The organism is Streptomyces sp. NPDC048636 (assembly GCF_040650655.1).
Taxonomy (GTDB): Bacteria; Actinomycetota; Actinomycetes; order Streptomycetales; family Streptomycetaceae; genus Streptomyces.
The window spans coordinates 112,892-226,014 of sequence record NZ_JBEZHR010000006.1; the positions used below are offsets into that span (position 1 = coordinate 112,892).

Annotated in this window: 103 protein-coding genes (1 of these 103 cut by a window edge); 43 read left to right on the forward strand and 60 right to left on the reverse strand. The window is 71.3% G+C overall.

What is annotated here, in order from left to right; all coding sequences use genetic code 11:
• Nucleotides 1-131 precede the first annotated feature (131 nt).
• The 4 genes from egtD to egtA are packed head-to-tail and all read right to left on the reverse strand — an operon-like array spanning nt 132 to nt 4,507.
• A complete protein-coding gene (gene egtD / locus AB0C66_RS18445) occupies nt 132-1,094 on the reverse strand; it encodes an L-histidine N(alpha)-methyltransferase (RefSeq protein WP_362439099.1) in 963 nt (320 codons plus the stop codon).
• A complete protein-coding gene (egtC, locus tag AB0C66_RS18450) occupies nt 1,091-1,846 on the reverse strand; it encodes an ergothioneine biosynthesis protein EgtC (RefSeq protein WP_362439101.1) in 756 nt (251 codons plus the stop codon). The genes egtD and egtC overlap by 4 nt, the downstream gene beginning before the upstream one ends.
• A gap of 46 nt (nt 1,847-1,892) precedes the next feature.
• Nucleotides 1,893-3,236 carry an ergothioneine biosynthesis protein EgtB gene (egtB, locus tag AB0C66_RS18455; protein WP_362439104.1) on the reverse strand — a complete coding sequence of 448 codons (1,344 nt, stop codon included), beginning with the start codon at nt 3,234-3,236 and terminating at the stop codon, nt 1,893-1,895.
• Nucleotides 3,233-4,507 (reverse strand): ergothioneine biosynthesis glutamate--cysteine ligase EgtA, encoded by a 1,275-nt coding sequence (egtA, locus tag AB0C66_RS18460; protein ID WP_362439107.1) that lies wholly within the window; start codon nt 4,505-4,507, stop codon nt 3,233-3,235. Before egtA ends, egtB begins: the two co-directional genes overlap by 4 nt.
• Nucleotides 4,508-4,761: 254 nt before the next feature.
• On the opposite strand from egtA, the gene AB0C66_RS18465 reads away from it, so the two are divergent.
• From AB0C66_RS18465 to AB0C66_RS18480, 4 genes are all read left to right on the forward strand, one after another.
• Entirely contained in the window at nt 4,762-5,766 is a 1,005-nt protein-coding gene (locus tag AB0C66_RS18465) for an NADPH:quinone oxidoreductase family protein (protein ID WP_362439110.1), read from the forward strand.
• Nucleotides 5,763-6,968 carry an acyl-CoA dehydrogenase family protein gene (locus tag AB0C66_RS18470; RefSeq protein WP_362439113.1) on the forward strand — a complete coding sequence of 402 codons (1,206 nt, stop codon included), beginning with the start codon at nt 5,763-5,765 and terminating at the stop codon, nt 6,966-6,968. The genes AB0C66_RS18465 and AB0C66_RS18470 overlap by 4 nt, the downstream gene beginning before the upstream one ends.
• Nucleotides 6,965-8,101 (forward strand): acyl-CoA dehydrogenase family protein, encoded by a 1,137-nt coding sequence (locus AB0C66_RS18475; RefSeq protein ID WP_362439116.1) that lies wholly within the window; start codon nt 6,965-6,967, stop codon nt 8,099-8,101. Before AB0C66_RS18470 ends, AB0C66_RS18475 begins: the two co-directional genes overlap by 4 nt.
• Nucleotides 8,102-8,330: 229 nt before the next feature.
• Entirely contained in the window at nt 8,331-8,525 is a 195-nt protein-coding gene (locus AB0C66_RS18480) for a hypothetical protein (protein ID WP_069860708.1), read from the forward strand.
• 47 nt (nt 8,526-8,572) lie between these two features.
• Here the strand turns inward: AB0C66_RS18480 and AB0C66_RS18485 are convergent, their stop codons facing one another.
• Entirely contained in the window at nt 8,573-9,961 is a 1,389-nt protein-coding gene (locus AB0C66_RS18485; protein WP_362439119.1) for a family 2B encapsulin nanocompartment shell protein, read from the reverse strand.
• A gap of 71 nt (nt 9,962-10,032) precedes the next feature.
• The gene (locus AB0C66_RS18490) at nt 10,033-11,445 is read right to left on the reverse strand and encodes a family 2B encapsulin nanocompartment shell protein (RefSeq protein WP_362439122.1); all 1,413 of its coding nucleotides are present in this window, start codon (nt 11,443-11,445) and stop codon (nt 10,033-10,035) included.
• Between the two features lie 476 nt (nt 11,446-11,921).
• Between AB0C66_RS18490 and AB0C66_RS18495 the strand changes: the two genes are divergently transcribed.
• From AB0C66_RS18495 to AB0C66_RS18505, 3 genes are all read left to right on the forward strand, one after another.
• Nucleotides 11,922-12,785, forward strand: a complete 864-nt coding sequence (locus tag AB0C66_RS18495) for a phosphatidylinositol-specific phospholipase C/glycerophosphodiester phosphodiesterase family protein (RefSeq protein WP_362439125.1) — start codon at nt 11,922-11,924, stop codon at nt 12,783-12,785.
• A gap of 113 nt (nt 12,786-12,898) precedes the next feature.
• A complete protein-coding gene (locus tag AB0C66_RS18500) occupies nt 12,899-13,387 on the forward strand; it encodes a GNAT family N-acetyltransferase (protein WP_362439128.1) in 489 nt (162 codons plus the stop codon).
• Entirely contained in the window at nt 13,384-14,388 is a 1,005-nt protein-coding gene (locus AB0C66_RS18505; protein ID WP_362439131.1) for a GNAT family N-acetyltransferase, read from the forward strand. Before AB0C66_RS18500 ends, AB0C66_RS18505 begins: the two co-directional genes overlap by 4 nt.
• Here AB0C66_RS18505 and AB0C66_RS18510 read toward each other — a convergent pair.
• Nucleotides 14,357-15,565 (reverse strand): ROK family transcriptional regulator, encoded by a 1,209-nt coding sequence (locus tag AB0C66_RS18510; protein WP_362439944.1) that lies wholly within the window; start codon nt 15,563-15,565, stop codon nt 14,357-14,359. The genes AB0C66_RS18505 and AB0C66_RS18510 overlap by 32 nt on opposite strands.
• 58 nt (nt 15,566-15,623) lie before the next feature.
• Nucleotides 15,624-17,081 carry a xylulokinase gene (xylB, locus tag AB0C66_RS18515; protein ID WP_362439134.1) on the reverse strand — a complete coding sequence of 486 codons (1,458 nt, stop codon included), beginning with the start codon at nt 17,079-17,081 and terminating at the stop codon, nt 15,624-15,626.
• 137 nt (nt 17,082-17,218) lie between these two features.
• On the opposite strand from xylB, the gene xylA reads away from it, so the two are divergent.
• Nucleotides 17,219-18,391, forward strand: coding sequence for a xylose isomerase (gene xylA, locus AB0C66_RS18520; RefSeq protein ID WP_362439137.1), 1,173 nt, complete (start codon nt 17,219-17,221; stop codon nt 18,389-18,391).
• Nucleotides 18,392-18,458: 67 nt separating this feature from the next.
• Here the strand turns inward: xylA and AB0C66_RS18525 are convergent, their stop codons facing one another.
• Nucleotides 18,459-19,802, reverse strand: coding sequence for an SWF or SNF family helicase (locus AB0C66_RS18525; RefSeq protein ID WP_362439140.1), 1,344 nt, complete (start codon nt 19,800-19,802; stop codon nt 18,459-18,461).
• Complete coding sequence (locus tag AB0C66_RS18530; protein ID WP_362439143.1) at nt 19,799-22,756, reverse strand: DEAD/DEAH box helicase; 2,958 nt, start codon at nt 22,754-22,756, stop codon at nt 19,799-19,801. Before AB0C66_RS18530 ends, AB0C66_RS18525 begins: the two co-directional genes overlap by 4 nt.
• A 165-nt stretch (nt 22,757-22,921) precedes the next feature.
• On the opposite strand from AB0C66_RS18530, the gene AB0C66_RS18535 reads away from it, so the two are divergent.
• Entirely contained in the window at nt 22,922-23,104 is a 183-nt protein-coding gene (locus AB0C66_RS18535) for a hypothetical protein (protein ID WP_362439146.1), read from the forward strand.
• A gap of 276 nt (nt 23,105-23,380) precedes the next feature.
• On the opposite strand, the gene AB0C66_RS18540 is transcribed toward AB0C66_RS18535, so the two are convergent.
• Both AB0C66_RS18540 and AB0C66_RS18545 read right to left on the reverse strand, forming a co-directional pair.
• Nucleotides 23,381-24,175 (reverse strand): hypothetical protein, encoded by a 795-nt coding sequence (locus AB0C66_RS18540; protein WP_362439149.1) that lies wholly within the window; start codon nt 24,173-24,175, stop codon nt 23,381-23,383.
• Between the two features lie 97 nt (nt 24,176-24,272).
• Entirely contained in the window at nt 24,273-24,809 is a 537-nt protein-coding gene (locus AB0C66_RS18545) for a PadR family transcriptional regulator (protein WP_362439152.1), read from the reverse strand.
• A gap of 110 nt (nt 24,810-24,919) precedes the next feature.
• Here AB0C66_RS18545 and AB0C66_RS18550 point away from each other — a divergent pair, with 110 nt between their 5' ends.
• On the forward strand, nt 24,920-25,687 hold the full coding sequence (locus AB0C66_RS18550) for an alpha/beta hydrolase (RefSeq protein ID WP_362439155.1): 768 nt from the start codon (nt 24,920-24,922) through the stop codon (nt 25,685-25,687).
• A 43-nt stretch (nt 25,688-25,730) separates the two neighbouring features.
• Here AB0C66_RS18550 and AB0C66_RS18555 read toward each other — a convergent pair whose 3' ends face one another.
• Nucleotides 25,731-26,369: a class I SAM-dependent methyltransferase gene (locus AB0C66_RS18555; protein ID WP_362439158.1), complete on the reverse strand. Its 639-nt coding sequence runs from the start codon at nt 26,367-26,369 to the stop codon at nt 25,731-25,733.
• A 339-nt stretch (nt 26,370-26,708) separates the two neighbouring features.
• On the opposite strand from AB0C66_RS18555, the gene AB0C66_RS18560 reads away from it, so the two are divergent.
• Nucleotides 26,709-27,227 (forward strand): roadblock/LC7 domain-containing protein, encoded by a 519-nt coding sequence (locus AB0C66_RS18560; protein WP_362439161.1) that lies wholly within the window; start codon nt 26,709-26,711, stop codon nt 27,225-27,227.
• The gene (locus AB0C66_RS18565; protein WP_362439164.1) at nt 27,196-28,386 is read left to right on the forward strand and encodes a zinc-dependent alcohol dehydrogenase; all 1,191 of its coding nucleotides are present in this window, start codon (nt 27,196-27,198) and stop codon (nt 28,384-28,386) included. Before AB0C66_RS18560 ends, AB0C66_RS18565 begins: the two co-directional genes overlap by 32 nt.
• Before the next feature lie 100 nt (nt 28,387-28,486).
• On the opposite strand, the gene AB0C66_RS18570 is transcribed toward AB0C66_RS18565, so the two are convergent.
• A complete protein-coding gene (locus tag AB0C66_RS18570) occupies nt 28,487-28,915 on the reverse strand; it encodes a PPOX class F420-dependent oxidoreductase (RefSeq protein ID WP_362439167.1) in 429 nt (142 codons plus the stop codon).
• A 117-nt stretch (nt 28,916-29,032) separates the two neighbouring features.
• On the opposite strand from AB0C66_RS18570, the gene AB0C66_RS18575 reads away from it, so the two are divergent.
• Together AB0C66_RS18575 and AB0C66_RS18580 are read left to right on the forward strand one after the other, a co-directional pair.
• Nucleotides 29,033-29,437: a roadblock/LC7 domain-containing protein gene (locus AB0C66_RS18575; RefSeq protein ID WP_362439169.1), complete on the forward strand. Its 405-nt coding sequence runs from the start codon at nt 29,033-29,035 to the stop codon at nt 29,435-29,437.
• A gap of 149 nt (nt 29,438-29,586) precedes the next feature.
• The gene (locus AB0C66_RS18580; RefSeq protein WP_362439172.1) at nt 29,587-30,516 is read left to right on the forward strand and encodes a DUF6397 family protein; all 930 of its coding nucleotides are present in this window, start codon (nt 29,587-29,589) and stop codon (nt 30,514-30,516) included.
• A gap of 40 nt (nt 30,517-30,556) precedes the next feature.
• Here AB0C66_RS18580 and AB0C66_RS18585 read toward each other — a convergent pair whose 3' ends face one another.
• Nucleotides 30,557-31,501, reverse strand: a complete 945-nt coding sequence (locus AB0C66_RS18585) for an acyl-CoA thioesterase II (RefSeq protein WP_362439175.1) — start codon at nt 31,499-31,501, stop codon at nt 30,557-30,559.
• Between the two features lie 70 nt (nt 31,502-31,571).
• Nucleotides 31,572-34,085 (reverse strand): DUF3516 domain-containing protein, encoded by a 2,514-nt coding sequence (locus AB0C66_RS18590; protein ID WP_362439178.1) that lies wholly within the window; start codon nt 34,083-34,085, stop codon nt 31,572-31,574.
• 136 nt (nt 34,086-34,221) lie between these two features.
• Here AB0C66_RS18590 and AB0C66_RS18595 point away from each other — a divergent pair, with 136 nt between their 5' ends.
• Nucleotides 34,222-35,013, forward strand: a complete 792-nt coding sequence (locus tag AB0C66_RS18595) for a metal-dependent hydrolase (protein WP_362439181.1) — start codon at nt 34,222-34,224, stop codon at nt 35,011-35,013.
• Nucleotides 35,014-35,081: 68 nt separating this feature from the next.
• Here AB0C66_RS18595 and AB0C66_RS18600 read toward each other — a convergent pair whose 3' ends face one another.
• Together AB0C66_RS18600 and AB0C66_RS18605 are read right to left on the reverse strand one after the other, a co-directional pair.
• Nucleotides 35,082-36,863 carry an ABC transporter ATP-binding protein gene (locus AB0C66_RS18600; RefSeq protein WP_362439184.1) on the reverse strand — a complete coding sequence of 594 codons (1,782 nt, stop codon included), beginning with the start codon at nt 36,861-36,863 and terminating at the stop codon, nt 35,082-35,084.
• Nucleotides 36,860-38,695 (reverse strand): ABC transporter ATP-binding protein, encoded by a 1,836-nt coding sequence (locus tag AB0C66_RS18605; RefSeq protein WP_362439187.1) that lies wholly within the window; start codon nt 38,693-38,695, stop codon nt 36,860-36,862. The genes AB0C66_RS18600 and AB0C66_RS18605 overlap by 4 nt, the downstream gene beginning before the upstream one ends.
• Before the next feature lie 154 nt (nt 38,696-38,849).
• Here AB0C66_RS18605 and AB0C66_RS18610 point away from each other — a divergent pair, with 154 nt between their 5' ends.
• The gene (locus AB0C66_RS18610; protein ID WP_362439190.1) at nt 38,850-39,584 is read left to right on the forward strand and encodes a L,D-transpeptidase family protein; all 735 of its coding nucleotides are present in this window, start codon (nt 38,850-38,852) and stop codon (nt 39,582-39,584) included.
• 229 nt (nt 39,585-39,813) lie between these two features.
• Complete coding sequence (locus AB0C66_RS18615) at nt 39,814-41,211, forward strand: alpha-amylase family protein (RefSeq protein ID WP_362439193.1); 1,398 nt, start codon at nt 39,814-39,816, stop codon at nt 41,209-41,211.
• Nucleotides 41,212-41,305: 94 nt separating this feature from the next.
• On the opposite strand, the gene AB0C66_RS18620 is transcribed toward AB0C66_RS18615, so the two are convergent.
• On the reverse strand, nt 41,306-41,746 hold the full coding sequence (locus AB0C66_RS18620) for a MarR family transcriptional regulator (RefSeq protein ID WP_362439196.1): 441 nt from the start codon (nt 41,744-41,746) through the stop codon (nt 41,306-41,308).
• Between the two features lie 139 nt (nt 41,747-41,885).
• Between AB0C66_RS18620 and AB0C66_RS18625 the strand changes: the two genes are divergently transcribed.
• Nucleotides 41,886-43,703, forward strand: a complete 1,818-nt coding sequence (locus tag AB0C66_RS18625; RefSeq protein WP_362439199.1) for an ABC transporter ATP-binding protein — start codon at nt 41,886-41,888, stop codon at nt 43,701-43,703.
• Between the two features lie 58 nt (nt 43,704-43,761).
• Here AB0C66_RS18625 and AB0C66_RS18630 read toward each other — a convergent pair whose 3' ends face one another.
• The 8 genes from AB0C66_RS18630 to AB0C66_RS18665 all read right to left on the reverse strand — a co-directional run bounded on the left by AB0C66_RS18630 (nt 43,762) and on the right by AB0C66_RS18665 (nt 52,337).
• The gene (locus AB0C66_RS18630; protein WP_362439202.1) at nt 43,762-44,901 is read right to left on the reverse strand and encodes a CaiB/BaiF CoA-transferase family protein; all 1,140 of its coding nucleotides are present in this window, start codon (nt 44,899-44,901) and stop codon (nt 43,762-43,764) included.
• 76 nt (nt 44,902-44,977) lie between these two features.
• Nucleotides 44,978-45,946, reverse strand: coding sequence for an alpha/beta fold hydrolase (locus AB0C66_RS18635; protein ID WP_362439205.1), 969 nt, complete (start codon nt 45,944-45,946; stop codon nt 44,978-44,980).
• Nucleotides 45,947-46,137: 191 nt separating this feature from the next.
• Nucleotides 46,138-46,983, reverse strand: coding sequence for an amino acid ABC transporter ATP-binding protein (locus AB0C66_RS18640; protein WP_362439947.1), 846 nt, complete (start codon nt 46,981-46,983; stop codon nt 46,138-46,140).
• 23 nt (nt 46,984-47,006) lie between these two features.
• Nucleotides 47,007-47,792, reverse strand: a complete 786-nt coding sequence (locus tag AB0C66_RS18645; protein ID WP_362439208.1) for an amino acid ABC transporter permease — start codon at nt 47,790-47,792, stop codon at nt 47,007-47,009.
• 41 nt (nt 47,793-47,833) lie between these two features.
• A complete protein-coding gene (locus AB0C66_RS18650) occupies nt 47,834-48,664 on the reverse strand; it encodes a basic amino acid ABC transporter substrate-binding protein (RefSeq protein ID WP_362439211.1) in 831 nt (276 codons plus the stop codon).
• Between the two features lie 128 nt (nt 48,665-48,792).
• Nucleotides 48,793-49,062 carry a hypothetical protein gene (locus AB0C66_RS18655; protein ID WP_362439214.1) on the reverse strand — a complete coding sequence of 90 codons (270 nt, stop codon included), beginning with the start codon at nt 49,060-49,062 and terminating at the stop codon, nt 48,793-48,795.
• 105 nt (nt 49,063-49,167) lie between these two features.
• Entirely contained in the window at nt 49,168-51,096 is a 1,929-nt protein-coding gene (locus AB0C66_RS18660) for a beta-L-arabinofuranosidase domain-containing protein (RefSeq protein ID WP_362439217.1), read from the reverse strand.
• Between the two features lie 269 nt (nt 51,097-51,365).
• The gene (locus AB0C66_RS18665) at nt 51,366-52,337 is read right to left on the reverse strand and encodes a hydroxyacid dehydrogenase (protein WP_362439950.1); all 972 of its coding nucleotides are present in this window, start codon (nt 52,335-52,337) and stop codon (nt 51,366-51,368) included.
• A 263-nt stretch (nt 52,338-52,600) separates the two neighbouring features.
• Between AB0C66_RS18665 and AB0C66_RS18670 the strand changes: the two genes are divergently transcribed.
• The 5 genes from AB0C66_RS18670 to AB0C66_RS18690 all read left to right on the forward strand — a co-directional run bounded on the left by AB0C66_RS18670 (nt 52,601) and on the right by AB0C66_RS18690 (nt 58,395).
• Nucleotides 52,601-53,632: a hypothetical protein gene (locus tag AB0C66_RS18670; RefSeq protein WP_362439220.1), complete on the forward strand. Its 1,032-nt coding sequence runs from the start codon at nt 52,601-52,603 to the stop codon at nt 53,630-53,632.
• A 214-nt stretch (nt 53,633-53,846) separates the two neighbouring features.
• Nucleotides 53,847-54,854, forward strand: a complete 1,008-nt coding sequence (locus AB0C66_RS18675; RefSeq protein ID WP_362439223.1) for an aldo/keto reductase — start codon at nt 53,847-53,849, stop codon at nt 54,852-54,854.
• A gap of 60 nt (nt 54,855-54,914) precedes the next feature.
• Nucleotides 54,915-55,589 (forward strand): TetR family transcriptional regulator, encoded by a 675-nt coding sequence (locus AB0C66_RS18680; protein WP_362439226.1) that lies wholly within the window; start codon nt 54,915-54,917, stop codon nt 55,587-55,589.
• A 148-nt stretch (nt 55,590-55,737) separates the two neighbouring features.
• On the forward strand, nt 55,738-56,841 hold the full coding sequence (locus AB0C66_RS18685) for a CobW family GTP-binding protein (RefSeq protein WP_362439228.1): 1,104 nt from the start codon (nt 55,738-55,740) through the stop codon (nt 56,839-56,841).
• A gap of 96 nt (nt 56,842-56,937) precedes the next feature.
• Nucleotides 56,938-58,395 (forward strand): FG-GAP and VCBS repeat-containing protein, encoded by a 1,458-nt coding sequence (locus AB0C66_RS18690; RefSeq protein WP_362439231.1) that lies wholly within the window; start codon nt 56,938-56,940, stop codon nt 58,393-58,395.
• 18 nt (nt 58,396-58,413) lie between these two features.
• Here AB0C66_RS18690 and AB0C66_RS18695 read toward each other — a convergent pair whose 3' ends face one another.
• The 5 genes from AB0C66_RS18695 to AB0C66_RS18715 form a co-directional block, all read right to left on the reverse strand.
• The gene (locus tag AB0C66_RS18695; protein ID WP_362439234.1) at nt 58,414-60,009 is read right to left on the reverse strand and encodes a HAMP domain-containing sensor histidine kinase; all 1,596 of its coding nucleotides are present in this window, start codon (nt 60,007-60,009) and stop codon (nt 58,414-58,416) included.
• Entirely contained in the window at nt 60,006-60,761 is a 756-nt protein-coding gene (locus tag AB0C66_RS18700; protein ID WP_362439237.1) for a response regulator transcription factor, read from the reverse strand. Before AB0C66_RS18700 ends, AB0C66_RS18695 begins: the two co-directional genes overlap by 4 nt.
• A gap of 59 nt (nt 60,762-60,820) precedes the next feature.
• A complete protein-coding gene (locus tag AB0C66_RS18705) occupies nt 60,821-62,308 on the reverse strand; it encodes a streptophobe family protein (RefSeq protein ID WP_362439240.1) in 1,488 nt (495 codons plus the stop codon).
• 31 nt (nt 62,309-62,339) lie between these two features.
• Nucleotides 62,340-64,586 (reverse strand): MMPL family transporter, encoded by a 2,247-nt coding sequence (locus tag AB0C66_RS18710; protein ID WP_362439953.1) that lies wholly within the window; start codon nt 64,584-64,586, stop codon nt 62,340-62,342.
• A 339-nt stretch (nt 64,587-64,925) separates the two neighbouring features.
• The gene (locus AB0C66_RS18715; protein WP_362439243.1) at nt 64,926-65,912 is read right to left on the reverse strand and encodes an aldo/keto reductase; all 987 of its coding nucleotides are present in this window, start codon (nt 65,910-65,912) and stop codon (nt 64,926-64,928) included.
• A gap of 171 nt (nt 65,913-66,083) precedes the next feature.
• On the opposite strand from AB0C66_RS18715, the gene AB0C66_RS18720 reads away from it, so the two are divergent.
• On the forward strand, nt 66,084-66,323 hold the full coding sequence (locus AB0C66_RS18720) for a hypothetical protein (protein ID WP_362439246.1): 240 nt from the start codon (nt 66,084-66,086) through the stop codon (nt 66,321-66,323).
• 3 nt (nt 66,324-66,326) lie between these two features.
• Entirely contained in the window at nt 66,327-66,704 is a 378-nt protein-coding gene (locus tag AB0C66_RS18725; RefSeq protein WP_362439249.1) for a toxin Doc, read from the forward strand.
• A gap of 46 nt (nt 66,705-66,750) precedes the next feature.
• Here the strand turns inward: AB0C66_RS18725 and AB0C66_RS18730 are convergent, their stop codons facing one another.
• From AB0C66_RS18730 to AB0C66_RS18740, 3 genes are all read right to left on the reverse strand, one after another.
• On the reverse strand, nt 66,751-68,019 hold the full coding sequence (locus AB0C66_RS18730) for an MFS transporter (RefSeq protein ID WP_362439955.1): 1,269 nt from the start codon (nt 68,017-68,019) through the stop codon (nt 66,751-66,753).
• 127 nt (nt 68,020-68,146) lie between these two features.
• The gene (locus AB0C66_RS18735) at nt 68,147-68,641 is read right to left on the reverse strand and encodes a MarR family transcriptional regulator (RefSeq protein ID WP_362439958.1); all 495 of its coding nucleotides are present in this window, start codon (nt 68,639-68,641) and stop codon (nt 68,147-68,149) included.
• Between the two features lie 88 nt (nt 68,642-68,729).
• A complete protein-coding gene (locus AB0C66_RS18740; RefSeq protein ID WP_362439252.1) occupies nt 68,730-69,959 on the reverse strand; it encodes a beta-propeller fold lactonase family protein in 1,230 nt (409 codons plus the stop codon).
• A gap of 315 nt (nt 69,960-70,274) precedes the next feature.
• On the opposite strand from AB0C66_RS18740, the gene AB0C66_RS18745 reads away from it, so the two are divergent.
• From AB0C66_RS18745 to AB0C66_RS18755, 3 genes are read left to right on the forward strand one after another with little or no spacing between them, the layout of a single operon-like run.
• Nucleotides 70,275-71,021: a beta-phosphoglucomutase family hydrolase gene (locus tag AB0C66_RS18745; RefSeq protein WP_362439255.1), complete on the forward strand. Its 747-nt coding sequence runs from the start codon at nt 70,275-70,277 to the stop codon at nt 71,019-71,021.
• Nucleotides 71,018-73,363, forward strand: a complete 2,346-nt coding sequence (locus AB0C66_RS18750) for a glycosyl hydrolase family 65 protein (RefSeq protein ID WP_362439257.1) — start codon at nt 71,018-71,020, stop codon at nt 73,361-73,363. The genes AB0C66_RS18745 and AB0C66_RS18750 overlap by 4 nt, the downstream gene beginning before the upstream one ends.
• 10 nt (nt 73,364-73,373) lie before the next feature.
• On the forward strand, nt 73,374-74,453 hold the full coding sequence (locus AB0C66_RS18755) for a PHP domain-containing protein (protein ID WP_362439961.1): 1,080 nt from the start codon (nt 73,374-73,376) through the stop codon (nt 74,451-74,453).
• A 12-nt stretch (nt 74,454-74,465) separates the two neighbouring features.
• On the opposite strand, the gene AB0C66_RS18760 is transcribed toward AB0C66_RS18755, so the two are convergent.
• Nucleotides 74,466-75,038, reverse strand: a complete 573-nt coding sequence (locus AB0C66_RS18760) for a YceI family protein (protein ID WP_362439260.1) — start codon at nt 75,036-75,038, stop codon at nt 74,466-74,468.
• A gap of 220 nt (nt 75,039-75,258) precedes the next feature.
• On the opposite strand from AB0C66_RS18760, the gene AB0C66_RS18765 reads away from it, so the two are divergent.
• The 3 genes from AB0C66_RS18765 (at nt 75,259) to AB0C66_RS18775 (ending at nt 77,297) form a co-directional block, all read left to right on the forward strand.
• A complete protein-coding gene (locus AB0C66_RS18765; protein WP_362439263.1) occupies nt 75,259-75,846 on the forward strand; it encodes a hypothetical protein in 588 nt (195 codons plus the stop codon).
• An 8-nt stretch (nt 75,847-75,854) separates the two neighbouring features.
• A complete protein-coding gene (locus AB0C66_RS18770) occupies nt 75,855-77,045 on the forward strand; it encodes a hypothetical protein (RefSeq protein ID WP_362439266.1) in 1,191 nt (396 codons plus the stop codon).
• 63 nt (nt 77,046-77,108) lie between these two features.
• Entirely contained in the window at nt 77,109-77,297 is a 189-nt protein-coding gene (locus AB0C66_RS18775) for a hypothetical protein (protein ID WP_362439269.1), read from the forward strand.
• A 60-nt stretch (nt 77,298-77,357) separates the two neighbouring features.
• Here the strand turns inward: AB0C66_RS18775 and AB0C66_RS18780 are convergent, their stop codons facing one another.
• From AB0C66_RS18780 to AB0C66_RS18820, 9 genes are all read right to left on the reverse strand, one after another.
• Nucleotides 77,358-77,837 carry a macro domain-containing protein gene (locus tag AB0C66_RS18780; RefSeq protein ID WP_362439272.1) on the reverse strand — a complete coding sequence of 160 codons (480 nt, stop codon included), beginning with the start codon at nt 77,835-77,837 and terminating at the stop codon, nt 77,358-77,360.
• A gap of 42 nt (nt 77,838-77,879) precedes the next feature.
• Nucleotides 77,880-78,557 carry a response regulator transcription factor gene (locus AB0C66_RS18785; protein ID WP_362439275.1) on the reverse strand — a complete coding sequence of 226 codons (678 nt, stop codon included), beginning with the start codon at nt 78,555-78,557 and terminating at the stop codon, nt 77,880-77,882.
• Nucleotides 78,554-79,834, reverse strand: coding sequence for a histidine kinase (locus AB0C66_RS18790; RefSeq protein ID WP_362439278.1), 1,281 nt, complete (start codon nt 79,832-79,834; stop codon nt 78,554-78,556). The genes AB0C66_RS18785 and AB0C66_RS18790 overlap by 4 nt, the downstream gene beginning before the upstream one ends.
• A 210-nt stretch (nt 79,835-80,044) precedes the next feature.
• On the reverse strand, nt 80,045-80,863 hold the full coding sequence (locus tag AB0C66_RS18795; RefSeq protein WP_362439281.1) for a class I SAM-dependent methyltransferase: 819 nt from the start codon (nt 80,861-80,863) through the stop codon (nt 80,045-80,047).
• 155 nt (nt 80,864-81,018) lie between these two features.
• Nucleotides 81,019-82,224 (reverse strand): globin domain-containing protein, encoded by a 1,206-nt coding sequence (locus AB0C66_RS18800; RefSeq protein ID WP_362439284.1) that lies wholly within the window; start codon nt 82,222-82,224, stop codon nt 81,019-81,021.
• 73 nt (nt 82,225-82,297) lie between these two features.
• Nucleotides 82,298-82,747 carry an Rrf2 family transcriptional regulator gene (locus tag AB0C66_RS18805; RefSeq protein ID WP_362439287.1) on the reverse strand — a complete coding sequence of 150 codons (450 nt, stop codon included), beginning with the start codon at nt 82,745-82,747 and terminating at the stop codon, nt 82,298-82,300.
• Nucleotides 82,748-82,783: 36 nt separating this feature from the next.
• Entirely contained in the window at nt 82,784-83,578 is a 795-nt protein-coding gene (locus AB0C66_RS18810) for a metallophosphoesterase (protein ID WP_362439290.1), read from the reverse strand.
• A gap of 400 nt (nt 83,579-83,978) precedes the next feature.
• On the reverse strand, nt 83,979-84,794 hold the full coding sequence (locus AB0C66_RS18815; RefSeq protein WP_362439293.1) for a DUF899 domain-containing protein: 816 nt from the start codon (nt 84,792-84,794) through the stop codon (nt 83,979-83,981).
• A 171-nt stretch (nt 84,795-84,965) separates the two neighbouring features.
• On the reverse strand, nt 84,966-86,033 hold the full coding sequence (locus AB0C66_RS18820; protein WP_362439964.1) for an AI-2E family transporter: 1,068 nt from the start codon (nt 86,031-86,033) through the stop codon (nt 84,966-84,968).
• A gap of 481 nt (nt 86,034-86,514) precedes the next feature.
• Between AB0C66_RS18820 and AB0C66_RS18825 the strand changes: the two genes are divergently transcribed.
• The 3 genes from AB0C66_RS18825 to AB0C66_RS18835 all read left to right on the forward strand — a co-directional run bounded on the left by AB0C66_RS18825 (nt 86,515) and on the right by AB0C66_RS18835 (nt 90,940).
• A complete protein-coding gene (locus tag AB0C66_RS18825; protein WP_362439296.1) occupies nt 86,515-87,735 on the forward strand; it encodes a cysteine desulfurase-like protein in 1,221 nt (406 codons plus the stop codon).
• A gap of 381 nt (nt 87,736-88,116) precedes the next feature.
• A complete protein-coding gene (locus tag AB0C66_RS18830; RefSeq protein WP_362439299.1) occupies nt 88,117-89,397 on the forward strand; it encodes an acyltransferase in 1,281 nt (426 codons plus the stop codon).
• 121 nt (nt 89,398-89,518) lie between these two features.
• Nucleotides 89,519-90,940, forward strand: coding sequence for an FAD-binding oxidoreductase (locus tag AB0C66_RS18835; protein ID WP_362439302.1), 1,422 nt, complete (start codon nt 89,519-89,521; stop codon nt 90,938-90,940).
• 47 nt (nt 90,941-90,987) lie between these two features.
• Here AB0C66_RS18835 and AB0C66_RS18840 read toward each other — a convergent pair whose 3' ends face one another.
• Nucleotides 90,988-91,695, reverse strand: a complete 708-nt coding sequence (locus AB0C66_RS18840) for an SDR family oxidoreductase (RefSeq protein WP_362439305.1) — start codon at nt 91,693-91,695, stop codon at nt 90,988-90,990.
• Here AB0C66_RS18840 and AB0C66_RS18845 point away from each other — a divergent pair.
• The gene (locus AB0C66_RS18845) at nt 91,649-92,389 is read left to right on the forward strand and encodes an SDR family oxidoreductase (RefSeq protein ID WP_362439308.1); all 741 of its coding nucleotides are present in this window, start codon (nt 91,649-91,651) and stop codon (nt 92,387-92,389) included. The genes AB0C66_RS18840 and AB0C66_RS18845 overlap by 47 nt on opposite strands.
• 45 nt (nt 92,390-92,434) lie before the next feature.
• Nucleotides 92,435-93,613, forward strand: coding sequence for an AAA family ATPase (locus AB0C66_RS18850; RefSeq protein WP_362439311.1), 1,179 nt, complete (start codon nt 92,435-92,437; stop codon nt 93,611-93,613).
• A 17-nt stretch (nt 93,614-93,630) separates the two neighbouring features.
• Here AB0C66_RS18850 and AB0C66_RS18855 read toward each other — a convergent pair whose 3' ends face one another.
• Nucleotides 93,631-94,527, reverse strand: coding sequence for an SDR family oxidoreductase (locus AB0C66_RS18855; RefSeq protein ID WP_362439314.1), 897 nt, complete (start codon nt 94,525-94,527; stop codon nt 93,631-93,633).
• Nucleotides 94,528-94,924: 397 nt separating this feature from the next.
• Here AB0C66_RS18855 and AB0C66_RS18860 point away from each other — a divergent pair, with 397 nt between their 5' ends.
• From AB0C66_RS18860 to AB0C66_RS18870, 3 genes are all read left to right on the forward strand, one after another.
• Nucleotides 94,925-95,347: a VOC family protein gene (locus AB0C66_RS18860; RefSeq protein WP_362439317.1), complete on the forward strand. Its 423-nt coding sequence runs from the start codon at nt 94,925-94,927 to the stop codon at nt 95,345-95,347.
• Between the two features lie 124 nt (nt 95,348-95,471).
• On the forward strand, nt 95,472-96,488 hold the full coding sequence (locus AB0C66_RS18865) for a Gfo/Idh/MocA family oxidoreductase (RefSeq protein WP_362439320.1): 1,017 nt from the start codon (nt 95,472-95,474) through the stop codon (nt 96,486-96,488).
• A gap of 148 nt (nt 96,489-96,636) precedes the next feature.
• The gene (locus AB0C66_RS18870) at nt 96,637-97,383 is read left to right on the forward strand and encodes an alpha/beta hydrolase family protein (protein ID WP_362439323.1); all 747 of its coding nucleotides are present in this window, start codon (nt 96,637-96,639) and stop codon (nt 97,381-97,383) included.
• 59 nt (nt 97,384-97,442) lie between these two features.
• Here the strand turns inward: AB0C66_RS18870 and AB0C66_RS18875 are convergent, their stop codons facing one another.
• Complete coding sequence (locus AB0C66_RS18875; protein WP_362439326.1) at nt 97,443-98,393, reverse strand: hypothetical protein; 951 nt, start codon at nt 98,391-98,393, stop codon at nt 97,443-97,445.
• A 206-nt stretch (nt 98,394-98,599) separates the two neighbouring features.
• The gene (locus AB0C66_RS18880; protein ID WP_362439329.1) at nt 98,600-99,916 is read right to left on the reverse strand and encodes a DUF3533 domain-containing protein; all 1,317 of its coding nucleotides are present in this window, start codon (nt 99,914-99,916) and stop codon (nt 98,600-98,602) included.
• A 96-nt stretch (nt 99,917-100,012) separates the two neighbouring features.
• On the opposite strand from AB0C66_RS18880, the gene AB0C66_RS18885 reads away from it, so the two are divergent.
• Nucleotides 100,013-100,657 carry a MerR family transcriptional regulator gene (locus AB0C66_RS18885; RefSeq protein ID WP_362439332.1) on the forward strand — a complete coding sequence of 215 codons (645 nt, stop codon included), beginning with the start codon at nt 100,013-100,015 and terminating at the stop codon, nt 100,655-100,657.
• A gap of 141 nt (nt 100,658-100,798) precedes the next feature.
• On the opposite strand, the gene AB0C66_RS18890 is transcribed toward AB0C66_RS18885, so the two are convergent.
• The 3 genes from AB0C66_RS18890 to AB0C66_RS18900 are packed head-to-tail and all read right to left on the reverse strand — an operon-like array spanning nt 100,799 to nt 102,218.
• Nucleotides 100,799-101,179, reverse strand: a complete 381-nt coding sequence (locus tag AB0C66_RS18890) for a VOC family protein (RefSeq protein ID WP_362439336.1) — start codon at nt 101,177-101,179, stop codon at nt 100,799-100,801.
• A 29-nt stretch (nt 101,180-101,208) separates the two neighbouring features.
• Complete coding sequence (locus tag AB0C66_RS18895) at nt 101,209-101,613, reverse strand: SgcJ/EcaC family oxidoreductase (RefSeq protein ID WP_362439339.1); 405 nt, start codon at nt 101,611-101,613, stop codon at nt 101,209-101,211.
• Nucleotides 101,613-102,218 (reverse strand): hypothetical protein, encoded by a 606-nt coding sequence (locus AB0C66_RS18900; RefSeq protein WP_362439967.1) that lies wholly within the window; start codon nt 102,216-102,218, stop codon nt 101,613-101,615. Before AB0C66_RS18900 ends, AB0C66_RS18895 begins: the two co-directional genes overlap by 1 nt.
• A gap of 435 nt (nt 102,219-102,653) precedes the next feature.
• Between AB0C66_RS18900 and AB0C66_RS18905 the strand changes: the two genes are divergently transcribed.
• Complete coding sequence (locus tag AB0C66_RS18905; RefSeq protein ID WP_362439342.1) at nt 102,654-103,052, forward strand: hypothetical protein; 399 nt, start codon at nt 102,654-102,656, stop codon at nt 103,050-103,052.
• Between the two features lie 95 nt (nt 103,053-103,147).
• On the opposite strand, the gene AB0C66_RS18910 is transcribed toward AB0C66_RS18905, so the two are convergent.
• The gene (locus tag AB0C66_RS18910) at nt 103,148-104,026 is read right to left on the reverse strand and encodes an AraC family transcriptional regulator (protein WP_362439345.1); all 879 of its coding nucleotides are present in this window, start codon (nt 104,024-104,026) and stop codon (nt 103,148-103,150) included.
• A 104-nt stretch (nt 104,027-104,130) separates the two neighbouring features.
• On the opposite strand from AB0C66_RS18910, the gene AB0C66_RS18915 reads away from it, so the two are divergent.
• Nucleotides 104,131-104,913, forward strand: a complete 783-nt coding sequence (locus AB0C66_RS18915) for an MBL fold metallo-hydrolase (protein WP_362439348.1) — start codon at nt 104,131-104,133, stop codon at nt 104,911-104,913.
• A 75-nt stretch (nt 104,914-104,988) separates the two neighbouring features.
• Here the strand turns inward: AB0C66_RS18915 and AB0C66_RS18920 are convergent, their stop codons facing one another.
• Together AB0C66_RS18920 and AB0C66_RS18925 are read right to left on the reverse strand one after the other, a co-directional pair.
• Nucleotides 104,989-105,540 carry a TerB family tellurite resistance protein gene (locus AB0C66_RS18920; protein WP_362439351.1) on the reverse strand — a complete coding sequence of 184 codons (552 nt, stop codon included), beginning with the start codon at nt 105,538-105,540 and terminating at the stop codon, nt 104,989-104,991.
• Between the two features lie 145 nt (nt 105,541-105,685).
• Nucleotides 105,686-106,513, reverse strand: coding sequence for a hypothetical protein (locus tag AB0C66_RS18925; protein WP_362439354.1), 828 nt, complete (start codon nt 106,511-106,513; stop codon nt 105,686-105,688).
• 330 nt (nt 106,514-106,843) lie between these two features.
• Between AB0C66_RS18925 and AB0C66_RS18930 the strand changes: the two genes are divergently transcribed.
• Entirely contained in the window at nt 106,844-108,226 is a 1,383-nt protein-coding gene (locus AB0C66_RS18930) for a DUF1996 domain-containing protein (RefSeq protein WP_362439356.1), read from the forward strand.
• Between the two features lie 8 nt (nt 108,227-108,234).
• Here the strand turns inward: AB0C66_RS18930 and AB0C66_RS18935 are convergent, their stop codons facing one another.
• The 5 genes from AB0C66_RS18935 to AB0C66_RS18955 form a co-directional block, all read right to left on the reverse strand.
• The gene (locus tag AB0C66_RS18935; RefSeq protein ID WP_362439359.1) at nt 108,235-109,098 is read right to left on the reverse strand and encodes a class II fructose-bisphosphate aldolase; all 864 of its coding nucleotides are present in this window, start codon (nt 109,096-109,098) and stop codon (nt 108,235-108,237) included.
• 21 nt (nt 109,099-109,119) lie between these two features.
• Nucleotides 109,120-110,007 (reverse strand): sugar isomerase, encoded by an 888-nt coding sequence (locus tag AB0C66_RS18940; RefSeq protein WP_362439362.1) that lies wholly within the window; start codon nt 110,005-110,007, stop codon nt 109,120-109,122.
• Nucleotides 110,008-110,052: 45 nt separating this feature from the next.
• Entirely contained in the window at nt 110,053-111,363 is a 1,311-nt protein-coding gene (locus tag AB0C66_RS18945; RefSeq protein ID WP_362439365.1) for an alpha-glucosidase/alpha-galactosidase, read from the reverse strand.
• Nucleotides 111,360-112,322, reverse strand: coding sequence for a carbohydrate kinase family protein (locus tag AB0C66_RS18950; RefSeq protein ID WP_362439368.1), 963 nt, complete (start codon nt 112,320-112,322; stop codon nt 111,360-111,362). Before AB0C66_RS18950 ends, AB0C66_RS18945 begins: the two co-directional genes overlap by 4 nt.
• Before the next feature lie 63 nt (nt 112,323-112,385).
• A protein-coding gene (locus AB0C66_RS18955) for a carbohydrate ABC transporter permease (RefSeq protein WP_362439371.1) crosses the window boundary here: on the reverse strand, nt 112,386-113,123 show its 3' portion. Its footprint extends 174 nt past the window's final position; the window shows 738 of its 912 coding nt (coding positions 175-912); its start codon lies beyond the right edge, outside the window — the gene reads right to left on this strand; its stop codon occupies nt 112,386-112,388.

Below are 113,123 nucleotides of genomic sequence, written 5' to 3' on the forward strand. Positions count from 1 at the left end.
GCCGCGCCGCTGGGGGGCGCCGCGCCGGCCGCCGCGCCCACGGGGTCTACCCCCGCACCCGCCCCCCCCCCCGGACCGGCGGTGGCCGCCACCCGGGCCCGGGTGGCGGCCACCGGATACAGCGTGCGCCGTTACGTACGGACCGCCAGCGACAGCGCGAAGCGGCCCTGGGCGTCGGTCCACCAACGGCGTGACTCCAGCCCGGCGGCGGCCAGTTCGGTCCGCACCTTCTTCTCCCGGAACTTCGCCGAGACCTCGGTACGGACCTCCTCCCCGGCCGCGAAGTGGATCGCGAGGTCCATCGAGGGGATCTTGGCGGTGAGCTCCTTGCGGGCCCTCAGCCGCATCTCGATCCACTCCTCCTCGGCGTTCCACACCGCCAGGTGGTCGAAGTCCGCCGGGTTGAAGTCGGCGCCCAGCTCACGGTTGAGCACCGCGAGCACGTTCTTGTTGAACGCCGCGGTGACCCCTTGCGCGTCGTCGTACGCGGCGACCAGCGTGGCCTCGTCCTTGACCAGGTCGGTGCCGAGCAGCAGCGCGTCACCCGGTGACAGCAGGGAGCTCACCGCGGTGAAGAACTCCGCCCGTTCGGACGGCAGCAGATTGCCGATGGTGCCGCCGAGGAACGCCAGCAGCCGGGGTCCGGGGGTGTCGGGCAGGGTGAGTCCGTTCATGAAGTCGGCCACCATGGCGTGCACCGTCAGCTCCGGATGCTCGGTGAGCAGCGCGCGCCCGGCCAGTTCGAGGGCGCTCTCGCTCACGTCCACCGGGACGTAGGCCCGCAGGTCCGGCAGCGCCCGGATCAGATGATGGGTCTTCTCCGAGGAGCCGGAGCCCAGCTCGACCAGGGTTCTGGCCCCGGTCGCGTCGGCGATCTCCGCCGCCCTCGCTATGAGGATCTCCCGCTCCGCGCGGGTCGGGTAGTACTCGGACAGCCGGGTGATCTCTTCGAAGAGCTCGCTCCCGCGGGCGTCGTAGAACCACTTTGGCGGCAGCCTCTTGGGGGTGCGGGTCAGGCCGTCGGTCACGTCCTCGCGCAGTGCGGCGGTCGTGGTGTCCACGGGCAGGGTCCGGGTCATGGTGAACGGGCTCACGCGGAAGCCTCCTTGAGGGGGGAGAGGAGAACCTCGGTACGGGTGGCGGTCAGCAGGGTGCGGTCGGGGACTTCCGTCCAGCGCGGATCGTCGTCGTACGGTTCGGAGGCCACGACCACCGCGCGGCCCGGGTCGGCCCAGTACCACAGGGTGTCGCCCCAGGCGGTGGCGGCGATCGTCGATCCGTCCAGGAGCAGCAGGTTCAGCCGTGAGCCGGGCGCGGCGGCGGCCACCGTCTCGACCGCCCCGGCCAGCGCCTCGCCCGCCGCGTGCCCCAGCCGCAGCCGGTGCAGCACCAGCGCCCACACCAGCGCGGAGTCACAGCGCGCCGCCAGGCTCAGCAGTTCGGCGGGCGGCAGTGCGGCGGCCGCCTCCGCGAGGGAGTGCGGCCATCCGCGCACCGCGCCGTTATGGCTGAACAGCCAGTTCCCGGAGGCGAAGGGCGAGGCGCCCGCCTCGCCGTCCCCGCTCGCCTCGGTGGCGTCGCGCACGGCCGCCATCAGCGCCCCGGTGCGCACCACCCGGGCGAGATCGGCGAAGGAGAGATCGCCCCAGATGGGTCCGGCGCGCCGGTAGCGCGCGGGCACCGGGTCGTCCGGCGCGTACCAGCCGACCCCGAACCCGTCGGCGTTGACGGTGCCGTGCGCCTGTCGCCGCGGCGCCCAGGACTGCGAGAACAGGCTGTGCGGCGGAGCGCTCACCACCTCGCCGATGGTGGTCTCCGGCCCCAGATAGGCGAGATGCCGGCACATCAGCGCCACCCCCGATCAGCGGGAGCGGCGCGTCCGGCTATGCCCTTCACACGGCCTCCGGGGAGGCGTCGCGGGCGGTGCGGAACCCGGAGAAGATCTGCCGCCGGATCGGCAGGTCCCAGTTGCGGAAGGTGCCCCGGCAGGCCACCTGGTCCACCGCGAAGGAGCCACCGCGCAGCACCTTGTACGCGGGCCCGAAGAAGACCTGCGAGTACTCGGGGTACGGGAAGACGCTGAACCCCGGATAGGGCAGGAAGTCGCTGGACGTCCACTCCCACACATCGCCGATCAGCTGCCGGACGCCGAGCGGGGAGGCGCCCCGCGGATAGCTTCCGGCGCGCGCGGGCCGCAGATGGCGCTGGCCGAGATTGGCGTGGTCGGGAGTGGGGTCCTCGTCGCCCCACGGATGGCGCAGGGACCGGCCGGTCGCCGGGTCGTGGCGGGCGGCCTTCTCCCACTCCTCCTCGCTGGGCAGCCGGCGCCCGGCCCAGCGGGCGTAGGCGTCCGCCTCGTACCAGCTGACATGCAGCACCGGCTCGTCCTCCGCTACCGGCTCGGTGACCCCGAAGCGGCGGCGCAGCCACTGCCCGCCCTCACGCCGCCAGAACAGGGGGGCGCTCAGGCCGTGTTCCTGCACGTGCGCCCAGCCCTCCGGTGTCCACCAGCGGCGCTCGGTGTAGCCGCCGTCCGCGATGAACCGGGCGTACGCGCCGTTGGTCACCGGGGTGGTGTCGAGGTAGAAGGGCGGCACCAGCCGCCGGTGGGCGGGCCGTTCGTTGTCCAGCGCCCAGGGCTCGGTGGAGGTGCCCATGGTGAACGGGCCGCCGGGGATGAGGACTTCGTCGGGCAGCGCGGCCCCGTCGGCGGTGTCCGGCGGCTCCGGGGCGGTCAGCGCGGTGGGCCCGCGCCGCAGCTGGTGGGTGATGAGCATGGTCTCGTCGTGCTGCTGCTCATGCTGGGCGATCATCCCGAACGCGAAGGCCGCGTCGACCAGCGGGGCGCCGCGCAGCTCGATCCGCTCCAGGATGTCGAACACCCGGCCGCGCACCTCGGAGACATAGCCCCGGGCCTCCGCCGGTGCCAGCAGCGGCAGGGAGGGCCGCGCGGCACGGGGATGCTCGAAGGCGTCGTACACCGAGTCGATCTCCGGCCGGATGGCCTGCCGTCCGCCGACGGCGCGCAGCAGCCACTGCTCCTCCTGGTTGCCGATATGGGCCAGGTCCCAGACCAGTGGGGACATCAAAGGGGAGTGCTGGGCGGTGAGATCGTGATCGTCCACGCAGCTGGTGAGGGTGTGGGTGCGTGCGCGTGCGGTGCGCAGCGCGGTCTCGGCGCGCCGGCGCAGCGCCTCGGGGTCGAGAGCGAGGAGGTCGGAGTCGGAATCGGTCATGGCCGTTCCTCCTTCCCGGGGACGGTGGCGAGTCCGGGGACGGTGGCGAGCAGATCGTCGGCGGGACATCGGCCACGGGCCACATAGCGATCGGTGAAGTCGGCGACGGCGGAGGTGATGGCGGGGGAGGCGCCCAGCCGGGGCAGTGCCTCCAGCGCGGTGGCGAAACAGACGGCGGCGACGCTCCGCAGCTCGGGGTCGGCCAGGCCGTCCCGGGTCGCGCTCAGCCACAGCGGATTGCAGGGGGCGGGGCGGACGCCAGCGGTCTCGGCGAGCGGTTTCACCACGCGGTAAACCGTTTCCGCGGCCTGGGGGTCGTCGAAGAGCGCCACGGTGACGGCGAGCGGGACGATCCAGCCGTCGTCGCCGCTCTGCGCGTCGATCATGCGCAGTTCGAGATGCCCGCGCGGCCGCACGGGCGGGAAGAGGGTGGAGATATGGAAGTCGAGGTCGTCCAGGGTGGGCGGCCGGGGCAGCGCGGTCCGCGCCCACTGCCGGAAGGTCAGCCCGTCCGGTACGGTCCAGGCCCCGTGCTCGGCCCGGACGGCCATCACCGGCGCGTCCAGCACATAGCGGGCCCAGGCGGTGCGGGGCTCCCGGCCGTCGGGCGGGGCGAGGACGCGGCCGGGGTCCATCGACGCCCACAGCGCCTGCCGGGTGGAGCGGTAGCCGGTGGGACGTCCCTCGCGCAGCGGTGAATTGGCGAAGGCGGCGGTCAGCACGGCGCCCAGGAGGTGGGCGAGCCGCCAGCGCCGTCCCAGACCCAGCGGACCGGGCTCCTCCTGTCCGGCGTCCACACACACCTGGACCGAGGCGGTGTTGCACATCATGGACCGCCCCGCCGGGCCCCGGCGGTTGAAATAGGTCTCCATGGACTCGTAGCGGGGGGTGCTGAGGAACCGGCGCGGCGGCCGCCAGGGGTCATGGCCGTGCCCGGCGATACCGAGGCCGAGTCCGGTGAGAAGGGAGCGGACGAGAACCAGATCGGCGGCGACGGACTCCACACACGCGGTGAGGGAGTCGGCCGGCAGGGAGCTGAGCTCCACCTGGCCGCCGGGTTCGAAGGTGACCGCGGACCGGAGGGGGAGTCCGCGCAGCGCGGTGACCGCGGCTTCCAGCCTGGGCGGTTCCACGGGTCTGGTGGGGTCCTGCGGGTCGTACACGAGCCATTCCAGCTCGACACCGATACGGCGCGGCGGTCCTGTTTTGAAACAGATGCCGTGCAGCCTGGCCTCCATCTCGGCCTCGCTGATCGCCTTACTGTCGGGCACTGTCGTCTCTCCCGTCCCGTTCCGGCTATCGGCCCGCCGTGCTGCGAACCGATATCTCGCCCACTTTTACCTGCGGACGTGCCGGGCTCAAGAGTGCCTCCAGAGTTGCACAGGAGTTCCCACCGCGCCGGACGGGAGCGGCAGGATGGCTGACGGGCCGGGACCAGGCGGTTTCCAGCCTCGTACCGACTGGTTAGTATGTTCCGCCACGGGCGTGGAGAACGCCGCTACCGACAGCTTGTGGAGGCCACCGGATGCAGGCATGGCGAGTGCACGACAATGGCGAGCCGCGCGAGGTCATGCGGCTGGAAGAGGTGCCCGATCCGGTGGCGGGGCCGGGACAGCTGCTGGTGCGCGTCCTCGCCGTCAACATCAACTTCCCCGACGCCCTGCTGTGCCGCGGCCAGTACCAGGTCCGGCCGCCGCTGCCGTTCACCCCGGGCGTCGAGCTGTGCGGCGAGGTCGTCGCCGTCGGTGAGGGCGCCGAGGGCGAGGTGGGCTCCCGGGTCCTGGCCACCCCCGACCTGCCCGCGGGCGGCTTCGCCGAGCTGGTCACCGTGGACGCGGCCAACGCGCTCCCCGCCCCCGACGCACTGGACGACGCCCAGGCCGCGGCGCTGCACATCGGCTACCAGACCGGCTGGTTCGGTCTGCACCGCCGGGCGGGGCTGCGGCCGGGCGAGACCCTGCTGGTGCACGCCGCCGCGGGCGGGGTGGGCACCGCCGCCGTCCAGCTCGGCAAGGCGGCCGGGGCCCGGGTCATCGGTGTCGTCGGCGGTGAGGACAAGGCGCGGGTGGCCCGTGAGGTGGGCTGCGACCTGGTGCTCGACCGCCGTCAGGACGACATCGTGGCCGCGGTCAAGGAGGCCACCGGCGGACGCGGCGCCGACGTGATCTACGACCCGGTCGGTGGCGACGCCTTCGCCAAGTCCATCAAATGCGTCGCCTTCGAAGGCCGCATCGTGGTCATCGGCTTCGCCAGCGGCGTCGTCCCCCAGGCCGCCCTGAACCACGCGCTGGTCAAGAACTACGCCATCCTCGGCCTCCACTGGGGCCTGTACAACACCAAGGACCCGGCCGCCGTCCGCGCCTGCCACGACGAACTGACCAAGCTGGCCGCCCAGGGCACCGTACGGCCCCTGGTCAGCGAGCGGGTGCCGCTCGCCGGTGCGGCCGACGCCGTCCAGCGCGTCGCCGACGGTGTCACCACCGGCCGAGTGGTGGTCGTCCCCGGCCTGACGGCGGGAGACCCCCGATGACCACCGCACGCGACCGTACCGCCGTGGACGCCCCCGAACTGCGCCGTCGCGTCCGGGAGCTCCTCGACGCCCACCCCCCGGCCACCACCGACCGGTTGGACTTCCTTCGCGCCCGCTTCGACGCGGGCCTCGCCTGGGTGCACTACCCGGCCGGGCTCGGCGGCCTGGACGCCCCGCGCTCCCTCCAGGCCGTGGTGGACGCCGAACTCGAGGCCGCCGGGGCACCCGACAACGACCCCCGCCGCATCGGCATCGGCCTGGGCATGGCCGCCCCCACCATCCTCGGCTTCGGCACCGACGAGCAGCGCGCGCGGCTGCTGCGCCCGCTGTGGACCGGGGAGGAGGTGTGGTGCCAGCTGTTCAGCGAACCCGGGGCCGGATCCGACCTCGCGGCCCTGGGCACCCGCGCCGTACGCGACGGCGACAGCTGGGTGGTCGACGGCCAGAAGGTGTGGACCTCCAGCGCCCATCTCGCCCGCTGGGCCATCCTCATCGCCCGCACCGACCCCGACCTGCCCAAACACCGCGGCATCAGCTACTTCATCTGCGATATGACCGACCCCGGAGTCGAGGTGCGGCCGCTGCGGCAGATCACCGGTGAGGCGGAGTTCAACGAGGTCTTCCTCACCGGGGTGCGCATCCCCGACAGCCGACGCCTCGGTGAGGTCGGCGAGGGCTGGCGGGTCGCCCAGACCACCTTGATGAACGAGCGGGTCGCCATCGGCGGCGGCCGGATCCCCCGCGAGGGCGGCATGGTCGGTCTGGTCGCCACGGCCTGGCGGGACCGGCCCGAGCTGCGCACCCATGACCTCCACCAGCGACTGCTGCGGCTGTGGGTGGAGGCCGAGGCGGCGCGGCTGGCGGGCGAGCGGCTGCGCCAGCAACTCGCCCTCGGCCAGCCCGGACCCGAGGGCTCGGCCATGAAGCTCGCCTTCGCCCGCCTCAACCAGCGGCTCAGCGCACTGGAGGTGGAACTGCTGGGCGAGGAGGGCCTGCTCTACGACGACTGGACCCTGCGCCGCCCCGAGCACGTCGACTTCACCGGACGCGAGGCCGGCTACCGCTATCTGCGCGCCAAGGGCAACTCCATCGAGGGCGGCACCTCGGAGGTACTGCTCAACATCATCGCCGAACGCGTCCTGGGCCTGCCGCCCGAGCCGCGGACCGACAAGGACGTCCCGTGGAAGGACCTGCCCCGATGAGCACCCCGGACCTGCTCTACTCCGAGGCCGAGGACGATCTGCGCGCCGCCGTACGGTCGTTGCTCACCGACCGCTGCCCGGCCCCGGCCGTACTCGCCCAGGCGGAGAGCGACCAGCCGTACGACCCCGCCGTCTGGCAGGCGCTGGGCGCCGAGATGGGCACGGCCGGGCTGCTGGTCCCCGACAAGCTCGGCGGACAGGGCGCCACCGCACGTGAGGCCGCGGTGGTGATGGAGGAACTCGGCCGCGCCGTGGCCCCCGTGCCCTTCCTCACCAGCGCCGTCCTCGCCGTGACCGCCCTGCTGGGCTGTGACACCGACGAGGAGGGCGTGGCGCGGCTGCTCCGGGGGCTCGCCGAGGGCCGGACCACCGGCGCCCTGGCCCTTCCGCTGTCCAGCACACCGGGCGAGGAGCTCCCGTCCGCCACCGTACGGACCGGCGGCGACGGAACCCTGAGCGGCGAGGTCCGCGGTGTCGCGGGCGCGAGGGGCGCCGAGGTGCTGCTCGTGCCCGCCGAAGGACCGGACGGCTATGGGCTGTACGCCGTGCCCACCACCGAATCCGGCGTCACCATCGCACCGCTCACCTCGCTGGACCTCACCCGGCCCCTCGCCACGGTGACCCTCGACGGGGCGCCCGCACGGCGGGTGGCCGGAGCGGACCGGGCCCGGGACGCGGTCCGGCGTGCGCTGCTGACCGGGGCGGGACTGCTCGCCTCGGAGCAGCTGGGGGTGGCCGAATGGTGTCTGACCGAGGCCGTCCGCCACACCGCCGAACGCCACCAGTTCGGCCGTCCCATCGGCTCGTTCCAGGCGCTGAAGCATCGGATGGCCGCGCTCTGGCTGGAACTGGTCTCCGCCCGCGCCACCGCCCGGTACGCCGCCGACGCCCTGGCCGCCGAAAGCCCCGACGCCCCGGTGGCGGTGGCCGTCGCCCAGGCGTACTGCGCCGAGGTGGCCGTGCACGCCGCCGAGGAGTGCGTCCAAATGCACGGCGGTATCGGCATGACCTGGGAACACCCGGCCCATCTCTATCTCAAGCGGGCCAAGAGCGATGAGATCGCGCTGGGCACACCCGGCCGTCACCGTCAGCTCCTGGCCGGGCAGGTGGACCTCCCGGCACCCACCGGCTGACCGCCCGGCGCGAGCACGGTCCGCCCCGGCGTCTGCACGCCGGGGCGGACCGCTTGTGCACCGCTTTTGCACCTCGACTCCACGGCAGCGAAGCCGAACAGCTCCCGAACAGGCTTCGAACAGCAGATCGGCACCCGTTCGGAGCACCATGGTTCGGCGGATCACAGGCGATTCTGGGCCACACTGACGGCCGGATTCCGATCCTCCGTAGCGGCCGAGGAGGCTCCCCATGGCCATTTCCATCTCCGTGGTCCTGCTGCTCCTGATTCTGGCGGTGGTCTTTCTGCGCAGTGGCGGTCTGCGCATCTCCCATGCCCTGGTCTGTGTGACGCTCGGCTTCTACCTGGCCAGCAGCAGCGTGGCGCCCACCATCTCCGAAGGGCTCGCCGCCACCGCGGACGTGGTCAGCAGCGTCCGCCCCTGACCCGCCCGCGGTGACGGCGTGCACCGCTCAGCGGCCGACCTCGAGAGTCAGCGGCCGATCTCGACGTCCTCCAGCACACCCAGCGCGTCCGGCACCAGCACCGCGGCCGAGTAGTAGGCGCTGACCAGATACGAGGTCACGGCCTGCTCATTGATGCCCATGAACCGGACGTTCAGGCTGGGCTCGTACTCATCGGGGATCCCGGCCTGATGGAGGCCGATCACACCCTGGCTCTCCTCACCGGTCCGCAGCGCCAGGATGGAACTGGTGCCGGAGTCGCTGACCGGGATCTTGTTGCACGGCAGCAGCGGCACCCCGCGCCAGGCCCGCACCGCCACTCCGCCGATCTCGGCGCCCTGCGGATACAGCCCCCGGCTGCTGCACTCCCGCCCGAACGCGGCGATGGTGCGCGGATGGGCCAGCAGATACTGCGTCTTGCGGCGCCGCGACAGCAGCTCGTCGAGATCGTCGGGGGTGGGCGGACCGCTGCGGGTGTGGATGCGCTGGGACAGGTCCGCGTTGTGCAGCAGACCGAACTCCCGGTTGTTGATGAGCTCGTGCTCCTGGCGCTCCCGCAGCGCCTCGATGGTCAGCCGGAGCTGCTGCTCGACCTGGTCCATCGGGTCGTTGTAGAGGTCGGCGACCCGGGTGTGGACCCGCAGCACGGTCTGAGCCACGCTCAGCTCGTACTCCCGCGGACTCAGTTCGTACTCCGCGAAGGTGCCCGGCAGCACCGGCTCGCCCGCATGGCCCGAGGTGATCGCGATATCGGCCTCACCGCGCCGGTTCCGCGCGGGCTCCGGCTGGTTCTCCCGCTCCTCGAGATGGCCGCGCAGCGCCCCCGAGCGGTCGGCCGCCTCCTGGAAGGCACGGCGGGGGAGGGTGAGCACCGTGGTGCGGGTCACCGCCCGGACGGTGAAGTCCCAGGTCCCCTCGGGGCCGGTGAGCGCGGAATCGCCGAAGTACTCCCCGTCGGCCAGCACCGCGAGCGCCGTATCGGTGTCATACGCGCCCGGTGCGATCTGCCGGACCTTGCCGTGCGCGATGAGGTACACCTGATCGGCCGGACGCCCGGCCTCGACCAGCACATCGCCCGGCGCGTACTCCCGCTGGACGCAGGCGTCGGCCAGCGACTCCAGTACGGAGGCGTCCTCGAAGCCGCGCAGCGTCGGCAGCTCGCCCAGCTCCGGCGGGATGACCCGCACCCGCGACCCGGTGGTGACGAACTCCACCCGCCCATCACCGACCGTGTAGCTCAGCCGCCGGTTCACCCGGTAGGTACCGGCCGACACCTGCACCCATGGCAGGACCCGCAGCAGCCACCGGGACGAGATGGCCTGCATCTGCGGAACGGACTTGGTGGTGGTCGCCAGATTCCGTGCGGCGGCCGTGCCCAGACTCAGCGGCTGCTCACCGGACTCCACGGAAGTGGTCATCTGTGCTCATCACTCATTTCGGTAGGTTTTCGGGAACGTTGACGAGGACCACCGGAAGCCGTGGCGGGCCGTCAGAGACCGATTTCCACGTTCTCCAGGATTCCGAGCGCGTCCGGAACCAGAACGGCCGCGGAATAGTAGGCGCTGACGAGATACGACATGATGGCCTGCTCGCTGATTCCCATGAACCGCACGGAGAGACTCGGCTGGTATTCATCGGGAATTCCGGTCCGATGCAGTCCGATGACTCCCTGGTTCTCCTCGCCGGTGCGCAGGGCGAGAACGGAGGTGACTCCGCTGGGAGTCACCGGAATCTTGTTGCACGGGAAAATGGGCACCCCGCGCCATGCGGGCACCGCATGCCCGTTCACCTCGGCGTGCTGCGGGGAGATGCCCCGGCTGTTGAACTGCCGGCCGATCGCGGCGATGGCACGCGGATGCGCGAGGATCACCCCCGGGTCCTTCCACACGGTGGCCAGCAGGGCGTCGAGGTCGTCGGGGGTGGGCGGACCGCTGCGGGTGTGGATGCGCTGGGACAGGTCCGCGTTGTGCAGCAGACCGAACTCCCGGTTGTTGATGAGCTCGTGCTCCTGGCGCTCCCGCAGCGCCTCGATGGTCAGCCGGAGCTGCTGCTCGACCTGGTCCATCGGGTCGTTGTAGAGGTCGGCGACCCGGGTGTGGACCCGCAGCACGGTCTGAGCCACGCTCAGCTCGTACTCGCGGGGCGCGAGCTCGTACTCCGCGAAGGTGCCCGGCAGCAGCGGCTCGCCCGCATGGCCCGCCGACAGCTCGATGGATGCCTCGCCGTGCTCGTTCCGCGGGGAATCCGGCGCCGCCCGCACCGCCTCCACATGCTCCCGCAGCGCCGCGGAGCGGTCCATCTGCTCCTCGAACTCCTGGCGGGACAGCGCCAGCACGGTGCAGGAGGTGACCGCCTTGACGGTGACGCCCCAGGTGGAGCCGTCGGCCGAGGCCAGCTCCGGCTCGCCCAGGTGGTCCCCGCCCGCGGCCGTGCCGACCACCGAGGGATCGTCGAAGGCGCCCTCGGCCAGCTTGTCGACCTTGCCGTGGGCGATCAGATACAGCTCATCGGCCGGGCGCCCGGCCTCCACCAGGACATCGCCGGGAGCCAGCTCCCGCTGGCTGAACCGGTCCGCGAGCGCCGCGAGGACCTCGGTGTCCTCGAAGCGGCGGAACAGCGGAAGCTCGCGCAGCTCGACCGGGATGACCCGGACCTCGGCGCCGGTGGTGGTGAACTCCACCCGGCCGTCCCCGAGGGTGTGCGAGGCCCGCCGGTTCACCCGGTAGGTGCCGCCCGGTACATGCACCCACGGCAGCATGCGCAGCAGCCATCGCGAGCTGATTCCCTGCATTTGCGGAACGGACTTGGTCGTCGTCGCCAGATTCCGCGCGGCCGCCGTGCCGAGACTCGACAGCGGCTGCGAATTATCGGTACCGGAACCTGGTTCAACGGACGTCGTCATCGTGAATGCTCACCCACCCCTGTACGGACCCCAAGAGATTTTCCCCCTGAGCAACTCCCAAGCTATCAGCGGCCTTTGGACCTGTGCATTCACTCAAAAGTGTGGCCGCCTCGAGGGTTCGGATGAAGGCAAGGAATGGGTAAATACTCCGGTTCCGCCGGGGCCTCGGATGGCCTCGCCGCGGCGGCGCCAGGACCGGACGGTCCACGTCCGGTGGACATCGCACCGGGACATCGCATCGCACCCCTGGGGGAATGCCCTCATGCGACCCCGGGCGACCCTCATGCGGCCGACGGCGCACGCCACTTCCCCGGCCGCTTCCCCGGCCGCGCGGGAACGCCGGGGAAATGGCCGGAGTCCGACCGTCGAACTCTTCGCACGGCTCTGCCCTTTGGAGCCCCGGCGCCCCGATACTCACTGGCGTTCACCGCGCATCACAGCCGAGCACCACGCCGGGACGAGAGCCGGGAGGCCCCATGGAACCCCGTACACGCCGCGCCTTTGTCGTCACCCTCGGAGCAGCCGTGGCGGGCGGGGTGGCCACACCCGCCTTCGCCGGTACGACGGCCAGCGGCAGGCCCGCGCCGCCTCTGGCCAGAGCCCACGCGCACAACGACTACGAGCACCCCCGCCCGCTCACCGACGCGCTCTCCCACGGCTTCGGCAGTGTCGAGGCGGACATCTGGCTGGTGGACGGCGCGTTGCTGGTCGCCCATGACGCCAGCGACCTGGACCCCACCCGCACCCTCGAATCGCTCTACCTCGACCCGCTGGCCCGGCGGGTGAAGGCCAACGGCGGCCGGGTCTACCGCGGTTCCGCCCTCTCCCTCCAGCTGCTCATCGACCTCAAGACCCCGGGCGAGGCCACCTACCGCGAACTCGCCAAGCGGCTGCGCCGCTACGGCCCGATGTTCAGCGCCGCCTACGGCGGGGTCGACGGCCGGGTCCGCCGCGGCCCGGTGACCGCCGTCATCTCCGGCGACCGCGGCGCCCGCGCCCCCATGGAGGCCGAGAAGGTGCGCCACGCCTTCTACGACGGACGTCTGGAGGACCTGGGCACCGGGGCGCCCGCCTCCTTCGCCCCGCTGATCAGCGCCGACTGGAACAGCACCTTTACCTGGCAGGGCGCGGGCGCCATACCGCCCGCGGAGCGGGAGAAGCTGCGCCGGATCGTCGGCGCGGCGCACCGCGCCCGCCAGCGGGTGCGCTTCTGGGCCACACTCGACACGGCCGGGCCGGAGCGCGACGCGCTGTGGCGCGAACTGCTGGCGGCCGATGTCGATCACCTCAACACCGACGACCTCGCGGGGCTCGAGGACTTCCTGCGCGGCACCCGCTGACCCACTGGCCGACCGGACAGCCGACCGGACAGCCGACCGGACCCGGGGACGGCGGGCCGCCCGACCGTGAAAACCAGTCGCGACCCGCCGTCCCCGCCGTCATGCTGGCCCCCATGCTCATCAGAACCGCCACCCCCGAGGACTGGCCCGCCATCTGGCCGTTCCTGCATCGCATCGTCGCCGCCGGCGAGACCTACACCTACCCCCGCGACCTGGACGAGGACCGCGCCCGCGACCTCTGGATGCTCACGGCCCCGAGCCGTACCGCGGTCGCCACCGACCCGGACGGCACCGTGCTCGGTACGGCCAAGATGAACCCGAACCAGATGGGGCCCGGTGCGCATATCGCCAGTGCCAGCTTCATGGTGGCGCCCGAGCACGCCGGGCGCGGCGTCGGACGGGCCCTGGGGGAGCATGTCGTGGAGTGGGCGCGGTCCGAGGGCTACCGGGGCATGCAGTTCAACGCCGTGGTGGAGAGCAACACCCGGGCGGTCGCGCTGTGGCGCTCGCTGGGCTTCGAGGTGGTGGGCACCGTGCCGGAGGCGTTCGCACATCCGACGAAGGGCTTCGTCGGTCTCCACATCATGCACCGGTACCTATGAGCGCCACCGGATCACCGGGCCCGGCCGTCGAGCCGTTCGGCCCGGAACGGCTCGAGGCGGCCGCGGAACTGCTCGCCGCACGCCACCGCCGCGACCGCGGGCACGAGCCCGCCCTGGACGAGCACCACACCACCCACGCGGCGTGCCTCGCCCTGCTGCGCCAGGCGTGGGAGGACGGCGCGCGCGGTGCGGTGGCCCTCCGGGGCGGTGCGGTCGCGGGCTATCTGCTGGCCCGGACCGGTGAGGGGCAGCGGGGACGCCACTGCTGGACCCGGCCGGAGGACGCGGCGTACGCGCCGGACGAGGGGCCCGTCGTGCTCCAGCGGCTCTACACCGAGCTGTCGGGGCCATGGGTCGAGGACGGCAGACTGCACCACTACACGGTGACGCCCGCCGCCGATCTCTCCTGCTGGCTCGGGCTCGGCTTCGCCCATGAGCAGGTGCACGCGCTGCTGACCGTACCCGGCGGCGCGGGGGAGGACCGGCCGCCGAGCGGGGTCCGCCGCGCGGTCCCCTCGGACATCGACGCCCTGGAGCCGCTGGTCGGCCTCATCAACGCGGCCCACGCGGCCCCGCCGGTGTTCGCCTTCACCGACCAGCCGATGTGGGACATCCTGCGCTCCGGCCATCTGGAGCTGCTGAGCGACCCCGAGGTGGCGTACTGGATCGCCGAGGGGAGCGGAGCCGTCGACGCCTTCCTCGTCATGCGCCCCGTGCCGGTGGAGGAGTCCTCACTCGTCAAGCCCCGGGGCTCGGTGGAACTGCTGCTCGCCTCCACCGCCCCGCACGCCCGCCGCTCCGGGGCGGCGACCCGGCTGACCCGGTGGGCGCTGGCGGACGCGGCCCGGCGGGGGTTCACCGTCTGCGCCAGCGACTGGCGGGCGGCCAATCCGCTGTCCTCCGTCTTCTGGCCGCGCCGGGGCTTCCGACCGGCCGCCTACCGGCTGCACCGCATCCTGGACCCGCGGCTCACCGGACCGGAGCACGTCCCGGGTCCTTGAACGCCACGGGGTCGTCGAGGACCGCCCGGACGACGGAGTGGGCGGCGCCGAGCAGCGGGCCCTCCGCGCCGAGGCGGGAGACGGTGACCGTCTCCGGGCCGGGCCGGGCCGGATCCGCCACCCGCCGCCCCAACTCCCTCTCCAGGGCGGGCAGCAGCCAGGGTGCCAGCGGGGTGAGCGCCCCGCCGAGCACCACCTTCTGCGGGTCCAGCAGGTTCACCGTGCCCGCGAGCGCGATCCCGAGGGCCGCGCCCGCGTCGCGCAGCGCGCGCCGCACCCGGCGGTCGCCCGCGGCCGCCCGTACGGCCAGCAGGGAGATCCGGCCGCCGGGGCCGGGATGTTCGGCGGCGGCCTCCTCCGGGGAGAGGCCGCTCGCCCGGAGCACCGCCTCCTCGCCCGCGTACCGCTCCAGACAGCCGCGTCCGCCGCACGGGCACTCGGCCCCCTCGGGCCGTACCGGCACATGGCCCAGCTCGCCCGCGAAACCGCGGGTGCCGCGGAGCAGTTGACCGTCGAGCACCACCGCGGCGCCGATGCCGATCTCGGCCGAGACATGGACGAAGTCCCGGAGCTCCGGATCGTGGCCACCGCGCCACAGCTCGGCGAGCGCGCCCAGATTGGCCTCGTTGCCGACCGTCAGGGGGAGGCCGGGCAGTTCGGCGCGCAGTCCGGGACCGATGTCCACGTCCTCCCAGCCGAGGTTGGGGGCGCGTACGACCAGGGACGACCCGCGGGCCACCAGACCGGGCACCGCCACCGTCAACCCCACCGGGCGCAGCCCCGCGTCCTCCGCCTCGGCGGCCACCTGCCGTACCAGATCCGCCAGTTGGCCGAGGACCGGTTCCGGGTCGCGGTCCCGGTTCCGTGCCGCGATCTCGGTCCGGGCCCGTATCCGGCCACGCAGGTCCAGCGCGCACACGGCCAGCCGGTCCACCCCGAGCTCCGCGCCGAGCCCGGCCGGACCGCGCTCGTCGAGCTGGAGCGCGCTGCCCGGGCGGCCGACCGTACCGGGCCGCGAGGGGCCCAGCTCGACCAGCAGCCCGTCCCGGATCAGCTCGTCGACGAGGGTCGAGACCGCCGCCCTGGTCAGCCCCACCTGACCGGCGACCGCCGCCCGGGACAACGGGCCCCGTCCGGCCACGGCGTGCAGCACGAGGGACAGGTTGCGCCGGCGCATCGCCTGCTGGGTGTTGGGATGTGGCGCTGCCACCGTCGTGGTCTCCTCTCGTGGGGCGTCAGGCCCGGCGGAGCAGACCGTCGGCGTCGGACAGCACCCCCGCGACACGTTCCAGCGTCGCGTCGTCACGGGGCACCGCATCGTAGGACGGCCCCCGCGCCGTTGCCCAGCGCCGGGCCACCGCCGCCGGGTCCTCGCCCAGCAGCAGTCCCGCCGCCTGGGCCGCGGCGCCGAGGGCGACCAACTCCTGGGCGTGCGGCACCTGTACGGGACGGCCGCTCAGCCTGCGCACCGTCTCCCGCCACGCCGTGCCCTTGGCGCCGCCGCCGATGAGCAGCACCGGCGCATCGGGCGCGACATCCCCGTCCAGCACCCGGTCCAACGCGGTCAGCAGCGCGAACACCGCGCCGTCATAGGCGGCTTGGAGCACCTGACCGGGAGTGGTGTCATGGCGCAGCCCGTGCAGCAGACCGGACGCGTGCGGCAGATTCGGGGTGCGCTCGCCGTCCAGGAAGGGCAGCAGCACGGCCGAGCCGCCCGGCTCCACCGCCTCCCGCTCCCGGCCGAGCAGTGCGGCGATCCGGTCCACCGCCAGGGTGCAGTTGAGGGTGCAGGCGAGCGGCAGCCAGGCGTCACGGGCGTCGGCGAACCCGGCGACCACCCCGGTGGGGTCGGCGGGCCGCCGCGCGGAGACGGCGTACACCGTGCCGGAGGTCCCCAGGCTCAGCACCGGCTGACCCGGGCGCAGCCCGAGGCCGAGGGCGGCCGCCATATTGTCGCCGGTACCGGTGGCCACCAGGGCGCCGCCGGGCAGCGGAAGGTCCGGGAGATCCCGTACGGTCCCGGCGGCCTCGCCATGGCGCAACACCCGCGGCAGCAGCTCCGGCGCCAGCCCCACCCGCTCGAGGATCTCCTCGTCGTACGCCCCGGCCGCCGACGCCCACCAGCCGGTGCCCGAGACGTCCCCGCGGTCGGTCGTGCCCTGGCCGGTCAGCCGTCCGGTCAGGTAGTCGTGGGGGAGGCGTACGGCCGCGGTGGTCCGCGCCGCCTCCGGTTCGTTCTCCCTCAGCCAGGCCCATTTGGTGACGGTGAAGGCGGGCGCGGGCACACTGCCGATCCGCTCCGCCCACGCCTCGGGGCCGCCCAGCTCCGCCACCAGCCGGTCGCGCTGCGGCGCCGACCGCACGTCGTTCCACAGCAGCGCGGGCCGCACCGAGCGGCCGGCGGCGTCCAGGGTGACCAGGCCATGCTGCTGGCCGCCGACGGAGACCGCGGCCGCCTCGTGCGCGGCGGTTCCGCACTGGCGCAGCGCCTCGGTCAGCGCCTCCCACCACTGCTCCGGCATGGACTCCTTACCGGTGCCGTCACCGCCGCCGGTGACGGTGTGCGGGGCCTGGCCGCGTGCGACGACCCGCCCCGTCGCGGAGTCCACGACCAGTGCCTTGGTCGACTGTGTGGAGCTGTCCACGCCGACGACCAGCGGTCCTTCCGGCACGGGCACGGCTGCTGCTGCCATCTCGGGCTCTCCCTCTGCGTCCCTGGGGTGCGGGTGTGCTGCGGGTGGTGCGGGGTGTGCGGCCGCCGGGGCTTCCCCGGAATGCTTGCGCATACTAATTTGTAAAGTGCCATGACGAAATAGGCGAGGGAGCCGCGATGCGCTACACCCCCACTCCCGAGGACAGGTTCAGCTTCGGCCTGTGGACCGTCGGCTGGCAGGGCCGGGACCCGTTCGGCGAGGCCACCCGCCCGGCGCTCGACCCCGTCCGGGCGGTGACCCGGCTGGCCGAACTCGGCGCCTGGGGCGTCACGTTCCACGACGACGACCTGATCCCCCACGGCGCGTCGGAGGCCGAGCGCGAAGCCCGGATCAAACGCTTCCGGCAGGCCCTGGAGGCCACCGGGATGACCGTCCCCATGGCCACCACCAACCTCTTCACCCATCCGGTCTTCAAGGACGGCGCCTTCACCGCCAACGACCGGGACGTACGCCGCTACGCGCTGCGCAAGACCCTCCGCAATATCGACCTCGCCGTCGAACTGGGCGCCACGACCTATGTGGCCTGGGGCGGCCGCGAGGGCGCGGAGTCCGGCGCCGCCAAGGACGTACGGGCCGCGCTGGACCGGATGAAGGAGGCGTTCGACCTGCTCGGCGCGTACGTCACCGAGCAGGGCTACGATCTGCGCTTCGCCATCGAGCCCAAGCCGAACGAGCCGCGTGGCGACATCCTGCTGCCGACCGTCGGCCATGCCCTCGCCTTCATCGAGCGGCTGGAGCGGCCCGCACTCTTCGGAGTGAACCCGGAGGTCGGCCATGAGCAGATGGCCGGGCTGAACTTCCCGCACGGTATCGCCCAGGCGCTGTGGGCGGACAAGCTCTTCCATATCGACCTCAACGGCCAGTCCGGTATCAAGTACGACCAGGACCTGCGCTTCGGCGCGGGCGATCTGCGGGCCGCCTTCTGGCTCGTCGACCTTCTGGAGACGGCCGGATACCAGGGCCCGCGCCACTTCGACTTCAAACCGCCGCGCACGGAGGACGACGAGGGCGTCTGGGCCTCCGCCGCCGGGTGCATGCGGAACTACCTGATCCTCAAGGAGCGGGCCGCGGCCTTCCGCGCCGACCCCGAGGTCCAGCGGGCGCTGCGCGCTTCCCGCCTGGACCAGCTGTCCCGGCCCACCCTGGACGAGGGGGAGACCCCGGCGGCGCTGCTCGCGGACCGTTCCGCCTTCGAGGAGTTCGACGCCGAGGCGGCGGCCGAACGCGGTATGGCCTTCGAGCGCCTGGACCAGCTGGCCATGGACCATCTGCTGGGGGCGCGGGGCTGAGCGGTACCGCCCCGGGTGGTGGCCCCCGGACGAGGGGCATCACCCGGGGCACACCGAGCGCCGTGGCTCAGTCGGACGGCTCCAGGGCCGCCAGGGCCGCCGCCGGGTCGTCGGTGGCGGGACCGGCGGGCCACCAGCGGCCCCGCTCCTTGCGGTACGGCCACCAGCGGCCGTCACGCCCCAGACGCACCTGGGCGTCGGCGCCCGCCACCGTCCACCGATTGCCCGCCATCCGCAGCCGCGGCGCCCGTTCGCCGTCCTCCCAGGCGGCGCGGAGGCGGGCGCGGGCATGGGCCAGCGCCGCCGCGTCCGGAGCCCACTCCTCCTCCAGGACGGCGAGTGCGGCGGGTCCGCCGTGGCCCCACGCCCTTACGGCGAGCGCCAGTTCGGTGCGGTCGCGGCCACAGCCCGTCGCCAGCCGTGCCACGACCCCGTCCGGCGGCCCGGCCGCCATCAGCCGCACCGCGTCCTGCCACACCGTGAGCGATTCCGGCACCACGGGGGCGACCGGCGCCCTCGCATGGCCGGGCGACAGCGCTTCGGCCAACTGCCGCTGGGCGCGTACGGCCGCGTCCGCGGCGAGGAACTCCAGCGCGGCCACATCCAGCCCCGGCGCCGGTTCCGCGCTGCCCACCAGCGCCGGTGGACGGCCGGGCGAGGCCACGGCGGGCGGGGGCGCGGGCAGCGCCACCGGACCGGCCGCGGCGAACGCTTCCAGGGCCGGTACGCCCGCAGGAACGGGCACCGGGCCCGGCCCCGCGGCGCTGTCCTCGGCCGGGGCGCGCCGGGCGGCCCGCGCCACGCTGCGCACCTGGAGTTCGTCCAGCAGTTCCCGTTCCCCGCGCCCGCGCATCAGCAGCAGCACGAACGGATCCTCGTCCAGCAGCCGCGCCAGCTGGTAACAGAGCGCGGTGGTGTGGCGGCAGTGGTCCCACCCCCCGCACGCGCACTCCGGTTCCAGATCGCCGATCCCCGGCAGCAGGTCGACCCCCGCGGCCGCCGCGTCCTCGACCAGCTGCGGGGGCATATCGCGGTCCAGCAGCGCGGCGATATGGCCCGATCGGTCGGCCACCACCTCCAGCAGCCGGTCCCACGCCTCCTCGCTCAACTCCTGGACCAGCACATCCGAGCGGTAGGGCGTACGGTCCCGGTCCCGCACCACCGCGGTGATCCGGCCCGGCCGGACGCTCACCGCGCCGACCGCGCCCTCGCGGGCGTGCCTACGGCCGCTCTTGAGCTGTGCGCTGTCGAGTGCCGTGTCCTCCAGGGCCTTCAGCCACGCCTGACCCCACCAGGTGCGGGCGAAACCACGGCCGCCCGCGGGCGGCAGCGCGTCGAAGACCCGCTCCGCGGGCGAGGCGGCGGCACCGGCCGAGCCGCCGGTGCCACCCGTGTTCCGTTCAAGAGTCATCGCTCGGTCCCCCTCAGCTGCACGAGCTCCGCCAGCTCGGCGTCGGTCAGTTCGGTCAGCGCTCCGTCGCCGGTGCCGAGCACCGCGTCCGCCAGCTCCCGCTTGCGCTCCAGCAGCGCGGCGATCCGGTCCTCCACCGTGCCCTCCGCGATGATCCGGTGGACCTGCACCGGCTGGGTCTGTCCGATGCGGTAGGCGCGGTCGGTGGCCTGCGCCTCGACGGCCGGGTTCCACCAGCGGTCGTAATGCACGACGTGTTCGGCCCGGGTGAGGTTCAGCCCGGTGCCCGCCGCCTTCAACGACAGCAGGAACACCGGCACTTCGCCGTCCTGGAACCGCCGCACCATCTCCTCGCGCCGTGCCACCGGGGTGCCCCCGTGCAGCAGCTGGGTCGCCACCCCGCGCGCGGCCAGGTGGGTTTCGAGGAGGCGGGCCATCCGGACGTACTGCGTGAAGACCAGCACGCTCGCGTCCTCGGCGAGGATCGTGTCCAGGAGTTCGTCCAGCAGCTCCAGCTTTCCGGAGCGGCCGGGGAGGGTGGGGCGCTCCTCCTTCAGATACTGGGCGGGGTGGTTGCAGATCTGCTTCAAGCCGGTGAGCAGCTTGACGATCAGCCCGCGCCGGACGAGACCCGCGGTGCCGGAGATCTCGGCCAGGATCTCGCGCACCACCGCCTCGTAGAGCCCGGCCTGTTCCGTGGTGAGGCTGACGGCGCGGTCCGTCTCGGTCTTCGGCGGCAGTTCGGGGGCGATGCCCGGATCGGACTTGCGGCGGCGCAGCAGGAAGGGCCGGACGAGCTTCGCCAGCCGGGCGGCGGCGGCCGGATCGCTGCCGCTCTCCACGGGCTGGGCGTAGCGCCTGCGGAACGCGCCGTGGCTGCCCAGCACCCCCGGGGTGGTCCAGTCGAGGATCGCCCACAGCTCGGACAGATTGTTCTCGATGGGCGTTCCGGAAAGCGCGACGCGGGCCTTCGCACCGAGGGTGCGCAGCTGCTTCGCGGTAGCCGAGAACGGGTTCTTGACGTGCTGGGCCTCGTCCGCGACCACCATGCCCCAGGGCCCCGCCTCGGCCAGCCGCCGGGTGTCGAGCCGCATCGTCCCGTAGGTGGTGAGGACGAACTCCCCGTCGGCGAGATCGTCCAGGGCGCGGTGGGTGCCGTGGAAGCGGCGCACCGGGGTGCCCGGGGCGAACTTCTCGATCTCGCGCCGCCAGTTGCCCATCAGGGAGGTGGGGCACACCACGAGGGTGGGTCCGGCGGCCCCGGGGACGCCCTGGCGGTGCAGATGCAGCGCGATGAGCGTGATGGTCTTGCCGAGCCCCATGTCGTCGGCGAGGCAGCCGCCGAGACCGAGTGAGGTCATCCGGGCCAGCCAGTCCAGACCGCGCAGCTGGTAGTCGCGCAGGGGGGCGGCGAGCGCCGCGGGCTGGGCGACCGGCGGCTGCTCGGGGTGGGCGGTTCCTTCCGGATCGGCGAGCCGGTCGCGCAGCGCCGCGAGCCAGCCGGTGGGCTCGACGTCCACGACGCTGCCGTCGGCCTCCGTACGGCCGGTGAGGACGGCGTCGAGCGCGTCCACCGGGGTGAGTTTGCGGTCGGTACGGTCCCGTGCGCGGCGGGCCGACTCCGGGTCCAGGACGACCCACTGGTCGCGCAGCCGCACCACCGGGCGGCTGGCCTCGGCGAGCCGGTCGAGCTCGGCACGGGTGAGGTCCTGGTCGCCGATGGCGAAGCGCCAGCTGAAGCGGAGCAGCGCGTCGGCGGAGAGGAAGGACGGCATCCGGGGGCCGAGGTCGTCCCCGGGGCCGCCGTCCTCGTCGGGGCCGATGACGGCGCGGGCGGTGAGCCCGCGCACCAGCTCCCTGGGCCAGTGCACCTGGACCCCGGTGGCGTCCAGCGCCTCCGCCGCCGGTCCGAGCAGCTCGGTGACCTCCTCGTCGGCGAGATCGATCGCGTCGGGCACGGCGGCCGACAGCAGCGGGGCCAGCGGGGGCCAGGCGCGGGCCGCGCGCCGCAGGGTGAGCAGCGCGTCCATCCGGGCGCGCGGGCCCAGGGCCGCGCCGACCGAGGAGGTGCCCGCCCAGATATCGGCCGCGTCCGCGACGAGGGCCGGATCCGTGAGGCTGTGCAGCTGGAGGACGGCGCGGAAGTCCGGCCCCGCCGGATGCGCAGGGTCGTCGTCGGTGGCCCGGATGTCGCCGTGCAGCACCTCGATACGGAGCGACAGCCGTACTCCCGCGTCATGGCCCGCGGCCACGTCGGCCGCCCAGCCACGCTGTTCGGGCAGCCGCACGGGCGGTGCGGCGGCGAACGCGGGGGCGCCCGCGGCCAGGGAGGCGGCGGGGGAGCGCGGCAGCCCGTCCGCCACCGCGTCGAGGAAGGCGCGCAGCTGCCGCTCGGGCTCGGGCAGCAGAACCGGGTCGGTGCCGGGCAACGGCAGCGCGTACGCGGCGGGCGGCATGGCGGCGGCCAGCTCACGCAGCCGCTCCAGATCCTCGGGGGTGAGCGGGCCGACCCGCCAGGCGTCATGATCGGTGGCGGTGAGACCGGGCAGCAGCCTTCCGCGGGCGGCCAGTTGGAGGGCGAGCACGGCGGCGGCACCCCAGAAGGCCGCCGTGGGGTCGGTACCGTCCGCACCGCCCGCCGAGCGCGCGGCCGCCCGGGCGCGGGCGCGGGTGAGCACCGGCAGCGCGGCGGTCAAGGGCAGTACGAGCGCCGGGACGGTACGGGTGTGGACGCCGCGGCCGCCGTCACGGTCGTCGGGCGCCTGAGGAGGGTGCGGGGCCTGCGGAACGACGACGGTCAGCTCCTCCACGGAGCCGGGCCCCGACGGGGGCGGACCGTCCGGGGACCAGAAGGCGACCCGGCTGGTGCGTGCCGGGTCGGCGGGCAGGAAGACCGTCGTGGAACGGCTGAGTTCGACGACCTCGGAGGGTGTCGCCGCGCGGGGTGGTGTCACAGCGCTCGTCTATTCCTCAAATTTGACTAGCAGGACGGGGCGGCCGAGGGTACAGGAGTGGCGCGAAGAATGAGGAACCGGAGGCCGTCGGTGTGCGTTGTGAAGGGTGAACGCGGCTCAGGGCCGTGAAGCACTCGGCTTGCAGCCGTAGAGGAGGCGGGTGATATGTCCACGCGCGCGAAGGTCGCCGCCGGAGGTGTGGCGGCAGGTGTGATCCTGATGTGGCTGCTGCCTTTCTGGGTGGGCCTGCTCGTGATTGTCGGCGTGCCTGTGGCGGCCTATCTGCTGCTGGACCCCTCCCAGCGCCGCCGGCTGCGCCGGGTGTCCCGTAAGCAGCTCGGCCGCTGATCCCGGCCGCCCGGGACCGCTGGCCGGGCCCGGGGCCCGCGGCGACACGCACCTGGGAGTGACCGTGCAGCACCGGTCGCGGGCCGCTCGGAGCCCCCACGCGGGACCCGGCCAGCCGGGGGAGAGGGATGGCCGCGGCCGGTACGGCAACGCGGGGGCGCATCGCCGTACCGGCCGGGTCACGGTGGCTCCGGCACCTCCGATCGCCGGACGACACCACGTCGCTCATACGAGCCGTGGCGGACGACGGGGCGTACGAAGGTGCGCGCCGGGCGCTCAGTGGGGGCGTACGGCGAGCTCGTCCAGCGCCGTCAGCAGCCCGGGGAGTTCGGGGCCGCGCCCTACCGGAAGGACCTCGCCCGGCTCGTCGTCGAGCAGGACGAACGCGATGTCGTCGGTGCGCGCGACCATGCTCCAGCCCGGCCCGTCGGCCCGCAGGGTCCGCGCGTCACCGGCGGCGAACGCGGAGCGGATCCGGCCGAGCGGCGGGGGCGTGTCCAGGTAGCCGCGCACCTCCTCGAGCACCCGTCGCACCCCTCCGTGCGGCTTCTCGCCCGGGGCGACGAAGGTGACGTCGCTGTCCACCTGTTCCCGCCAGATCGCCCACTGAAGGGCGATCTCGTCCGCGCCGAGCCGCCGCTGCGCCGGGCCCCACCGCTCGGCGTCCGGCGGCGCGAGCGGAGGCCGGACGGAGTCCCCGAGTCCGGGGTCGGGCTCGGGGTCATGCGGTGCGGGTACGCCCGGGGCGGCCACGGCCACCGCGAGCGGCCAGCCGGGAAGGGAGGCGACGATGGTGCGCTCGTTGAGGGACAGGTCGTACTCCATCCCGCAGTCCCACGTCGCGATGGCGCAGGCCACGAGCGAGACGTCGTCGGTGGCCACCGTCCAGCGCGCGCCGCGGCCGTCCTGCCCCAGCACCAGCCCGTAGCCGAGCTGGTAGGGCTCCAGGCCGAGGGCGGCGCACGCCTCGGGGTAGTCGTCGCCGAGCACGCTCGGAAATTGAGCGGGTGTCAGCAGTACCGCGGTCAGCACGTAGAGCGCGTCGTCGCCTGACTCCTCCGTGGCGGGCACGGCAGCCTCCTCTTGCGGTCCCGGATCCGATGCGCGATCCGTCGTCGGCGCACCCTAACCAGCCGGTAGCCACGGCGTCGAGATGGCTGCGACCAGGTCAGTCGCCCGGAGCGGCGCGCAGCGTCGCCAGGGTGCTCCGCAGCCAGGACAGTTCGGCCCGGCTGGTGGCACGGGCGATGGTGAGGATCCCGCGCCGGAACGGATCCGCGATCTCCTCGGCGTGCAGCGGCCGGTCGTCCTCGTAGAAGAAGCTGGAGGGGCGGCTCAGGAAGTCGAGTCGCCGCTCCAGCACCGCGGCCTGCGCCGACGGATCCGCCAGCTGCCCGAGGAACGCGAGCACCGTGAACCAGCGGTTCTCGTCGGTGATGTCGGCGTCCGCCGGATCGATGAGACGGCGTCGCAGCTCGGCCCGGCCGTCGTCGGTGAGCGTGAGGACGTGCCGGGGTGCCGCGCCCGCCCCCGGTCGCGTCTCGCGGGCCAGCAGCCCGGCCTTCTCCATCCGTTTGATCGCCGGATAGAGCGTGCTCTCTGCCACGGGTTTGATGTGTCCGGTCAGCGCGGCGATGCGTTTGCGCAGCTCGTAGCCGTGCAGTGGGGCGTCGTGGAGAAAGCCCAGGATGGCGAGTTCGAGCATGCGCGCATTCTGCCCCATCGCGGCTGTACATCGCTCACGCAATACATCGAGTTCGATGTATTGTCGGTCGCGGGAAACGTCGTAGCTGAGAGGCACGGGAGGGGACGACCATGTGGCACGCGCCATTCGGCCCAGCGGGGGCGCACATCAGATGGACCGGGACGGCGGAGGACGGGGACGCGGGCGCGCCCCTGGTCTTCGTCCACGGACTCGGCGCGTCCTCGGCCGTCTACCACGCGCATATCGCGGCCGCCGCACCCCTCGCCGGCCGTCGTTGGCTCTTCGTCGACCTGCCCGGCCACGGGATCAGCGACCGCCCGGTGGACTTCGGCTACACCCTGGACGACCACGCGGCCGCGCTCGCCTCGGCGCTCGACGCGGCCGGGGTGCGGGGCGCGGAGCTGGTCGGGCACAGCATGGGCGGGGCGGTCGCCATCGTGCTCGCGGCGCGCCGCCCCGAACTGGTCTCCCGTCTGGTGCTCACCGAGGCCAATCTCGACCCGGATCCGCCGCGCACGGCGGGCAGCAGCGGGATCGCCTCGTACAGCGAGGAGGAGTTCGTCCGGGGCGGCGGCTTCGCGGAGACACTTGAACGGGTGGGCCCGGTGTGGCGGGCGACCATGCGGCTCGCGGACCCCACCGCGCTGCACCGCAGCGCGGTGGGTCTGATCCGCGGCACCCGGCCGACCATGCGCCGGATGCTCCTGGACCTGGAGATCCCACGCACCTATCTCGTCGGTGAGCACGGCGACGAGATAGGCGGGCGCGAGGAACTGACGGCGGCGGGGGTGGAGGTGCGGACCGTGCCCGGTGCCGGGCACAACGTCATGTTCGACAACGCGTCCGGCTTCATCGCGGCGCTCGTCGCACAGGGGTGACGCGGTCCTGGCCGCGCTCTGACCGAGGCGCCACCGACGTCCCTCAGTCCTGACGTACCGACAGCGCCAGATAGCAGGTGTCCTCGTCCGTGTACGACTCCAGCTTCCAGCCGGAACGGGCGAGCAGCGGCCGCAGGTTGGGCTCGGCCCGCAGATCCCCGGGGGTGACCTGACGGCCGTGACGGGCCGCGAGCGCGGCCCGGCCCACCGGATGGAACAGTGCGAGCCGTCCGCCGGGGCGGACCACGCGCGCCAGTTCGCGCAGTCCGGGGTCGGGTTCGCCGAGATGGGAGATCAGCCCGGCGGCGAACACCGCGTCCAGGCTGCCGTCCCGCAGGGGCAGCCGGGCGACGTCGCCCACGAGGAGCGCCGCCGCGCCGTCCCGCTCCGCGCGGATGGCGGCCTCCAGCATGGCGGGGGTGAGGTCGGCTCCCAGGACGGTGCCCTCCGGACCGACGGCGGCGCGCAGGGCGGGCAGCGCCCGGCCCGTGCCGCAGCCCGCGTCGAGCACCGCGTCCCCGGTACGCAGCCCCAGTTCGGTGACGGCGGCCGCGTAGGCGGGTCCGTCGTCGGGGAAGCGGCTGTCCCAGTCGGCGGCCCGGGGGGTGAAGAACTCCCGCACCTCGGCCGCGCTGCCCGCGCCCGGGCCGTAGTCGTGCTGTTGGCGTTTGTCCTGGGGCATGACGCTCCTCGCTGTGGGCGGATCACCGTGGGGGGACCGTATCCGGTGGATCACCTCTGACGGACCAGCAGGGTGAACCACTCTCCGTGAAGGGGAAGCCATGGCCGACCTTCATCTACGTGCACATTCAGGCATCGATCGATCGCTCTGGCATCTGACACTGTCAATATCAGACACCTTCCGTAACCCACCCCCTTGGTGCGTCCCGAGCGGGACTAGCGTCCCTCACCCAAGGGGGACGCCGCCTGGCCCAGGGGACAACCGGTCCAGGGGCAGCTGCCCCAGGGGGTAGCGGGACCGCCGCCCGGTGCGGTGGACGCCGACCGAGGGAGACCGCTGATGACCAAGCACCATGGCACCGACGCCTGCTCCCTGATCGCCTTCGACCGGATTCTGGACGATCTGGTGGACCGGGGCGACGCTGTACGCCATGCCGTGATCCTCTTCGGCGACGGGGCCACGGTGAGCGCCTCCCGGGGACTCTCCCGCCCGGAGGCCGAGCATCTGGCGGCGGTCGCCGGCGGCTTCCACGGCCTCGCCGGGAGCGCTGGGCGCCGTGCCCGCGTCGACCGGGCGCGCCCGACGGTGATCGAGACGGAAGGGGGCCACCTCTGCGTCGTGGCCCTCGGCGACGGCGGCTGTCTGGCCCTCCTGGGTGCCCCGGGAGCCGACCCGGGCGCCGTCGCTGCCGAGACGGCCCGGCTGGTGGAGCGGATGCACGCGCGGCCGCCCGGGCGTCGCGGATCGTGGCCCCGGCGCCGCTTCGGCCGGTTCTCCGGGGGTACCCGGCCGGGTCTGCCGAACACTACGGCGAAGGGACGCGGCGATGCGAGCGGTGACCTGGCAGGGCCGGCGTGAGGTGAGCGTGGAGACGGTCCCCGACCCGATCATCAAGGAGCCGACGGATGCGATCGTCCGGATCACCACCACCGGGCTGTGCGGGTCCGACCTCCACCTCTATGAGGTGCTGACGCCCTTCATGACCCCCGGGGACATCCTCGGCCATGAGCCCATGGGCATCGTGGAGGAGACCGGACCCGAGGTGACCAACCTCAGCCCTGGCGACCGCGTCGTGGTGCCCTTCCAGATCGCCTGCGGAAACTGCTGGATGTGCCGCTCCGGCCTGCCGACGCAGTGCGAGACCACCCAGGTCGTCGAGGAGGGCATGGGGGCGCAGCTTTTCGGCTTCAGCAGGCTCTACGGCGCGGTCCCGGGCGGTCAGGCGGAGTATCTGCGGGTGCCTCAGGCCCAGTACGGACCGATCAAGGTGCCGGAAGGTCCACCCGACGACCGCTTCGTGTTTCTCTCCGATGTGCTGCCCACGGCATGGCAGGCGGTGGAGTACGCGGCCGTCCCGCAGGACGGGACGGTGGCGGTGCTCGGACTCGGCCCCATCGGCGGGATGGCCTGCCGGGTCGCGACGGTGCAGGGAGCCGGGCGGGTGATCGGGGTGGACCTCGTGCCCGAGCGGCTGCGGCGGGCGCGCGCCGACGGGGTGGAGGTGTTCGACCTGAACGACTACGACCGTCAGGACGATCTCGTCGAGGCGATCGTCTCCCTCACCGAGGGCCGTGGACCGGACGCGGTCATCGACGCGGTGGGCACCGAGGCCCATGGCAGCCCGCTCGGCAGGACGGCCCAGCGGGCCGCGGGATTCCTCCCGAGGGGCTGGGCCGCCCGGCTCACCTCGAAGGCCGGGGTCGACCGCCTGGCGGCGCTGAACCTGGCCATCGCGCTGGTACGGCGCGGCGGCACGGTCTCCCTCAGCGGCGTCTACGGAGGCATGGCCGATCCGCTGCCGCTGATGACGATGTTCGACAAGCAGATCCAGCTGAGGATGGGTCAGGCCAACGTACGACGCTGGGTCGACCACATCCTGCCGCTGCTGACGGACGAGGATCCGCTGGACGTCGACGGGTTCGCCACCCACCGTATGCCGCTGGACGAGGCGCCCCGCGCCTATGAGCTGTTCCAGCACAAGGAGGACGGGGCGATCAAAGTCCTGATGCGCCCCTGAGGGGTACGGCCCTGTGGGAGTTCTGAGGCGACCCTGACGGTGGGTGGGCAACACTCCGCCACGAAGCGAAGGATTTCGGTCGAATGTCGCCAGCAGGTGGCTAGTCGGCCATGTCGGCCACCCCGATCGCCTTCTCGATGCGCACCCTGACCAGCAGCTCGCCGGGCACACCGTTGCGCGCCCCGTACTCCTCGGCGCGGTCCTGGCCCATGTACCGCGCGGCGATCCGGGTCGCCCAGTCACGGACCTGCCCCACCTCGTCGGTGAGCTCGGCCCGGCCCTGCACGGTGACGAACGAGAACGGCGGCCGGTCGTCGTCCACGCAGAGACTGACCCGGCCGTCCCGGGCCATGTTGCGCCCCTTCACCGTGTCCCGCCCCGTGTTGAAGACCAGATCGTCGCCGTCGAGCAGAAACCAGATGGGTGCGATATGCGGGCTGCCGTCGGCCCGTACGGTCGACAGCTTCCCGGTGCGGGTGCCCTCGGAGAGGAACTTCTGCCACTGATCCTTGGTCATTTTCTGTGCCATGTCTCCATCCTGCGTCAAACAGCCCACATCCCCGTGATGACGGACAGGGCGGGTTGCCCAGACGGCGGCAGTGAGAAAGGCTGGCACGCAGCTCTGGGGAATCGGGGAGGAAATGACATGGCACTCAGCAAGGGGCTCGACTGGTTACTGGACGACCTGACCGAGCGGATCGCGCAGATACAGCATGCGCTGGTGCTCTCCAACGACGGGCTGGTGACGGGGGTGAGTGCCACGCTCGAGCGCCAGGACGCCGAGCACCTGGCGGCGGTCGCCTCCGGGCTGCACAGCCTTGCCAAGGGCTCCGGTACGCACTTCCGGACCGGCCGGGTGCGCCAGACGATGGTCGAATTCGACGAGGGAGTCCTCTTCGTCACGGCGGCTGGTGACGGCAGCTGCCTGTGCGTGCTCACCGGGCCGGAGGCCGACGTGGGCCAGGTCGCCTACGAAATGACGCTGCTGGTCAACCGGGTGGGGGAGCACTTGGGCGTCGAGGTGAGGCAGGAGAGCGGCACACCCGGCTGACCCGGGCCCGGCACACGGCTCCTCGGCGGTACTGATGAGGCGTCGACCTGCGCCTCGAGGAAGTTATCCACAGCCCTGACGCAGTGTCGTGCCATGCGGCTATCGTCGTCACTGTCAGTGATTGATGGGTCGCGGGGGAGGACATCGCCATGACCGTGCGGATGGATGTGGGGCTGAAGGAGCGTCAGGGAGCGAGTGGCCCGGCGGGGCCGGAGCCCGGCTTATCGGAGGAGCGTCGCTCGTCCGGGCCGGGGGAGGGGCTCGCGTTCGGTGCGGCGGCCCGCGCTCTGGGGCTCAGGCCGCGCGAGTTCGAGCTCGCCGTGCAGTTGGGAGAGGTGCGCACCGTCAGTACCGGGGCGGGCCCGCGCGTGGAGCGAGCGGAGCTGACGCGGCTGACCACTGCCGAGGGCTTCCCGGAAGCGCTGGCTGCCCGGATGCGGGTGGTCGGCACGGCGGACGGGGCCGAGCTGCTGGGCATCAGCCCGGGGCGGTTCACCCGGCTCGCCCGCGGCGGCTTCTTCGCCCCGGTCCGTTTCTATGTGAACCGCTACCGGGCCGTGGTGTGGCTCTATCTGGCGGCGGATCTCACCGAGTTGGCCGCACGCCGGCCGGAGCTGCTGTCCGGCCGCACCCCGCCGGGGCTGAGCGCGGCGCTGGCCGCGGGGGAGGACTGGCGCGCCGAGACCTGGCGCGGCCGCCGGATCGGGCAACTGCTCGCGCGGGCCGAGGAGCCCTGGGCCCGGGCCGCGGTCCTCGCCGCGGCGCTCGGGCCGGATGACCTCGCCTCCGTCGTCGCTGATCCTCACGAGCGCGGCCATCTGCGGGAGCTGTGCCCCGCTCTGGTCCAGATGCGGCCCGACAGCGGACCGGTGCGCGAGGTGATCGACAAGACGGTGACGGCGGACGATGCACGGGAGGTCCGGCGCTACCGGGCCGCGCTCACCGAGGCCCTGCGGGCTGCCCGCGCATCGCGGTCCGCACCGGGTGCGGAGGCGGAGGAGAGTCCGCAGCGGGGAGGCCGGCACCGCTCCACGGACCGCCCGCGGGGGCTGTGGCGCAGACTGACCGGCAGGCGCTGAGCCATGATGGGCAGCGCCGCCTCGGTCCGCGCCGATGGCGTCAGCGGCTCTCCGTGGCGCCGGAGTCTCCCGCCGCACCCTCGGATCCGGTGGCTTCGGTGGCGCCCGTGGTTCCGGTGGCGGAAGCCAGCGGACGGAAGAGTCCCTCTTGCACCACCGAGACCAACAGCTTTCCCTCGCGGTTGTAGATCCGGCCGCGCGCCAGCCCCCGGCCCCCGGTGGCCACGGGAGACTCCTGGTCGTAGAGGAACCACTCATCGGTGCGGAACGGCCGGTGGAACCACATGGCGTGGTCCAGCGAGGCCATGTCGAAGCCCCGGCGGCCCCATAGCGGTTCGACCGGCACCCGCACCGCGTCCAGGAGCATCATGTCGCTCGCGTAGGTGAGCGCGCAGGTGTGCACCAGCGGATCGTCCCCGAGTGGGCCGACCGCCCGCATCCAGACGGCGCTGCGCGGCTCCGCGCCCGTGAGCTCTTCGTCGGTCCAGCGCAGCCGCTCGACATAGCGGATGTCGAAGGGCTGGCGGCGCTCCATCCGCGCGAGCGCCTCGGGGAGGGCCCCCAGATGGGCGCGGATCTCGTCGGCGAGATTCGGCAGGCTCTCCGGCTCAGGCACATCGGGCATCGGCAGCTGCTGCTCGATACCCGGCTCCGGACGATGGAAGGAGGCCGTCAGGTTGAAGATCGTCCGACCCTGCTGGACGGCGATGACCCGGCGGGTGGTGAAGGAGCGTCCGTCCCGGACGCGCTCCACCTGGTACACGATGGGCACGCCCGGCCGCCCCGGGCGCAGGAAGTACGCGTGCAGCGAGTGCACCGGGCGCTGCCCGTCGGTGGTCCGCCCGGCGGCCACCAGCGCCTGCCCGGCCACCTGGCCGCCGAAGACCCGCTGGAGCGACTCGTCGGGGCTCAGACCGCGGAAGATGTTCTCCTCGATCCGCTCCAGATCGAGCAGATCCACCAGACGCTCGGCGGGATTGGTCATCGGCGGCGTTCCTTCGCTGAGGGTGCCCGCGAGGTGGCTCGCGGCGGGGGCGGGGTTCAGGAGGCTACCGCTACAGCGGACCCACATCGGTGATCCGGACCACGGCACGGCCTTCCTCATCGGAGGCGGTGAGATCGACCTCCGCCGCGATGCCCCAGTCGTGGTCGCCGTTCGGATCGTCGAAGGTCTGCCGCACCCGCCACAGCCCGTCCTCGGGGTGCTCCTCGATCCGCAGCAGTTTCGGCCCCCGCGCCTGCGGGCCGGTGCCCAGCTCCTCGTACTCGTCCCAGTACTTGTCCATCGCCTCGCCCCAGGCGTCCTCGCCCCAGCCCGCCTCGCCGTCCATCTCGCCGAGCTCCGCGACATGGTCGAGCGCGGCGAGCTCCACCCGTCGGAACATGGCGTTGCGGACGAGCACGCGGAAGGCGCGGGCGTTCGCGGTGACCGGGCGGACCTGGTCGGCGCGCTCCTGCGCCTCCTCCGCGGACTCCTCCTCCGGATTGGCCAGCTGCTCCCACTCGTCGAGGAGGCTGGAGTCGACCTGGCGCACCATCTCGCCGAGCCAGGCGATGATGTCCTCGAAGTCGTCGGACTTCAGGTCGTCGGGCACCGTGTGGTCCAGCGCCTTGAAGGAGCTGGCCAGGTAGCGCAGCACGATCCCCTCGGTGCGCGCGAGGTCGTAGAACGAGGTGAACTCGGTGAAGGTCATCGCCCGCTCGAACATGTCGCGGATCACCGACTTGGGGGACAGCGGATGGTCCCCGACCCACGGATGGCTCTTGCGGTAGAGGCCGTAGGCGTGGGAGAGCAGTTCCTCCAGCGGCTTGGGATAGGAGACGTCCTGGAGGCGCTCCATGCGCTCCTCGTACTCCACCCCGTCCGCCTTCATCGCCGCGACCGCCTCGCCGCGCGCCTTGTTCTGCTGCGCGGCCAGGATCTGCCGCGGATCGTCGAGGGTGGACTCCACGACCGAGACCATGTCCAGGGCGTAGGACGGCGATTCGGGGTCCAGCAGCTCGAACGAGGCGAGCGCGAAGGTGGACAGCGGCTGGTTGAGTGCGAAGTCCTGCTGGAGATCCACCGTCAGCCGGACGATACGGCCCTCGGCGTCCGGTGTGGTGAGCCGCTCGACGACCCCGCCGTCCAGCAGCGAGCGGTAGATGGCGATGGCCCGGCGGATATGCCGCAGCTGGTTCTTGCGCGGTTCGTGGTTGTCCTCCAGCAGCCGCCGCATTCCCTCGAAGGCGTTGCCCGGTCGGGCGATGACCGACAGCAGCATCGCGTGGGTGACCCGGAAGCGGGAGTTGAGCGGCTCGGGGTCGGAGGCGATCAGCTTCTCGAAGGTGTTCTGGCCCCAGTTGACGAACCCCTCCGGAGCCTTCTTGCGGACCACCTTGCGGCGCTTCTTCGGATCGTCCCCCGCCTTCGCGAGCGCCTTCTCGTTCTCGATGACATGCTCGGGCGCCTGCCCCACCACAAAGCCCGCGGTATCGAAACCGGCTCGCCCGGCGCGGCCCGCGATCTGGTGGAACTCCCGTGCCCGCAGGGTCCGCACCCGCTGTCCGTCGTACTTCGTCAGCGCGGTGAACAGCACGGTGCGGATCGGCACATTGACACCCACTCCCAGGGTGTCCGTACCGCAGATGACCTTGAGCAGTCCGGCCTGCGCCAGCTTTTCCACCAGCCGCCGGTACTTGGGCAGCATCCCGGCGTGATGCACTCCGATCCCATGCCGGACGTAACGGGACAGGTTCCGGCCGAACTTGGTGGTGAACCGGAAGTTGCCGATCAGCGAGGCGATCTCGTCCTTCTCCTGGCGCGTGCACATATTGATGCTCATCAGCGCCTGGGCCCGCTCCACCGCGGCGGCCTGGGTGAAGTGCACGATATAGACCGGCGCCTGGCGGGTCTCCAGCAGTTCGGTCAGTGTCTCGGTGAGCGGTGTCGTGCGGTACTCATAGCTCAGCGGTACCGGCCGGGTCGCCGACCGCACCACCGCGGTGGGCCGTCCGGTGCGCCGGGTCAGATCCTCCTCGAACCGGCTCACATCGCCGAGCGTCGCGGACATCAGGATGAACTGTGCCTTCGGGAGCTCCAGCAGCGGAATCTGCCAGGCCCAGCCCCGGTCCGGCTCCGCATAGAAGTGGAACTCGTCCATCACGACCTGGCCGATATCGGCGTCCTCGCCGTCCCGGAGCGCGATGGACGCCAGGACCTCGGCCGTACAGCAGATGACCGGCGCGTCCGCGTTGACCGACGCGTCGCCGGTCAGCATGCCGACGTTCTCGGTGCCGAACATCTTGCAGAGTTCGAAGAACTTCTCCGAGACCAGAGCCTTGATCGGCGCGGTGTAGAAGGTGACCTCGTCGCGGGCGAGGGCGGCGAAGTGGGCGCCCGCAGCCACCAGGCTCTTCCCCGAACCGGTCGGGGTGGACAGGATGACGTTCGCGCCCGACACCACCTCGATCAGCGCTTCCTCCTGGGCGGGATAGAGCGAGATGCCCCGCTCCTCGACCCAGGACGAGAAGGCCTCGAAGAGGGCGTCGGGGTCGGCGTCGCTCGGCAGCTGATCGATAAGAGTCACGTCCCTATACTGCCTGGTTTCCCGGGCGGGACGGGAACCGGCTGTACGTACGAAGATCGTCCGCCGCTAGGCTGTGCCGGGCCGAAGCAACCAACTCCCGCCTGGGCGGGGGGACGAACAGGGGCGGGGTACGACCATGATGGGACCGGCGCATTCGCTGTCCGGAGCGGCGGCCTGGCTGGGGGTGGGGGCGGCGGTCACGGCGGCCGGCCACGAGATGCCCTGGCCGGTGCTGGTCGTCGGCGCGCTGATCTGCGCCGGAGCGGCGCTCGCCCCCGATCTCGACCACAAGGCGGCGACGATATCCCGCGCCTTCGGGCCGATCTCCCGGGGCCTGTGCGAAGTGATCGACAAGATCTCGTACTCCGTCTACAAGGCGACCAGGAAGCCCGGAGACGCCCGGCGCACGGGAGGCCATCGCACTCTCACCCACACCTGGGTCTGGGCCGTCCTCATCGGCGCCGGTACCTCGGTGCTCGCCCTGGTCGGCGGCCGCTGGGCCGTCCTCGGCATCCTCTTCGTCCATATGGTGCTGGCCGTCGAGGGACTGCTGTGGCGTGCGGCCCGGGTGTCCAGCGATGTTCTGGTCTGGCTGCTGGGCGCGACGAGCGCCTGGATCCTCGCCGACATCCTGGACAAGCCGGGCAACGGTGCCGACTGGCTGTTCAGCGCGCCCGGTCAGGAGTACCTCTGGCTGGGGGTGCCGATCATCCTCGGCGCGCTGGTGCACGATATCGGCGACGCCCTGACCGTCTCCGGTTGCCCGATCCTGTGGCCCATCCCGATCGGCCGCAAGCGGTGGTATCCGATCGGCCCGCCGAAGGCGATGCGCTTCCGGGCCGGCAGCTGGGTGGAGTTGAAGGTGCTGATGCCGGTCTTCATGGTGCTCGGCGGTGTGGGCGGGCTGGGCGCCCTCGGCATCATCTGACCACCCCGAGCCGGATCGAAGCGGGCCGGTTCGGGCCGGGCCGGGGATTCAGCCTCGGCGCCGGGGACTCATTGGTGCCAGGTGCGCCAGAGGGCCGCGTACGCCCCGTCCGCCGCCACGAGTTCGTCATGGCTGCCGAGTTCGCTGATGCGGCCCGCCTCGACGACGGCGATCACATCCGCGTCATGCGCCGTGTGCAGCCGGTGGGCGATGGCCACCACGGTCCGGCCTTCCAGCACCCGGCTCAGCGAGCGCTCCAGATGGCGCGCCGCTCGCGGATCCAGCAGCGAGGTCGCCTCGTCCAGCACCAGCGTGTGCGGATCGGCGAGCACCAGCCGGGCGAGCGCGATCTGCTGCGCCTGCGCCGGAGTGAGCGCCCGCCCGCCCGAGCCCACCTCGGTCTCGAGGCCGCTCTCCAGCGCCCGCGCCCAGCCGTCGGCGTCCACCGCCCCCAGCGCCGCCCACAGCTCCGCGTCCTGCGCGGAGGTGCGGGCCAGCAGCAGGTTGTCCCGCAGCGAGCCGACGAAGACATGGTGCTCCTGGTTGACCAGGGCGACCTGCTCACGCACCCGCTCGGCGGGCATCCGCGAGAGCTCCGCACCGCCGAGGGTCACTTCGCCCACCCGGGGCGCGTAGATCCCGGCGAGCAGCCGGCCCAGGGTGGACTTGCCCGCACCCGACGGCCCCACCAGCGCCAGCCGGGTCCCCGGCCGCACCCTCAGGGACACCCCGTGCAGCACGTCGCTGCCCGTCCGGTACCCGAAGCGCACCTCATCGGCGCGCACCTCCCGGCCCTCGGGCGTCACCCCGTCGTCCCCGGGGCCCGGCTCGATCTCCCGTACTCCCACCAGCCGGGCCAGCGACACCTGGGCCACCTGGAGCTCGTCGTACCAGCGCAGGATCAGCCCGATCGGCTCGACGAGCATCTGCGACAACAGCGCCCCCGTCGTCAGCTCCCCGATGGACATCCAGCCCCGCATCACACAGACGCCGCCGATCATCAGCACCGATCCGGTGATCAGCGTGTAGGACACGTTGATGACGGGGAACAGCACCGACCGCAGCCAGAGCGTGTACCTCTCCCATACGGTCCACTGGGTGATACGCAGCTCGGACTGGGCGATCCGGCGGTCGCCCAGCCGATGGGACTCGATGGTGCGCCCGGCGTCCACGGTCTCGGTGAGGGACGCGGCCACCGCCGCGTATCCGGCGGCCTCCGAGCGGTAGGCGCTCGGCGCCCGGCGGTAGTACCAGAGACAACCGACCACCAGCACCGGAAGCGCGACAAGGACGGCCAGCCCCAGCGGTGGGGCGGTCACGGTCAGCGCGCCCAGCAGCAGCCCGGTCCACACCACGCCGATGGCAAGCTGCGGCACGGCCTCCCGCATCGCGTTCGCCAGCCGGTCGATATCGGTGGTGATCCGGGAGAGCAGATCACCGGTCCCGGCCCGCTCCAGCACACCCGGCGGCAGCCCCACCGCCCGTACGAGGAAGTCCTCCCGCAGATCGGCGAGCATCTGCTCGCCCAGTACCGCACCGCGCAGCCGCACCATCCGCACGAACACGGTCTGCACCACCAGCGCCACCGCGAACAGCGCGATCGTGCGTCCGATGCGCAGATCTTCCCGGCCCTCCGAGAGGTCCTCGACCAGACCGCCGAGCAGATACGGGCCGACCATCGAGGCCAGTACGGCGGTGGCGTTGACCACCATCAGTACGGTGAACGCCCCGCGGTGCCGCCGCAGCAGCTCGCGCACATAGGCCCGCACGGCGGGGGGTGTGCCGACGGGCAGGGTCGTCGCCGACTCCGGCGCGGCCGGGTCGTACGCGGGGGGTGCCACGCCGATCATGCCGACTCCTCGATCTGTTCCTCGATCCGTTCGACGTCCTCGGGACCGGCGCCGTCCGGCTCACGGGTGACGACCGCGCGGTACGCGGCGTCGTGGGCCAGCAGCTCCCGATGGGTCCCCGCCCCGGCCGCCTGGCCCTCGTGTACGAAGACCACCCGGTCGGCCCGGTCCAGCAGCAGCGGGCTGGAGGTGAGGACGACCGTCGTCCGCCCCTTCCGCAGCCTCCGCAGCCCCTCCGCGATCCGCGCCTCGGTGTGCGAGTCCACGGCGGAGGTGGGCTCGTCGAGCACCAGCGCCTCCGGGTCGGTCACCAGCGAACGGGCCAGCGCCAGTCGCTGCCGCTGGCCACCCGAGAGCGAACGGCCGCGCTCGGTGATCCGGGTGCGCAGCGCGTCCGCCTCGCCCGCCTCGTCGAGGGACGCCTGCGCCAGCGCCTCCAGCACATCGCCGCACTGGGCGGCGTCCAGCGCCTGTTGTGCGCCGACCCGGCCCGACCGCGGTACATCGAGCAGCTCGGTGAGCGTGCCCGACAGCAGCACCGGGTCCTTGTCCTGCACCAGCACCGCACCGCGCGCCGTGGCCAGCGGCAGCTCGTCCAGCGCGACCCCGCCCAGCAGCGCCGACGGCGCCCCGCCGGAGCCCTCGAGGTCCGTGCCGTGCTCCGGGGGATGTCCGCCCAGCCGGTCGGCCAGCCGTCCCGCCGCGTCCGGATCACCACAGACCACCGCGGTCAGCCGCCCGACCGGTGCGAGCATGCCGCTCGCCGGGTCGTACAGATCGCCGCCGGGCGAGGCATCCCGGACGGCCCCCTCGCCGTCCCCGCCGCGTCCCGGGGAGGGGCGCTCCAGGGCCAGCACCCGTGCCGCGCGCCGCGCGGACGGCCGGGAGAAGGAGTACGCCATGGCGATCTCCTCGAAGTGGCGGAGCGGGAAGAGCAGGAAGGTGACCGCGCTGTAGACGGTGACCAGCTCGCCCACCGCGATCCGGCCGTCCTGGGCCAACGCCGCGCCGTACCAGACGACGCCGATGAGCAGCAGTCCCGGCAGCGCCACCTGGACGGCCGCGATCAGCGCCCACATCCGCGCGCTGCGCACCGCGGCCACCCGCACCTCCTGCGACGCGCGCCGGTAGCGGCCGAGGAAGAGTTCCTCGCCGCCGATCCCGCGCAGCACCCGCAGTCCGGCCACGGTGTCCGAGGCCAGCTCGGTCGCCCGTCCGGCCTTCTCCCGTTGCTCATCGGCGCGTCGGGCCGCGGGTGGCAGCAGCGGCAGTACGGCCAGTGCCAGCGCGGGCACACCGAGGGCCACCACCGCGCCCAGCGCGGGCTGGTAGATGACCAGGGCCACGCACACACCGATGGTGGTGATCACGGCCGCGGTGAAACGGGACAGTGCCTCCACGAACCAGCCGATCTTCTCGACATCGCCGGTGGAGACGGCCACCACCTCACCCGCCGCCACCCTCCGGGTCAGCGCCGAGCCCAGCTCCACGGCCTTGCGGGCCAGCAGCTGCTGCACCCGCGCCGCGGCGGTGATCCAGTTGGTGACCGCCGCCCGGTGCAGCATCGCGTCCCCGAGCGCGGTGAGCACCGTCAGTCCCACCATCAGCGCCCCGGCCAGCGCGAGCCGCCCACCGGAGCGGTCCACCACCGCCTGCACACCGAAGCCGATCGCCACCGGGAAGCACACCAGCGCCGCCATATGCAGCAGCCCCCACAGTGCGGCCTTGATCTGCCCGTCCAGCTGGTTCCTGCCCAGCCAGAAGAGGAACCGGGCACCTGACCGTACGTCGGGTCGGCCGGGATCGGTGTACGGAAGATCGCGAATGTGCATGGGGCCCCAGGTCTCGGGCGGTGCGCGGGCTGGCAGACGGACGAGCCAGGTTCGCCTTTCGCGAGATGCGAAATCAACTGGTTTTTCCATGAGGAGCAGGGAACACGCCAATCCGCGTGCGGTGCTTCCGCGCCGGGATGGGACGATGGGAGACATGCGAATGTCCGGCACGATGTCCATGCGTACGGCGGCCGTGGGTGCCGCCGCCCTGCTCCTCCTCACCGCCTGCGGCGGTGGTGGCGACAGCGGCGGCGACAAGGGCGGCGAGGGTAAGCGGACACAGCACAGCGGGGCGTCCGCGCCGGACCCCACCCGCATCCCGAAGGTCGGCGGCGCCCTCCAGTCCCGGATCCCGGCGACCGCCCGTCAGGTCGTCGCGGTCTACGGCAAGGGGGTCAACTCCGCCGACTCCACGGTCGTGCTGTACACCAAGCAGGGCAAGTCCTGGGAGCGCACCCGCAGTTGGGCGGCGCACAACGGCAAGCGCGGCTGGACGACGAGCCACCACGAGGGCGACAAGCGCAGCCCGGTGGGCGTCTACACGCTCAGCGACGCGGGCGGGGTGCTGCCCGACCCCGGTGCCCGACTGCCCTATTCCGCGACCCGATCCTTCGCCGCGCCGCACTACTGGCCCAAGTCGCACTGGACCGACTTCAACTACGTCATCGCCATCGACTACAACCGCGTCAAGGGCACCTCGCCCCTCGATCCCACCCGGCCCGAGGGGCAGCGCAAGGGCGGCTCCATCTGGCTGCACATGGATCACGGCAGTGGCACCTCGGGTTGTGTCAGCCTCTCCAAGTCCGGCATGGAGTACCTGCTGAAGAACCTCGACCCCAAGCAGCGTCCGGTGGTGGTCATGGGGGACGGCGCGCATCTGGCCGCCTGAGGCCGTGCTCGGCTGACACCGAGCCGTCATCGCCGCGCCCTTCGCGCAAGATGTTTCTGCAAGTGACTGGAAACATTTGCGCCAACTCTTGCGTGTTCATCGTCAGAAGGGCAGGCTGCCGTGCGGAACCGCCGCACCCGGTGCGGCAGTTCCGCTTCCCCCCACGGTGGCCTGGCGCGTGGCTGCCTTCGTGGGCACTCCGGTGCCCGGATCCCGAAGGAGCCGCTTTATGCGACACCGTTCCCGTCTGCTGGGCGGAGCGCTGGCCGGGCTGCTCACCGCAGCCGCCATCGCCACCGTCGCCCCCTGGTCCTCGCAGGCCACACCGCCGGGTGACAAGACGGTCACCGCCACCCTGTTCGAGTGGAAGTACGACGCGGTCGCGCAGGCGTGCAAGGACTCGCTCGGCCCGGCGGGTTACGGCTATGTGGAGGTCTCGCCCGCCTCCGAGCACATCCAGGGCGGCCAGTGGTGGACCTCGTACCAGCCCGTGAGCTATCGGATCGCCGGACGACTCGGCGACCGGGACGCGTTCACGAGCATGGTGGGCGCCTGTCACCAGGCGGGGGTGAAGGTGATCGCCGACGCGGTCATCAACCACCTGTCCTCGGGTTCGGGCACCGGCACCGGCGGTACGTCGTACTCCAAGTACACCTACCCGGGCACCTACCAGGACCAGGACTTCCACGGCTGCCGCAAGGACATCGCCGACTACGGCAACCGCGGTGACGTCCAGAACTGCGAACTCGTCGGCCTCGCCGACCTCGACACCGGCAGCGACTATGTCCGCGGCGCCATCGCCGGTTACCTCGGCGACCTCCGCTCGCTCGGCGTGGACGGATTCCGCATCGACGCCGCCAAGCACATGGCCGCCGATGACCTGGCCGCCATCAAGGGCAAGATGGCCGACCCGGGGATATGGGTCTCGGAGGTCATCTACGGCGCGGGCGAGGCCGTCTCGCCCGACGAGTACACCGGGCTCGGCGACGTCGACGAGTTCCGCTACGGCGGCCACCTCAAGAGCGCGTTCCAGGGCGGCGATATCGCCCAGCTGAAGTCGGTGGCCGACGGCAAGCTGAGCGGTGACAAGGCCCGGATCTTCGTCGACAACTGGGACACCGAGCGCAACGGCTCGACCCTCACCTACAAGGACGGCGCGTCCTACACCCTCGCCAACGTCTTCATGCTCGCCTCTCCCTACGGATCGCCGAACGTCTACTCCGGCTATGAGTGGACCGACAAGGACGCGGGCCCGCCCTCGGGCGGCGCGGCGAGCTGCGCCAACGGAAGCGGCTGGACCTGCACCCACGCCAGGACCGACATCACCGGCATGGTCGGCTTCCGCAACGAGGTCGCCGGTGCCGAGCTCAAGGGCTGGTGGGACAACGGCGGCAGCGCCCTCGCCTTCAGCCGCGGCGACAAGGGATTCGTGGCCCTCAACAACGGGGACGGCGAGCTGAGCGAGACCTTCCGCACCTCGCTTCCGGCCGGTACCTACTGCAATGTCGCCAAGGCGTCAGCTGAGAAGTGCGACGGCGACACGGTGACGGTCGCCGGTGACGGCACCGTGCGCGCCACCCTCCCGGCCAGGAGCGCGCTCGCCCTGCACACCGGCGCCAAGGGCTGATCGCCCCCCGCCGACTCCGCCCGCCCCGCGCCTCAGGCCCTCGCGCCCCGCGTACGACCTCGTGTACGCGGGGCGCGAGTGGTGTCCGAACGGCTCAGCAGCGGTGGTCGTACGTCGTGGAGAGGGTGTCCAGCAGCCCGCCCAGGACCTGCCGCTGCTCTGCGCTGAGCGGCGCCAGGATGTCCTCGGCGGCCGTCCGGCGTGCGTCACGCAGCGCCCGCAGCGTCGCGCGGCCGGCGTCCGTGAGCTCGACACGCACCACCCGGCGACTGGCCGGATCCGGTACTCGGCGCACCGAGCCATGGGCTTCCAGGGCGTCCACCAGGGTGGTGACCGCACGCGGCACCACCTCCAGGCGCCGTGCCAGGTCCGCCATCCGCGGCGGCTCGTCGGTGTGCGCGACGGTGCGCAGCAGCCGGGACTGGGCGGGGGTGATGCCCAGCGGTTCCATATGGCGCTTCTGGGCACGGTGCAGCTTCCGGGTCAGATGCAGCAGCTGCTCCGCCAGGAGGCCGGAGGTCTCGGACTCGGGCATGATCGGCAGTCTATCAGGACGGTGTACATTGTGAGCTTAGGTAACAATGAGCTATGCTCCGATAGCTTCGCCGACCGGACCGTCCGGTCCCGGCCGCGGTAAGTCCTCCGCCGCCGGAGCCTGCCACCAGAAGGAGCCCATGCACCGCGACGACTCGCCATGGACCCCGTCGACCGCCGAACCGGAGCGCCCCGCCCAAGTGCGCCGCATCCTCCGGCTCTTCCGCCCCTACCGCAGCCGCCTCACCGTGGTCGGCCTGCTCGTCGCCGCCTCCGCGCTGGTCTCGGTGGCCTCCCCCTTCCTGCTGCGCGAGGTCCTCGACACGGCCATCCCCGAGCGCCGCACCGGACTGCTGACCCTGCTGGCCCTCGGCATGATCGCCGCGGCGGTCGTCAACAGCTGCTTCGGGGTGCTCCAGACCTTCATCTCCACCAACGTCGGCCAGCGCGTGATGCACGATCTGCGCACCGCCGTCTACGACCGGCTCCAGCGGATGCCGCTCGCCTTCTTCACCCGCACCCGCACCGGTGAGGTCCAGTCCCGGATCGCCAATGACATCGGCGGGATGCAGGCCACCGTCACCTCCACCGCGACCTCGCTGGTCTCCAACCTGACCAGCGTCGTCGCCACCGTGGTCGCCATGCTCGCCCTCGACTGGCGGCTGACCGTGGTCTCACTGCTCCTGCTGCCCCTGTTCGTCTGGATCAGCCGCCGCGTCGGCAACGAGCGCAAGAAGATCACCTCACAGCGCCAGAAGCAGATGGCCGCGATGTCCGCGATGGTCACCGAGTCGCTGTCGGTGAGCGGCATCCTGCTCGGCCGCACCATGGGCCGGTCCCACTCGCTCACCGAGGAGTTCGCCCGGGAGTCCGACCGGCTGGTCGGCCTCGAGGTCCGCTCCAATATGGCCGGACGCTGGCGGATGTCCACCATCGGCATCGTCATGGCCGCCATGCCCGCCGTCATCTACTGGGCCGCCGGAATGACCCTCCAGTCGGGCGGCCCGTCGGTCTCCATCGGCACCCTCGTCGCCTTCGTCTCGCTCCAGCAGGGACTGTTCCGGCCCACGGTGAGCCTGCTGTCCACCGGTGTCCAGGTGCAGTCCTCCCTGGCGCTGTTCGCCCGCATCTTCGAGTACCTCGACCTGCCGATCGACATCACCGAACCCGCCGAGCCCCGGCGACTGGCGACCGTACGCGGCGAAGTCCGCTTCGACGGCGTCGACTTCGACTACGACACCCAGGACCCCGACTCCGCCCAGGGGACGCTGAGCGGTATCGAGCTGACCGTTCCTGCGGGCGGCAGCCTGGCCGTCGTCGGCCCCACCGGCTCCGGCAAGACCACCCTCAGCTATCTGGTGCCCCGGCTGTACGACGTGACCGGCGGCCGGGTACTGATCGACGGGGTCGACGTACGGGAGCTCGACTTCGACACCCTCGCCCGCGCGGTCGGCGTCGTCTCCCAGGAGACCTATCTCTTCCACGCCTCCATCGCCGACAACCTGCGGTTCGCCAAGCCCGACGCGACCCACGAACAGCTCGTGGCCGCCGCCGAGGCCGCCCAGATCCACGACCACATCGCCTCCCTCCCCGACGGCTACGACACCCTGGTCGGCGAGCGGGGCTACCGGTTCTCCGGCGGTGAGAAGCAGCGCCTCGCCATCGCCCGGACGATTCTGCGGGATCCGCCGGTGCTGATCCTCGACGAGGCCACCAGCGCCCTCGACACCCGCACCGAACAGGCCGTCCAGCAGGCCATCGACGCCCTGTCCACCGGACGCACCACCATCACCATCGCCCACCGGCTGTCCACCGTGCGGGACGCCGATCAGATCGTGGTGCTGGACGGCGGCCGGATCGCCGAGCGCGGTACCCATCAGGAACTGATGACGCGGGACGGCCGCTATGCCGCCCTGGTGCGCCGTGACGCCCAGCCGTCACCCGCTCCGGTCGTCTAGGAGCGGCGGGGGATGGGGCGGCGGCGCCCGGAGCCGCCCGGCAGCGGCGGCGGACGGTTCAGGTGAACTCGGCGCGCACCGCCTCCGTGTGCTCGCCGAGTCCGGGCACCGGTCGCATCGGCGCCCGGCGCCCCGCCACCTCGACCGGGGGCAGCAGGCCCCTCAGCGGGCCGACCGGCGAGTCGAACTCGCCCCAGCGGTTCCGGGCCGCCAGCTGTGGATGCGCGGCGAACCCGGCGACGTCCCGCAGCCGGGCGTTGGCGATGCCCGCCCCGTCCAGCAGCGCGATCAGCCCCTCCGCGGTGTGCCCCGCGAAGCACTCCTCCAGCTCGGCCGTCAGCTTCTCGTCATGCGCGCGGCGCAGCGGATTGTCCGCGAACAGCGGATCACGGATCAGCTCCGGGCGGCGCAGTACCCGTTCGCACAGGGCCACCCACTCACGGTCGCTCTGCACGCTCAGGAACACCTGGGCCCCGTCCCCGCACCGGTAGGCGCCGTACGGGGAGATCGAGGGATGGCGGGCGCCGCTGCGGGCGACGGGCGTACCGCCGTACTCCTGGCTGAAGTACGGATGCCCCATCCACTCGCCCAGCGCGTCCAGCAGACTGACGCTCAGATCCGCTCCCTCACCGGTGCGCTCCCGCTCGTACAGCGCGGTGAGGATCCCGCTGTAGGCGTACATCCCGCCCGCGATATCGGCGATCGAGATCCCTGGACGGGCCGGTTCCGCGGGGCTTCCGGTGATCGACAGCAGCCCCGTCTCGCACTGGATGAGCAGGTCGTACGCCTTCTTGTCCCGGTACGGCCCGCTGTCGCCGTACCCCGAGATGGCACAGGTGATCAGACGCGGGTGCAGGTCCCGCAGCGCCGGGGACCCCAGGCCGAGCCGGTCCACCGCACCGGGCGCCAGGTTGTGCACGAAGACGTCCGCACGGGCGAGCAGCGCGTCGAGGACGGCCCGGTCGGCGTCGTCCTTGATGTCGAGGACCACGCTCTCCTTCCCGCGGTTGATCCAGACGAAGTAGGCCGAGGCCCCCTTGACCGCACGGTCGTAGTCGCGGGCGAAGTCGCCCCGGCCCGGCCGCTCGACCTTGATGACCCGCGCGCCCAGGTCGGCGAGCTGGCGGGTGGCGTACGGGGCGGCGACGGCCTGTTCCAGGGCGACGACGGTGATGCCGTCCAGCGGCTGTGCGGGCACGGATGACTCCTTCGGACGCGGATAAGCGACTCTTCCCCGTACGGGGTGGCGGCCCAACACCGCCACCCCGCACGGCTCAGCCGAGCAGCCGCCGCAGGAAGGCGATCTGCACCGCCTGCTGATGGGTGCCGCCGCCCTCGTGACCGTTGAAGGGCCACACCTTCAGCTCCTTCTCGCCCGCGTAGTGGTGGTACGCGGCGAAACCGCAGGACGGCGGGGTGATCTCATCGCGCAGCGCGGTCGAGAAGAGCGCGGGCGCCTGGGCCCGTACCGCGAAGTTGAGCCCGTCGAAGTGGTCGAGGGTACTGAGTACCTGATCAGCCAGATCGCGCTGACCGGCGCAGAACCGGACCACCTCGCCGTAGGGATCCGCGTCGGTGATCTCGATCGCCCGCCGGATGTGCGTCATGAACGGCACATCCACCAGTGCTCCGGCCAGACCGGGAACCAGTCCGGCCGCGGCGAGCGCCAGCCCGCCGCCCTGGCTGCCGCCGCTGACCACGATCCGCTCCGGGTCCACCAGCGGATGGGTCCGGGCCGTCGCCACCGCGCGCACGGCGTCGGTGTAGAGCCGCCGGTAGTAGTAGTCGTCGGGGGAGAGGACGCCCTTGGTCATCATGCCCGGTGCCTCGGGCCCGGTGCCGCCCGCCGGATCCGGGGTGGCGCCGGGCGTCTGCTGCGACCAGCCCTGGCCGCGGGTGTCCATCACGAAGACCGCGTAGCCGACCGACGGCCACAGCAGCCAGTTGTGCGGCAGCCCCCGTCCGCCGTTGTAGCCGATGTACTGCACCACGCACGGCAGCGGGCCCGGCACGTCCCGCGGCGCCAGCAACCACCCCCGTATCCGGTCTCCGCCGAAGCCGGTGAACTCCACGTCATCGGTGCGCACCCGGGTCAGACCCGCGTCGTACGGGGTGAACACCGGGTCCAGGTCCACCGCGCGCGTCGCGGCGAGGGTGCGCTCCCAGAAGGCGTCGAAGCCCTGGGGCTCGGGCAGCGGAGGACGATAGGCGCGCAGCTGCTCCAGGGGCAGATCGACAAACACGCGGATGAACCTCCGTGGTAGCCGTACACCGGTGGCTGTCCGGGTATCCGATCAGCGGGGGAATCGCCGGTCAAGAGGTCCCGCGGGCCGCGGCGGCGCCGCGGGAGTCATCCGGGCGCGAGCGACACGGTGCCGGGCCGCGCGAGAGCGATCCCGGCGGCCCCGCGCTCCTCAGCGGTCCACGTCGCTCCTCAGCGGTCGACGCGGTCGTCGTGCGGCCCGGCGTCCGGCACCTCGCCGACATGGGCCGCGGCCGGGTCCAGGACCCGGTTGAGGAACGCCCGGGTGCGCGGATGGCGGGGATCGGCCACCACCTGCTCCGGTCCGCCCTCCTCCACGATCACCCCGTCGTCCATGAAGACGACCCGGTCCGCGACCTCCCGGGCGAAGCTCATCTCATGGGTGACGACAAGCATCGTCATCCCCTCGTCGGCCAGGGTGCGCATGACGGCGAGAACATCGCCGACCAGCTCCGGGTCGAGGGCCGAGGTCGGCTCGTCGAACAGCATCAGCTCCGGGTCCATGGACAGCGCCCGCGCGATGGCCACCCGCTGCTGCTGCCCGCCCGACAGCTGGGCGGGGTAGACGTCCTCCTTGGCGGTCAGACCGACCCGCCCCAGATTCTCCCGGCCGACGCGCCGCGCCTCCGCCTTGTCGCGGCGCAGCACCCGGCGCTGGGCGATGGTGAGGTTCTCCAGCGCCGTGAGGTGGGGAAAGAGGTTGAACGCCTGGAACACCATGCCGATCCGGCGCCGTACCCGGTCGATGTCCACATCCGGATCGGTCACCTCCGCACCGGCCACGGTGACCGAGCCCGAGGTGGGCTCCTCCAGAAGGTTCACACAGCGCAGCAGGGTCGACTTGCCCGATCCCGAGGGGCCGATCACGCACACCACCTCGCCCCGCCGGACCGTGAGGTCGATGCCCTTGAGCACCTCCAGCTCGCCGAAGGACTTGTGCAGGTTCTCGACCCGGATGGCGACGCCGTCCGGCCGCGCGCTCTCCTCCGGCTCCTCCGCCTTGCTCATCCCGTCCATCCCGTCCATCCCGTTCACTCCGCTCACCTCGCCTTCGCCGTACGGGCTTCGAGCCGCCGCACCAGATGCCCCAGGGGAACGGTGATGAGCAGGTAGCACACCCCGGCCACCAGGATCGGGGTGAGGCTGCGGTGCTGATTGAGCGCGTCCCGGCCGAACTTGGACAGTTCGTACTGGTCCAGGGAGAGACCGAGCAGATAGACCAGGGATGAGTCCTTGGTGAGCAGGATCAGCTCATTGGTGAGCGGCGGCAGTACGATCCGGAACGCCTGCGGAATGATGATCGAGACCATCGCCCGGCCGTGGGACATACCCAGCGAACGCGCCGCCTCCATCTGCCCCTTGGGCACCGCCTGGATGCCCGCGCGGATCGTCTCCGCCATATAGGCGGCGCCGACCAGTCCGAGCGCCAGCATCACGGTGACATAGCGGTCCAGGGCCACCTGGAAGGCGAGCGGCACCCCGAAGCCCAGCGCGATGAAGACCAGCAGCGCCGGAACTCCGCGGAAGAACTCGATGTACGCGATCGACAGCCACCGATAGGGCGGCACCTGGGACAGCCGCATCAACGCGAGCATCAGCCCCAGCACCAGCCCGAAACCGAAGCCGAGCAGGGTGTAGATGATGGTGTTGACCAGGGCGGTGGTGATGACGTCGGGGAACAGGGACCGGGCGACTTCCGCGTCGAAGAACGCGCGGCGCAGTTCACCCCAGTCCGCGGCCAGGAAGAAGACGAGTAGCACGGCGACGAGCACGGCGTACTGCACCGCCCGTATCGCCCGCGCCCGCTGCCGACGGGTCATTGCCATAACTGTGCGGACTCCTCAGCTCCGATGGCGGTTGGCGGGCGTCAGTTCGCTGCGGGCTCCGTTGCGGCTTTCTTGGCGGGCCCCTTGGGCGCGGTGCCGAACCACTTCTTGTAGATCCGGTCGTAACGGCCGTCCGAACGGGCCTGCTTCAGCACCTTGTTGATTTTCTTCCGGAGGGCGTCATTGCCCGTGCGCACGGCGATCCCGTACTGCTCACCGGTGTTGAACTCGGCCGTGACCTCGGTGTCGGGGTTGTCCTTGACGTAGTCGTAGAGCACACCGTTGTCATTGACGCCCGCGTCGACCTGCCCGGTCTTGACGGCGGTCAGCAGCAGCGCGAGGTCCTCGAACTGGACCAGCTTGGCGCCCTTGGCATGCTTCTGGGCGTAGACCTCGCCGGTGGTTCCCTGCTGGACGGCCAGCTTCCGGCCGTCCAGGTCACCGAGCGAGGAGTAGGGCTTGCCCTTCTTGGTGACGAGCGCCTGGGTGGCCTCGAAATACGGGTCGGAGAAGTCGAGGTTCTTCTCCCGCACCTCGTTGATGGTCATTCCGGCGGCGGCGACATCGCACTTGTTGGCGTTCAGATCCTCACCGGACTGAATGCCCTCGAAAGGCGTGTCGACTATCTCCTGTTTCACCTTCAGCGCCGAGGCGATGAAGTCGACCAGATCCACATCGAACCCGACGATCTTGTCGCCCTCCTTCGACTGGAAGGGGGCGTACGGCAGGTGGGTGCAGGTCGTGAGTTTCCCGGACTGCACCAGGCTGATGTCCGAGCCGCCGGAACCGGACGACGCGGTACTGGTGCACCCGGCCAGCAGGGCGGAAGCTGCGGCGATGGCTGTGACGGGCAGTGCGGAGCGAGCGGACACGGCACCTCCGGACATGGTCGGGGACGACCCCACCGAACGCGTGATCAGTGAGGTGGCCCGCATCCTGCCATCGGTGGCGTCCAGTTGTACCCGCCGTGTGCATTGCGAGCGGATAACGGCCGGACCGGCTAGCGGGGCCGCCGCCACCTGCGGCGGCGCTTGCTCCAGAACCAGCCCGCCGGCGGCTCGTCCGCCCGCCAGGGCTGGGGCTCGGGGCCACCACGCCGCCAGCGCGCGCTCAGCATCCTGGTCCGTGCGGCGGGCTCGGAGACATCCGCTCCGCGCACGAAGTCCTCGTCGAGCACAACATCGTCCCAGCCGTCCGCGCCGTCGGACGCGTCGTCCGCGTCATCGTCCGCGTCGTTGTCCCGTCCTCGATCCGTGGATCCGGTGCTCACGGGGCACCTCCCGTCCGCCGGTGCCGTTCGGGCACCCTCCTTGACCGGGGAACGTGCGGGGCATCGGCCGAGTTCCGGTCCGGCTCCCGGGAGCCCGCGGGCGGGCTACGCCGGGATCCAGACCCGCATCGGACCGTCCCCGCGGTGGGCCCAGGCGTAGTAAGGGATCGCGGTCATCCGCACCGGCACCGGGTCGGCGGGCTCCTCCGGGCCGCCCTCGGGGTCGGCCCCGTCCGTGTACGGCCACCAGGCGCGTGACGGAACCGCCCGCCGCACCCCACGGGTCGTGATCGTGGTTACCCCGCCGAGCAGCCGCGGCCGGTGCTCCGCGGTCAGCGGCGCGCCCGGGTGGAGCGCGAGGTCGTCCAGGCGTACCCCGTCCGGCTGGTCCGGCTCCTCCAGGCAGTACACCAGCGGCCCCCGCTCGATCGCCACGCAGCCGCGGACCGCGTCGATGCGCGCGTCCGGCCGGGTACGCCGGGCGGACAGCGGCAGGGTCAGCACCACCACCTCACCGGGGTGCCAGCGCCGCCGAAGCCGCAGCCAGCCGTCCCACGCCCGCACCGCCTGCGGCTCCCCGCCGACGGTCACCTCGTACTCCCGCGCCCAGTGCGGTATGCGCAGCGACAGCGTCCACTCGGTGTCCTCGGGGGCCTCGTCCACGACCACCGCGATCCGGCCCTCGTAGGGGTAGGCGGTGCCGACCCGCACCGCCCCGCCGCCCGCCGCGTACGAGCCGGAGGCGTACTGGTGCAGTTGGAGACCGTCGGCGTCGCCGCTCGCCATGTAGTGCGGCAGCGAGGCCAGCAGCCGTACCGCCCGGGGCGGGCAGCACGCGCCCCGGGACCACGGCGCACGCCACGGCCGCCCGTCCGGGGTTCCGCCGGGGCGGCCACGGACCTGGAGCGGATTCACGGTGAACCAGTGCTCCCCGTCCAGCGAGATCCCGGCCGCGAAGGCGTTGAACAGGGTCCGCTCGATGAGATCGCTGTAGCGGGCGTCGCCGGTCAGCAGCGCCATCCGCCAGCCGAACCCGATCGAGGCGACGGCCGCGCAGGTTTCGGCGTACGCCCGGTCCGGCGGCAGCTCGTACGCGTCGCCGAAGGACTCCCCGGCGTCCCGGGCGGCCACCCCGCCCGTGACATGGGTCTTCGTGGTGATGTCCTCCCACAGCCGCACCAGGGCCTCCCGCAGCCCCCGGTCTCCGGTCTCGGCCGCCAGGTCGGCGACCCCGGTCAGCAGCCGCAGCCGGTCCACCGGGTGTCCGGTGACCTCCGACGCCTCCCGCACCGGCATCCGGTCCCCTCCCGGCGTGGGGCTCGGGGCGGCCCCGGGGCGGCCGGGCCGCTCCGCGGGCGGATCGCCGTCCAGACCGTCCTTCTCCCGCCGGTCCAGGAGATACTCGGCCAACTCGAGATGGCGACGCTCCCCGGTCTCCCGGTAGAGCTCGACCAGCGCCGTGCCGATCCCCGGGGGCCCGCACACCGGATCCATGTCCGCGCCCGCGTCGAAGAGGGCGCCGATGCGGTCCGCCTGGCGCTGGGCCATATCGAGCAGGGCGCTCTCACCGGTGGCCCGCCGGTGCGCGACCGCGGCCTGGAGGAGCGGGACCGCGCCGGTCAGCTCGGTGCCCGGGGCCGATGGCTCGTCTTCCGGGACGGGCGCCGGCCACCCGCGGTTCATGGGCCGGGCCGGGCCGGAGGTCTCCCGGTGGTCCTCCTCGGCCCGTGCCGCCGCGACCAGCCGCGCGACCCGCTCGGCCAGCTCCTCGAAGGCCGTGCCCCGGCCGCCCTCGCCGCCCCCGCCTCCCTCGGCGAGCTGCCAGGAGGCCGCCTCCAGCCACAGATGCTCTTCCCCACCCCGGGGGCGGTCCACCTCGGCCGCCTCCGCGAGCCGCTCCCACCCCTGCGGAACGCTGACTTCCGCGTTGATGCGGCGGCGGGTGGCCCAGAAGCCACCGGTGATACGGGCCGCGGTCGCCGGGCGCAGCGCGGTGTGCGCCTCCGGCGAGAGGCGGATCGGTCCTGCGGACATGTGCTTTCCCCTTACGGCGGACCGCCGGTGATCCTGCCGGGTGTCCTGGTCACAGCCATGGGAACCGGTCGCCGCGGTGAGCATAAGCAGGCGCTTTGCCCACGACAAGTCCCCAACTCCGCGAGGACCGGCCCCGCACCGTTCCGGGATCGGCCCAACCGCCTTACGTCACACGAGGGTTGAGTGGCGGAGGGGTACGGATCGGCCCGGGCGGATGTGAGCGGGCCCGGGTCGACGAGCGGCGGGTCGCCCGGGGCGTCGCCGCCCGGCTAGGCGATCCGGTCGAGGTCGGTGGGCAGTACCCGGTGGAGCGGTGGCGCCCCCGCCATCAGCCGCTCCACCTCGTCGGTCACCGCCATGCCCAGCCGCTCCAGCTCACGGCCGAGGGCACCCGCGATATGCGGCGTGAGCAGCACATTGGGGAGGGTGAACAGCGGTGATCCTGGAGGCAGCGGCTCCGGTTCGGTGACGTCCAGCACCGCCGAGATCCGGCCGGTCGACAACTCGGCCACCAGGGCGTCGGTGTCGACCAGCGCACCGCGTGCGGTGTTGATCAACGTGGTGCCGTCCGGCATCGACCCCAGGGCACGGGCGTCGAGCAGATGCCGGGTCGCGGGCAGCGCCGGGGCGTGGAGGCTCAGTACCTCGCTGGTGGCCACGAGTTCGTCCAGGGGCAGTGCGCGGACGCCGAGCGCCTCCGCCTCCGGCGCCGTCAGATGCGGGTCGTACACCGCCACTTCGAGATCGAAGGGGCGCAGCAGCTCGATCACCCGGCGGCCGATCCGGGAGGCGCCCACGATCCCCACCCGGCGCCGGAAGCTGCCGATATGCGCGGTCCGGGCGGGGGAGGGGAAGCGGTGCTCGGCGGCGTACAGCGCACGCAGCCGCAGGGCGTCCTTGCCCGCCAGCAGGATGGTGGCGAGGGTGAACTCCGCGACGGGCAGGGCGTTGGCCGCCGCGGCGGAGGAGACCAGGAGCCCCCGCTCCCAGCAGGCCGGGGTGATGTGTCCCTTGACGCTGCCCGCGGCGTGCAGCACCGCGCGCAGTTTCGGAAGGCCGTCGAGCACCCCGGCGGTCAGCGGTTCGCAGCCCCAGCCGGTGATCAGCACCTCCACGGCGGCCGGATCGGCGCCGGTCACCTCCGCCGGGCGGACGGCGGCGCCGGGCGGGATCGTCACGGATGCGGTGAGACGGTCCAGCAGCGGTGCGGGGAAGAGCCTGGGGAGATGGACCGGGTCCATCACGAACAGCGCGGCGGGGCAGTCGGGCACCGTGGCCTCCTGGTGGCACAGACGAGAGGCGATCAGCCTCTCTCGCCGTGAGGAGGCAGACCAGTAAGAAAGCGAAACGGTTCAATCCGATATAGCTGTCTGATTGTTAATAACCAGTCATATACCTGCATGTTCCCTTCTTTAGGTATTCACCATGCTTTCCCCGGGCACTGAGGGTGTATCCGTGCACACCTGTGCGTTCTCGTGGTCTCACGAGAAGAGGGAGGTTCCTCATGTCCATATCCACCACACCCGGCACCGTGTGGGGCACCTGGATCAACCTGGAAGGCGGTATCCACTCCGAGCCCGCCCCGGTCCTGTTCGCCGACGACCGGGTGCAGGTCTTCATCCGCGGCGGGTCGAACGCCCTGTGGAGCAGGGTCGAGGGGCGTGACGGCAGCTGGCTCGGCTGGTTCAAGTACACCGGCGTGTCGATCGACGGCATCCCCGCTCCCATCCGCGGCAAGGACGGCAAGATCCGCGTCTTCTACCGCACCCCGAGCAACAACCTCGAAGTCATCACCCAGACCAGTCTCAACGGCGGGTACAGCGGACCCCAGGTGCTGGTCACCGGTATCGGGGACGACCCGGCCGCGGTGCTCAACGCCGACGGCCGCATCCAGGTGTTCTTCCCCGGCACCGACGGCGCGCTGTGGTACGTCCGCAATCAGGACCTGCTGTACGAGACCTACACCGGACCGGTCTCCCTCGGCGGGAGCGTCCACGCCACCCCCTCACCCATCCTGGACGGCGGGGGACGGATCGTGGTGGCGATCAAGGGCGCCGGGGACACCCTCCACACCACCCAGCAGACCGCCCCGAACGCCAACACGTGGGAGCCCTTCACCCTGGGCTCCAACAACGTCACCAGCAGGCCGTCGGTGTGCCTGGACGCGGCGGGGCGGGTGCAGATCTTCTTCCGCGGATCCGACGCCGCCGTGTGGCGGGTGGGCCAGAGCGACAATTACGACTCGTTCAACGCCCCCGTCCAGCTCGGCGGGCAGATCGTCTGGCGCCCCACCTGCGGTCTCGGTCAGGACGGCCGGATCAATGTGTTCATCAAGGCCACCGACAACGCCCTGTGGGTCGCCGTCCAGTCGGCGGAGAACGACGTGACCTACACCGGCTTCCAGTCCCTCGGCGGATCGATCGGATCCGCGGGCATCGGCGTCCCCATCCTCAACGAGGAGAATCTGCTGTACGTGTTCCTCCAGGGCAGCGGAGTCGCCAGGGACCTCTGGCTCCAGCGCCAGACGTTCGTCTGACCGCCACCCCACCGCGACCGGCCTCATCGCGCACCCTGAGGCCGTGACGAGCGCCGGCAGTGAGGCCCACACTGCTGGCCTCTTGCCCATGCGCACCCGTGTCCTACCGGCGGGCGACACATACGGATGACCCACCGGGCGCGATGTCGCGGTCCCGGCGCAGACCTGACAGGCTCGGCCCGAACGCTCCGTCGAGGACAAGGAAGAGCCGCGCATGGTCCATCTCGCCTCGGACGACCGCTACGACTCCATGCGGTACCAGCGCTGCGGACACAGCGGGGTGCTGCTGCCGAAGGTCTCGCTCGGCCTGTGGCACAACTTCGGCGACACCCACCCGCTCGAGAACCAGCGCGCGGTGCTGCGCCGCGCCGTCGACCTCGGCGTCACCCATATCGATCTGGCCAACAACTACGGCCCGCCGCCCGGCAGCGCGGAGACCAACTTCGGCACCGTGTTCACCCAGGACTTCCGCCCCTACCGCGATGAGCTGTTCATCGCGACCAAGGCCGGATACCTCATGTGGCCCGGCCCGTACGGCGAATGGGGCTCGCGCAAGTACCTCCTCGCCAGCCTGGACCAGTCGTTGTCCCGTATGCGCCTGGACTACGTCGATGTCTTCTACTCCCACCGCTTCGACCCGGATACGCCCCTCGAGGAGACGATGGGCGCGCTGGACAGTGCCGTACGGCAGGGCAAGGCGCTCTACGCGGGCCTGTCCAACTACCCGCCGGAGGCGATCGACGAGGCGGCCGCGATCCTGACCGAGCTGCGCACTCCGTATCTGATCAGCCAGCATCCGTACTCGATGCTCCAGCGCGGGGTCGAGGGCGGGGTGCTGGAGTCCTCGGCGCGCGCGGGCGCCGGTGTCATCGCCTTCTCACCGCTCGCCCAGGGCCAGCTCACCGACCGCTATCTGCATGGCGTGCCCGCCGACTCCCGGATGGCGCTCGGTCACTTCCTGACCCGTGACGCCCTCACCGAGGAGCGCCTCACGCTGCTGCACGCGCTCCACAAGCTGGCAGAGGGGCGCGGTCAGACCCTCGCCCAGATGGCGCTCGCGTGGGTGCTGCGGGATCCACGGGTGGTCTCGGTGCTGATCGGCGCGAGCAGCGTCGCCCAGCTCGAGCAGAATGTCGCCGTGCTGGATTCGCCCGGTTTCACCGACGCCGAACTCGCCGAGATCGACCGGCTCTCCGCCGAGGCCGGGGTGGAGATCCCCTGATGGCGTGGCTACCTCCCCGGCGGGCGTCCGCCGGGGAGGCGCGGCGGCTACGGTTCATCCATGAGCGGTGAGACGGGCCTGCGGGAACGCAAGAAGCAGCGGATGTACCGGACGATCTCCGAGACGGCGATCTCGCTGTTCCTCCAGCGGGGTTTCGACGAGGTGTCCGTCGCCGATGTGGCGGCCGCGGCCGAGGTGTCCAAGCCCACGCTCTTCCGCTACTTCGCCGCCAAGGAGGACCTGGCGCTCCACCGGTTCGCCGACCAGGAGGACGAGTCGGCCCGGGTGGTGCGCGACCGGACGGCGGTGGAACCGCCCCTGGAGGCGCTGCGGCGGCACTTCCTGGACGGGCTGGAGCGCCACGATCCGGTGACCGGGCTCAACGACGACGCGGAGGTCCTCGCCTTCCACCGGCTGCTGTACGGCACCCCCAGCCTGGTCGCGCGGCTCTTCGCGTATATCGGCCGCTCCGAGGACGCCCTGGCCCGCGCCCTCGCGGAGGCGGCTCCCGCGGAGGCGGTCCCTGAGGGGACGGCTCCTGGGGGGAGCGGGGCGGTCGGCATCACCGCCCGGCTGGCCGCGGGCCAGATCATCGCCGTCCAGCGGATCCTGGCTCAGGAGAACTGGCGCCGGGTCGAGACCGGAGCCACCGCCTGGGGTGCCCAGCCGGACGCGGTCGCCGCCGCCGACCGCGCCTTCACCATGCTCCGCTCGGGCCTCACCCCCTACGCCTGACCCAGGAACGTCACGTCCGCCTCGGACCACTGCCCCGGGAACGAGCGTGGTACGAAGACAAATGTGACCGGGTCATAGAGTTGACCGAGCCGCGCTATGCAATCCGGTCGCCCGCGACCGCCCCACCACGCCGTACGGAGACGCACCCTTGGCCACACCACGGATCCCCGTCATCCTCCTCACGGGCTTCCTGGGCTCCGGGAAGACCACCTTGCTCAACCATCTGATGCGGGACAGCGCGGGCACCCGTATCGGCGTCATCGTCAATGACTTCGGCAGCGTCAACATCGACGCCCTGGCCGTCGCCGGACAGGTCGACTCGATGATCCCCATCGAGAACGGCTGTCTGTGCTGTGCCGCGGACGCCTCCGAGATGGACGACATGCTCCAGCGGCTCACCGACCCGGCCCTGCGCATCGATGTCGTGGTGATCGAGGCAAGCGGTCTCGCCGAACCGCAGAGCATGATCCGTTCGCTGCTGTCCAGCACCAGCGAACGGATCGTCTACGGCGGGCTGGTCGAGGTGGTGGACGCCGCGGAGTTCCCCCGCACCCGGGAGCGCCATCCCGAGCTCGACCGCCATGTGCGCGCCGCCGATCTCGTGGTGCTCAACAAGACCGACCGGGTGGGGGAGGAGGAGCGCCGGGCCGTCCTGGACACGGTGGGGGAGATCGCACCTGGCGTCCCGGTCCTGACCGCCGAGCACGGCCGGGTCGACCCCGCCGTGCTCTTCGACCACCGGCCCCGGACCACCGCCGAGGAGCGCTTCCAGCAGCTCTCCTTCGCGGACCTGTGCAACGGCGAACACGACGACCACAGCCGCCATCTCCACGCCGCCTACGAGAGCGTGGAGTTCCACTCCTCCGAACCGCTGAACCCGCGGCGGGTCATGGACGTCCTCGACAGCAGGCCCGCGGGCCTGTATCGCATCAAGGGCTTTCTGTACTTCGCGGGCGCGGGCGGCGACCACAAGTACGGGCTGCACGCGGTCGGTTCCTTCCTCCGGTTCCGGCCCGTGCCCTGGGAGCGCGGTGAATCCCGCATCACCCAGCTGGTGATGATCGGCACCGGCATCGACGCCGACATGCTCACCAAGCGTTTCGCGGACTGCGTCGAGACCGCGCCGGACGAGGTCGACGACCGCCAGATGATGGGCGTCCTGCGCTATGTGCCGACCGAAGTCACCGAAGTCACCGAAGCCACCGAAGCGGCCGATGAGGCCGGGGCGGCCGACGTCAATGTGCGGTTCTAGGGAAATCCCTGCGGCAAAGCGCACAACTGTTCAGCGTTGCCAGGGGTCATGGTGGGTGTACATGAGGTAAACGCTTGCAAACGAGCAGGAGGATGTGTGCGTTCCCGTTCCCTTTCCACCGTCGCGCGCTGTGCGACGGTGGTCGCACTCGTGACCACCCCGGCCATCTTGGCCGCCCCGTCGGCCGGTGCGGCCGGACCCGCCCGCGCCGCCGCGGCCGCCGCCACTCCGGAGGCGGACTTCAACAAGGACGGATACGCCGACCTCGCTGTCTCCGCGCCGGCCGGCACGGTGGGCGGTAAGGCCAAGGCGGGTTACGTCGCCGTCGTCTACGGCTCGGCCTCCGGTACCGACACCGGCCACCGGCAGGTCATCGGCCAGGACGCCGAGGGGGTCCCCGGCGACCCCGAGGCGGACGCCCGGTTCGGGCAGCGCACGGTCGCCCGCGACTTCGACGCCGACGGCTATACGGATCTCGCCGTCCAGTCCAGCGGCACCCCGGACGTCACCGTCCTGTGGGGCTCGGCGAACGGACTGAGCGGTGGCACGGCGCTGCCCAAGGGTGAGGGCGACAACTTCGGTGCCAGCACCATCGCCGGTGGTGACATCAACGGCGACGGTCACGCCGATCTGGTCGACGTCACCCAGGTCAGCACCGGACAGGACGAGACCTCGACCGCGCTGCGCGTCCGGTTCGGCCCGTTCACCCGGGACGGCGCCGCCGCGGCGAGCGCCACCGCCGACACCGGGAAGATCTTCGTTCCGACCACCCTCACCGTGGGCGACGTCACCGGCGACGGCAGGGACGACGTGGTCAGCACCCACGCCTTCGAGGAGATGTCCGAGCCCACGCAGTTCTGGCAGGGCGGTACGGACGGTCTGGTGAAGTCGCCCACCCGGCTCGACGACGCCGCCTCGGCGGCCATCGGCGACGTGGACAAGGACGGCCACGCCGATCTGATCGTGCGCACCGTGCCCGGCGACGTCGTGGAGAACCTGCCGTACGACCACGGCACCGTCAAGGTGCTCTACGGCACCGCGTCCGGTCCGAGCACCACCCGCACCAAGGTGATCGACCAGAACACCCCGGGTGTGCCCGGTGTCAACGAGGACGGTGACCAGTTCGGCTACGAGCTGAGCGCCGGTGACGTCAACGGTGACGGCTACGCCGATGTCGCCGTCGGCATCCCGTACGAGGACATCGACAGCGGTAAGGACGCGGGCAGCACCGTCCAGCTCTACGGCGGCGCGGGCGGTCTGTCGGGCACCGGTGCCCAGGCGTTCACCCAGGACACCGCCGGAGTGCCGGGCGCCGGGGAGACGGGCGACCACTTCGGCGCCGCGGTACGCCTCGGCGACACCAACGGTGACGGCAAGGCCGAGCTGGCCGTGGGCGCCCCCGAGGAGGACGGCGCCCAGACCTCCAGCGGTGCCGCCTGGGTGCTGCGCGGCAAGACCGGCGGCCTCACCACCGACGGTGCGGTCTCCTTCGGCCCCGCCGCGCTCGGCGGCTCCGAGCCGAACGCGGCCCTGGGCACCGAGTTCCAGAGGTAAGCCCTCACCCTCGCGCGCTCAGTCCTCCCCGGTCCGCTCCGGACCGGCCGCCCGCTCACTCCGGTCGGCCCGGTCCGGTTCGTCGGCCGGGGAGGACAGCGGGAGCAGCACCCGGAAGGCGCAGCCCTCGCCGGGCGCCGTCTCCACCGCCACCCGCCCGCCGTGCGCGGAGACCAGCGAGTGGACGATGGCGAGCCCCAGCCCCGAACCGCCGCCCTCGCCGCGGCTGCGGGAGTCGTCGGCGCGGTAGAAGCGTTCGAAGACCCGCTGCCGCTCCTCCGGTGACAGACCGGGACCGCTGTCGGCCACCTCGAGCACGGCGTACCCGCCCTCGGTTCCCACACCGATGCGGACGGGGGTGCCGGACGGGGAGTGCGCCACCGCGTTGCCGACGAGATTGGTGACCACCTGCCGCAGCCGTGCCTCGTCGGCCAGCGCCGGTGCGGTCGCCGGACGCCCGCCGCCGGGCCCGGTGAGGGTCACCGCACGGGTGGCGTCCAGGGCGCGTACGTCATGCAGGGCGTCGGCCGCGAGGGTGCGCAGGTCCATCGGGGCCAGCTCCAGCGGGAAGGCGAGCGGCTGGTGGGCGTCGGCCGCGGTGCGATGGGCGTCCTCGTCCAGCCGTGCCAGCAGCAGCATGTCCTCGACGAGCTGGGTGAGGCGTTCGGACTCCTCCGCGATCCGCCGCATGGTGTGGTCGATGTCCTGACGGGTCGGCAGCGCGCCCATCCGGTACAGGTCCGTATAGCCCTTGATGCCGACGAGCGGGGTGCGCAGCTCATGGCTGCCGTCGGCGAAGAAGCGCCGCATGCGTGCCTCGGCCTCGGCCCGGGCGCGGAAGGCGGTGTCGATACGGGTGAGCATCCGGTTCAGATACTCGGTCAGACGGCCCACCTCGGTATGCGGGCCCGCCAGTTGGGGGATCCGCCGGGAGTAGTCGCCCGCGGTGATCGCCGCCGTGGTCTCCTGGATCCGGGTCAGCGGGCGCAGCCCGGAGCGGACGGCGAACCATCCGGCCACGGCGAGCACCGCGACCAGTGAGGCACCGGCGATGAGCGAGACGTTCCGCGTTCTGGTCACGGTGGCGTCGACCGCGTCCAGGGATGTCGCCACGATCACGCTCCCGGAGCTGGCCGAGGTGTCCGCCGATTCGGCGGCCGCGAGGGGCCCGACCCGCGGTTCGGCCCGGGGCATGGTGATGACCCGCCAGGTGTGGTCGCCGTGGTGCGCGCGCACGGTGAACGGCCGCCCGTGTGCGGTCAGGACGGCCTCCCGGTCCAGCCGGGGGAGCGCGGGTCCGCCGCCGGGCGGAGCCGTGCTCGCGCCGAACTCCCTGACCGGGGTGCCCCGGTCGTCCACGTAGGTCACCGTCGTGTCCTCGAAGAAGCCGAGGAGCCGGATGCTGTGCGGAGTGTCCACGGGAGGAGCCACCCGGGCGGCGATCCGCGAGGTCAGCGCCAGCCGGGAGTCCATCCGGTCCTGGAGGTAGTCGTGCAGCGCGGTGCTGACGACGACGCCCGCCGCCAGCAGCCCCACCGCCACCAGGGCCATGGACAGACACAGCAGACGTGTGCGCAGTGACAGCCGGGACAGCGCGCGGCCCACCCGGGTCACGGGTGGCCGCCCCGCTTCCGCGGTCCGCGGATGACGTATCCCACGCCGTGCACCGTGTGCAGGAGTTTGGGCTCCACCTGGTCGATCTTCCGTCGTAGATAGCTGATGTAGGTGTCGACGATGCTCGGGTCACCGCCGAAGTCGTAGGCCCATACGTTCTCCAGGATCTGCCCCTTGGACATCGTCCGCCCGGCGTTGGCCATCAGGAAGTGCAGTAGCCGGAACTCGGTCGGCGACAGCCGGACCGGTACACCGGCCCGGGTGACCAGATGTCCCTCCGGCTCCAGCTCCAGATCGTCCACGACCAGACTGGCGGCGGGCTCGCCCTTGGTGCGGCGCAGCACCGCCTGGATCCGGGCGATCAGCTCCTCGAGGTCGAAGGGCTTGGTGACGTAGTCGTCGCCGCCCAGCCGCAGCCCGTTGACCTTGTCCGCTGCGGTGTCGCGCGCGGTGAGGAACAGCACCGGTACGGCGCCGCCGTGTCCGGGACCGGAGGACCGGGGCTGTGCGCGCAGCCTGCGGATCACCTCGAAGCCGTCCATGTCCGGCAGCATGATGTCCAGCAGGACCAGATCGGGGGGCCGCTGGGCGGCCATGTCCAGCGCCTCCCGCCCGTTCGCGGCCGCGTCGACGTCGAACCCGGCGTACCGCAGCGCCGCGGGCAGCAGCTCCCGGACGGTGGGTTCGTCGTCGACGACGAGGAGATGGGCCCGGGGGGCCGCCGTACGCCGCGGGTCTGTCGCTTCTGCCATGGTCTGGGGCGCCGCCTCGGGGGACTGGGAACCGGGTCTTTGCAGCACAGCACGGGTGGTCAGGACGCCGCGTCGACATCGCCCCGCGGGCGGTGACCGGCGGTGTGGGCGGCCACGGGCCTCGCGGGACCGTCAGGACGCACCGGGCTCCGGCGCGCCGTGCGGGTTCCGTGGAGCCGGCTCCCCCAGTATGCCGCGAGCCCGGCGAGGACGAGGCCGCTGAGCCCGGCCAGACCCACCGCGCCGTCGAGAGCGCCGCTGACACCGCGCAGCTCCCGCCCCATGACGCTCACATCGATCCGGAAGGACATCCGGGAGACCAGGGCGAGCGGCATCGCCATGGCGCAGACCGCGAACCCCGTCCGCAGCGCGATCTCCAGATGACGGCTCAGTGGCGCGTTGGCCTCCTCGCGTGCCGTACGCACCGGGGTGCGTGCCGTGGCCAGGTAGCCGGTGAGCACGAGGGCCGCGACGAGGACGAGCAACCCGATCAGCCACAGCGGTGCCCCGGCCACCGAACGGTCGGCGACGGCCGTGGTCCGGTCGGTGATTCCGCCGTCCCGGCCGCCCTGTCCGATCGCTCCCAGCATCCCGCCGAGCTCGCCCTCTTGCCGGTGGACGCCCGCCTCCCACGATGAGCCAAGGCCGGAGGTGAGCGCGACGGCCGACAGATTGGGTCCGGCCAGCAGCAGCGCCCCGGCCGCCTTGGCCGCCCGGTCCCACCCGGCCAGCGCCGCGCCACCCGCCAGCGCCCCGACGGCCAGGGGCAGCCAGCACAGGGTGGTGACCACACCGGCCAGCGCCGAGGCCACCGGATGCCACTTCAGCCGCAGTCGGCTCAGCGCGACGGGACTCGGCAGTGTCGTCCGGCGGGCCGCCACACAGCCGAGACCCAGCAGCACGGCCACTCCGAGCACCCCGAGGAGCCCCGCCATCGCGGGGTCGGCCTCGAAGCGCACCGAGCGCAGCGCGGACGCGCCCCCCGCCATACCGCCGTCCCCGAACCGGCTGAGGGCCCGCTGCCCGGAGCCGTCACCGAGCTCCGTGGCCACGTCCTTGGGCAGCCGCAGCGTGCCCCGGGCCAGCAGGGCGAACGACGGGAACAGCACCGCGGCCGTCGCCAGGGCACCGCAGACCCGGGCCAGCAGCAGCGCGGGGGCCGGACGGGAGGGTGAGCGCAACGGGCGGAAGAAGCCGTACCCCAGCACCACCGCGCCCAGGAGCGTCAGCCCCAGTGGTATCGCCGCCGCCTGGCCCGCCATCTCCAGACTCAGCCCGTCGGTGAGACCGCCCAGAGGTCCGCCGCCCTCCCCGAGCTTTACCGGGGAGCCGGACCGGAGGGTGACCCCGCTCCCCGTGGCCATACTGGTGACCGCCCAGGTGAGCCGGGACACCGGCGCGATCTCACCGGCGCCCAGCGCGAGGAGCGCCAGATACGCGGTGGCCACCATCACCGCACCCGCGGCGAGCACCGCGAGCGCGCCTTCGAGGGCATGGCGCGGGGCACCACCATGTCGTACGGCCGTGGACTGCGACGCTACGGACATCACTGATCCTTCCCTTCGTTCTTCCGGTGGATCAGGAGCCGAGCCGGGCGGCACCGGCGGACGCGCCGACGGCCTCGTCCGCTTCTGTCCGCTCCGGGCCGCCCAGCTTCGCGCCCTCCACATCGATGTCCGGCACCCAGCGGTCCAGCCATCGGGGGAGCCACCACGCCCGGTGGCCGAGCAGGGCCAGGACGGCCGGTACGAGCGTCATCCGGACGATGAAGGCGTCCAGGAAGACGGCCACGGCCAGGCCGAAGCCGATGGTTTTCACCATCAGTTCGTCCGATCCCATGAACGCCGCGAAGACAGAGATCATGATGATGGCCGCCGCGGTGACGACCCGTGCCCCGAGGTCGAAACCGGTGGTGATCGCGGTGAGGGGCGACTGCCCGCCGACGTACGCCTCCCGCATCCGGGTCACCAGGAACACCTCGTAGTCCATGGCCAGTCCGAAGACCACCCCGACCACGAAGATCGGCGTCAGCGACACCACCGGCCCCGGTTCTGCCACCCCGAACAGTGAGGCACACCAGCCCCACTGGAAGACCGCGACAACGGCGCCCAGCGCCGCGACGATGGACAGCACGAATCCCAGCGCGGCCTTGAGGGGGACGAGAAGGGACCGGAAGACGGCGATCAGCAGCAGCAGCGCCAGGCCCGCCACGAGCGAGAGATAGGGCAGCAGGGCGTCGGCCAGTTTCCGGGAGACGTCGATGTTCATCGCGGTGGTGCCGGACACCATGATCCGCGCGTCGCTCTCGGTCTCCAGGCCGGGGTCGCGCAGTGCGTGGACGAGGTCGGTGGTCGCCTGACTGCTCGGTGCGGTGGTGGGGACCACGGTGAGTACGGCGGTGTCGCCGGAGTCGTCGAGACGGGGCGGATTGACCCGGGCGACGCCGTCCATCCGCTGGATCTGGGCGGTGGCGCTCTCCGCCGCGGTCTTGGCGCTCTCCTCGCCCTCGGGCCGTACGACCACCAGCAGCGGGCCGTTGAAGCCCGGGCCGAACTGCTCCGACAGCAGATCGTAGGCCCGGCGCTGGGTGGTGGAGGTCGGCTGGCTGCCGTCGTCGGGCAGATCCAGCTCCAGGGAGGCGGCGGGCACCGCCACGGTGAGCAGGGCGGCCACTCCCACGAGGAGGACGGTGAGCGGGCGCCGGGTGACGAAACGGGCCCAGCGCACCCCCATACCGGGGCGGGGCGCCAACCGCTGCTCAGGGGCGTCGATGTCGGTCTCATCAGGGGTGTCGGCGGAACGCTTGCCGCGGCGCGGTCCGGCGGGCCGGATCCGGCGCCCGGCGATCCCCAGCAGCGCCGGGACCAGTGTGATGGCGATGAGGACGGCGAGTGCGACGGTACCGGCCGCGGCCAGCCCCATCTGCGTCAGCACGGGTATCCGCACCACGCTCAGACCCACCAGCGCGATCACCACGGTCAGTCCGGCGAACACCACCGCCGACCCCGCCGTACCCAACGCCCGCCCGGCCGCCTCCTCCCGATCCCTGCCCTCCGCTAGCTCCGCGCGATACCGGGAGACCACGAACAGGGCGTAGTCGATGCCCACCGCCAGGCCGAGCATCGTGGCGAGTACGGAGGTGGTCGAGCCCAGGTCGAGTGCGCTGGACAGCGCCTTGATGACGCTCGTTCCGATGCCCACCCCCAACAGGGCGGTGAACAGGGGCAGCCCGGCCGCCAGCAGCGCGCCGAAGGTGATCACGAGGACCACCGCGGCCACCCCGAGTCCGATGGCCTCGGAGGCGTGGCCACCCGCCGTGGTGGACAGGGCGTTGCCGCCCACCTCGACCGTGAGCCCGGAAGACCGGGCGTCCTCCACAGTGTCCAGCAGTGCGGTACGCGCGTCCTCCTCCACCTCCGAGCTGGACACCTCATAGGTGACCTGGGCGTAGGCGGTGGAGCCGTCCTTGCTCACCGAGTGGGTGGCGAACGGATCGGTCACCTGGCCGACCTGCGGATCCTTCGCCAACTCCCGGATGGTTTCGGCGATGACCTCCTTGTGCCGCGGCTCGGTCACCCGGCCGTCGTCACTTCGGAACACCACACGCGCCGCGGCCCCGTTGGCGTTCTGCCCGGGAAACCGCTCGTCGAGCAGGTCATAGGCGCGCTGCGCCTCCGTGCCCGGCATGGAGTAGTCGGTGTGGGGGGCGGCGGGCGCCTGGGCGGCCAGCACACCGGCGAGGACCAGCAGACCGGTCCACAGGACGGTGACGTACCACCGCCGTCGGAAGGAGAGGCGTCCCAGCGCGGACAGGAAAGTGGCCACAGACATGGCTCCCGGTCGGATCGTGGCTCAATGGGCGGAAACCGCACGGTGCGGTGAGCGGACGGGGCCCGGACCCTGGTCCGGACCGCCGTGTCGCCGATCCCTCCGGGACCTGGCAGATCCGCTCTGTCATGGCAGCCTGACAGTCGCCACCGGCCACTTTCGGAGAGTTCCTGGGAGCTTTCTGGGAGACGGGCCACGAGCGGGCCGCGCGAAGGGGCCGCTCACGCACGGCCGGGCGCGACACCGCCCGGTCCGCCGCGTGGCGGCCCCCGGTACTTCACAGGACATTCTCAGAAATCGCCCGCGCCGGGATACCGGCCGCACGGGCGCGCACGGTCACCAGCGGTGGTGCACCTGGGCCCGGATCCGCCGGTCGTAGAGCTCACCGATGGCGTCCAGCGTGGTCTGAGACAGCGGGGACAGCGCGGCGGCCTCCGCGTTGGCCCGCGCCTGTTCCGGTGAGCGCGCGCCGGGGATGACCGAGGTGACCCCCGGCTGCTGGACGATCCAGCGCAGCGCCGTCTGTGCCGCAGTGGCCCCCTGGGGCGCCAGTTCCCCGAACTCGACGGCCGCCTCGACACCCTTCTCGTAGTCCACGCCCGAGAAGGTCTCGCCCTGGTCGAACTGCTCGCCGTGGCGGTTGAACGAACGGTGGTCATCGGCGGCGAAGACCGTGTCCCTGGTGTACTTCCCCGACAGCAGCCCGGACGCCAGTGGAACCCGGGCGATGATCCCCACCCCGGCCTCGCGCGCCGCCGGAACCACCTCCTCGAGCGGCTTCAGCCGGAACGGGTTGAGGATGATCTGCACACTCGCCGTACCCGGCCGCGCGATCGCCGCCAGCGCCTCGTCACAGGTCTCCACGCTCACCCCGTACGCGGCGATGCGTTCCTCCGCCACCAGTGTGTCCAGCGCGTCGAACACCGCGTCGGAGGAGTGCACCGGGGTCGGCGGACAGTGCAGCTGCACCAGATCGAGGATGTCCACCCCCAGATTCGACCGTGAACGGTCGGTCCACATACGGAAGTTGTCCAGCGTGTACTTCTCCTCGATATGCGGCTCGGCCCGCCTGCCCATCTTCGTCGCCACGAAGATCCCGGCGTCCGGACGGTCGCGCAGAAACCGTCCGATGAGCTGCTCGCTGCGCCCGTCCCCATACACATCGGCGGTGTCGAAGAAGGTCACACCCGCCTCGACGGCCGCGTCCAGCACGCCCCGCGCGTCCGCCTCGGTCACATCGCCCCAGCCCGCGCCCAACTGCCAGGTCCCCAGGCCGACGACGGAGACCTTCCGGCCGGTGCGGCCGCACACTCGCTGCTCCATGAACCTCTTCCTCCTGCGGGCGGATCATCAACGATCTTCAACCGTACTCCTGCCGGTACCTGGCGAAAATCCCTTTCCGTCCGGCTGTGCAGGGCTTGTCAAGTACCTACAAAAACATCATCTGAGCTGGGGCGATTGCTGACGGGGTACCCGGCAAGTAGGGTGTGCCGCATGTCAGCACTGAACGTGGAATTCAGCGATCGGGAACTTGAGGACCTCCGCGAGATCGCCAAGGAGCGCGGCACCACGATGAAGGCCCTCGTCCGCGAGGCGACCGTGGCCGATATCGCCCGGCACCGCGCCCTCCAGGAGGGCGCCGAGGTCTTCCGCCGGTTCTTCGCGGACAACGCCGACGCCTTCGCCGACGCGTTCCCCGAGGATGAACACGGCCCCAGGGGACGGGCCGCCTGACCCATGGCCCCCCTTCTGCATATCGATGTGCCGTGGCTGTTGCAGCGGCATGAGGAAGTCCTGCCCGAACAGCCGGCCATCTCGGACTTCTCCGGTCTTGTCGCCGCCGTGGCCCGCCACCGGGTCGATCCGCCGCGCCTGGGCGTCGATCCCGATCCGGCGTGGCGGGCCGCGGCGCTGCTGCACACCCTGGCCACCCTCCGACCGCTGCCGGCGAGCAACGCACGGTTCGCCAGCGCCACCGCGGTCGCCTATATGCACGCCTCGGGCGAGGGCATCGACCCGCCGTACGGCGCGCTGATCGACCTGGTGCGGGACATCCTGGCCAGCAAGGCCGATGTGTTCGACGCGGCGGGCCGGATCCGCTGCTGGCGCATCTGACCACGGCGTTACAGGGGCGCCCCGGTGTGCGGCGCGGGTGAGGGGATCAGCCCGCGGAGCCGAACTCCTCGGCGACGGCCCGCTTCTCCAGCGTTTCCCGTCGTTCCTCGGCCGGGCCGTGCCCTGCCGCCTCCGCCGCCTGTGCGCGCTCGGCCTCGGCCAGCAGCGAATGGCCGGTCGCCAGCACACCGATACCGAGTGCCACCGCCGCGGCCCCGATGTAGAACGGCAGGTGGACTCCCGCGTGTTCGGCCATCTTGCCCGCGGCGTACGGCGCCAGACCGCCACCGATGAAGCGCACGAAGCCATAGGCCGCGGAGGCGACCGGACGTTCCACGGTTGCGACGGTCATCACGGCCTGTGTGGTGATGGTGTTGTTCACCCCGATGAAGGCACCGGCCACGATCACCGCCACGATCAGCGTCGTACGGGAGGTGGTGAACAGGCCGATGACGAGGATGTCCAGGGCGAACAGCGCCAGGTTCAGATACAGCGCCCGTGCGATGCCCAGCCTGGTCTGGAGCCAGGGTGCGCCGAAGACCGAGAAGAAGGCGACGAGCAGCCCCCAGCCGGTGAAGACATAGCCCAGCTGATGTGTGCCCAGGTCCATCGGGAAGGGCGCGTAGCCCAGCACCGTGAAGAAGCCCCAGTTGTAGCAGAGGGCGGTGAGGCCCATGGTGAGCAGCCCGCGGTGGCGCAACGCCTTGAGCGGATCGGCCAGGGAGGCCCGGCGCGACGGGGTCGGGGTGGGTTCGACCAGCACGATGGTGGCCACCAGCGCGATGGTCATCAGGACCGCGACGCCGAAGAACGGACCACGCCAGCTGAAACGGCCCAACTCGCCGCCGAGCAGCGGCCCTACGGCGATGCCGATGCCGAGCGCCGTCTCGTAGAGGATGATCGCCCCGGTGAAACCACCGCTGGCCGAGCCGACGATGACGGCGAGCGAGGTGGCGATGAACAAGGCGTTGCCCAGCCCCCAGCCCGCACGGAACGCGACGATCCCGTCGATGCCACCGGCCGTCCCGGCCAGCGCGCTGAAGACCACGATGAGCACCAGTCCGGCCACCAGGGTGCGCTTGGCGCCGATGCGGCTCGAGACGAAGCCGGTGACCAGCATGGCGACGGCCGTGACCACCAGATAGCTGGTGAACAGCAGCGACACCTGGCTCGGCGTCGCATGCAGCTCGGCGGAGAGCGAGGGCAGGATCGGGTCCACCAGACCGATGCCCATGAACGAGATCACACAGGCGAAGGCCACCGCCCAGACCGCCTTGGGCTGCCTGAACGGGCTCTGGGCGCGGGGAGGGGTCAGGTGGCCGGAGCCGGAGGCGGGGTCGGTGGATATCTCGGGGTGAGCGGACAACAAGGGCTCCGTCGGGTCAGGGCCCGGGCCGTGACGACATGACATGACGAGTCGTGGCGCGGCGGGGTGCCGGTGGTCAGGAAGCGTTGCTCCCCGGAGATCTGCGCGCCCGTGCCGCGCTCTCGACCAGCCGCTGGAAGGCGGGGCCCGCGGCGCGGACGGCGGTGGCGAGTGCCTCTTCGTCCTCCGGGGACAGTGTGGCGAGCAGTTCGGCCAGCTGGGCGGTGCGGCTGCGGCGGCGGGCGGCGAGCAGTGCGCGCCCGTCGTCGGTGATCGCCACCCGTACCACCCGTCCGTCGGCCGGATCGGCGATCCGGGTCACCAGACCCTGCCGCTCAAGCCGCTGGATCAGCTGGGTCATCGAGGGCTGGGTGACACCCTCGTCCGATGCCAGTGCGGTCAGCCGGGCCGGCCCTTCCCGGTTCAGTCGGCCGAGCGTCGAGGCGGCCGTGAAGCTGATGTCCCGGTTGGTCAGATGGCGGACCGCGAGGAACGCCAGCTGCTCCAGGGCCTCCGCGACGTCCTCACGGGCCGCGGGGGCATCGGGCGCACCGGAACCGGACTGCTGCATGTACTCCACATCTATATTTGTATCACGGCCCTATATAGGTGGTCCATATAGCTGCCCGGGCGACGGCCGCGGGGTGCGGGGGAGCGCCTCAGCGGAAGATCCCCGTGTGGCCGAGGGAGTAACGGCCGGGCTGCGGATAGACCGCCAGCCCGTGCGGACCGCCGCCGACCGGAATCCGGGCGCGCAGCTTCCCGGTGCGGGTGTCGATCGCGTACACCTCGCCGTTGTAGCGGCCGGACAGCCACAGCACCTTGCCGTCGGCGGAGAGCCCGCCCATATCGGGGCTGCCGCCGCCGGGCAGCCGCCACCGGTCGACCAGCTTCCCGGAGTCGAAGGAGAGCACCGAGATACTGCCCTCGCCGCGGTTGGAGATGTACATCCGGCGTGAGTCGCGGCTGACGTACAGACCGTGGGTGCCCTTGCCGGTGGGCATCAGCCGGGGACGGCCGAAGGTGTCGCCGTTGAGCACCCACACCCCGTTCGCCACCATGTCGGCCACGTACCACTTCCGGCCGTCCGGTGAGATCTTGACGTCCTGTGGCATGGCGCCCGCGAGTGGCAGCCGCTGCTGCCCGATCACCTTCATCCGCGCGGTGTCCACCTTCAGCAGTTCGCCGGAGAACTCGCACGAGACGATGAAGTAGCGCCCGTCGGGGGAGAAGTCGGCGTGGTTGACCCCGAAGCAGCTCACCGGAAGCGACTTCACCACGCGCATGGTGTGGGCGTCCCGGAAGACCAGTTGCCGGTCCTTGGAGGCCATCACCACGGCGTGTTTGCCATCGGGGGTGAAGTAGAGGTTGTACGGGTCGTGGACGTCCACCGTGCGCCCCGCCCGCCCGGTGGCGGGGTCGATCGGGGTGAGGCTGTTGCCCAGGTCGTTGTTGACCCACAGCGTCTTCAGGTCCCAGGAGGGGACCACATGCTGCGGCTGGCTGCCGACCGGGATCGTCCGGATCACCTTGAAGGTCTTCGGGTCGATGACGCTCACCGTGTCCGACAGGGTGTTGGGCACATATACCCGCGACGGGAAGCGCTTGACCGCCTTGGCCAGCCTGCCCGGCCGGTCGGCGGCGTACAGGTCGTGCGGATCCAGCGGTGCGGGCATGCCCGGCAGCAGCTTGGCGCGGGCCGCCTTCCTCGCGGCGGCCGAGGGATGGGCCGCACGGCTGGCCCGGGGGGTCGCCCGGTCCCGGTCCCGGCCGTGGTCACTGGAGGACGCGCAGGCCGGGACGGCGGCAGTACACAGCAGCAGGGCCACGGCGGCCCGGACCACGGGGCGGCGGCGCGCGGGGGAGCGGTGGGGCGGGCCACTGGCCACGGTTTCCTCCAGCGGTGAACTCCGGCAGGTCGAGCGGACCGCGGCCGCTGCCCGGACCACAGTGGGCGGTGGCCCAAGATTGTCACCGCCCGCCGCCACCGGCATCCGCCGACGTCCAAGCAGGTGAGGGGCGTACCACCGGCGGCCGAACCCCTCCTCGCCCGGCAGCCGAAAGCTCTCGCACCTGGTGGCCGAAAGCTCCCTCGTCCGGCGGCCGGGAGCACCTCCCCTGGCAGCCGGACGGCATCGCCCGCGCCATGCGTACATTCGCGTGCACTTCCGCATATTCCGCCGCTCGCGGGGGATTCGGAGCCCATGACAAAGCCCTGCCTGCCGACGGGCATCCGGGCCTGCCTGTTCGACCTCGACGGGGTCCTGACCCGGACCGCCGTGGTGCACGCGGCAGCGTGGAAGCAGACGTTCGACGCCTTCATCGAGCGCCGTGACGGCCCCTCCTTCCGCCCCTTCGACCGGGTCGCCGACTACGACGAGTACGTGGACGGCCGCCCGCGCGCCGACGGTGTCCGCACCTTCCTGGCCTCCCGGGGCATCGAGCTCCCCGAGGGCACACCGGACGACCCTCCCGACAAGGACACCGTGAACGGCCTGGGCAACCGGAAGAACGTCCTGGTCCTGGCCAAGATCCGGGAAGAGGGGGTCGAGGCGTACCCCGGATCGGTGCGCTTCGTCGAGGCGGTGCGCGCCGCGGGGCTGCGGAGAGCGGTCGTCTCCTCCAGCGCCAACTGCCGCGACGTACTGATCGCCGCCGGGATCGAGCACCTCTTCGAGGTGCGGATCGACGGAGTGGTCGCCCGCGAGCGCGAACTGCCCGGCAAGCCCCACCCCGACACCTTCCTCGAGGCCGCCCGGGAACTGAACACCGCCCCTGACGCGGCCGCCGTCTTCGAGGACGCGCTCGCGGGCATGGAAGCCGGGCGCGCGGGCCGGTTCGGCCATGTCGTGGGCGTGGACCGGGTGGGTCAGGCCGACGCGCTGCGCCACCACGGCGCTGACATCGTGGTCCAGGACCTCGCCGAACTGCTGGAGGAGGGCGCCTCGTGATCACCGACGCCTCGTACGCCGTCGACCCCTGGCTGATGCGCGAGACCGAGCTCCACCTGGATGTGCTGCCCCAGAGCGAGTCGCTCTTCGCGCTCTCCAACGGCCACGTCGGCTGGCGCGCCAACCTGGACGAGGGCGAGCCCCACGGGCTGCCCGGCTCCTATCTCAACGGGGTGTACGAGCGGCGTCCGCTGCCGTACGCCGAGGCCGGGTACGGCTACCCCGAGGCCGGTCAGACCATGATCAACGTCACCAATGGCAAGATCATCCGGCTGCTGGTGGACGATGAGCCCTTCGACCTGCGCTATGGACGGCTGCGCTCCCATGAACGCGTCCTCGATCTGCGCGGCGGTCTGCTGCACCGCAGCTGCGAGTGGAGCTCGCCGTCGGGCACCAGTGTCCGGGTGCGCTCCACCCGGCTGGTCTCCCTCACCCAGCGCGCCATCGCCGCCGTGGCCTACGAGGTGGAGGCGCTGGACGCCCGCGTCCGCGTGGTCGTCCAGTCCGAACTGGTCGCCAACGAACAGCTGCCCGGCCAGGCGGGCGACCCCCGGGTGGCCCAGGCCCTGGAGTCCCCGCTGCTGCCCGAGGAGCACGACGCCACCGGCAAGCGGCTGCGGCTGATCCACTGCACCGAGGCCAGCAGGCTGCGGGTCGCGGCCGCCGCCGACCACCTGATCACCGGGCCGCCGCCGACCCGCCACTCCAGCGAGAGCAGTGACGACCTGGCCCGGCTCACCGTCACCTCCGTCCTCGAACCGGGCGAGGTCCTGCGGCTGGAGAAGCTGGTCGCCTACGGCTGGTCGAGCGTCCGCTCCCTGCCCGCCGTACGCGACCAGGTCGAGGCGGCACTGGCCGGGGCCACCAGCACCGGTTGGAGCGGACTCGTCCAGCAGCAGCGCGGCTGGCTGGAGGAGTTCTGGGACCGCGCCGATGTGGAGGTCGAGGGCGACGCCGAGATCCAGCAGGCGGTCCGCTTCGCCCTCTTCCACGTACTCCAGGCGGGCGCCCGCGCCGAGGAACGCGCCATCCCCGCCAAGGGACTCACCGGCTCCGGCTACGACGGACACTCCTTCTGGGACACCGACACCTTCGTCCTGCCGCTGCTCACCTACACCTTTCCCGAAGCCGTGGCCGAGGCGCTGCGCTGGCGCCAGTCCACCCTGACCGCCGCCCGCGACCGGGCCCGTCAGCTCGGCCACGACGGCGCCGCCTTCCCCTGGCGCACCATCGACGGCTCCGAATGCTCCGCCTACTGGCCCGCCGGTACGGCGGCTTTCCACGTCAACGCCGATGTCGCCGACGCCGTGGTGCGCTACGTGGCCGCCACCGGCGATGAGGAGTTCGAACGCGAGACCGGTGTGGAGCTGCTGGTGGAGACCGCCCGGCTATGGCGCTCCCTCGGCCACCACGACCACCACGGCCGCTTCCATATCGACGGGGTGACCGGCCCCGACGAGTACAGCGCCCTCGGCGACGACAACGTCTACACCAACCTCATGGCCCAGTCGAACCTGCGGTGCGCGGCGGACGTGGTGGAACGCCATCCGGCCAAGGGTGCTGAGCTGGGCGTCGACGACGAGGAGGCCGCCGCCTGGCGGGACGCCGCCGAGTCCATGACCATCCCCTACAACAAGACCCTCGGCGTCCACGAACAGCACACCGGGTTCACCGGCCACCAGGAGTGGGACTTCCAGAACACCCGCCCCGACGACTACCCGCTGATGCTCCACTACCCCTACTTCGACCTGTACCGCAGACAGGTGATCAAACAGGCCGACCTGGTGCTGGCGATGTATCTGCGCGGCGAGTGCTTCACCGAGGAGCAGAAGGCCCGCAACTTCGCCTACTACGAGCCGCTGACCGTCCGCGACTCCTCCCTGTCCGCCTGCTGTCAGGCCGTCATCGCCGCCGAGGTCGGACATCTGCGGCTGGCCTACGACTACTTGGGCGAGGCGGCGCTGATGGATCTCAAGGACCTGGAGCACAACACCCGCGACGGTCTGCACATCGCCTCCCTCGCGGGCACCTGGATCGCCCTGGTCATAGGGTTCGGCGGGATGCGCCACTTCGCGGACAGCCTGGAATTCGCGCCCAGACTCCCGGAGAAACTGGCCCGCCTCTCCTTCACCGTGCAGGTGCTGCGACGTCAGCTGAAGGTGGAGATCACCAACGCCTCCGCCACCTACTCCCTGGTCGAGGGCGCCCCGATGGAGATCAGACACTACGGCCGGGCGATCACTGTCTCCGACAAGTCGCCCAAGACCTGTGAGATCCCGGAGCACACCGCCCGCCCCGAACCACGTCAGCCCCCCGGCCGCCGACCCGACCGGCGTGGCTGAGGCGGGCGCGATGGACCCGCTGACCGCCCTGGACCGCATCGCCTTCCTGCTGGAACGCGCCCAGGCGCCGACCTACCGGGTACGCGCCTTCCGCACCGCCGAAGCCATCCTGTCCGCGCTGCCCGAGGAGGAGGTGCGGCGCCGGGCCGAGGCGAACACCCTCACCTCGCTCAAGGGGATCGGCCCCAAGACCTCCCAGGTGGTGCGGGAAGCACTGCGCGGCGAGGCGCCGCGGTACCTGACCGATCTCGAAGCCGGTGCCGACGAGACCGCCCGGGAATCCCCTTCCGCGGCGGCCACCGCGCTGCGCGGCGCGCTGCGGGGTGACTGCCATCTCCACTCCGACTGGTCCGACGGCGGCTCACCGATCGAGCTGATGGCCCGTACGGCGGCGCGGCTGGGACATGAGTGGGCGGTGCTGACCGACCACTCACCACGGCTGACCGTGGCCAACGGCCTGTCGGCGGAACGGCTGCGGGCACAGCTCGACGTGGTGGACCAACTGCGTGCGGCCCTCGCCCCGTTCCGGCTGCTCACCGGTATCGAGGTCGACATCCTCCCGGACGGCTCCCTCGACCAGGAGCCGGAGCTGCTGGAGCGGCTGGATGTCGTTGTCGCCTCGGTCCACTCCAAGCTGCGGATGGACGCCCACCCCATGACCCGCCGGATGGTGGCCGCGGTCCGCGATCCGCGGGTCGACGTACTCGGCCACTGCACCGGGCGACTGCTCGGCGGTAAACGTCCCGAGTCCGTCTTCGACCCGGCCGAGGTCTTCGGCGCCTGCGCGGAGTCGGGCACCGCCGTGGAGATCAACTGCCGTCCCGAGCGGCTGGATCCGCCGCGGCGGCTGCTCCGCGAAGCCGTCGCGGCGGGCACGTTCTTCTCGATCGACACCGACGCCCACGCGCCCGGCCAGCTCGACTGGCAGATCAACGGATGCGCACGGGCGGTGGAGTGTGCGGTGCCGGCGGAACGGATCATCACCACCTGGACCGAACAGCAGCTCCTGGAGTGGACGCGCAGCCGCAAGGCCCCGCGCCGCGCGGCCGCGCGCCGTGGCGCCTCCCGCCGTACGGCCGGGGAGAAGTGACCGCCCGGAACCTCAGGACCGCGGGCCCGCGGGGTCGAGCACCGCCTCGATATCGATGGTGAGGTCGACCATGTCGCTCACCACCACACCGCCCCGGTCCACCGTGTCGTTCCAGGACACCCCGAAGTCCTGCCGGTTGATCCGCGTGGTGGCGAGGAAGCCCGCGCGCCGACGTGGCCCGAGGTCCTTGTCCCCCTCCCACCAGGGCGTGTCCCACTGCCCCAGATAGGTCACCCGCAGCGGCACGGGACGGGTGGCGCCGCGAATCGTGAGCTCCCCGTCGACGTCGAACTCGGTCTCGCTCAGCTGGGTGACACCGGTACCGGAGTAGGTCCACATCGGATGGTTCTCGACGTCGAAGAAGTCCGCGCTGCGCAGATGGGCGTCGCGCTGCGGCTGGCCGGTGTACACCTGGGTGGCGTCGATCCTCGCTTCCACCCGGGCGTTCTCCGGGTTCTCCGGGTCCACCTCAAGGAACCCCTCGATGTTCTTGAGCTGCCCGCGCACATGCGTGACCATCATGTGCCGTGCCCTGAACTCCGCGCCGGTGTGGCCGGGCTCGAAGAACCATCTGGTGACTGCCATATCCACTTCCTGATGTGAGATCCGCATCCTGATGTGTGATCCGCTCCGGTCGCCCCGGACCGATCATGCGCCGGACACAGCGGGCAGACCCCGTGGGCCATACGCGAAATGCGCGGCGAGTTCACCTATGTGCCGTAAGTCATTACATCGGCCCCTTCTGCCGGGCTACCGTGAATGCGTCGCCCACGCCCGTCCGTGGCGTGGCGCACCGGGGGGACGTATGACGGACATGACGGGGCTCGGCGACATCACGATCGAGCGGATCCTCACGATGGTCGACGCCTCCGCGCTCGCCGTCGCGGAGGAGGAGCGCGAGGAGCTCTTCGAGGAGTTCGCGGAGGAGTTGCGCGCCGGCCGGCGGGTGCCGGGTGCGGGGGAGTTCTTCGACGACACCAGCGGGGCACCGGCCGTCGACACCCATGTGTACCTCGCCATCGGGCTGTCCGTGCTCGGCCAGATCGCCTTCAAGGTGCTGTCGACGGCGACCGACATGGCCATCCAGCACGGGCTGCGGGACGCCGTCGGCTACCTCAGGCGATGTCTGAGCCGTGGCGACGGAGGTGAGGGTGACGACCGCGGGGACGACGGCACCGCGGCACTCGCCCACCGGGTGACGGTCGAACTGAGGCTTCCCCCGGAGGTGGACCCGGAGACGGTACGGGCTGTCGTCCGGATCCAGGCGGAAGCACTCGTCCGCGCCGCGGCGGAGCCGTCGGACGCCCCGGAACCGTCCGACCCCCCGGGAGTTCCCGACCCCGGGCCGGAACCCGAACCCGGGTCCGCGGACGGCGGGAACAACGCCCGGTAGCGCCCACCGTGACCACGGTTTCTCCGGTCCGGAGGCTGCGCCGCGCCGAGCGGCTGTGCTGGCTGATCCTCCTCGGTCCGGTGTGCGCCGCACCCCTCACCGGCGCCAGTGTGACGGTCACCGGCGACGACCCGCTGAGCGTGCCCGCCGCGATCGGCGGGACGGCACTGCTCGCCTTGGTGGTCCTCGCCGCGCTCTTCCTCGTCCCGCTGATCAACGAGTGGCGTTCCGACTCCCTCAGCGGCCGGGAGGCGGAGGAGGCACTGAGCGAGATCGACTGGACCTCGAAGGGCTGGAAACGTATCCGGGACACCTTCCACGCGGCCGGGCTGGACACCGCGCGGCTCCATGCCGTCTCCAGCTGGTCGCCGGTCTCGAGGCTCAAGGTGCTGCACATCCCGCAGCCCTCACCGGGTTTCCTCGGCCGGATGGAGGACTGGGGCACCAGACTCCAGCGCCGTAGGTCCGTGTGGGCCGTGAGTGCCGCCGCCGGATGCGCCGTTGCGCTGCTGGGCGACCGGCTGGCCCCGCCGGTCGACGACAACACCCTCCTCGTCCCGCTGACGGTCACGGTCGTGGTCATCGTCGCCGCGGCGGGCGTCTTCCTCTACCACGCCTTCTCGCTCAACGTCCGCAAGCCCACGGTCCATGTCACCGTTCCGCAGAGCTGGCGCGCGCTGCTGCGGAGCCCCGTCGGCGCGGTGCTGCTCCGCCACGAGATCTCCCATCTGCGCCACGGCGATCCGATGCGACGCCGCTATCTGCGCCATGTCCCGGCCGTCGGAAAGCTCGCCGTGTGCTTCGACTCCATCGCGGCCCTCGCCGTCACACCGGTGGAGACCTCCGCTCAGACCCTCCTCTCCATGGCCGCCTTCGCCGCCGCCCTCAGCGGTGGCCTCTACGCCAACAGCCGGGCCCGCCGACTGGTGGAGACGCTGATGGAGATGCGGGCGGACGCCGAGGCGGCGGCCCATGACCCGGCGTCGGCGCGGCTCCTCGCCGCGTTCCTGGCCCCTCAGCAGGCCAAGAGCCCGACTCCCCAGAAGGCTGCCCGGCTCTCCGCGCTCACCCAGGGGTGGACCGGTGGGCATCCGGCCCCTTTCACCCGGGCGGTCACCGCCGTCTGTGTGTTCGCGATCGCCACATGTCTTCCGGCGATCGGGCTGTGGACGGGTGTGCTGGACGGAGTGTCGTCGTAAGCGGCGGCCAGGAGGTACCGTCCGGAAGGTGGCCTGCGAGAGCGGTGAAAGGGGATGCGGACGATGACCGGCACGGCTGAGCCCGGCGGCGGCCGACGGGAGGAGCCCGAGGACGGTCGGCTGCCCGCGGAGCCCGAGGGCGGAGACCCCGCCTGCTGGCTGGACCGGGTCTGCCCTGCCTGCGGTGCCCTCCAGGACACCGCCCGTTACGACCACTGCGCACGCTGCGGAGCGGTCGCCGAGAACAGCTGAGGTTCCCATCGGCCCAGCAGGCCCAGCAGGCCCATCGAAGGCTAGCGCCTCGCGCGCGCCTCAGCCGTCGTGGTCGTAGACCGTCACCGGGACACCCCGGTCCACCAACTGCCGTGCTATCAGGGGCTCGACACGCGACCAGTGGCCACCGGCCAACCCGCAGCCGATACGCGGCATATGGACCGACGCGCCCTCCTCGGCGGCCCTGGCCGCCACCGTGCCCAGGGCGGTGTCGATCGCCTCGTAGCGCACCGGAACTCCCTTGCTGCCGCGGCGCGTTCCCCGCTGACCGATCATGTTGGCCACGGTCAGATACGGGCTCACCCGTATGAACTGCACCGCGCCCAGGCCGAAGTCATTCCCCGCCCGCTCCCGGTGCCAGCGCCGGTACGCCGCCTCCGGCTCCGGCCAGCGGCGCGAGACCGACAGCACAAAGCCCTTGCCCCAGCCGCCCAAGTCGTTGCAGACATGAGCGATGACCTTCTGCCCCTTGCCATGCGGTGAGGTGGCGTCCCCGCGGATGTACACGATGTCCCCCATACCTGAACCGTACTGTCCGCCACTGACACACGCGTTCGGATTTCAGTGCGGGGCCAGCCCCGCCTGAAAGGCCAGGATCACCGCCTGGGTCCGGTTCTCGGCCCCCAGTTTGGTCAGCACATTGCCCACATGCGTCTTGACCGTCTCCAGGCTCACCGTCAGCTCGTCCGCGATCTGCTGATTGGCCAGCCCCCGCGCCATCAGCCGGAGGATCTCCGTCTCCCGGCGGGTGAGCGCGGCCGCCCGCGCCGCCGCCTCCGGCCGCACCGGACGGCCGGTGGCCAGACGGCGTACGGCGTCGGGGAAGAGCATCGAGTCGCCGGTCGCCACCAGCCGGATGGCATGGGCGATCTGCTGGGACGGGGCCCGTTTGCGGATGAAGCCGTCGGCTCCCGCCTCCAGCGCGTCGTAGACGTACTCGTCGTTCTCGAAGGTGGTGATCACAATGACCTTGGGCGGCTCGGACAGTGTGGCCCGCAACTGCCGGGTGGCCTCGATCCCGTTGAGGGTGGGCATCCGCACATCCATCAGCACGACGTCCGGGCGGGACGCCACGACCAGTGGCAGCACTTCGGAACCGTCCGCGGCCTCACCCACCACGGTGAGGTCGGGTTTGGCCGACAGCAGGGTCCGCAGCCCGGTCCGGGTCAGCTCCTCATCGTCGACGACCAGCACCCGCACCGCGCTGTCCGCCGGACCCAACGCCCCCGTCGCGCTCATCGTCCGGATCCCAGGGGCAGCCGTGCCCTCAGGCGCCACGACTCCGCACCGGCCGCCCCTCCGTCCGACGTCTCGTCGGTCACGGGGCCCGAGGACACCTCGCCACGCAGCAGCCGCACCCGTTCGGTGATCCCCCGCAACCCCTGACCGGACCGAGTGCCGCCGCGGTCCGCCGGGCCATCGCCTCCCGGACGGATCCGGTTGACGAGTTCCACCTCCAGCCTTTTCCGGCGCACCTCGACCCGTAGCCGGATCCCCGTCTTCTCGCCGTACCGCAACGCGTTGGTCAGGCCCTCCTGCACGATGCGGTACGCCTCCCGGGACACGGCGGCCGGAATCCGCCCCAGATCGCCGCCGCACTCCCACCGCACCTCCGCGCCCGCCCGCCGCACCGACTCCACGAGCGCGTCGAGATCGGCGAGGGTGCGCTGCGGCGCCTTCGATGCCCGCTCGTCGCGGAGTGCGCCCAGCACATGGTCCAGGTCGTCCATCGCCGCCCGCGACGTCTCCTCGATACTGGTGATCGCCTGCCGCGCCGCGACCGGATCGCGCTCCAGCAACTCCCCGGCCACCGCGGCCTGGATGGTGGACGCCGTAAGGGTGTGACCTATCGAGTCGTGCAACTCCTGGGCCAGCCGGTTGCGTTCCGCCAGCAGATTCATCCGCTCCTCGGCCGCGGCCAGCCGGTCGGCGGGCCGGTGGTCGAGGAAGGCCGGGGCCAGGAGCCGCAGCGCGGCCGTGCCGACCGCTACGGTGTGCACCGCGAGCAGCAGGAAGGCCACGAGGACAAGTGGTGTCCACAGCCCCTGGCCGCCGGCCGGTACGGTGATCCGCCCTCCGAAGAAGGCGACCTCACCGCCACCGCTCCACCACACCGCCGGAAACATCACGGCGCCGAAGACCAGCAGACCTGTCACGGCGGTCACCGCCATGCCCACCGCCACATGCGGCACCAGCCATCCCGCCGTGCGCAGCCGGTTCGCCCACTGCGACCACGACCGCGGCGGCTCGGTGGCCGGGAGCGGAAGTCCCGTGCCCAGCAGGAGGTTGGCCAGCCGTACGGAGCCGCCGCGCGCCGCGCGCGGGGCGCCCAGGGCGGTGACCACGACGACCAGCGCGAGAGTGAAGCCCGCGATACGCGCCGGAAGCGGCCACCGGGGCGGCGCCGACAGCACGGCGGTCGTCAGCGGCGGCACGCTCAAGGCCGCCCCGGCCAGCGCATGGGCCCATCCCCGGTAGGTCGCCGCGGTGAACAGCGGACGGATCAACGTGTGCATGGACCGCACAGTAGCCGTGGGGCAGTTCGGTCCACCTCCCTCCCAAGAGCCATCTGCGCTCGCTGGTTCGAGCCATGAGGAGTGGGCTCCGGGAGTCGGTATGCCCGCTTGTCACGGGCGACCGGCCCGCGGCGACCGGACACGTTGAGCCCCTGACCGCGGCCCGCCGTCCGACGCCGGGAACATCCGGTGCCGGACGGCGGACAATGGCTAGTAGCGGTAGCGCAGGATGCGGCCCACATCTCGGAAGCCGGGCAGATGGGCCATCACCTTCATGCTCATCCGCCCCGAGGCGGGCATCTTCTCCAGCCCCGGCATATCCACGCTGCGCACCGTGTCCAAGCAGGTCAGCCCGTCGTGCCAGCCCTCGAGTTCATACGGGTCGTCCAGCCCCCAGTGGAGCGTGGCCCCCGCGTTGCGCACCGCAGGAACGCACTTCTGGAGCTTGATGCCCAGTGAGCCGTAGCAGTCGAACAGCAGCTGTCCGCTGGGGAAGCGGCCGGTGATCCGCTGGATCAGCCGCTTGCCCTCCTCTTTGGTGAGATACATCGTCAGGCCCTCGAAGACCGCCACGGTCGGCCGGTCGTCGGGCACCTCGCGCAGCCACTCCTCGTCGGTCACCGAAGAGGCGACCATCTCGTAGTCGCCGGACGGCTCCGGCAGGAGCCGCCGTCGCAGCTCGACGACGTCCGGGAAGTCGACGTCGATCCAGTGCACCGACGGCGGTGGATCGAGCCGCTGGACCCGGGTGTCCAGACCGCAGGCCAGATGCAGCACGGTGGCCTTCTGATGCCCCGCCAGGAACTCGGTGGTCCAGTCGTCGAGCTGTTTCGCCCGTAGCGCCACGCCCACCGCCGTCGTGGCCGTCATCCCCGTTTTGCCGAAGTCGTACGCCACGCGCTCCACCGCCGCCTGGGCGGCGGTGTCGCCCAGGACGGTGTCCGGTGAGCGACTGTCCACCGCCCTGGCGTAGAGCGTGGCGAGCATGGTCTCCTGAGTGCCGCTGAGAGTGATCTTTTCCTGATCCATGGTTCCTCGGTCGATGGGGGGTACCGGCGGCCCTGAAGTGGAATCGGGCACGGAGTGTCCGCGTCCGTGTACGTACAGTCCCACGTCTTCCCTGGCGAAGGCGACCGCGCCCTGGGCTGTTCGAGTACTTCCCGCCATCTCCCGAGCGCGGACCGTCAGTCCTGCGCGGCCAGCCACAGATCGGGGCCGAACACCTCGTAGTGGACGGCGGAGGGCCGTACACCCCGCTCCAGCAGCTGCGCGCGTACGGTCCGCATGAAGGGCAGTGGTCCGCACAGATAGACCTCCGCGTCCTCGGGGACCGCGACATCGGACAGGTCCACCAGACCGGTGCGCGGCTTCGGCCAGTCGCCCTCCGGCCGCTCGTACCAGAAGTGGGCCGCGCCGTACGCCAGTTTGGTGACCAGCCGCTTCTGGTCGAGGCTCAGCGCGTGCACCGCGGCGGAACGGTCGGCGTGGATGACGGTCACCGGGCCCTGGTGCCCCCGGTCGACCAACTCCTCCAGCATGGCGACCATCGGAGTGCATCCGATGCCCGCCGAGACCAGCAGCAGCGGGGTCTCGGTGTCGGTGGTGTCGAGCACGACGTCGCCGTACGGAGCCGAGACGCTGAGCACATCGCCCACCCGCACGCGGTCGTGCAGATGGCCGGAGACCTCGCCCACCGGTCCCCGCTCCTCCTGCGCCCGCTTGACGGTGAAGGAGCGCACCGTCGAACCGGGTGCGTTCGTCAGGCTGTACTGGCGTATCTGCCGTGCCCCGTCGGCCAGTCCGACCTGGACGGACACATACTGTCCGGCCCGGAACGCCGGGGCCGGGCGGTCGTCCGCGGGCCGGATCCGGAAGGTGACCACATCCGCTGTCTCCGCCACCCGTGCCACCACCGTCCATGGCCGCCATGTGCCCCCGGCCAGCGCGCCCTGCTGTGCGTACAGCCGTCGTTCGATCTCGATGAGGGCGTTGGCCATCAGCCAGTAGACCTCGTCCCAGGCGGCGGCCACCTCCTCGGTGACCGCGTCGCCGAGCACCTCCGCGATGGCCCCGGTCAGATGGCGGTGCACGATCGTGTACTGCGCGGGTGCCACCGCCAGTGAGGCGTGCTTGTGCGCGATCCGGCCTAGCAGGGCGTCGGGGCGGACGCCGGGCTGTTCCACCAGGGCGGTGGCGAACGCGGCGAGTGCCCCGGCGAGGGCCTGCCGCTGTGTTCCGGTGGCCTGGTTGCCGCGGTTGAACAGATGTCGCAGCAGCTCGGGGTGGGCCTCGAAGAGCCTCCGGTAGAAGAGGTCGGTGATGGTGCCGATGGCCTCGCCGACGGCGGGCAGCGTGGCGCGGACGGTCTCAGCCGACTTCGGGGAGAGCATGGAAGGCTCCTAAGTGGTATATGAGATTCGCATTTAACGGCGTGAAGAAGTCCGCCATGGCGGGCTCCTGGGATCAGCGGGACGGGCCGGGGTCGCGTCCCACCAGCCCCAGCAGCACCGGACCGGTGGGGGAGGCGACCAGATCGTCGACCGTCAGCGGGTCGAGGGAGGCGTAGAACGCCTCTTGTGCCCGGCGCAGCGCCATCCGCAATCGGCACCCCTGTCGCAGCGGACAGGGGGTGTCCCCTTCGCAGTCGACAACATCGCCGACCCCCTCCAGCTCCCGCACCAGCTGGCCGATCGAGGCGGTGCGCCCGGTCTCGGTGAGCGCCAGCCCGCCGCCGCGCCCGCGTCGCGTCTCGATCAGGCCGAGATGCTGGAGCCGGGCGGCCACCTTGGCCAGATGGCTGTACGGAACCTGCATCTCCTCGGCGATCCGCCGCGCGGTGCACGGCTCTTCGCCGGTCACCGCGAGGCGCATGATCGCCCGGAGGGCCAGATCCGTTGACTTCGTCAGCCGCATGGCAGCAGAGTAGATAATGCGAATCTGAGATGCAACTTACCCGGCGTCGGTCGGGACGGCGCGGAAGTGGGTGGTCACCCGGTCGCTGTCGTCGAGGACGTGCAAGGCGACCATCGGCGGCAGGTCGTAGTCGATGGTGCCCTCCCCGCTCTCGTCCTTCCCCTCGCAGGGCAGGGTGAGTGTGGAGACCACCCCCGGTGCGGCCAGCAGCGGAAGGCTGGCGAAGGTGGTGGTCGCGGCGGTGTGCGCATGGCCGCACAGCAGCGAGACGACATGGTCGTACCGGGTCAGGACCTTCTCCAGCCGCTCGGCCTGGAACTGCCGGATGGCGTCGACGTACGGGATGTGCAGCGGCAGCGGCGGGTGGTGGAAGGCGACGAAGGCCGGGACGTCCTGGGGGGAGTCGGCCAGCTCACGGTCGAGCCATGTGAGTGTGTCCTCGTCCAGCAGCCCTTCGCCCCGCCCGGGAACCGAGGAGTCGCACATCAGAAAGGTGGCGCCGGGGATGCGGTGTGCCCGGTTCACCGGGGCGGTGGCATCCGCGTCCGAGACATCCTCGCCGAGGAAGTGGCGCCGGTAGGCGGCCCGCTCGTCGTGGTTGCCCGGACAGGTCAGGACCGGCAGCGGCGAGGTGAGGATCGCGGCCGCCTCGCGGTACTCCTCCTCCGTGCCGTGGTCGGCGATATCGCCCGTCACCAGGATGGCGTCGAGCTGTCCGGGCAGGCCGTTGAGATAGGCCATCACCCGGCGGGTGCGCTCGGCCGCCCTGGCGCCACCGTCCCCGCGGTCCTGCCCCAGGTGCACATCACTGATCTGAGCGAACACCAACATCACAAGCCTCCTGACGACAGGTCCGACCCCGGTCGTGCGCTCGCGCTACGGACCGGTCGCTGCCACCCTATGCGGATGGCGGCGGCCCCCGTCGAGGCCCTTCACCGGTCGCGGCACCAGCTGTCTGAAGCCCCATCAGATGCCGGTGAGGCCACGCGGCGAGCAGGCGCTCGTCCCGGCTCCACTCGGCGGACGGTACCGGCTCATCCGGTCGGCCACGGCACACCAGGCCCTACCCTCCGGCGGAGAGGCTCGCGCCGCCGGAGTCGGCGGTGGCCGTCCTCGTCCGGCCCGCGGGCTGCCTGACGGTGGCGTCCGAGTCGTTGCAGGTGACGCCGGCGGATCCGGACTACCGGCCACGAATGTCTCGTTGAGAGCCACACGGCTGCCCGCCGAGGCGTCAGCCGTGGTGGCCGTTCCGGCCGAGGGTCTCCACGGGGGTCGCGCCGGGGCGGGTCCACTGCGGCACGGGGCGGCCGGTCGGGCCCCAGGTGGCGACGCCGTCGGCGTCCGTGCGCCAGTACCAGCAGATCGGCGTGCCGTGACCACCGGCCGGCGAGCTGGCCTGAGGGGCCTCGGGCCAGCCCTCGGGGTTGTCCTGCCACGCCTCGCGGCGGCCGTAGGGCGTCATATCGAGCAGGCCGAGGGACCCGTTGACCGGCTCGTTGCCACGGCCCGTCGTGGAGTAGGTGAGGAACACCCGGTCGCCGTCGCGCAGGAAGCAGCTGATGTAGCCCATCTCGCCGCCGACCGGCTCTTCCACGTCGCGCACCGAGTACCAGGGCTGGGTGTAGCCCATGAACTCGACGAAGGGGGCCACCTCGTCCCAGCGGCCCGTGGTCAGGATGGCGAACGAGACACCGCGGGCGTTGAGGTAGACGGCGTCCTTCATATGCCAGGCCGTGGTGGTGCAGCCCTCGCACTGCCCCTGGTGCGGTGCGCCGTCGTGCCACATGTGCTTGTAGACCACGAGCTCGTCGCGGCCCTGGAACAGGTCCAGGAACGGGACCGGGCCGTCGGGTCCGACGACCTCGACCGTTCCGTCGAACTCCACCATCGGCAGTCGGCGGCGGGCCGCGGCGATGGCGTCGCCCTCGCGGGTGTGGGCCTTCTCGCGGATCAGAAGCTCGTCACGGGCGGCCTGCCAGGTGGCCGGGTCGACGATGGGCGGGCGGCCGGGCAGCGGGGTGGTCGGGTCACTCGGCGTGGTCGTCATGGTGTCCTCCGTGGTGTCTTGTGCCGGGCGGCGTCGAACGTCGCGTCGTACGTCGCCCCATGGGCGTCTCCAGAACAGACTCCCCACCCGGCCGGAACTCATCGCGGCAGGGGCGGCCCCCGCCGAGTCACCGCGCGGACCACTCGGGCTGACAGGTACACAGACGGGCAGTCAGCTGCCCTCCGGCGGAGGTTCGCGCAGCGCGCGCGTCACCGACCAGGCCACGGAGACCATGGGTACCGCCACCACCGCCCCGACCACCCCCGCGACAATGCTCCCGGCGATGACCGAGATGGCGACCACCACCGGATGCAGCCGCACCGCCCAGCTCATCACCAGCGGATGCAGTACGTGCCCCTCGAACTGCCCGACGATCACGATGAGCGCCAGCACGACCGCCGCGATCACCGGCCCCCGCCCCGCGAGCGCCACCACCGTGGCCACCGCCAGCGCGATCGGTGAGCCGATCAGGGGGATGAAGGTGGCGAAGAACACCAGCAGGGCCAGCGGCAGGGCCAGTGGCACCCGCAACAGGAACAGCGCGATACCGACGATGACCGCGTTGGTGGCCGCCACCAGGATGATGCCCCGGGTGTATCCCGCGAAGGTGCTCCAGGCGGCCCGCCCCGCCCGGTCCCACGGCGACCGCGCGGCCTCCGGGAGCTGACCGCGGAACCACCGCCACATCCGGTCGCCGGAGTGGACGAAGAAGATCGAGCAGAACAGTGCGAGGAACGCCGCGGTCAGCGCCTCCACCGCGCGGCCCGCGCCGCTCAGCGCCCTGCTGATGAGAGCGCCGCGGTTCCGGGAGACGAACGAGTTGATCCGGTCGTGCAGCCCCGCCAGAGTGCCGGGCCGGAGGTTGAACGGAGGCCCCTCGAACCAGCGTTCGATGTGGCCGATGCCGCCGCGGACCTCCCCCACCAGTCTGCCCGCCTCACCCGCTGCCGCGTTGCCCACCAGCGCCAGCAGCCCCAGCACCAGGAAGAGGCTGCCGAACACCGCGAGCGCCACGGCCGGTGGCCGGGGTACCACCCGCGCCAGCAGATCGGCCAGCGGGCGCAGCAGTGCCGTGGCCACCAGTGCCAGGAACACCGCGATCGCGACCAGTTCGAACCGCCCCAGCACCGTGAACGCCAGGTAGACGGCGGCTCCGACGATCAGGATCCGCCATGCGTACGCCGCGGCCAGCCGCAGGCCCGGATGGACGAGCCCGCCCTCTCCGCTCGCCCCGCGCATGGCCGCCGCGACCGCCGCGGATCCGGAGCGGGCGCGGGCCAGCGCGGCCCGCGAGGCACGGCATGGACGGCCACTGGCCGCCCGGTGCACAGGGTGCGAACGCCGCGCCGCACCCCCCTTCGCCCCGCCGGGGTGCTCACTGCCGTCCGCCGTCCGTTCGCGCGCCGGTCCGTCGGACGGGGGGACAGGCCCACTGCTCACGTCGGCGCCACCGCTTTCCGCGTCCCGGCCCTGCGCGAGGACAAGGGTCCGGACTCAGGTCATACATCCGATTGGTTCTGAATGTACTGATTGAAGCAGGGTGGATGTCCGGGCGCGGAACACCTCTCCTCGGGCGCGGCGCATCGCACCGGCCGCGGCGGGTCCCGCCTGTCGCGGTGCGGACGGAGCTCAGGGAGCCCACCGACCTAGGAGCGGGCCGTGGTGTTCCCTCCCGCCCGCGGGTGACCGCATAATCGATCACCCGTCCAAGGAGTCGCCCGTGACGTACGACATCGCCGCCGTCCGCGCGCAGTTCCCCGCCCTCGAAGCCGGAAGGGCGCACTTCGACGGACCGGGCGGCACCCAGACGCCCCGGCCCGTCATCGTTGCCATCTCCGAGGCGCTGGCCCGTCCCCTGGCCAACCGGGGCCGACTCACCGCGGGGGAGCGGAACGCCGAGACCATCGTCGCGGAGGCACGTCTGGCGATGGCGGATCTGCTCGGCGCGGATCCGGCCGCGGTCGTCTTCGGCCGCAGCGCCACCCAGCTGGCGTACGACTTCTCCCGCACCCTCGCCAAGACCTGGGCGCCGGGTGATGAGGTGGTGGTGTCCCGGCTGGACCACGACGCCAACATCCGCCCGTGGGTACAGGCGGCGGCCCGAGCGGGGGCCACCGTGCGCTGGGCCGACTTCGACCCGGCCACCGGCGAGCTGACCCCCGATCACCTCGGCGCCGCACTGAGTGAGCGCACCCGGCTGGTCGCGGTCACGGCCGCCTCGAACCTGATCGGCACCCGTCCGGAGATCGCCGAGATCTCCCGGATGGTCCATGCCGCCGGAGCGCTGCTCTACGTCGACGGGGTGCACTACACCGCGCATTCCCATGTTGATATCGGCAGGCTCGGAGCGGACTTCTTCAGCTGCTCCCCATATAAATTTCTCGGCCCTCACCTTGGCGTTCTGGCAAGCCGTCCGGAAATCCTGGAAGAACTGACCCCGGACAAACTGCTGCCGTCGACCAACGCCGTCCCCGAACGGTTTGAATTCGGCACCCTGCCCTATGAATTCCTCGCCGGAACGCGTGCCGCGGTGGAATTCATGGCGGGTCTGGACCCGGCGGCCCGGGGCAGCCGCCGGGAGCGACTGGCCTCGTCCTTCGCCGCGCTCGAGACCTACGAGGACTCCCTGCGGCCGCGTATCGAGGACGGCCTCGCCTCCTTCGCCGCGGTCACGGTCCACTCCCGGGCCGCGCACCGCACCCCGACCCTGCTGCTGACCCTCGACGGACGCGACACGGCCGACGCCTACCGCTATCTCGCCGCCCGCGGTGTCGACGCCCCGTCAGGCTCCTTCTACGCCCTGGAGCCATCCCGCAGGCTGGGGCTCGGGGACACCGGAGGACTCCGGGTCGGGCTGGCCCCCTACACCAGCGCCGACGATGTGGACCGGCTGCTCAACGGCCTGTCCGACTTTTTGAACGAGCCGGTCACCCACCCCTGAAGCCCTTGGTACGTCCATCCGGCGCGTACCTCGGCTACCGGAAGCGCGTACCGGGCGCGGGGCTTGTCCCACCGCACCCCGGCGCACGCGGAAGCCCCGATTCCATGGCTGTGCCCCAGCGGTGTGCGCGGGGAGGGGCGCACCACGTTCAGCGCCCCGCTCCCGCCCCCACCACCATGACCTGGCGGCTCGTCATCCGGCCCCGTGGTGCGCCGGGCCGGGCGGTGCGGGCTTCCGCGACCGGCGATGAAGCTGTGCGCGCCCGACGGCCTTTCCGGCCCTTGCTCGTAAATACATTCTCCGCCCGTGCGCGGTGCTCCGGAGGACTGTTCCGGGCATGCTGATTTCCGGTTCGTTCCCCACATCACGGAAAGGCATCCCATGGCCAGCGCCTTACCGCCTCCGGACAGGCTTCCCTCGCTCACCGGCTATCGTTTTCTTCTGGCGTGCGCGGTTCTTTTCGGCCATGTCCTGACGCTGGGAAGACTGTTCGCGGACGAGGCGATCTACGAGGCGGCGGGCAGGTCCCACATGCTCAGCGCCGGAGCCGTCTCCTCCTTCTTCATGCTCAGCGGCTTCGTTCTGGCCTGGACCCTCCGCCCGGACGACACCGCCGGATGCTTCTGGCGGCGCCGGTTCGTCAAGATCTTCCCCAACCACGCGGTGACCTGGGCCCTTATGCTGGTCCTGCTCATGGCGACGGGAACGGCCACGCTGCTGCCCGTACCGGACCCGGCCTTCCACGAGGCCGTGAAAAATCTGCTGCTCGTCCACACCTGGGCCCCCGATATGGCGGACTTCAGCAGTGTGAACCCGGTGACCTGGTCCATCTCCTGCGAGGCATTCTTCTACCTGCTCTTCCCGTTCCTGATCCGACCGCTGAGCGCCCTGCCCGGCCGGCGGATCTGGCCCGTCATCGCCCTGATCGCCGCACTGATCCTCGCCACGCCCGCGCTGGTCACGCTCGTCACCGAGGATGCCACCGCCGGGAGTTGGTCTCCGCTGTCCATCGAGCGCTGGTGGGTCATCTACTTCTTCCCGCCCGTGCGGCTGCTGGAATTCGTCCTCGGCATCCTGCTCGCCCTCGCCGTACGGCAGGGCCGGTGGCCCGCGCTCCCGATGCGCTGGCCGCTCCTCGTCCTCATCGGGCTCTTCGTGGCACAGCCCCGGCTGCCGGATGAGTACGTCTGGGGCGCGGCCACCTGTCTGCCGCTCGCCGCGCTGATTCCCGCACTCGCCAGCCGCGATATCGACCGTCGTCCCACCTGGCTCGGTGTGCGCGGACTGGTGGTGCTCGGCGAGGCCTCCTTCGCCCTGTACATGATCCATTTTCCGATCCTGTACGCGATCCGTCTGCTGCTCGGGGAGCGCACCTTCGGCACCTTCGCGGCCACGGCCCTCGCCCTCGGCGTGGCCACGGTGTGTGTCCTCGCCTCCCTCGTGCTGTGGCGCACCGTCGAGCTGCCCATGATGCGCCGCTACTCCCGCCCCCGGCCCCGCCCCGGCCATCCGGCAGTGGCGACCGGAAGCGTGCCCATGCCCCCAACCACCGCGGGCCACCTCACCATGGACGCCGTCACGACGGACCACACCACGGCGGAACGGGACACGGCCGACCGTGACCGGGCTGTGCGGGAGCCGCAGCAGGACCCCCTGCCCTGACCGACGGGCACGGGGTCCGAGCGGCCGTGCCCCGTGTCCGCCCCGACGTTACGATCGAAGAAGAGGGCCCGGCGCCCCACGGGAGGCCGGGCGGCACCCCGGGGGGAGAGAGCGGGGCTCCATGACACCCGGCGGTATCGACGGCACGGCCCTCTCCGGTCTCCGTGAGGGGCTGACGGGTGAGGTGATCGTGCCGGGTGACCCGGCCTACGACGACGCCCGCACCATTTTCAACGCCATGATCGACCGACGGCCGGCGGCGATCGTCCGGTGTGAGGGCCAGGACGACGTCACCCGTACGATCGCCTTCGGCCGCGCCCACGGACTGCCGATCGCGGTCCGAGGGGGCGGCCACAGCGTCGCCGGTATGTCCCTGTGCGACGACGGCCTCGTCATCGATCTGCACCGCATGCGGGCGGTGACCGTCGACCCGGGAGCCCGGGTGGCACAGGTGGGCGGCGGCGCGGTGATGCGCGATCTGGACCGGGCGACGGAGCCGTATGAGCTGGCGACCACCGGCGGCCGGGTGTCGACCACGGGCGTCGGCGGCTTCGTTCTGGGCGGCGGCACCGGCTGGCTGGACCGCACTTTCGGCCTCGCCTGCGACCACCTCCTGTCCGTGGACCTCGTCACCGCGGACGGCGAAGCGCTGCACACCAGTGAGGATGAGCACCCCGACCTCTTCTGGGCCCTGCACGGAGGCGGCGGCAACTTCGGTGTGGCCACCTCCCTCACCCTCCGGCTGCATCCGCTCCCGGTCGTCACCGCGATGCTGCTGTTGTGGCGCCCCGTCGCGGGCCGGGACGTGGTGTGTGCCTACCGCGACTTCCTGGAGTCGGCGCCGGACGAGCTCGGCGGCGGCTTCCTCTACCTGACCGCCCCGCCGGAGGATTTTGTCCCCACCGACATGGTCAACCAGCTCGCCTGCGCCGCCGTCATCACCTACACCGGCCGCGAACAGCAGGCTCGCTCCGTCGCCGCTCCGCTGCTGCGCCTCGGCCACGACGCCGAGATGATCACGGAGCTGCCGTACGCGGATCTCCAGTGCATGCTCGACGACCCGCCCGGCTACCGGAACTACTGGTCCGCCGAATACCTCGACGCGTTCCCCGACGCGGCGGTGAACCTCTTCTGCGCCCGCGCCACGGACATGGTCGTCCCTTCCCCGTCCCAGCACGTCCTGTTCCCCCAGGGCGGTGCGGTGGCCAGGGGCGCCGTGGACTGTCCGTTGCCATGGCGCAGGTCGCCGTGGATCGTTCACCCCTTCGGCTTGTGGGAGGACCCGGCCGACGACGACCGCGTCCGCCGGTGGGTACGTGCCATGCGTGAGGACGTCCAGCCGTGGTCCAGCGGCGCGGTGTACCTCAACTTCATCGGCGCCGAGGGCGAGGAGCGTGTCATCGCGGGTTTCGGCCCCGAGAACTACCAGCGGCTGGCCGAGGTGAAGGCCCGGTACGACCCCGACAACGTCTTCCGGTTCAACCACAACGTCAAACCCCGCCCGGCCGGTCAGCAGGCCACCGCGCGGATGGCCGGGAGATAGCCGGGCGGCGGCGTCCCCGAGGCGGTGTTCCCCGTGGGCTCACGCCGTCATACGAAGCCACCGTTGCTCGTCAGCAGCTGGCCGTTGACCCACTGGCCGCGCGGTGAACAGAGGAAGTCCACGAGATGGGCGGTGTCGCGCGGGGTGCCGAGCCTGCCCAGCGGTGTCCGGTCCCGACAGCCCGCCCGCACCTCGTCGGACATCCAGCCGGTGTCCACCGGCCCGGGGTTGATGACATTGGCGCTGACGCCGAGGTGTGCGAACTCCTGGGCGGCGGCCAGGGTGATGCGGTCCTGTGCACCCTTGCTCGCACCGTACGGAAGGTTCCCTACGGTGTGGTCACTGGTGAGACCGACGATCCGACCCCTGCCCTGCACACCGCGGAAGCGCCGCCCGTACTCACGGATCAGCAGCCATGTGGCGCGCGCGTTGACGGCGAAGTGCCGGTCGAAGCTCTCCACGGTGGTGTCGAGCAACCCCGAGTCGACCGATTCGCAGTGACACATCACCAGGGCGGTGACACCGCCCGGCCCGCCCTCCACCTCGTCGAAGACCCGCACGGGCGCCTCCGGGTCGGTGCGCCGTGGCCCGTTCGGCCCCAGGGCGGCGGGCCGTCCGCCACGCGGTGGCGGTGTGCGGTAGATCTCGACCGTCGGCTTCGCCCCCGCCACCCACCACCGTGTGACGGCCATGTCGAGGAGTGTGCGCATGAGTACGGAACTGAGCGGGTCCACCGCCCTGGTCACCGGCGGCACCGCGGGGATCGGGCGTACGGTCGCCCTGCGCCTTGCCGCGCTGGGGGCGGAGCTGGTGATCCACGGCCGCGACACACAGCGCGGCGCCGCCGTCGTCGAGGACATCCACGCCGTGGGCGGACGGGCCCGCTTCCTCGCGGCCGATCTCGCCGACCCCGACGCCGTCCTCCGCCTGGCCGCCGAGGCGGGCGAGATCGATGTGCTGGTGAACAACGCGGGCATCTACCGCTTCGCCAGCACCCCGGAAGGCACCACCGAGATGTTCGACACCCACATGGCCATCAACACCCGTGCCCCCCTGCTGCTGGTCGGGGCGCTCGCCCCCGGTATGGCGTCCCGTGGCCACGGAACCATCGTCAATATGAGCACCGTGGCCGCCACCACCCCCGCGCGCGGCGCCGGGGTGTACGGCGCCTCCAAGGCCGCGCTGGAACTGCTCACCCGAATCTGGGCCGATGAGTTCGGGGCCCAGGGAGTGCGGGTGAACGCCGTGCGCTCAGGACCCGCCCGCACCCCCGGCACCGTGGAGATGGGCGAGGACATCCTCCAGGCACTGGGACGGACCACGATCCTGGGCAGGCCCGCCGAGCCCGAGGAGATCGCCGAGGCGGTCGTCTTCCTTATCTCCCCGCGCTCCAGCTATCTCACCGGTACGGTCCTCGAAGCCCGGGGCGGTGAACTCGCCCTCAGCTGATCACCCGGCCCGAACCGCCGAGGCGGGGTGGCATAGCCTGGGGATGTGATCACCACACTCGCCGTCGAGAACTACCGCTCGCTGCGCCGGCTCGTGGTCCCCCTGGGGCGGCTGACCGTGGTCACCGGCGCGAACGGCACCGGCAAGTCCAGTCTCTACCGGGCCCTTCGCCTGCTCGCCGACGCCGCGCGCGGGGGAGCGGTGGCCGCCCTCGCCCGGGAGGGCGGACTGCCCTCCGCGCTGTGGGCCGGACCCGAGACCTCGGCCCGGGCCGTACGGGAGGGCCGCCACCCGATCCAGGGCACCGTCCGGTCCGAACCGGTCAGCCTGCGCCTGGGCTTCGCCGGTGACGAGTTCGGCTACGCGGTCGACTTCGGCCACCCCGCACCGTCGCGCTCCATGTTCGACCTCGATCCGGAGATCAAACGGGAAAGCGTGTGGAGCGGCGCCGTACTGCGCCCGGCCACGTTGCTGTCGGAACGGGCTGGCCCCGCCGTCCGCACCCGGGACGCGCAGGGCGAGTGGAACCGCACCCAGGGTGCCGTGCGCCCGTACGACAGCATGCTCAGCGAACTCGCCGATCCGCAGCGCGCCCCCGACGTACTCGCGGTCCGGGAACACATCCGGTCCTGGCGGTTCTACGACCACGTACGCACCGACGCCCACGCCCCCGCCCGTGCCGCCCAGATCGGCACCCGCTCCCCGGTCCTCGCCTCCGACGGCGCCAACGTGGCCTCGGCCCTCCAGACCATCCGGGAGATCGGCGACGGCGACGCACTCGACGCCGCCGTCGACGCGGCCTTCCCGGGCAGCCGGGTGGAGGTCGCCGACCGTGGCGGCCGCTTCGAACTCGCCCTGCGCCAGCATGGATTGCTCCGCCCGCTGGGCGCCGCCGAACTGTCCGACGGCACCCTGCGCTATCTGCTGTGGGCGGCCGCCCTGCTCACCCCGCGCCCCCCGGAACTGCTGGTGCTCAACGAGCCCGAGACCAGCCTGCACCCCGAACTGCTTGAGGCGCTGGCCGGTCTGATTCTGACCGCGTGCGACAAGACCCAGATCGTGGTGGTCACCCACTCCCGCCCGCTGGCCACCGCCCTCGCGGACGGCGCCGGGCGGTCCCGCACCGGGGTGAACACCATCGAACTGGTCAAGGAAGTGGGCCGGACGGTGGTGGAGGGACAGGGCACCCTCGACGAGCCCCTGTGGTACTGGCCCAAGCGGTAGAGGCGGGGGTGGAGCCGTCACCCGTCCCCGCGCGCCTTGCGCAACCAGGCCGCCTGGTCCGCGTGGCCACCCGCACCGAGCAGTCCGGTCGCTTCGAACCGCGTCCGCTCTGCCAGCCGGGGCAGCTCGCGCCGCGAGAACCATGTGACAAGCGCCGGCAGGACGGGACGGACCGGCTGGGCCAGCCGCAGCCACGGCGGGGCGTAGACCGTGACGGCGCGCCGTTCGATGGCCGCCACCATGCGTGCGGCCACCGTTTCCACGGAGTGGACGCGCCTCGCGGGAGGCGGCATATGGGACCGCAGCTCCCTCAGCACCGGGTGCTGGTCCGCGTCACGGATCATGTCGGTGCCGGTCCAGCTCAGATAGGCGATCCCGACCCCGACTCCCCGGTGCGCCAGTTCGGCCCGCAACGACTGGGCGAACGACTCCACACCGGCCTTCGAGGCGCAGTACGCGCTCATCATGGGCGCCGCACCGAAGGCCGCCGTGGACGCGATCTGGAGGAAGTACCCGCGCGTGGCGAGCAGTCCCGGGAGAAGCGTCCTCGCGGTCGCGGCGCTGCCGATGAGATTGACCTCGATCACCCGTCGCCACACCGCCGGGTCCGAGTCCCCGAACGGACCGCCCTCCGCCACCCCGGCATTGGCGACGACCACCGAGGGCGGGCCGATATCGTCATGGATCCGCCGGGCCACCTCGGCCATCGCCGCGTCATCGGTGACATCGACCTCGAAGCAGTGCGTCTCACCGGGGAGCGACTCCGCCACCTGCGCGAGGGTCTTCTCCTCCCGCCCCAGCAGAACCACCCGCACCCCCCGCCGCGCCAGCTCACGCACCACCCCCGCCCCCAGACCCCGCGCCGCGCCGGTCACGACCGCCAGACGTCCCGTCAACGGACTGGCGTTGCGCACAGGATCCTCCGAAGCAGTGTGAGAGGGCGTGAACACCGGCCGGACGTGTTCAGAGCGAGGCCGCTCCTGGCATGATGCGCGACCACTCACGACACCCTCCGAACCCCGCCCACGCCACCCCCAAACCTCCCCCGGACGGCGGCACCGCCACGACGGCGCCGGAGGTGTGCCGACACGGTTCAGGGTGTCCAAATCCGCCATCCCCCGTGCGCATTGCCGCTGTCGCGGACGGACCCTAGGATCGGACGCGTGACTGCCGGGTCGGCCATGGGCCATGAACGAGTGAGACGCCCGGCCTCGACGTGAGCGCGAGGCGGGCCAGAGGCCCGCCCCTGCCCGCCGCCGACGTACGGCGCCTCGTTTCCATGAACCCCAAGTCACGTAGAAGGAAACATTGATGACGCTCTTTCAGCAGAACAATGCGCCGTCCTCAGCCACCGCCGTCCAGCTGAACCACACCGTGGTGCACGCGCGGAACAGGCAGCGGTCGGCCGAGTTCATCGCCATCGTCCTGGGTCTCGAAGTCGGCGCCCCTTTCGGGCCGTTCCTGCCCATCGACCTCGGCAACGGTGTCACTCTCGACTACTACGAGCTGGCCGATGAGCCCGTACAGCCGCAGCACTACGCGTTCCTCGTGCCCGAGGAGCAGTTCGACGCCATGATCGCCCGGCTGGAGGCTGCCGGGACCACGTACTACGCCGACCCGGGCCACACCGAACCGGGACGCGTCAACACCCTCTTCGGCGGTCGGGGCGCGTACTTCGACGACCCGGAGGGCCACAACATGGAGATCATGACCCGGCCCTACATCAGGCCCTGAACGTGGCCGGGAGGCGGCCCCGGAAGAGGGGCCGCCTCCGCGGCCGCGCGGCCGCACCCGTTCCGTCCCTCACGTTTTACGTATAACCTGGCGCGGCACCTGTCGGCGCACACAAGGGATCGTGATGACGGCGCGAACCAGGAAACTCCGCCTCGGCTTTATCGGGCACGGGCGCCACGCCCGGGCCAACCTCTATCCGGCCATCGCGCTGGCCGGTCACACCCTCACCGCCATCGCCACCCGCGACACGGCACGGGCCCAGACGGCGGCGACGCTGCACGGAGCCGACCGAGGCTACGGCGACCACCGCCGCATGCTGGCCGAAGAGGAACTCGACGCGGTCTTCATCAGCATCGACCCCGCGGACCAGGTGGCCGTCACCATCGACTGCCTCGAAGCCGGTGTCCACGTGTTCGTCGAGAAGCCACTGGGCATGAACGAGGACGAGGCCAGGCAGGTGGCGCAGGCCGCCGAACGGTGCGGGCGCGAGGTCATGGTGGGCTTCATGAAACGCCACGCGCCCGCCTACACGGCTCTGGCCGAGCTTCTGCGGGACGCCGAGCGGTTCGGCCCGGTGATGTCCTTCACCTCGTTCTTCGGCTTCAGCCCGTGGACCGACGAACTCCGCGACGACACCGGCCTCAAGTTCGCCGCCGTGCACATCGTCGACCTCGTGCGCTTTCTCTTCGGCGACGTAGAGCAGGTCACCGGCTACAACAACTCCCGTGGCGCCGACATCAGCATGACCTGCGCCGTGCGCTGCGACACCGGTACGATCGGGTCCCTCACCTTCGCGGCGGCGCCGTCCTGGAGCCGGGAGCAGGAGGAGCTCACCGTCACCGGCCGCACCGGGTTCGCCCGCGTGGAGAACCTCACGGAGCTGGTGCATCATCACCACGCACCCGGTGATGTGGCGGCCGACGCATGGCAGCGCCCGGCGGAGGAGACGGTGGTGCGCCGCGCCGCGAACTCCCCCGCCAGCGGCGGACATCGCGACCTCTACCTCCGGGGATTCGCCGGTGAGGTCGCGCACTTCCTCGACTGCGTGAGCACGTCCCGGACGCCCATCAGCTCCGCCGCGGACAACGTCGCGACGATGGCCTTGTGCGACGACATCCTGCGGTCGCTGGGCCGTTTGTAGAGGGCGGCCCGGTACCCGAGGGTCTCGCGGGCCGTCCACGTGACCGTACGACCGGCCGAGGTGGCACACGGTCATCCGGGGCATGGGGCAGACCCGGGCGGTGGCGGTGCGGCGTATCCGGCGCGGAACGTTCGTATGCTGACCCACGGTGGCGCGGGACGGACGGGTGGTGTGGCCGGTGGCGACGTTTGTGCTGGTGCACGGGGCGATGCATGGTGGCTGGTGCTGGGCCCAGGTACGCCGTCGGCTCACCGCGGCCGGGCACGAGGTGTTCACACCGAGCCTGACCGGTCAGGGCGAGCGGCGTGACGCGCTCACCCGCGAGGTCGGTCCGGCCACACACGTACGCGACCTCACCGATCTGCTGTGGTTCGAGGACCTCACCGATGTGCACATGGTGCTGCACAGCTACGCCGGTGTGCTCGCGGGTCCGCTCGCCGAGGCCGCCATTGGCCGACTGGCCTCGTTGACGTACCTCGCGGGGTTCGTCGTGGAACCGGGGGAGTGTCTGCTCGACGTCGAGCCGTCGCGGGTCGCCGACCGCTATCGGCAGCTCGCCCGGGACCAGGGCGAGGGGTGGTTCCTCCCGCCCGCCCCGGCCTTCCTCGAGCAGTGGGGCATCCCGGACGACCGGCGCGCACACGTGGGCGAGCGGCTCACCGCGTTCCCGCTGCGGTGCCAGACCGAACCCGTGCACTACGCCCCGGCTCCCCTCACGGCGTTGCCCCTCACCTACCTCCGGCACACCCGGCCACCGCTGGAAAGCCTCGACCTGTCGTACGCCCGCGCGGTGCGGGCGGGTTGGGACATCCGAGAGATCGCCTGCGGACATGACGTCATGCTGGCCGAGCCCGATCGGACCGCGGAGCTGCTGGAGGCGATCGCACACGGCTAGGACGTGGCCGTCGCGCTCGTGGATCACTGCCTCCCTGCCGAGGCCACGCGCCTCGCGTGTCAGATCTTCAGCCGCTCCTGCCACCGCCGGAACTCGGCCACCGGATCCCCGTCCCGCCGCCACGGCCAGTGGGTCACCCGTCCGCCCAGCAGCCGGAAGACCTGACCGGCCTCCTCCTTCCGGTTGGCGGTGATGAGGGCGTACGCCAGGAGGTTCAGATCGGCGAGGGCCGCGGCGTGGTGGAAGAAGCCCGGCTCCCGCCAGGTGTCGTAGGCCCGGTCCAATGCCTGGGAGACCGCAGGCTGGGCCCAGTGGTTACGGGCCAGGAGGGCTTCCATCCCGCCCCTGTCCAGCACCGAGTGGTACTGCATGACATGCGCGGTCAGCTCCACTCCGGCACACGGCGCGTTCGCCGGCATCTGGGCACGCATACCGTCGATGAACTCGAGGACGTGCATATGGGAGCCGCCCTCGTCGGGCGAGAGAAAGCCCAGCATGCTCAGGTGGCCCTCGCGATGCCACCTGTCCCGTGACAGCAGTTCCTGCCACAGGGTGAACACATCGTTGCGCGGAGAGCGTTCCAGGCGGTAGACGCCCAGCAGCACCAGCCATGGAGTGGGGTCATGCTGGTTGGCCTCGGCGGCGCGGTGGCAGGCCGCGACCACCGCGGCGGCATCGGACATCCCGCCCTGCCCGCGGCCGCGGACCAGCTGGACCCAGGCGTGCAGGGTCAGGGCGTCCGCGTTGTCCGGTTCACGGGCGGCCCAGTCGGCCGGGAGGTTGGAGTCGGACAGGGCATGGGCCAGCACGGAGACGCGATGTGCCCGGCGGTCCCAGTCGCCCGGGCTCCGCTTCAGTACGCCGCTCACCCGGGCCGCGCCGAGCTCCGCCGCGCCGATCGTCCCCCAGGCGCTCGAGTCGCGCAGCATCTTCACGAGCTTGGCCAGCTCCCCGTCGTCGAGTTCAGGAGTGAGGCGCGCTCCATTACGGCGAAGAGAAAACAGTGGCATGATCAAAAGGCTATGAGCGCAGCGGCGTGGGGCAAGCCATCTGCGGAGATCGTTATCCCACGCATACCTTCGGGGCGGTGTGCCATCCGCATGGTGAGATCCCGTCGGCGCCGCTTGACACAAGTGGTGTTTTCGCTGAGCGATCGGTCTTCGTGGCGGCGCTCCTGGCCACCGCCTTCCGCCAGTGGCCAGGAGTGCCGGACCCGCTACGCGGCCGTCGTCGTCGCGGTCGCAGCCGGGTGGGCATGGGCGCGGCGCAGCCCCTTACGGTCGTAGAAGGCGGTGGCGGCGTATCCGATCACGAGCGCGACAACCAGCCCGATGCCCATCATCAGCCACGCCCGGTCCAGCCCGGCGTCCCCACGGGCGCCGAAGTAGAGGATGGAGCGGACCCCGTCGGTGATCTGGCGCAGGGGCTCGAACACGGCGAGGTGGCGGTAGAAGCTGGGAACCGCCTCGAGCGGGATGGTGGCACCCGAGGACGGGAGGGCCAGGGCCAGGAAGACGAAGGTGGACACCAGGATGCCGGGGGTGCCGATGGCCGCCATGATCGACAGACAGCCCAGACCGACCACGGCGATGGCGCAGTACGAGAACACCCAGAGCAGGCCGAGGTGGTCCGCGTCCATGTCGAGGACGCCGACACACGCGACCATCATCAGGGTCGCCATGATGGCGGCGAGGCCCGCCATCAGCCCCCATGCGGTCATCAGCGTGTGCCGCCGGTCGACGCGAAGGGCGGGCTGTTGGGTGCGCCAGGGCCCGATGTCGCTGGCAGCGAAACCGAAGCCGGAGTCGACGAGGCCGGTGATGACGTTGGCGCCCAGGAAACCGCACAGCGTGAGCAGCATCGCGTAGAAGAAGGCGGTCAGCCCCATACCGCTGTGGCTGCCCAGGGGATGTCCCGCGACCGTCCTGATGGCCAGGGGATCGGCGAGCATCAACTGCTGTGCGGCGCTCATCGGCCCACCTCGCCCGGTGGTCCGCTCCGTCAGCTCCTTGCCGAGCGTGGCGGACGACGCGCGCCCGGCCTCCGTGGCCGCGGAACTCGCCATCGAGCTGGCGGAGCTGCCGGAAGCCGGGTTGGTGAGCACCGTCAGCGTCGGCCGGTGGGGCGGGGACGAGGCCGTCCGGGGCAGGGCGAGGAGCGTGGACGAGAAGTCCTCGGGCACCACGAGGGCTCCGTAGAGCTTGCCGCGGGACATCTGCTCCCTGGCCTGCTTCTCGCTGAGCTTCTGCCAGGACACCTTGCCGTCGTTCGGCCCCTTCAGGATGCCGTCGGCTATCCGTTCGCCATAGGCCACCCGGCCACCGTCGACCGTGGCTCCCCGGTCGTTGTTGACCACGCCCACCGGGAGATCGCGCATCGCCCCGCGGGGATTGACGACACCGCCCATGTACGCCATGGACAGCAGGAAGGCGACGAGTCCCAGGACGACCGCCGCGGGGAGCCACAGTCCGCGCGAGCGCAGGGCATGTGTGGCGAGGACCCGGGGCGTGGGTGCCTCAGGGGTTTCGGGCATGGTCATCCTTCCCGGCAACTTTGGATACTTCGAGTATCCAACATAAGATACTCGAAGTATCCAATGAAGCAAACGCGTGGTCGGGCGAGGGAAGCGATGAAGCTGTCGGAGCTGAGCGAGCGATCCGGGATCCCGATCGCGACCATCAAGTTCTACCGGCGCAAGGGCCTGCTGCCACCGGGCCGCACCCTGAGCGCCACCGAGGCGGACTACGACGACGCCTACCTGCGACGGCTCAACCTCATCCGCGCGCTGACCCGTCTCGGTGGCCTGTCGGTGACTGCCGTGCGCGACATCCTTGCCGAGCTGGACGGACCGTCGTCCCCGGCCCGGGCCATGGGTGTGGTCGACTACGCGCTGTCCTCCGGTGCGCCGGACGTCGATACGGACCAGCCGGATGAGTCCGAGGGCGACACGCGGTCGGAGGGCTGGGCGGACAGTCTCATCACGGCGATGGGCTGGGAGATCTCCCCGGACTCCCCGCACCGGCACGCGCTCGACCGGCGGATGCGGGCGCTGCGCCACCTCGGCCTGGAGTGGGACACCGATGAACTGCGCGCCTACGCACGGCTCGCGGAGGAAGCCGTGGGGCTCGACGCGGCCCGGCTCGCCGGATCCCAGGACAGGATGGCGATCGCCGAGCGCATGGTCATTCTGCTGACCCTCTTCGAACCGGTCCTGTCGCTGATGCGCCGCCTCGCCCACGAGGACGCGGCGCGGCGGGGTACGACGGAGCTGTAGGACGCGGGAGACCGGGCCAACGTGGCCCGCGAGGGCGGGCGACGGCCTGCGGGTGGCGCGTGTCGTCGCCGCCACCGGTCCGTCAGGGGGCGCCGCACCCGGTCTCCGGGGCCGTCGGGCCGGGTGCGGGCAGCTCCTCCGTCAGGACGTGGGGGACGGCGGCCCGCCATATCCGTGGGCGGACAGATCGAACCAGTTGCCCTCGGGGTCCATGGCCCGGTACTCGGCGAACGGACGGTTGGTGTGACGCTCGGCGGGGGCATCCGCACCGGCGGCCTGGAGCCGCTCGGCCATCACATCGGTGTCGTCGACCTGGAATCCGAAGTGGTTCATCCCCACCGGTACATCGCCGTCGAGGCGATGGGCGATGAGCGCGAGCGTCAGATATCCGTCGCTGAGGAAGCAACTGCCGTCCGGGTCCCGGTGGAAGACCTCCATGTCGAAGACCTCGGAGTAGAACGTGGCGAGCTTCTCGGGGTCACGGGCGACCATGGCCAGATGGCGGAGTGTGGGCTTGCTCATGGGAAGCGGGCTCTCCTCGGTGTGGGGGTTCACGATGTGCGGTTTCCGCGCAGCGGCACCATGTTGTGGAAGGCGGTGATGGCCCACCGGCCGGTGGTGGCGTCGCGCTGCACCACCGCGAGGGCATGGGTGTCCGCCAGCGGCACACCGTCCGGCCCGGTCACCGTCGACTCGGCGTTCACCGTGGCGATGTCCGGGTGCGGATAACGGATCTGCCGTACGTGGGCGGTGAGGGTCGACCCGCGGTACGCACCGCGGAACAGCGCCGCGTGTCCATCGGCGATCCCGGCCCGTCCCGGCGGCTTGTCGCCCCTGACGGTGGTGAAGTCACAGTCTTCGGAGAAGTTCGCCGCGAAGCCGGGGGCGTCGCCGCGCGCCCAGCATTCGGCCATGGCCTGCCACAGCGCGGTGATGCGCTCGTCGGGAAATGCCATCAGCACACCACCGCCTCTTCCTCGAGGGCCCGGGGATCGCCGGGAACGGCCCGGACGCGTAACGGGAGTTCATCACATCCGGCACCGATGTGGCCGGGCGGTGGCGGAGCCCATGCCGCGAGGGCGTGGTAGAGCGCTCCGCCGCGGCGTTCCAGATAGCAGATGATGTTGACCGGCCATGCCGTCGACGCGAAGACGTAGTCGTCCATCGGCGTGGGATGTTCGCTCAGGATCATCGAGTGGTCCTGTGGGGGGCCGATCCGGTGCCAGTCGGGATGCATATGGATCGAGCCCAGGAGCTCCAGCCCCTCGGCCTCCGCCTCACGGGAGGCGCGCAGCAGGTCGCGGGAGTCGACCCACCAGCCGCGGGATTCGTTCTCGTACATGGACCCGTACGTCGGGACGATCGACTCGGCGAACTCACGACGTGCGGCGGGGTCGTGGACACGGGCGTTGGCGGCGAAGGCGAGGCGTTCGACGTGTATGACGCCGTCGTCCGCGGTGCCCACGAGAAGGGCGAAGCAGGGCAGCGGTTCCTGAGGGGTGATGCGGTCGTACGCGGTGCTGGCTTCGGCCAGGAACGCGGTCAGCGCCTGATCGTCCATCAGCACGGTGGGGGGTGGTGCAGCTGTGTACACGCCGGATGAGCGCATGACAAACAGCCCTCCGAGGGTGAGCCTGGCGGGGGATCGGCCGTGGTGCGGCAAGTGGCCGGGGTGTGAGGACGCTACCCAAGAAGTTCTTGAGACTTCAAGATGTGTGCCCCGCGGACCCCGGCGTTGTGGGTCGCTCCGGCCGGCAGGCGGGTCTTTGCAGCTTGAGGCAAGGCATATTCCCCAGGGGGAAATCACCGGGGTCCTGTGTTTATGAGGTATGTGCGTCGCGAGAATGCGGGCCCGCCTCGTGGTGCTCCTGAAGTGCCGTTTCTCATGGTTCTCACAGACGCTCTTCAACGGCCCTTCAGATTGGCTCGGTTGCATTCAGCCATGGAAGCGGCGCTGAACCGCTCCGCACCACAACGACCCTCCGGGAGATTACTGATGAAGAAGATGATGGTTCCTGGTTTCCTTACCGCCGCCGTGCTGGTGGGAGGAGTTTTCGCGGCCGGTTCCGCCCAGGCCGCGGAGAACACCGGCGCGCAGAAGTCCAAGACCACCAGTAGCCAGGCCAAGCCCGCCACCGGCACCTCGCACACCGCTGCCACCTGCGCCGCACATGCCGGAACGGTCACGCGAGCCGGAAAGGTCGTGGCTCTGAAGCCCGGTACCACGAAGGTTCTCGAGCCCGCTACCGTGACGGTTCTCAAGCCTGGTAACGCGAAGGCTATGAAGCCCCGTGCCACGAAGGTTGTCAAGCCGGTCGCCATGAAGGTCTGTGCTGGAACGAAGGTGGATCGGGGTATCGAGCGAGGTGCCGTGGGCGCGGCGCCTGTGAAGTAATCACCCGCGTCATCCGAGGGGCCCGTGCCGGGGAGAGCGATACGCTCTTCCCGGCGCGGGGCGGCATGGGGGCGGCGCCTTTCTGTATTCCCGTCTCATATCTCGGTCCGCTGGCCATGACGGAAATCGCCGGGCGTGAGGCCGGCCTGGCGGACGAAGAATTTGCCGAAGTTGGTCGGCTCGGAGAACCCGAGCTGGCGGGAGATGGCGGCGACAGGTGCGTCGGTGTGGGCGAGCAGCCGCTTCGCCTGGAGGGCCACCCGCGCGTCGATGATCTGCTTCGCCGATTGCCCGCACGCTTCCGCGCAGGCACGCGTCAGGGTCCGGACGGTGCAGCCCAGTGCCCGCGCGTAGTCGTCGGCGCGGCGTGTGCGCCCGTAGGAGCGTTCCAGCTCGACACGGAAGCGGGCGTACAGCCGGTGGGCGGCGCTTCCCGGGACGGTGGCGTCCGGTCGCGGGAGCCGGTCGATGTGCAACAGCAGGGCGGCGAGGAGGAGTTGCAGGATCTCGGCACAGACGGCCCCCGGCCCGCGGCGGTATTCGGTGGTGAGCCGACCGAACGCGCCGGCCAGCTCCGTACGGTCGCCACAGGTGCCCAACTGCCAGCGGGTGGGGCCGAATCCATCGGTGAGCAGGCGGTCGGCGGCACTGAACGCCGGGGGGAACGCGGCGGTGAACATCAGATACGGCCCGCCAAGGCCGTCGGCCGGGTCGAACCGCTGCACCTGTCCCGGGCGGGTCCACAGCAGGGTGCCGGGGGAGCAGGAGTGGGCCGTGAAGTCGATGGTGTGGCTGCCACTACCGGTGGTGATGAGAGTGAGCGCGTGGAAGTCGGCCCGGTGCACCCGTGCCAGCATCGCGCCGGGGACCCTGCGGCGTAACGTGGCCAGATCCGTGGCCTCGAACCCCGGGACCGAGGTGTCGGGGGGATGGAAGCCGTACCGCGGAATCGGCAGATGTCCGTTACTGACCATCGTGGGTCCTCAACTCATCTCGTCCGCAGGCCCGTTCGCTGTGATCGTAAAGAACGCGAGGGCGGGCCGAGTGGCCGCCGGGCCGATGGGCAGAGGAGCAGGGTGTGAACGGCAGGATCACCGTCGTCGACAGGAAAGCGGTCCGGATCCACAGCTACATGGCCCCGGACGACCGGCTGCACGCGACCACCCAGCTCATCGAGACCCCGGACCGTCTCATCGCGGTGGACGCCCAGTACGCGCTGGCGGACGCGGACGAGGTCGTGGCGTACGCGACCGGGCTGAACAAACCCCTCGACCGTGTCATCCTGACGCACTCCCACCCCGACCACATTCAGGGTGCCGGGCGGTTCCGCGCCCCCGTTCACGCCCTCGCCGTGGTCCGGGAGCAGATCGCCGCCCAGGGCGACGGCCAGGACCCCTCCGGCACGGCCATCCCCGTCGCCCACATGATCCCGAGCGTGGTCATCAACCCGGGCACCGAGGTCATCGACGGGATTCCGTTCGTCTTCGAGGCATACTCCGGCGGCGAGGCCCCCGACCAGCTGGTCATCCGCCTGCCCGAACAGCACACACTGATCGCGCAGGACCTCGTCTACCACCGTGCCCATCTGTTCCTGGCGCAGAACGACATCGCCGGCTGGCAGCGGGCGCTGGAGACACTGTCCGCCGACCCCTCCTACGACCTCGTCCTGCCGGGTCACGGTCTGCCCGCGAGCCGCGAGGTGTTCGCGGAGATGGCGCGGTACCTGACCGATGCCCGGGAACTCCTCGGCGACGACGGAGAGGCGTACAAAAAGGCGATCATGGAGCGCTATCCCGACTGGAGCTGCCCGTCCATGATCGACATCGCCAACCTCTACCTCTTCGGTGGGCAGGACGGCTGACCCCGGCCGCCCGTAGGGCGGTGCCCGCCGTCCCCCGCGGGCGCGGCCCGGGGCCGACGGGTCCGGGGCCGGGTGTCAGATGCCGAACTCCGCCGAGGACAGCCCCAGCGTGGCGCACACCTCCCGCAGAATCTGCTCCTCGGCGGGCGCCACATAGCCGTCCGCGCCCGCCACCACGATGCCGGTCTGCACCACGGCTCTGGCCTCGGCGGGCTTCTTGGCCGCCTTCGCCACCTCCTGGAGCGCCTCCGTCCTGCCCCGGGCGAAGTCGCTCATCATCAGGTCGACGTGCTTGTTGAACCGGGTGCGCAGCTGGTCGGGCGGGAAGTTCTGAAGGACGTCGTTGGACAGGATCAGCGATTCGACGTGCTGTCGCTCCGCGGGGTCGACGTGTCCGTCGGCCGCGGCCACCAGGGCGCACACGGCCATGCTGGCGTCCCGGTAGGCACCGCTCTTCAGCTCGGTCTTGAGTGAGGAGAGCTGTGTCTTGAGCACGCCCACGAGCTGGGCCTTGGACCCGCCGCGCGAGCCGGAGCGCCCGGGTACCCCGGAGCCGCCCGACCCCTGGCCGCTCCGCTGCTGCTGGAGGTTCTTGGCCTGGTCCTTGAGCCGGTCCCACATCGCCACTGCTGCCACCTCGGCTTCGCTTGTCGTTCACCACCGGACACGTGCCGTCACGTGTCATCCCGGCAACGTACATGGCCGTCACCGAGTTCCTTGCCGTACCGGGCCCACGGTCCCCCGGCTCCGGCCGGGGGTCGTGCCCACGGTCTCAGCTGGTGTTCTCCCAGGACTTCTCGTATGCCTTCCTGAGGTCCACGGTCTCGGCCTTGGTGGGAGTGCGAGTGGGCAGGGGCTTGCCGAACTCGCTGAAGTTCCAGGTAGTCGGCCAGGGCCTGTCCTCGGAGTTCCGGATCCTCAGGGGCAACGGTTTGCCCTCCATGGCGACATAGACGGTGACCTTGCGGAAGCCATTGGTCGTCACGGGGATCGCCTTCCGGCCGCCGATCTTGACCACTGAGCCCTTGGTGGCCCCCTCGCCGTCCCAGGCGTCATGGGACTCCCGGAGCACTTTCTCGGCGTTGCTGCACCCTCCGAGCCGGGTGTTCAGATCGAACGCCCTGGCATAGCCGTACTTGCCCTTGAGCTTCTCGGCCAGCTGGGGGCCCACGGGCATCTCCAGGGCCCACAGACCGGGGTCGGCCTTCACCCATGCCATGTCACCCCGTTTGATCGTCTCGCTCAGGTCTCCGCGGTCAACAACCTGTCCGTTCTGCCGCTCTCCACCCTCTCGCGCGGTACCGGTGCAGTCGCCGGACATGTCGATCATCACATTCGACCTCCACCCCAGCTCGGATGTCGTCTCCCGCATCCGGAACGATTCCGCGTCCTGGAGCGCGCGCCTGGCCTTGGCCAGCACGGTCTTCGCGGGCAGTTTCTCGACACCGGATCGGGTCGGTGCCGGTGAGGGAGACGCGTCACTGGAGCCGCTCTTGCCCTGGGGCCCGGAGGTTTCCTCCGTGCCGCAGGCAGCCGTGAGTATGGCCAGTGAGACGGCGGACGCGCCCACCACCGTGTGGCGTGCGATGGTCTTCAGCATTCTCGGTCCCTGTTCTCCGCGCTTTTCCTGTGAGGAATGAACGGTGTGGTGTGCGATGGCTCCCGGGGTGGCCCCGGCCGGAGGTGCGACGGGCTCGGGTACAGCAGTACACGATGCACCGGGATAGGGGTGACCTAGGGAAAAACCCCAGGTCCGGCCGGTAGTGGGCGGCTCATATGCTTCTCCCGGCCGCCACGTCTTACGAGTCTGTGACACACACCGGTGACACGACCGTTTCACCGCCTGAGTGTTGCCAGACTCTGGTGCCAACGGGGTTGCGTACGGCGTTCGTACGGAGCCTGGTCGGATTCTGCGGGAAGTGAGCACTCCATGAGGCAGCGACACAAAGTGAACGGCACACGGCGCAAGGCCCTGTTCGGGGTGGCGGGGCTGGTGCTCGGTGGCGGAGGGCTGGTGGCCATCAACGTGGGTGCCAACGCCAGCGACTCCAGTGAACCCAGCGCCGGTGGTGTGGTCTGTCCCGGTGTGGAGGACCGGCTGGGCGATGTCCCCCAGCCGGCGTCCGCCGAGGTACAGCGAAACCTCGAGTTGATGAAACGCGATATGGAGGCAGCGGACACCAGGCTCTCCTCCGAGCAGGGCGTGTCCTCCCGTACCGTGCTGGATCCCCTGCGGTCCAAGAGGGCGGCCATTCTGGAGCGGATCGAGATAGCGGTCGAACGGGCGGGCGCCGAGCGCCCGAAGGATCTCCAGAGCCTCGCGACCTGTACGGCCGCCGGTACCGGGGCAGCCACGAAAACACCGGGCGGGAACGGGCAGCAGAGCCCCCAGCAACCGCCCGCCACGGGCACACCGCAACCCTCCGGCGGGCCCGCGCCCGAGGACTTCGTCGACATCACGAGGGCCCAGCCCAACGTGCAGCCGGTGCGCAACGGCGGAGCGGCGTCCAAGGGCGCGTTCCGTACCCGGTGCGGTGTCAACAAGGCGGGCCGGTTCAACTCGGACAACGTCATCGTGGCCCCGGGCGTCAGCAACGGCGCACATCACACCCACGATTACGTCGGTGCCGTCGGTGTCGACGCCTTCACCGATGACGACGCCCTGGCGGCGTCCCGGACCACCTGCACCAACGGGGACCGGTCCACCTACTACTGGCCGGTGCTGCGGGACCGCGACGGCGTCCAGGAGTCGGACGCCGACAAGCAGGGCGGCGGTGCCGAGGGGAACACCGGCAAGATCCTCACCCCGGTCCGTGTCTCACTGGAGTTCATCGGCAACCCGAACTCCAAGGTGACCGCCATGCCGCGATTCCTGCGCATCATCACCGGTGACGCCAAGGCCAACGCCAACGGCGGCGCCAACGCGAACGCCCGTTTCACCTGCACCGGATTCGAGAACAAGGTCGAGCTGCGCGACAAGTACCCCGTCTGCCCGCAGGGCAGCAAGCTGATGCGAGTGTCCAAGTTCCAGAACTGCTGGGACGGCAAGAACACCGACAGCGCCAACCACCGCTCACACGTCGCCTTCGCCGACCAGCGCGGTGTGTGCCCGGCGGGTTTCCGGCCGATTCCGCAACTCGTCCAGCGCGTCACCTACAACGGTCTCGCCGGTTCGACCGCGTTCGCCATCGACAGCTTTCCCGAGTCGCTGCACAAGCCCATCACCGATCACGGCGACTTCATCAACGCCATGCCGAAGAAGCTCATGAAGAAGGCCGTCAAGTGCATCAACTCCGGCCGTCGCTGCGGCTGAAAGTCAGCTCAGGCGGGCATGGCCGTGGCGGATGAAACCACCGGCTCCGGGGTGTTGAGGAGCGTCAGCAGCCGGGCCACCTGATCCGCCATCGCCTCGCGGGCGGGCCGCAGATAGCTCCGGGGATCGACTGTCCCCGGAGCGGTGGCCAATGCCTCGCGGACCCCGCCGGTGAAGACCGTATTGAGGAAGGTGGACATGTTGACCTTGCTCATTCCGGCCTGCACCACCGCCGTCAAGGTGGTGTCGTCCGCGCCGGAGGAACCGTGGAGCACCAGCGGTACGGACACCGCCGCCCGCAGCGCGCGCACGAGGTCCAGGTCGACCGCGGCGGTCCGCTCGGTCATCTGGTGGGACGTACCGACGGCCACGGCCAGGGCGTCGACGCCAGTCTCCGCGACGAATCGCGCGGCCTGTTCCGGGTCGGTCCGCACACCGGGGGCATGGGCGCCGTCCTTGCCCCCGACTTCGCCCAACTCGGCCTCCACGAACACACCGTGGCGGTGGCACCACGCGGTCAGCTCCCGGGTGCGGGTGACGTTCTCCTCCCACGGCAGGTGCGCGCCGTCGTACATCACCGAGGTGAATCCGCACACGACGGCTTCCTCGATGAGGCGGGGGCGGGTGGCGTGGTCGAGATGGAGCGCCACCGGCACCGCGGTGGCCTCGATCGCGGTCCGGGCCGCGGCGGCCAGCGGGGCCAGGGAACCGCGGTAGGCCGTGGCGTTCTCGCTGATCTGCACGATGACCGGCAGCCCGGCCCGGGTGGCGCCGGTGAGGACGGCCTCCAGCTGTTCGAGGAGGACGACGTTGAAGGCTCCCGCGGCCAGCGGTGTTGCGGTGAGCACCTCATGGGTGGGGACGAGCGGCATGGGATGTCCTGGTCCTGGAGGTCAGACGGCGGTGTCGAGGATGACGGAGCGGCTGAGGTGGGCGGGGCGGTCCGGGTCACGGCCGGCGTCCTCGGCCAGCCGGACGGCCAGGCGCTGGGCCAGCACCAGTTCGGCCAGCGGGTCCAGCGTCGGCTGCCGCAGGGCCGCTCCGGTGGCGCCGATCTGTTCGCCCAGCGACGGGTCCACGGGGTCCAGGCTCCAGACCGCTCGTCCGGCGCGGGCCACCGCGATGGGGCCATGCCGGTACTCCATCGCCGCGTAGGACTCCGTCCAGTGGCCCGCCGCCTCCCGCACCTTCAGCGCCGCCTCGTCGGCCAGGCCGACGGTCCACCCGGAGCCGAGGAAGGTGATCTGTCCGGCGGTGGTGAGCCCGTGCGGCAGCGGGAGGGCGAGTGCCGTGCCGATGTCGGCGAGGGCGGCCGAAGTGGAGAGCCCCAGATGTGCGCGGAGCAGCGTCAGCACGGTGGTGGGGAAACGCGTCTGCACCACGGATCGCTCATCGGCGTGATCGAGGCAGATGACATCGTCGGCCAGGGCCGCCGCGGGGGAGTCGGCGACGGCCGTCACCACGGTGATCCTGGCCGATGACGCGGCCGAGCCCAGTGCGGTGAGGACTTCGGTGGTCGTTCCGGAACGGGTCAGTGCCAGGACCCGGTCGTAGCATCGGTCCACCTTGTGCTCCGACGCGGGGTAGGCGTCGGTGATGCCGTGCCGCTCGCCCTCGCGCAGTGCCGCGTAGCTCCGCGCCATGAACAGCGACGTGCCGCAGCCGATGACCGCGACGCGTTCACCGGGGGCGGGCAACGCCTTCTCGTAGGAGGGGAGTTCGCTGATCGCGCGCTCCCAGCAGCCGGGCTGGGAGGCGATCTCCTCGGAGGTGTGGGACATGGGTACTCCTGAGTGGGTACGGGATGTGCGGTGTCGGGTGGCGGATCAGGTGCCGAGCGTGGCGCGCAGGGCGGGCTCGAGCCGGTCGGCGTGGGCCCGCACCATGTCGTCGCACAGCTCCCAGATCTGCTCGACGCGCAGGGCGGCGGAGGTGGCGGGGTCGACCATGGCGGCGTGCCGGATGTGCCGTGGCTCGTCCTCCAGCGCCGCCCGCACCACGAGGTCGTTCATGCTGAGGTAGGCGCGGTTGAGCGCGGCGAGTTGGGGAGGCAGTGGGCCGATACGGGTCGGCTGCACACCGGAGCCGTCGACCAGACACGGCACCTCGACGATCCCGTGTGCGGGCAGGTTCTCGATCAGCCCCCGGTTCGGCACATTGCCGTACACCGTCCGGGGCGTGCCGGTGGTGATGCTGTGGATGATCTGCGGCGCGTACTCCATGGTTCCCTCGACGGGCATCCCCGTACCGGCGGCGAGCGCGTCGCGGGTCTTCTCGTACGCGACCAGGTTCTCGTCCACGATGTCGAGATAGGCGCCGACGGGGAGCCGCAGCCGTTCGATCTCGCTGCGGTGGCGCAGATACCAGGGCAGGTACTCGGAAGAGTGCTCGCTGGTCTCGGTCGGGTAGAAACCCAGCCGCCGGTAGATGTCGACGCGGACCCGGCGGCGGAGTTCCGGATCGTCGGCGATCAGGGCGTCCAGCCGCCGGTACAGGTCCTCGCCGTCGTGCTCGAACCGCAGCACCCACGCCTGGTGGTTGACACCGCCCGCGAGGAAGTTGACCTCATCGACGGGGGCGTTCACCAGACGGCACAGGTCGTGCACCGTCCAGTGGACCGAATGACACAGGCCGACCACCCGGCGCAGTCCGGTGGCCTCGGTGAGGTACTGGACGTTCATGGCCATGGGGTTGGTGTAGTTGAGCAGCCAGGCACCGGGGCACACCGCCGCGATGTCCTCGCCGAGCGCCTTCAGGAACGGGAACGTGCGCAGGGCGCGGAAGATGCCCCCGATGCCGAGGGTGTCGCCGATGGTCTGCCGGAGCCCGTAGCGGGCCGGTACCTCGAAGTCGGTCCGGGTGGCCTCGACCATGCCGATCTGGACGAGGTTGATGACGAAGTCGGCGTCCGCCAGCGCGGCGCGACGGTCCGCGTGGGCGGTGACCTTCGGTGCGGCCCCGCGCTGTCCGGCGATGTACCGGGTGGCCGCCTCGGCGGTCGCCAGGCGTTCGGGGTCGATGTCGTGCAGGGCGATGTGCGCGGTGCGCAGCTCCGGGAAGGTGAACAGGTCCGCCAGCAGACCCTGGGTGAAGACGACACTTCCGGCGCCGACGAGAACAACCTTGGGAATGATCATGATGCGTCGGCTCCAGGGGTCGTGAGGTGGGCCAGTGCTTCGTCCCAGGTGGGCTGGGCGTCGGTGCCGCCGGGACGACGGGTGGACAGGGCACCGCACACGGCGGCGACGCCGAGCGCACTGGCTGGTGGGTGGCCGTTGAGCCACGCGCTGAGGAACCCGGCGTCGAAACTGTCGCCGGCGCCCACGGTGTCGTACGGCTCCACGCGGATTCCGGCGGTGGTGTGCAGTACCGTGCCGTCGTGGCAGAGCGCGCCGGAGGCGCCGTTCTTCACCACGACCAACCGTCCCCGCCCCGCCAGGGCCCGCGCGGCCTCCGCCACGTGCTCGGCACCGATGGTCGTACCGGCCAGACGGCATGCCTCGTACGCGTTGGGCAGCAGTACGTCGGTCTGTTCCAGGACACCGGCGAGCGTGGACCGGTCCCATCGGCCGGAGGGGTCGTCATTGGTGTCGAGGGAGGTGGTGGCACCGGCCTCGCGGGCGGTACGGAACAGCCCGGGAAGCCCGGCCGCCAGCTGCGGCATCAGGAAGAACGAGGCCGCGTGGACATGGCGGGCCGACGCCAGCAGCCGTTCGGGGACATCGGCCTCCGACACGGCGGGCAGCGTGCCCGGTGCGGTGACGATGGCGCGGTCGTCGTGCCGGGTGACGCTCACGGTGAGCGGTGTCGGCAGGCCGCCGTCGATCTGGAGCGCGTCGACGTCGACCCCGCGTGCGGCGAGCCGGTCACGGACGTAGTGTCCCGCGTCGTCGTCGCCCACCCGGCCCGCGAAGGCGACCCGCAGACCCAGGCGCGCCGCGCCGCAGGCGGCGATCGCGGCAGAGCCGCCGAGGGTCATGGTTCCGCGGTCGGCCAGTTGTTCCCGCTGGTCGAAGGCGAGCGGAGCGGTGAGCGGGCCGATGATGACATCCGGGTTGGCGTCCCCGACGACGAGCAGGTCAAAGCTGCGTGGCATGAGGTTTCCTGGAGAAGTGGAACGAGGAAGGAGACAGGACGGGCCGGTGGCGTGGTGGCCGTTTCAGCCCTTGAGTCCGGTCGAGGTGATGGACCGGATGAAGGTCTTCTGTGCGGCGAGGAATGCGATCAGTACGGGAAGGACCGTGATGACGTTGCCCGCCATGACCGCCGACCACTGGACGTTGTGCTGTCCCTGGAAGGTCGTCAGCCCCAGTTGCAGGGTGTACTGCGGTTCATGATGGATCGCGATCAGTGGCCAGGACAGATCGTTCCAGGTGCTGAGGAAGGTCAGCACGGCCACCGTGGCCAGCGCGGGCCGGGACAGCGGCAGTACGATCCGCAACAGCACCCCCAGCCGTGAACATCCGTCGATCCAGGCCGCCTCCTCCAGTTCCCGGGGGAGGCTCAGGAAGAACTGGCGCAGCAGGAACACGGAGAACGGCGTCACCAGGGACGGGACGATGAGGGCCCCGAGGGTGTCGATGAGCCCCAGCTCCTTCATGACGAGGAAGGTGGGGATCATCGTCAGCTGAAACGGGATGATCATGGTCGCCAGCATCAGGCCCATCAGCACCCGCGACCCACCGAACCGCATCCGGGCGAAGGCGTAGCCACCGAGCGTTCCGAGAACGAGATTGGAGGCGACGGCCACCGCCGACACGATCAGCGAGTTGGCGAACCAGCGCGGGAACATCGCGTTGCTGAGGACGAAGCGGTACCCGCCCGGATCGATCTCCGCGGGCCACAGCGCCGGTGGAAACCGGTTGATCTCCGCGTTGCTCATCACGGAGCTGAGAAC

Bases quoted from the DNA above. Each gene is read 5' to 3' on its own strand.
- egtC (WP_362439101.1), bottom strand. From the start codon at position 1,846: ATGTGCCGGCATCTCGCCTATCTGGGGCCGGAGACCACCATCGGCGAG.
- egtB (WP_362439104.1), bottom strand. From the start codon at position 3,236: ATGACCGATTCCGACTCCGACCTCCTCGCTCTCGACCCCGAGGCGCTG.
- AB0C66_RS18465 (WP_362439110.1), top strand. From the start codon at position 4,762: ATGCAGGCATGGCGAGTGCACGACAATGGCGAGCCGCGCGAGGTCATG.
- AB0C66_RS18470 (WP_362439113.1), top strand. From the start codon at position 5,763: ATGACCACCGCACGCGACCGTACCGCCGTGGACGCCCCCGAACTGCGC.
- AB0C66_RS18475 (WP_362439116.1), top strand. From the start codon at position 6,965: ATGAGCACCCCGGACCTGCTCTACTCCGAGGCCGAGGACGATCTGCGC.
- AB0C66_RS18480 (WP_069860708.1), top strand. From the start codon at position 8,331: ATGGCCATTTCCATCTCCGTGGTCCTGCTGCTCCTGATTCTGGCGGTG.
- AB0C66_RS18485 (WP_362439119.1), bottom strand. From the start codon at position 9,961: ATGACCACTTCCGTGGAGTCCGGTGAGCAGCCGCTGAGTCTGGGCACG.
- AB0C66_RS18490 (WP_362439122.1), bottom strand. From the start codon at position 11,445: ATGACGACGTCCGTTGAACCAGGTTCCGGTACCGATAATTCGCAGCCG.
- AB0C66_RS18495 (WP_362439125.1), top strand. From the start codon at position 11,922: ATGGAACCCCGTACACGCCGCGCCTTTGTCGTCACCCTCGGAGCAGCC.
- AB0C66_RS18500 (WP_362439128.1), top strand. From the start codon at position 12,899: ATGCTCATCAGAACCGCCACCCCCGAGGACTGGCCCGCCATCTGGCCG.
- AB0C66_RS18505 (WP_362439131.1), top strand. From the start codon at position 13,384: ATGAGCGCCACCGGATCACCGGGCCCGGCCGTCGAGCCGTTCGGCCCG.
- AB0C66_RS18510 (WP_362439944.1), bottom strand. From the start codon at position 15,565: ATGCGCCGGCGCAACCTGTCCCTCGTGCTGCACGCCGTGGCCGGACGG.
- xylB (WP_362439134.1), bottom strand. From the start codon at position 17,081: ATGGCAGCAGCAGCCGTGCCCGTGCCGGAAGGACCGCTGGTCGTCGGC.
- xylA (WP_362439137.1), top strand. From the start codon at position 17,219: ATGCGCTACACCCCCACTCCCGAGGACAGGTTCAGCTTCGGCCTGTGG.
- AB0C66_RS18525 (WP_362439140.1), bottom strand. From the start codon at position 19,802: ATGACTCTTGAACGGAACACGGGTGGCACCGGCGGCTCGGCCGGTGCC.
- AB0C66_RS18535 (WP_362439146.1), top strand. From the start codon at position 22,922: ATGTCCACGCGCGCGAAGGTCGCCGCCGGAGGTGTGGCGGCAGGTGTG.
- AB0C66_RS18545 (WP_362439152.1), bottom strand. From the start codon at position 24,809: ATGCTCGAACTCGCCATCCTGGGCTTTCTCCACGACGCCCCACTGCAC.
- AB0C66_RS18550 (WP_362439155.1), top strand. From the start codon at position 24,920: ATGTGGCACGCGCCATTCGGCCCAGCGGGGGCGCACATCAGATGGACC.
- AB0C66_RS18555 (WP_362439158.1), bottom strand. From the start codon at position 26,369: ATGCCCCAGGACAAACGCCAACAGCACGACTACGGCCCGGGCGCGGGC.
- AB0C66_RS18560 (WP_362439161.1), top strand. From the start codon at position 26,709: ATGACCAAGCACCATGGCACCGACGCCTGCTCCCTGATCGCCTTCGAC.
- AB0C66_RS18565 (WP_362439164.1), top strand. From the start codon at position 27,196: ATGCGAGCGGTGACCTGGCAGGGCCGGCGTGAGGTGAGCGTGGAGACG.
- AB0C66_RS18570 (WP_362439167.1), bottom strand. From the start codon at position 28,915: ATGGCACAGAAAATGACCAAGGATCAGTGGCAGAAGTTCCTCTCCGAG.
- AB0C66_RS18575 (WP_362439169.1), top strand. From the start codon at position 29,033: ATGGCACTCAGCAAGGGGCTCGACTGGTTACTGGACGACCTGACCGAG.
- AB0C66_RS18580 (WP_362439172.1), top strand. From the start codon at position 29,587: ATGACCGTGCGGATGGATGTGGGGCTGAAGGAGCGTCAGGGAGCGAGT.
- AB0C66_RS18585 (WP_362439175.1), bottom strand. From the start codon at position 31,501: ATGACCAATCCCGCCGAGCGTCTGGTGGATCTGCTCGATCTGGAGCGG.
- AB0C66_RS18595 (WP_362439181.1), top strand. From the start codon at position 34,222: ATGATGGGACCGGCGCATTCGCTGTCCGGAGCGGCGGCCTGGCTGGGG.
- AB0C66_RS18600 (WP_362439184.1), bottom strand. From the start codon at position 36,863: ATGATCGGCGTGGCACCCCCCGCGTACGACCCGGCCGCGCCGGAGTCG.
- AB0C66_RS18605 (WP_362439187.1), bottom strand. From the start codon at position 38,695: ATGCACATTCGCGATCTTCCGTACACCGATCCCGGCCGACCCGACGTA.
- AB0C66_RS18610 (WP_362439190.1), top strand. From the start codon at position 38,850: ATGCGAATGTCCGGCACGATGTCCATGCGTACGGCGGCCGTGGGTGCC.
- AB0C66_RS18615 (WP_362439193.1), top strand. From the start codon at position 39,814: ATGCGACACCGTTCCCGTCTGCTGGGCGGAGCGCTGGCCGGGCTGCTC.
- AB0C66_RS18620 (WP_362439196.1), bottom strand. From the start codon at position 41,746: ATGCCCGAGTCCGAGACCTCCGGCCTCCTGGCGGAGCAGCTGCTGCAT.
- AB0C66_RS18625 (WP_362439199.1), top strand. From the start codon at position 41,886: ATGCACCGCGACGACTCGCCATGGACCCCGTCGACCGCCGAACCGGAG.
- AB0C66_RS18640 (WP_362439947.1), bottom strand. From the start codon at position 46,983: ATGGACGGGATGAGCAAGGCGGAGGAGCCGGAGGAGAGCGCGCGGCCG.
- AB0C66_RS18645 (WP_362439208.1), bottom strand. From the start codon at position 47,792: ATGGCAATGACCCGTCGGCAGCGGGCGCGGGCGATACGGGCGGTGCAG.
- AB0C66_RS18660 (WP_362439217.1), bottom strand. From the start codon at position 51,096: ATGTCCGCAGGACCGATCCGCCTCTCGCCGGAGGCGCACACCGCGCTG.
- AB0C66_RS18665 (WP_362439950.1), bottom strand. From the start codon at position 52,337: ATGGACCCGGTCCATCTCCCCAGGCTCTTCCCCGCACCGCTGCTGGAC.
- AB0C66_RS18670 (WP_362439220.1), top strand. From the start codon at position 52,601: ATGTCCATATCCACCACACCCGGCACCGTGTGGGGCACCTGGATCAAC.
- AB0C66_RS18675 (WP_362439223.1), top strand. From the start codon at position 53,847: ATGGTCCATCTCGCCTCGGACGACCGCTACGACTCCATGCGGTACCAG.
- AB0C66_RS18680 (WP_362439226.1), top strand. From the start codon at position 54,915: ATGAGCGGTGAGACGGGCCTGCGGGAACGCAAGAAGCAGCGGATGTAC.
- AB0C66_RS18700 (WP_362439237.1), bottom strand. From the start codon at position 60,761: ATGGCAGAAGCGACAGACCCGCGGCGTACGGCGGCCCCCCGGGCCCAT.
- AB0C66_RS18705 (WP_362439240.1), bottom strand. From the start codon at position 62,308: ATGTCCGTAGCGTCGCAGTCCACGGCCGTACGACATGGTGGTGCCCCG.
- AB0C66_RS18715 (WP_362439243.1), bottom strand. From the start codon at position 65,912: ATGGAGCAGCGAGTGTGCGGCCGCACCGGCCGGAAGGTCTCCGTCGTC.
- AB0C66_RS18720 (WP_362439246.1), top strand. From the start codon at position 66,084: ATGTCAGCACTGAACGTGGAATTCAGCGATCGGGAACTTGAGGACCTC.
- AB0C66_RS18725 (WP_362439249.1), top strand. From the start codon at position 66,327: ATGGCCCCCCTTCTGCATATCGATGTGCCGTGGCTGTTGCAGCGGCAT.
- AB0C66_RS18735 (WP_362439958.1), bottom strand. From the start codon at position 68,641: ATGCAGCAGTCCGGTTCCGGTGCGCCCGATGCCCCCGCGGCCCGTGAG.
- AB0C66_RS18745 (WP_362439255.1), top strand. From the start codon at position 70,275: ATGACAAAGCCCTGCCTGCCGACGGGCATCCGGGCCTGCCTGTTCGAC.
- AB0C66_RS18755 (WP_362439961.1), top strand. From the start codon at position 73,374: ATGGACCCGCTGACCGCCCTGGACCGCATCGCCTTCCTGCTGGAACGC.
- AB0C66_RS18760 (WP_362439260.1), bottom strand. From the start codon at position 75,038: ATGGCAGTCACCAGATGGTTCTTCGAGCCCGGCCACACCGGCGCGGAG.
- AB0C66_RS18765 (WP_362439263.1), top strand. From the start codon at position 75,259: ATGACGGACATGACGGGGCTCGGCGACATCACGATCGAGCGGATCCTC.
- AB0C66_RS18775 (WP_362439269.1), top strand. From the start codon at position 77,109: ATGACCGGCACGGCTGAGCCCGGCGGCGGCCGACGGGAGGAGCCCGAG.
- AB0C66_RS18780 (WP_362439272.1), bottom strand. From the start codon at position 77,837: ATGGGGGACATCGTGTACATCCGCGGGGACGCCACCTCACCGCATGGC.
- AB0C66_RS18785 (WP_362439275.1), bottom strand. From the start codon at position 78,557: ATGAGCGCGACGGGGGCGTTGGGTCCGGCGGACAGCGCGGTGCGGGTG.
- AB0C66_RS18790 (WP_362439278.1), bottom strand. From the start codon at position 79,834: ATGCACACGTTGATCCGTCCGCTGTTCACCGCGGCGACCTACCGGGGA.
- AB0C66_RS18795 (WP_362439281.1), bottom strand. From the start codon at position 80,863: ATGGATCAGGAAAAGATCACTCTCAGCGGCACTCAGGAGACCATGCTC.
- AB0C66_RS18800 (WP_362439284.1), bottom strand. From the start codon at position 82,224: ATGCTCTCCCCGAAGTCGGCTGAGACCGTCCGCGCCACGCTGCCCGCC.
- AB0C66_RS18805 (WP_362439287.1), bottom strand. From the start codon at position 82,747: ATGCGGCTGACGAAGTCAACGGATCTGGCCCTCCGGGCGATCATGCGC.
- AB0C66_RS18810 (WP_362439290.1), bottom strand. From the start codon at position 83,578: ATGTTGGTGTTCGCTCAGATCAGTGATGTGCACCTGGGGCAGGACCGC.
- AB0C66_RS18815 (WP_362439293.1), bottom strand. From the start codon at position 84,794: ATGACGACCACGCCGAGTGACCCGACCACCCCGCTGCCCGGCCGCCCG.
- AB0C66_RS18820 (WP_362439964.1), bottom strand. From the start codon at position 86,033: ATGCGCGGGGCGAGCGGAGAGGGCGGGCTCGTCCATCCGGGCCTGCGG.
- AB0C66_RS18830 (WP_362439299.1), top strand. From the start codon at position 88,117: ATGGCCAGCGCCTTACCGCCTCCGGACAGGCTTCCCTCGCTCACCGGC.
- AB0C66_RS18835 (WP_362439302.1), top strand. From the start codon at position 89,519: ATGACACCCGGCGGTATCGACGGCACGGCCCTCTCCGGTCTCCGTGAG.
- AB0C66_RS18845 (WP_362439308.1), top strand. From the start codon at position 91,649: ATGAGTACGGAACTGAGCGGGTCCACCGCCCTGGTCACCGGCGGCACC.
- AB0C66_RS18860 (WP_362439317.1), top strand. From the start codon at position 94,925: ATGACGCTCTTTCAGCAGAACAATGCGCCGTCCTCAGCCACCGCCGTC.
- AB0C66_RS18865 (WP_362439320.1), top strand. From the start codon at position 95,472: ATGACGGCGCGAACCAGGAAACTCCGCCTCGGCTTTATCGGGCACGGG.
- AB0C66_RS18875 (WP_362439326.1), bottom strand. From the start codon at position 98,393: ATGCCACTGTTTTCTCTTCGCCGTAATGGAGCGCGCCTCACTCCTGAA.
- AB0C66_RS18880 (WP_362439329.1), bottom strand. From the start codon at position 99,916: ATGCCCGAAACCCCTGAGGCACCCACGCCCCGGGTCCTCGCCACACAT.
- AB0C66_RS18885 (WP_362439332.1), top strand. From the start codon at position 100,013: ATGAAGCTGTCGGAGCTGAGCGAGCGATCCGGGATCCCGATCGCGACC.
- AB0C66_RS18890 (WP_362439336.1), bottom strand. From the start codon at position 101,179: ATGAGCAAGCCCACACTCCGCCATCTGGCCATGGTCGCCCGTGACCCC.
- AB0C66_RS18895 (WP_362439339.1), bottom strand. From the start codon at position 101,613: ATGGCATTTCCCGACGAGCGCATCACCGCGCTGTGGCAGGCCATGGCC.
- AB0C66_RS18900 (WP_362439967.1), bottom strand. From the start codon at position 102,218: ATGGACGATCAGGCGCTGACCGCGTTCCTGGCCGAAGCCAGCACCGCG.
- AB0C66_RS18905 (WP_362439342.1), top strand. From the start codon at position 102,654: ATGAAGAAGATGATGGTTCCTGGTTTCCTTACCGCCGCCGTGCTGGTG.
- AB0C66_RS18910 (WP_362439345.1), bottom strand. From the start codon at position 104,026: ATGGTCAGTAACGGACATCTGCCGATTCCGCGGTACGGCTTCCATCCC.
- AB0C66_RS18925 (WP_362439354.1), bottom strand. From the start codon at position 106,513: ATGCTGAAGACCATCGCACGCCACACGGTGGTGGGCGCGTCCGCCGTC.
- AB0C66_RS18930 (WP_362439356.1), top strand. From the start codon at position 106,844: ATGAGGCAGCGACACAAAGTGAACGGCACACGGCGCAAGGCCCTGTTC.
- AB0C66_RS18935 (WP_362439359.1), bottom strand. From the start codon at position 109,098: ATGCCGCTCGTCCCCACCCATGAGGTGCTCACCGCAACACCGCTGGCC.
- AB0C66_RS18940 (WP_362439362.1), bottom strand. From the start codon at position 110,007: ATGTCCCACACCTCCGAGGAGATCGCCTCCCAGCCCGGCTGCTGGGAG.
- AB0C66_RS18945 (WP_362439365.1), bottom strand. From the start codon at position 111,363: ATGATCATTCCCAAGGTTGTTCTCGTCGGCGCCGGAAGTGTCGTCTTC.
- AB0C66_RS18950 (WP_362439368.1), bottom strand. From the start codon at position 112,322: ATGCCACGCAGCTTTGACCTGCTCGTCGTCGGGGACGCCAACCCGGAT.